Origin of the sequence: Wolbachia endosymbiont (group A) of Opomyza germinationis (genome assembly GCF_964264765.1) — a bacterium.
In the GTDB taxonomy this organism is placed as follows: domain Bacteria; phylum Pseudomonadota; class Alphaproteobacteria; order Rickettsiales; family Anaplasmataceae; genus Wolbachia; species Wolbachia pipientis.
The window spans coordinates 1-115343 of record NZ_OZ183482.1 but is presented as its reverse complement, the minus strand read 5'-3'; the positions used below and the strand labels follow the sequence as shown (position 1 = coordinate 115343).

The 115343-nt window shown below is 35.1% G+C and carries 103 protein-coding genes, 4 tRNA genes, 2 other RNA genes and 7 pseudogenes (1 of these 116 running past the window's edge); 63 read left to right on the top strand and 53 right to left on the bottom strand.

Features of this window, described 5'->3' with window-relative positions; genetic code table 11:
- From rpsJ to carA, 5 genes are all read right to left on the bottom strand, one after another.
- Positions 1-190 carry the 5' portion of a 30S ribosomal protein S10 gene (gene rpsJ / locus ACFEL3_RS00580; RefSeq protein ID WP_012673184.1) on the bottom strand. Its footprint begins 131 nt before the window's first position, so 190 of the gene's 321 nt are visible here — the first part of the coding sequence; the start codon lies at positions 188-190; the stop codon falls past the left edge of the window.
- A 14-nt stretch (positions 191-204) separates the two neighbouring features.
- The gene (gene tuf, locus ACFEL3_RS00575) at positions 205-1377 is read right to left on the bottom strand and encodes an elongation factor Tu (protein ID WP_010962759.1); all 1173 of its coding nucleotides are present in this window, start codon (positions 1375-1377) and stop codon (positions 205-207) included.
- A gap of 78 nt (positions 1378-1455) precedes the next feature.
- A tRNA-Gly gene (locus ACFEL3_RS00570) sits at positions 1456-1526 on the bottom strand.
- Positions 1527-1530: 4 nt separating this feature from the next.
- A tRNA-Tyr gene (locus ACFEL3_RS00565) sits at positions 1531-1613 on the bottom strand.
- Between the two features lie 114 nt (positions 1614-1727).
- Positions 1728-2927, bottom strand: coding sequence for a glutamine-hydrolyzing carbamoyl-phosphate synthase small subunit (gene carA, locus ACFEL3_RS00560; RefSeq protein WP_010962760.1), 1200 nt, complete (start codon positions 2925-2927; stop codon positions 1728-1730).
- A gap of 205 nt (positions 2928-3132) precedes the next feature.
- Between carA and ACFEL3_RS00555 the strand changes: the two are divergent.
- Positions 3133-3627: pseudogene (locus tag ACFEL3_RS00555) on the top strand (hypothetical protein).
- 420 nt (positions 3628-4047) lie between these two features.
- On the opposite strand, the gene ACFEL3_RS00550 reads toward ACFEL3_RS00555, so the two are convergent.
- Together ACFEL3_RS00550 and glpX are read right to left on the bottom strand one after the other, a co-directional pair.
- On the bottom strand, positions 4048-5421 hold the full coding sequence (locus ACFEL3_RS00550; protein WP_265018038.1) for a hypothetical protein: 1374 nt from the start codon (positions 5419-5421) through the stop codon (positions 4048-4050).
- A gap of 81 nt (positions 5422-5502) precedes the next feature.
- The gene (gene glpX / locus ACFEL3_RS00545; protein ID WP_070356883.1) at positions 5503-6420 is read right to left on the bottom strand and encodes a class II fructose-bisphosphatase; all 918 of its coding nucleotides are present in this window, start codon (positions 6418-6420) and stop codon (positions 5503-5505) included.
- 123 nt (positions 6421-6543) lie between these two features.
- Here glpX and ACFEL3_RS00540 point away from each other — a divergent pair, with 123 nt between their 5' ends.
- Positions 6544-7551, top strand: coding sequence for an ankyrin repeat domain-containing protein (locus ACFEL3_RS00540; protein WP_265018037.1), 1008 nt, complete (start codon positions 6544-6546; stop codon positions 7549-7551).
- Between the two features lie 42 nt (positions 7552-7593).
- Positions 7594-7833 (top strand): hypothetical protein, encoded by a 240-nt coding sequence (locus ACFEL3_RS00535; RefSeq protein ID WP_038198952.1) that lies wholly within the window; start codon positions 7594-7596, stop codon positions 7831-7833.
- Positions 7834-7917: 84 nt separating this feature from the next.
- Here ACFEL3_RS00535 and ppdK read toward each other — a convergent pair whose 3' ends face one another.
- Positions 7918-10653, bottom strand: a complete 2736-nt coding sequence (gene ppdK, locus ACFEL3_RS00530) for a pyruvate, phosphate dikinase (RefSeq protein WP_179949430.1) — start codon at positions 10651-10653, stop codon at positions 7918-7920.
- Positions 10654-10863: 210 nt separating this feature from the next.
- Between ppdK and ACFEL3_RS00525 the strand changes: the two are divergent.
- The 4 genes and pseudogenes from ACFEL3_RS00525 to ACFEL3_RS00510 form a co-directional block, all read left to right on the top strand.
- A pseudogene (locus tag ACFEL3_RS00525) lies at positions 10864-11109 on the top strand (PD-(D/E)XK nuclease family transposase); the annotation flags it as partial.
- Between the two features lie 454 nt (positions 11110-11563).
- Positions 11564-11707 carry a hypothetical protein gene (locus tag ACFEL3_RS00520; protein ID WP_173862902.1) on the top strand — a complete coding sequence of 48 codons (144 nt, stop codon included), beginning with the start codon at positions 11564-11566 and terminating at the stop codon, positions 11705-11707.
- 37 nt (positions 11708-11744) lie between these two features.
- Positions 11745-13292, top strand: a complete 1548-nt coding sequence (gene ltrA, locus ACFEL3_RS00515) for a group II intron reverse transcriptase/maturase (RefSeq protein ID WP_006280223.1) — start codon at positions 11745-11747, stop codon at positions 13290-13292.
- On the top strand, positions 13289-14059 hold the full coding sequence (locus ACFEL3_RS00510) for an Rpn family recombination-promoting nuclease/putative transposase (protein ID WP_187469938.1): 771 nt from the start codon (positions 13289-13291) through the stop codon (positions 14057-14059). The genes ltrA and ACFEL3_RS00510 overlap by 4 nt, the downstream gene beginning before the upstream one ends.
- Positions 14060-14069: 10 nt before the next feature.
- Here ACFEL3_RS00510 and ACFEL3_RS00505 read toward each other — a convergent pair whose 3' ends face one another.
- Complete coding sequence (locus ACFEL3_RS00505; protein ID WP_265017998.1) at positions 14070-15668, bottom strand: ABC transporter permease; 1599 nt, start codon at positions 15666-15668, stop codon at positions 14070-14072.
- Between the two features lie 129 nt (positions 15669-15797).
- Here ACFEL3_RS00505 and ACFEL3_RS00500 point away from each other — a divergent pair, with 129 nt between their 5' ends.
- On the top strand, positions 15798-16625 hold the full coding sequence (locus ACFEL3_RS00500; protein WP_010963056.1) for a rhodanese-related sulfurtransferase: 828 nt from the start codon (positions 15798-15800) through the stop codon (positions 16623-16625).
- A 164-nt stretch (positions 16626-16789) separates the two neighbouring features.
- Here ACFEL3_RS00500 and topA read toward each other — a convergent pair whose 3' ends face one another.
- Together topA and terL are read right to left on the bottom strand one after the other, a co-directional pair.
- Entirely contained in the window at positions 16790-19240 is a 2451-nt protein-coding gene (gene topA, locus ACFEL3_RS00495) for a type I DNA topoisomerase (RefSeq protein ID WP_010963054.1), read from the bottom strand.
- A 276-nt stretch (positions 19241-19516) separates the two neighbouring features.
- A complete protein-coding gene (gene terL / locus ACFEL3_RS00490) occupies positions 19517-20968 on the bottom strand; it encodes a phage terminase large subunit (protein ID WP_264374293.1) in 1452 nt (483 codons plus the stop codon).
- Between the two features lie 1752 nt (positions 20969-22720).
- On the opposite strand from terL, the gene ACFEL3_RS00485 reads away from it, so the two are divergent.
- Positions 22721-22794, top strand: a tRNA-Arg gene (locus tag ACFEL3_RS00485).
- An 8-nt stretch (positions 22795-22802) separates the two neighbouring features.
- Here ACFEL3_RS00485 and ACFEL3_RS00480 read toward each other — a convergent pair.
- On the bottom strand, positions 22803-23753 hold the full coding sequence (locus tag ACFEL3_RS00480) for a complex I NDUFA9 subunit family protein (RefSeq protein WP_010082395.1): 951 nt from the start codon (positions 23751-23753) through the stop codon (positions 22803-22805).
- 50 nt (positions 23754-23803) lie between these two features.
- Entirely contained in the window at positions 23804-25333 is a 1530-nt protein-coding gene (locus tag ACFEL3_RS00475; protein WP_022626416.1) for a UDP-N-acetylmuramoyl-tripeptide--D-alanyl-D-alanine ligase, read from the bottom strand.
- Positions 25334-25516: 183 nt separating this feature from the next.
- On the opposite strand from ACFEL3_RS00475, the gene ACFEL3_RS00470 reads away from it, so the two are divergent.
- The 7 genes from ACFEL3_RS00470 to mdh are packed head-to-tail and all read left to right on the top strand — an operon-like array spanning position 25517 to position 29331.
- A complete protein-coding gene (locus ACFEL3_RS00470) occupies positions 25517-26284 on the top strand; it encodes a hypothetical protein (RefSeq protein WP_070356981.1) in 768 nt (255 codons plus the stop codon).
- A 16-nt stretch (positions 26285-26300) separates the two neighbouring features.
- Positions 26301-26558, top strand: coding sequence for a hypothetical protein (locus tag ACFEL3_RS00465; RefSeq protein WP_010082357.1), 258 nt, complete (start codon positions 26301-26303; stop codon positions 26556-26558).
- A 3-nt stretch (positions 26559-26561) separates the two neighbouring features.
- Complete coding sequence (locus tag ACFEL3_RS00460; protein ID WP_010082356.1) at positions 26562-26930, top strand: HIT domain-containing protein; 369 nt, start codon at positions 26562-26564, stop codon at positions 26928-26930.
- Positions 26931-26948: 18 nt separating this feature from the next.
- Complete coding sequence (locus tag ACFEL3_RS00455) at positions 26949-27302, top strand: NADH-quinone oxidoreductase subunit A (protein WP_006279576.1); 354 nt, start codon at positions 26949-26951, stop codon at positions 27300-27302.
- A gap of 3 nt (positions 27303-27305) precedes the next feature.
- Positions 27306-27812: a NuoB/complex I 20 kDa subunit family protein gene (locus ACFEL3_RS00450; protein WP_006279574.1), complete on the top strand. Its 507-nt coding sequence runs from the start codon at positions 27306-27308 to the stop codon at positions 27810-27812.
- Complete coding sequence (locus tag ACFEL3_RS00445) at positions 27805-28377, top strand: NADH-quinone oxidoreductase subunit C (RefSeq protein WP_006279573.1); 573 nt, start codon at positions 27805-27807, stop codon at positions 28375-28377. Before ACFEL3_RS00450 ends, ACFEL3_RS00445 begins: the two co-directional genes overlap by 8 nt.
- Positions 28378-28380: 3 nt before the next feature.
- Positions 28381-29331 (top strand): malate dehydrogenase, encoded by a 951-nt coding sequence (gene mdh, locus ACFEL3_RS00440; RefSeq protein WP_007548577.1) that lies wholly within the window; start codon positions 28381-28383, stop codon positions 29329-29331.
- Between the two features lie 27 nt (positions 29332-29358).
- On the opposite strand, the gene ACFEL3_RS00435 is transcribed toward mdh, so the two are convergent.
- The 3 genes from ACFEL3_RS00435 to ACFEL3_RS00425 are packed head-to-tail and all read right to left on the bottom strand — an operon-like array spanning position 29359 to position 31221.
- Positions 29359-30126 (bottom strand): TatD family hydrolase, encoded by a 768-nt coding sequence (locus ACFEL3_RS00435; protein ID WP_010082353.1) that lies wholly within the window; start codon positions 30124-30126, stop codon positions 29359-29361.
- Positions 30123-30569 (bottom strand): RNA pyrophosphohydrolase, encoded by a 447-nt coding sequence (locus ACFEL3_RS00430; RefSeq protein ID WP_007548581.1) that lies wholly within the window; start codon positions 30567-30569, stop codon positions 30123-30125. Before ACFEL3_RS00430 ends, ACFEL3_RS00435 begins: the two co-directional genes overlap by 4 nt.
- A gap of 34 nt (positions 30570-30603) precedes the next feature.
- Positions 30604-31221, bottom strand: a complete 618-nt coding sequence (locus ACFEL3_RS00425) for an AAA family ATPase (RefSeq protein ID WP_022626414.1) — start codon at positions 31219-31221, stop codon at positions 30604-30606.
- Between the two features lie 179 nt (positions 31222-31400).
- Here ACFEL3_RS00425 and rsfS point away from each other — a divergent pair, with 179 nt between their 5' ends.
- The 10 genes from rsfS (at position 31401) to ACFEL3_RS00375 (ending at position 38576) form a co-directional block, all read left to right on the top strand.
- On the top strand, positions 31401-31718 hold the full coding sequence (rsfS, locus tag ACFEL3_RS00420; RefSeq protein WP_006279567.1) for a ribosome silencing factor: 318 nt from the start codon (positions 31401-31403) through the stop codon (positions 31716-31718).
- Positions 31709-31948: a hypothetical protein gene (locus tag ACFEL3_RS00415; protein ID WP_010963049.1), complete on the top strand. Its 240-nt coding sequence runs from the start codon at positions 31709-31711 to the stop codon at positions 31946-31948. Before rsfS ends, ACFEL3_RS00415 begins: the two co-directional genes overlap by 10 nt.
- Before the next feature lies 1 nt (position 31949).
- Complete coding sequence (gene tyrS, locus ACFEL3_RS00410; RefSeq protein WP_007548582.1) at positions 31950-33200, top strand: tyrosine--tRNA ligase; 1251 nt, start codon at positions 31950-31952, stop codon at positions 33198-33200.
- A gap of 398 nt (positions 33201-33598) precedes the next feature.
- On the top strand, positions 33599-33928 hold the full coding sequence (locus ACFEL3_RS00405; RefSeq protein ID WP_007548762.1) for a transposase: 330 nt from the start codon (positions 33599-33601) through the stop codon (positions 33926-33928).
- Positions 33912-34112 (top strand): hypothetical protein, encoded by a 201-nt coding sequence (locus tag ACFEL3_RS00400; RefSeq protein ID WP_010082383.1) that lies wholly within the window; start codon positions 33912-33914, stop codon positions 34110-34112. Before ACFEL3_RS00405 ends, ACFEL3_RS00400 begins: the two co-directional genes overlap by 17 nt.
- 19 nt (positions 34113-34131) lie before the next feature.
- Positions 34132-34539 (top strand): transposase, encoded by a 408-nt coding sequence (locus ACFEL3_RS00395; RefSeq protein ID WP_007548764.1) that lies wholly within the window; start codon positions 34132-34134, stop codon positions 34537-34539.
- 892 nt (positions 34540-35431) lie between these two features.
- Complete coding sequence (ruvA, locus tag ACFEL3_RS00390; RefSeq protein WP_010082382.1) at positions 35432-36004, top strand: Holliday junction branch migration protein RuvA; 573 nt, start codon at positions 35432-35434, stop codon at positions 36002-36004.
- On the top strand, positions 36001-36981 hold the full coding sequence (ruvB, locus tag ACFEL3_RS00385; protein ID WP_010963048.1) for a Holliday junction branch migration DNA helicase RuvB: 981 nt from the start codon (positions 36001-36003) through the stop codon (positions 36979-36981). Before ruvA ends, ruvB begins: the two co-directional genes overlap by 4 nt.
- 65 nt (positions 36982-37046) lie before the next feature.
- Positions 37047-37976 carry a hypothetical protein gene (locus tag ACFEL3_RS00380; protein ID WP_265017805.1) on the top strand — a complete coding sequence of 310 codons (930 nt, stop codon included), beginning with the start codon at positions 37047-37049 and terminating at the stop codon, positions 37974-37976.
- Positions 37977-38036: 60 nt separating this feature from the next.
- Positions 38037-38576, top strand: a complete 540-nt coding sequence (locus tag ACFEL3_RS00375; RefSeq protein WP_038199418.1) for a DNA-3-methyladenine glycosylase — start codon at positions 38037-38039, stop codon at positions 38574-38576.
- Here ACFEL3_RS00375 and purF read toward each other — a convergent pair.
- Genes purF through ACFEL3_RS00360 form a run of 3 tightly spaced genes read right to left on the bottom strand, consistent with a single transcriptional unit; the run spans position 38558 to position 42592 of the window.
- Positions 38558-39943, bottom strand: coding sequence for an amidophosphoribosyltransferase (purF, locus tag ACFEL3_RS00370; protein WP_010082377.1), 1386 nt, complete (start codon positions 39941-39943; stop codon positions 38558-38560). The two genes, ACFEL3_RS00375 and purF, sit on opposite strands and share 19 nt — an antisense overlap.
- 25 nt (positions 39944-39968) lie before the next feature.
- Complete coding sequence (gene rodA / locus ACFEL3_RS00365; RefSeq protein ID WP_010963045.1) at positions 39969-41072, bottom strand: rod shape-determining protein RodA; 1104 nt, start codon at positions 41070-41072, stop codon at positions 39969-39971.
- A 53-nt stretch (positions 41073-41125) separates the two neighbouring features.
- Positions 41126-42592, bottom strand: a complete 1467-nt coding sequence (locus ACFEL3_RS00360; RefSeq protein ID WP_038199409.1) for a proton-conducting transporter membrane subunit — start codon at positions 42590-42592, stop codon at positions 41126-41128.
- A 64-nt stretch (positions 42593-42656) separates the two neighbouring features.
- Between ACFEL3_RS00360 and ACFEL3_RS00355 the strand changes: the two genes are divergently transcribed.
- From ACFEL3_RS00355 to virB9, 3 genes are all read left to right on the top strand, one after another.
- Positions 42657-42971 carry an NADH-ubiquinone oxidoreductase subunit NDUFA12 family protein gene (locus tag ACFEL3_RS00355; RefSeq protein ID WP_007548590.1) on the top strand — a complete coding sequence of 105 codons (315 nt, stop codon included), beginning with the start codon at positions 42657-42659 and terminating at the stop codon, positions 42969-42971.
- 2 nt (positions 42972-42973) lie between these two features.
- Positions 42974-43429 (top strand): outer membrane lipid asymmetry maintenance protein MlaD, encoded by a 456-nt coding sequence (locus tag ACFEL3_RS00350; protein WP_010082331.1) that lies wholly within the window; start codon positions 42974-42976, stop codon positions 43427-43429.
- A 185-nt stretch (positions 43430-43614) separates the two neighbouring features.
- Positions 43615-44397, top strand: coding sequence for a P-type conjugative transfer protein VirB9 (gene virB9 / locus ACFEL3_RS00345; protein ID WP_010082330.1), 783 nt, complete (start codon positions 43615-43617; stop codon positions 44395-44397).
- 3 nt (positions 44398-44400) lie between these two features.
- Here the strand turns inward: virB9 and ACFEL3_RS00340 are convergent, their stop codons facing one another.
- The 5 genes from ACFEL3_RS00340 to der form a co-directional block, all read right to left on the bottom strand.
- Positions 44401-44997: a ribonuclease HII gene (locus ACFEL3_RS00340; RefSeq protein ID WP_010082329.1), complete on the bottom strand. Its 597-nt coding sequence runs from the start codon at positions 44995-44997 to the stop codon at positions 44401-44403.
- Positions 44998-45003: 6 nt separating this feature from the next.
- A complete protein-coding gene (gene mraY, locus ACFEL3_RS00335; protein ID WP_010963043.1) occupies positions 45004-45984 on the bottom strand; it encodes a phospho-N-acetylmuramoyl-pentapeptide-transferase in 981 nt (326 codons plus the stop codon).
- A gap of 580 nt (positions 45985-46564) precedes the next feature.
- A complete protein-coding gene (locus ACFEL3_RS00330; RefSeq protein WP_006279362.1) occupies positions 46565-47107 on the bottom strand; it encodes a demethoxyubiquinone hydroxylase family protein in 543 nt (180 codons plus the stop codon).
- Positions 47082-47603: a disulfide bond formation protein B gene (locus tag ACFEL3_RS00325; RefSeq protein ID WP_010963042.1), complete on the bottom strand. Its 522-nt coding sequence runs from the start codon at positions 47601-47603 to the stop codon at positions 47082-47084. The genes ACFEL3_RS00330 and ACFEL3_RS00325 overlap by 26 nt, the downstream gene beginning before the upstream one ends.
- The gene (gene der / locus ACFEL3_RS00320; protein WP_265017996.1) at positions 47600-48925 is read right to left on the bottom strand and encodes a ribosome biogenesis GTPase Der; all 1326 of its coding nucleotides are present in this window, start codon (positions 48923-48925) and stop codon (positions 47600-47602) included. Before der ends, ACFEL3_RS00325 begins: the two co-directional genes overlap by 4 nt.
- A 131-nt stretch (positions 48926-49056) precedes the next feature.
- On the opposite strand from der, the gene ACFEL3_RS00315 reads away from it, so the two are divergent.
- The gene (locus tag ACFEL3_RS00315; RefSeq protein WP_010081834.1) at positions 49057-49266 is read left to right on the top strand and encodes a hypothetical protein; all 210 of its coding nucleotides are present in this window, start codon (positions 49057-49059) and stop codon (positions 49264-49266) included.
- Positions 49267-49275: 9 nt separating this feature from the next.
- Here ACFEL3_RS00315 and ACFEL3_RS00310 read toward each other — a convergent pair.
- A pseudogene (locus ACFEL3_RS00310) lies at positions 49276-50419 on the bottom strand (transposase).
- 296 nt (positions 50420-50715) lie between these two features.
- Complete coding sequence (locus ACFEL3_RS00305; protein WP_010963040.1) at positions 50716-51108, bottom strand: TraR/DksA family transcriptional regulator; 393 nt, start codon at positions 51106-51108, stop codon at positions 50716-50718.
- Between the two features lie 106 nt (positions 51109-51214).
- On the opposite strand from ACFEL3_RS00305, the gene ACFEL3_RS00300 reads away from it, so the two are divergent.
- A complete protein-coding gene (locus tag ACFEL3_RS00300) occupies positions 51215-51862 on the top strand; it encodes a heme exporter protein CcmB (RefSeq protein WP_010963039.1) in 648 nt (215 codons plus the stop codon).
- 476 nt (positions 51863-52338) lie between these two features.
- Here ACFEL3_RS00300 and trmB read toward each other — a convergent pair whose 3' ends face one another.
- A complete protein-coding gene (gene trmB / locus ACFEL3_RS00295; protein ID WP_012673367.1) occupies positions 52339-53004 on the bottom strand; it encodes a tRNA (guanosine(46)-N7)-methyltransferase TrmB in 666 nt (221 codons plus the stop codon).
- A gap of 139 nt (positions 53005-53143) precedes the next feature.
- Between trmB and ACFEL3_RS00290 the strand changes: the two genes are divergently transcribed.
- The 3 genes from ACFEL3_RS00290 to ACFEL3_RS00280 all read left to right on the top strand — a co-directional run bounded on the left by ACFEL3_RS00290 (position 53144) and on the right by ACFEL3_RS00280 (position 55503).
- Positions 53144-54796: a 30S ribosomal protein S1 gene (locus ACFEL3_RS00290; RefSeq protein WP_038199371.1), complete on the top strand. Its 1653-nt coding sequence runs from the start codon at positions 53144-53146 to the stop codon at positions 54794-54796.
- 29 nt (positions 54797-54825) lie between these two features.
- Positions 54826-55104: an HU family DNA-binding protein gene (locus tag ACFEL3_RS00285; protein WP_010963035.1), complete on the top strand. Its 279-nt coding sequence runs from the start codon at positions 54826-54828 to the stop codon at positions 55102-55104.
- A 72-nt stretch (positions 55105-55176) separates the two neighbouring features.
- Positions 55177-55503, top strand: a complete 327-nt coding sequence (locus ACFEL3_RS00280; protein ID WP_010082086.1) for a cell division protein ZapA — start codon at positions 55177-55179, stop codon at positions 55501-55503.
- Here the strand turns inward: ACFEL3_RS00280 and ACFEL3_RS00275 are convergent.
- On the bottom strand, positions 55478-55756 hold the full coding sequence (locus tag ACFEL3_RS00275; RefSeq protein WP_006279484.1) for a succinate dehydrogenase assembly factor 2: 279 nt from the start codon (positions 55754-55756) through the stop codon (positions 55478-55480). The two genes, ACFEL3_RS00280 and ACFEL3_RS00275, sit on opposite strands and share 26 nt — an antisense overlap.
- A 99-nt stretch (positions 55757-55855) precedes the next feature.
- Here ACFEL3_RS00275 and rseP point away from each other — a divergent pair, with 99 nt between their 5' ends.
- From rseP to surE, 8 genes are all read left to right on the top strand, one after another.
- Positions 55856-56974, top strand: a complete 1119-nt coding sequence (rseP, locus tag ACFEL3_RS00270; RefSeq protein WP_010082085.1) for an RIP metalloprotease RseP — start codon at positions 55856-55858, stop codon at positions 56972-56974.
- 8 nt (positions 56975-56982) lie between these two features.
- A complete protein-coding gene (gene bamA / locus ACFEL3_RS00265; RefSeq protein WP_138264850.1) occupies positions 56983-59319 on the top strand; it encodes an outer membrane protein assembly factor BamA in 2337 nt (778 codons plus the stop codon).
- Positions 59320-59871: an OmpH family outer membrane protein gene (locus ACFEL3_RS00260; RefSeq protein WP_010082083.1), complete on the top strand. Its 552-nt coding sequence runs from the start codon at positions 59320-59322 to the stop codon at positions 59869-59871.
- 4 nt (positions 59872-59875) lie between these two features.
- Positions 59876-60307 carry a 3-hydroxyacyl-ACP dehydratase FabZ gene (gene fabZ / locus ACFEL3_RS00255; protein WP_375316762.1) on the top strand — a complete coding sequence of 144 codons (432 nt, stop codon included), beginning with the start codon at positions 59876-59878 and terminating at the stop codon, positions 60305-60307.
- A 45-nt stretch (positions 60308-60352) separates the two neighbouring features.
- Positions 60353-63235: an FAD-dependent oxidoreductase gene (locus tag ACFEL3_RS00250; protein ID WP_010963032.1), complete on the top strand. Its 2883-nt coding sequence runs from the start codon at positions 60353-60355 to the stop codon at positions 63233-63235.
- A 303-nt stretch (positions 63236-63538) separates the two neighbouring features.
- A complete protein-coding gene (locus tag ACFEL3_RS00245) occupies positions 63539-65098 on the top strand; it encodes a proton-conducting transporter membrane subunit (RefSeq protein ID WP_038228212.1) in 1560 nt (519 codons plus the stop codon).
- Complete coding sequence (gene ffh, locus ACFEL3_RS00240) at positions 65083-66426, top strand: signal recognition particle protein (protein ID WP_095742798.1); 1344 nt, start codon at positions 65083-65085, stop codon at positions 66424-66426. The genes ACFEL3_RS00245 and ffh overlap by 16 nt, the downstream gene beginning before the upstream one ends.
- A 2282-nt stretch (positions 66427-68708) precedes the next feature.
- Complete coding sequence (gene surE / locus ACFEL3_RS00235; RefSeq protein ID WP_010081939.1) at positions 68709-69461, top strand: 5'/3'-nucleotidase SurE; 753 nt, start codon at positions 68709-68711, stop codon at positions 69459-69461.
- Positions 69462-69481: 20 nt separating this feature from the next.
- On the opposite strand, the gene hisS is transcribed toward surE, so the two are convergent.
- Together hisS and ACFEL3_RS00225 are read right to left on the bottom strand one after the other, a co-directional pair.
- Positions 69482-70708 (bottom strand): histidine--tRNA ligase, encoded by a 1227-nt coding sequence (gene hisS / locus ACFEL3_RS00230; RefSeq protein ID WP_010963026.1) that lies wholly within the window; start codon positions 70706-70708, stop codon positions 69482-69484.
- Positions 70705-71268 carry a NifU family protein gene (locus ACFEL3_RS00225; RefSeq protein ID WP_022626407.1) on the bottom strand — a complete coding sequence of 188 codons (564 nt, stop codon included), beginning with the start codon at positions 71266-71268 and terminating at the stop codon, positions 70705-70707. The genes hisS and ACFEL3_RS00225 overlap by 4 nt, the downstream gene beginning before the upstream one ends.
- A gap of 172 nt (positions 71269-71440) precedes the next feature.
- Here ACFEL3_RS00225 and ACFEL3_RS00220 point away from each other — a divergent pair, with 172 nt between their 5' ends.
- A complete protein-coding gene (locus ACFEL3_RS00220) occupies positions 71441-71689 on the top strand; it encodes a J domain-containing protein (RefSeq protein ID WP_022626406.1) in 249 nt (82 codons plus the stop codon).
- Between the two features lie 19 nt (positions 71690-71708).
- Here the strand turns inward: ACFEL3_RS00220 and ACFEL3_RS00215 are convergent, their stop codons facing one another.
- Positions 71709-73238, bottom strand: coding sequence for an N-acetylmuramoyl-L-alanine amidase (locus ACFEL3_RS00215; protein WP_223823148.1), 1530 nt, complete (start codon positions 73236-73238; stop codon positions 71709-71711).
- Positions 73239-73306: 68 nt separating this feature from the next.
- Between ACFEL3_RS00215 and ACFEL3_RS00210 the strand changes: the two genes are divergently transcribed.
- From ACFEL3_RS00210 to truA, 5 genes and pseudogenes are all read left to right on the top strand, one after another.
- A complete protein-coding gene (locus ACFEL3_RS00210; protein ID WP_010082675.1) occupies positions 73307-73477 on the top strand; it encodes a J domain-containing protein in 171 nt (56 codons plus the stop codon).
- Positions 73478-73581: 104 nt separating this feature from the next.
- A complete protein-coding gene (locus tag ACFEL3_RS00205) occupies positions 73582-74811 on the top strand; it encodes a cytochrome b (RefSeq protein ID WP_006280242.1) in 1230 nt (409 codons plus the stop codon).
- Positions 74812-75179: 368 nt separating this feature from the next.
- Entirely contained in the window at positions 75180-75938 is a 759-nt protein-coding gene (locus tag ACFEL3_RS00200) for a cytochrome c1 (RefSeq protein WP_010963022.1), read from the top strand.
- A 284-nt stretch (positions 75939-76222) separates the two neighbouring features.
- Positions 76223-76345 (top strand): annotated as a pseudogene (locus tag ACFEL3_RS00195) (IS630 transposase-related protein); the annotation flags it as partial.
- A gap of 71 nt (positions 76346-76416) precedes the next feature.
- Positions 76417-77154: a tRNA pseudouridine(38-40) synthase TruA gene (gene truA, locus ACFEL3_RS00190; RefSeq protein WP_010963021.1), complete on the top strand. Its 738-nt coding sequence runs from the start codon at positions 76417-76419 to the stop codon at positions 77152-77154.
- 79 nt (positions 77155-77233) lie between these two features.
- On the opposite strand, the gene dnaN is transcribed toward truA, so the two are convergent.
- The 7 genes from dnaN to ffs all read right to left on the bottom strand — a co-directional run bounded on the left by dnaN (position 77234) and on the right by ffs (position 83568).
- Entirely contained in the window at positions 77234-78391 is a 1158-nt protein-coding gene (gene dnaN, locus ACFEL3_RS00185; RefSeq protein ID WP_038199350.1) for a DNA polymerase III subunit beta, read from the bottom strand.
- Positions 78392-78514: 123 nt separating this feature from the next.
- Entirely contained in the window at positions 78515-79012 is a 498-nt protein-coding gene (locus ACFEL3_RS00180) for an invasion associated locus B family protein (protein ID WP_006279310.1), read from the bottom strand.
- On the bottom strand, positions 79005-79898 hold the full coding sequence (locus ACFEL3_RS00175) for an RNA polymerase factor sigma-32 (protein WP_010963019.1): 894 nt from the start codon (positions 79896-79898) through the stop codon (positions 79005-79007). Before ACFEL3_RS00175 ends, ACFEL3_RS00180 begins: the two co-directional genes overlap by 8 nt.
- A 318-nt stretch (positions 79899-80216) precedes the next feature.
- Positions 80217-80930 (bottom strand): P44/Msp2 family outer membrane protein, encoded by a 714-nt coding sequence (locus tag ACFEL3_RS00170; RefSeq protein WP_138264894.1) that lies wholly within the window; start codon positions 80928-80930, stop codon positions 80217-80219.
- A gap of 589 nt (positions 80931-81519) precedes the next feature.
- The gene (locus ACFEL3_RS00165; protein ID WP_010963017.1) at positions 81520-81852 is read right to left on the bottom strand and encodes a YbaB/EbfC family nucleoid-associated protein; all 333 of its coding nucleotides are present in this window, start codon (positions 81850-81852) and stop codon (positions 81520-81522) included.
- Between the two features lie 3 nt (positions 81853-81855).
- A complete protein-coding gene (gene dnaX / locus ACFEL3_RS00160) occupies positions 81856-83457 on the bottom strand; it encodes a DNA polymerase III subunit gamma/tau (RefSeq protein ID WP_010963016.1) in 1602 nt (533 codons plus the stop codon).
- Positions 83458-83478: 21 nt separating this feature from the next.
- Positions 83479-83568, bottom strand: an RNA gene (gene ffs, locus ACFEL3_RS00155) — signal recognition particle sRNA small type.
- 236 nt (positions 83569-83804) lie between these two features.
- On the opposite strand from ffs, the pseudogene ACFEL3_RS00150 reads away from it, so the two are divergent.
- Together ACFEL3_RS00150 and ACFEL3_RS00145 are read left to right on the top strand one after the other, a co-directional pair.
- Positions 83805-83921, top strand: a pseudogene (locus tag ACFEL3_RS00150) (WPE palindromic element domain-containing protein); the annotation flags it as partial.
- Positions 83922-84028: 107 nt separating this feature from the next.
- A complete protein-coding gene (locus tag ACFEL3_RS00145) occupies positions 84029-84682 on the top strand; it encodes a glutathione S-transferase family protein (protein WP_010081992.1) in 654 nt (217 codons plus the stop codon).
- Position 84683: 1 nt separating this feature from the next.
- Here ACFEL3_RS00145 and ACFEL3_RS00140 read toward each other — a convergent pair whose 3' ends face one another.
- A complete protein-coding gene (locus tag ACFEL3_RS00140; RefSeq protein WP_265039594.1) occupies positions 84684-85331 on the bottom strand; it encodes an O-methyltransferase in 648 nt (215 codons plus the stop codon).
- Positions 85332-85581: 250 nt separating this feature from the next.
- On the opposite strand from ACFEL3_RS00140, the gene ACFEL3_RS00135 reads away from it, so the two are divergent.
- Entirely contained in the window at positions 85582-85860 is a 279-nt protein-coding gene (locus tag ACFEL3_RS00135; RefSeq protein ID WP_006279425.1) for a DUF2671 domain-containing protein, read from the top strand.
- Positions 85861-85889: 29 nt separating this feature from the next.
- Here the strand turns inward: ACFEL3_RS00135 and ACFEL3_RS00130 are convergent, their stop codons facing one another.
- From ACFEL3_RS00130 to ssrS, 3 genes are all read right to left on the bottom strand, one after another.
- Complete coding sequence (locus ACFEL3_RS00130) at positions 85890-86594, bottom strand: DsbA family protein (protein ID WP_375316761.1); 705 nt, start codon at positions 86592-86594, stop codon at positions 85890-85892.
- A 54-nt stretch (positions 86595-86648) separates the two neighbouring features.
- Complete coding sequence (locus tag ACFEL3_RS00125) at positions 86649-87110, bottom strand: type II toxin-antitoxin system RatA family toxin (RefSeq protein WP_010963012.1); 462 nt, start codon at positions 87108-87110, stop codon at positions 86649-86651.
- A 19-nt stretch (positions 87111-87129) separates the two neighbouring features.
- Positions 87130-87290: non-coding RNA, 6S RNA (ssrS, locus tag ACFEL3_RS00120), on the bottom strand.
- Positions 87291-87406: 116 nt separating this feature from the next.
- Between ssrS and ACFEL3_RS00115 the strand changes: the two genes are divergently transcribed.
- Both ACFEL3_RS00115 and ACFEL3_RS00110 read left to right on the top strand, forming a co-directional pair.
- Positions 87407-87997 (top strand): phospholipid-binding protein MlaC, encoded by a 591-nt coding sequence (locus ACFEL3_RS00115; RefSeq protein WP_010963011.1) that lies wholly within the window; start codon positions 87407-87409, stop codon positions 87995-87997.
- Complete coding sequence (locus ACFEL3_RS00110) at positions 87994-89283, top strand: bifunctional folylpolyglutamate synthase/dihydrofolate synthase (protein ID WP_265039593.1); 1290 nt, start codon at positions 87994-87996, stop codon at positions 89281-89283. The genes ACFEL3_RS00115 and ACFEL3_RS00110 overlap by 4 nt, the downstream gene beginning before the upstream one ends.
- Here ACFEL3_RS00110 and ACFEL3_RS00105 read toward each other — a convergent pair.
- Positions 89251-90213, bottom strand: coding sequence for a J domain-containing protein (locus tag ACFEL3_RS00105; RefSeq protein WP_010963009.1), 963 nt, complete (start codon positions 90211-90213; stop codon positions 89251-89253). The two genes, ACFEL3_RS00110 and ACFEL3_RS00105, sit on opposite strands and share 33 nt — an antisense overlap.
- A 624-nt stretch (positions 90214-90837) precedes the next feature.
- Between ACFEL3_RS00105 and recA the strand changes: the two genes are divergently transcribed.
- The 6 genes from recA to plsY all read left to right on the top strand — a co-directional run bounded on the left by recA (position 90838) and on the right by plsY (position 96977).
- Positions 90838-91905, top strand: a complete 1068-nt coding sequence (recA, locus tag ACFEL3_RS00100; protein ID WP_010963008.1) for a recombinase RecA — start codon at positions 90838-90840, stop codon at positions 91903-91905.
- 187 nt (positions 91906-92092) lie between these two features.
- Entirely contained in the window at positions 92093-92785 is a 693-nt protein-coding gene (locus ACFEL3_RS00095; protein WP_007548750.1) for a phosphatidylserine decarboxylase, read from the top strand.
- Positions 92782-93552, top strand: a complete 771-nt coding sequence (locus tag ACFEL3_RS00090) for a CDP-alcohol phosphatidyltransferase family protein (RefSeq protein WP_010963007.1) — start codon at positions 92782-92784, stop codon at positions 93550-93552. Before ACFEL3_RS00095 ends, ACFEL3_RS00090 begins: the two co-directional genes overlap by 4 nt.
- A gap of 22 nt (positions 93553-93574) precedes the next feature.
- Entirely contained in the window at positions 93575-94918 is a 1344-nt protein-coding gene (locus ACFEL3_RS00085; RefSeq protein WP_038199325.1) for an alanine/glycine:cation symporter family protein, read from the top strand.
- A 1-nt stretch (position 94919) separates the two neighbouring features.
- Positions 94920-96386, top strand: coding sequence for an alanine/glycine:cation symporter family protein (locus ACFEL3_RS00080; RefSeq protein ID WP_070356966.1), 1467 nt, complete (start codon positions 94920-94922; stop codon positions 96384-96386).
- Positions 96387-96398: 12 nt separating this feature from the next.
- Complete coding sequence (gene plsY / locus ACFEL3_RS00075) at positions 96399-96977, top strand: glycerol-3-phosphate 1-O-acyltransferase PlsY (protein ID WP_010963004.1); 579 nt, start codon at positions 96399-96401, stop codon at positions 96975-96977.
- Here the strand turns inward: plsY and ACFEL3_RS00070 are convergent.
- From ACFEL3_RS00070 to ACFEL3_RS00055, 4 genes are all read right to left on the bottom strand, one after another.
- The gene (locus ACFEL3_RS00070; protein ID WP_375316760.1) at positions 96968-97240 is read right to left on the bottom strand and encodes a hypothetical protein; all 273 of its coding nucleotides are present in this window, start codon (positions 97238-97240) and stop codon (positions 96968-96970) included. The two genes, plsY and ACFEL3_RS00070, sit on opposite strands and share 10 nt — an antisense overlap.
- Complete coding sequence (locus ACFEL3_RS00065; protein WP_264374273.1) at positions 97233-98822, bottom strand: hypothetical protein; 1590 nt, start codon at positions 98820-98822, stop codon at positions 97233-97235. Before ACFEL3_RS00065 ends, ACFEL3_RS00070 begins: the two co-directional genes overlap by 8 nt.
- A gap of 52 nt (positions 98823-98874) precedes the next feature.
- A complete protein-coding gene (locus tag ACFEL3_RS00060) occupies positions 98875-99771 on the bottom strand; it encodes a cation diffusion facilitator family transporter (RefSeq protein WP_006280506.1) in 897 nt (298 codons plus the stop codon).
- 26 nt (positions 99772-99797) lie between these two features.
- Positions 99798-99870, bottom strand: a tRNA-Val gene (locus tag ACFEL3_RS00055).
- A gap of 250 nt (positions 99871-100120) precedes the next feature.
- On the opposite strand from ACFEL3_RS00055, the gene ACFEL3_RS00050 reads away from it, so the two are divergent.
- From ACFEL3_RS00050 to ACFEL3_RS00040, 3 genes are all read left to right on the top strand, one after another.
- Entirely contained in the window at positions 100121-103507 is a 3387-nt protein-coding gene (locus ACFEL3_RS00050) for a peptidase M2 (RefSeq protein ID WP_264374274.1), read from the top strand.
- A gap of 17 nt (positions 103508-103524) precedes the next feature.
- Entirely contained in the window at positions 103525-103680 is a 156-nt protein-coding gene (locus tag ACFEL3_RS00045; RefSeq protein ID WP_155975178.1) for a hypothetical protein, read from the top strand.
- Positions 103681-104193: 513 nt separating this feature from the next.
- The gene (locus ACFEL3_RS00040; protein ID WP_375316759.1) at positions 104194-105771 is read left to right on the top strand and encodes a collagen-like protein; all 1578 of its coding nucleotides are present in this window, start codon (positions 104194-104196) and stop codon (positions 105769-105771) included.
- A 1079-nt stretch (positions 105772-106850) separates the two neighbouring features.
- Here ACFEL3_RS00040 and glyA read toward each other — a convergent pair.
- The 4 genes and pseudogenes from glyA to ACFEL3_RS00020 all read right to left on the bottom strand — a co-directional run bounded on the left by glyA (position 106851) and on the right by ACFEL3_RS00020 (position 112043).
- Positions 106851-108128: a serine hydroxymethyltransferase gene (glyA, locus tag ACFEL3_RS00035; RefSeq protein WP_010962995.1), complete on the bottom strand. Its 1278-nt coding sequence runs from the start codon at positions 108126-108128 to the stop codon at positions 106851-106853.
- Between the two features lie 40 nt (positions 108129-108168).
- On the bottom strand, positions 108169-109389 hold the full coding sequence (locus ACFEL3_RS00030; protein ID WP_010081954.1) for an MFS transporter: 1221 nt from the start codon (positions 109387-109389) through the stop codon (positions 108169-108171).
- A 135-nt stretch (positions 109390-109524) separates the two neighbouring features.
- Entirely contained in the window at positions 109525-110754 is a 1230-nt protein-coding gene (locus ACFEL3_RS00025) for an MFS transporter (protein ID WP_010962993.1), read from the bottom strand.
- 75 nt (positions 110755-110829) lie between these two features.
- A pseudogene (locus ACFEL3_RS00020) lies at positions 110830-112043 on the bottom strand (MFS transporter).
- A gap of 488 nt (positions 112044-112531) precedes the next feature.
- Here ACFEL3_RS00020 and ACFEL3_RS00015 point away from each other — a divergent pair.
- A complete protein-coding gene (locus ACFEL3_RS00015) occupies positions 112532-113020 on the top strand; it encodes a hypothetical protein (RefSeq protein ID WP_006280043.1) in 489 nt (162 codons plus the stop codon).
- Between the two features lie 45 nt (positions 113021-113065).
- Here ACFEL3_RS00015 and ACFEL3_RS00010 read toward each other — a convergent pair whose 3' ends face one another.
- Both ACFEL3_RS00010 and hemE read right to left on the bottom strand, forming a co-directional pair.
- Entirely contained in the window at positions 113066-114259 is a 1194-nt protein-coding gene (locus ACFEL3_RS00010; RefSeq protein ID WP_010082012.1) for a pyridoxal phosphate-dependent aminotransferase, read from the bottom strand.
- 91 nt (positions 114260-114350) lie between these two features.
- Positions 114351-115301: pseudogene (gene hemE, locus ACFEL3_RS00005) on the bottom strand (uroporphyrinogen decarboxylase); the annotation flags it as partial.
- Positions 115302-115343 lie beyond the last annotated feature (42 nt).

Genomic DNA, 115343 nt, shown 5'->3' with positions numbered 1-115343 from the left:
ACTGTTCACGAGATTTTTTATCAACGTGAGGAGATCTATTAACAATAAATTTAGAATCTTTCCTTGGCAACGCAATCGGACCAGATAATTTTGCACTGGACCGCTTTAATTCATCAACAAATTTTCGAACACACTCCTCCAATAAAGAACAATCGAAAGCCTTAATGTTAATATATATATCTTGCTTCATCTTAGTTACTACACTCACTCCAAAATTTCAGAAACAACACCAGAACCAACAGTTCTACCGCCTTCTCTTATCGCAAAACGCAATCCCTTATCCATTGCTATCGGTACTTGCAATTCTACTTCTACACTCACATTATCTCCTGGCATTACCATCTCCTTCCCATCTAGCAATTTTATGCTCCCAGTTACATCCGTTGTCCTTAAATAAAACTGTGGCTGGTAATTCGCAAAAAATGGTGTATGCCTTCCTCCTTCCTCTTTCTTTAATATATAAACCTCCGCCTTAAACTTTCTATGCGGTGTTATCGTCCCCGGTTTCGCTAATACTTGCCCTCTCTCCACTTCTTCTCTTTTTGTTCCTCTTAACAATATTCCTACATTGAGTCCTGCACTTCCCTTATCCAGCAACTTCTTAAACATCTCAACACCTGTGCATATCGTCTTTTGCGTCGCTTTCAGACCTATTATCTCTATCTCTTCTCCCGTCTTTATCTCTCCCTTCTCTATTCTTCCTGTTACCACTGTTCCTCGCCCCGATATCGAAAATACATCTTCGATTGGCAATAAAAATGGTAAATCCACAGGCCTTGGTGGAACCGCTACATATTCATCTAACTTTTCCATCAATTTATCTATTGATTTCTTTCCATATTCGCTGCTGTCATCCTCCAGCGCCTTGAGCGCTGAACCAACCACCACAGGCACTTCATCCCCTGGAAATCCGTATTTACTCAGTAATTCCCTCACTTCCATTTCTACTAAATCTATCATATCAGCATCAGCAACATCAGCTTTATTTATATACACCACGATATATCCAACACCTACCTGCTTCGCCAGCAATATATGCTCTCTCGTTTGTGGCATTGGCCCATCAACCCCCGACACTACCAATATCGCCGCATCCATCTGTGCTGCACCTACTATCATGTTCTTTACATAGTCAGCGTGTCCAGGACAATCAACGTGTGCATAATGCCTTTTCTCTGTCTGATACTCAACATGCGCTGTTGCTATCGTTATCCCCCTCTTCCTTTCTTCTGGCGCTTTGTCTATCTGATCGTACGCTACAAAATTTCCATAATGCTTCGTTATCGCCGCTGTTAACGTCGTCTTCCCATGATCCACATGTCCTATTGTTCCCACATTTACATGCGGCTTTCCAAATGCTTCCACTATTGCTGTCATAATTTAAACTTTTCTACCTAAAATACAAATACATCAATAAATAATATGTTGATTTTATAAAAATACAACAAAAAAAAGAGCGGATAGTGGGAATCGAACCCACGTCACTAGCTTGGAAGGCTAGAGCTCTACCATTGAGCTATACCCGCACAATGGAGGAGGTAGGATTCGAACCTACGTACGCTCACGCGGACAGATTTACAGTCTGTTACCTTTAACCACTCGGTCACTCCTCCGCAAAAATTTGTTAAGAGAATACTATTTTAGCATCTTAACTTAAGCTCTTATTGTATTTAATACTAAACGCCTAAAATTAAAAAATCAAGCAATAAAACCTACCCTGATTAAAATCATGCAGATTTCATTTTATATAACACAATATTGCCAATAAAACGCCTAAACAAATAATGCGAATCATGCGTACCTGGCGCTTCTTCTGGATGATATTGCACAGAAAAGACTAGGTAATCTTTCATCATTATTCCCTCTACACTATTATCAAATAGAGAAATGTGAGTAATTTCAACATTACTTGGAAGAGAAGCTGAATCAACAACAAAACCATGATTTTGGCTAGTGATCTCAACTTTTCCACTAATTACATCATAAACTGGATGGTTACTCCCTCGGTGACCTATATCCATCTTGATGGTCTTTGCCCCCAAAGTAATCGCAAGTAATTGATGGCCCATGCATATGCCAAAAATTGGTATTTTAGATTTTATAATAATGTCTATTTCTGAAACTACACTTTCTCCTATTTCTTGCGGATCACCAGGACCATTTGAAAGCACTATACCATCTGGATTCATACTCAACACTTTTTGAGCAAAACCTGTGCTTGGTCTGATTAATTCAACTGTACAACCAAGTTCTATTAAGCGTGAAACTATACTGATTTTTACGCCAAAATCAACGATTACAATCCTATATTTTGCATTAAGGTCAATAGCTCTATCTGATGTCATTCCAGTGCGTGACACTGGAATCCATATATTTTTTGCTGGATCCGAGTAGTCAGCTACTTGGATGACAAAGTGCTCCGCTAGTCTATTATTTTCAAAACTGTTATTTAAACTAACCTTATTAGTTATTTCTATCCCATTTACAGGTTTGTATTCCTTCAATTTGTCTAATGCATGCGCCTTACTCGATGAGCATATCATTCCATTTTGAGATCCATGTTCTCTCAAATGTCTTGTTAAAGCTCTAGTATCAACTCCTGATATCCCAATCACGTTATTTTTCTCTAACCAATCATTTAAACTGATATATGAAGAAGGGTGGGACATAGAAGAAAGTTCACGCATAACCACACCACTTGCAAAAATTTTCTTTCCTTCATTATCTTTATGATTTATTCCAATGTTACCAATATGAGGAAAAGTGAACGTTATAATTTGATCGGCAAAAGAAGGATCAGTTATAGTATGCTGATAACCGGTCATACCAGTGGTAAAACAAACCTCGCCTATGCACTTGCCTTTTTTACCTACTGATTTTCCCCAAAAGCACTTGCCATCTTGTAAAATTAAAACTGCGTCCTGCACTTCATTATCTATTTAACTGATTCAAAACAGTATACAAGAATTTCAAATAATACGTAACTCTTTCTAAAATTCCAAATTTAACCACGAAGCAGCAAAAAATAACATGAAAAACTTTTAATACAATCTTTCATATAAAATATATAGTTGACTACCTTCATATTTCGTATTAGATATAGGTAAATCATAAGTAAAGTGGAGGGTAATAATGAACACTGGTACAAATCAATCAAAAAAAATAAATGAGAAGTGGTTAGCTGGAGGAATTGGCGCGCTATTATTTGTAATGATGCTACCGTCGATTCTTCTTTTAGCAAAAATAGCTATAGGGCTAATTATGGTTTCAGTTGCAGCAATAGCGATAAAAGTTGCCTTAAAAACAATATCGAATGCTTTAGAGGATAAACAGGCAGATCAAAGCCAAGCGACGCAACAAACAACACAAAGTAAAATTATAAACCTGGCTATTGGATTAACATCTATATTCGTAGGAGGATTATCACTATTCATTATAGCATAAACTGGCTTAATTGCAGCATGTGCAGCTATAACTGCTTTAGCTCTACACGAATATGTTAAAAATCAAGAAATAGGAAAAGAGATAAATGATAAATTCGATAAGGTAGCTGACGATACAATCAATTTTATTGTTAGCAGTGTTGAAAAACTTATTCCAACAAAGCCGCCAGGCATAACAGCCTAAACTGTCTCCGTTCAGGGCATAAGTGTTACAAGTAGCATTATATAAAGCGATTAATGGCATCCTCCTGATAATAGAATAATTGTATCTGTTCAGGGGCATCGCAAATATTGAAGCAAAAGTGGTCAGTGCTTACTATACGAATATTGTGATTTGAATCCACTAGGGAGGATGTCATCCCAGTGCCCAGACACTGGGATCCAGGAATTTTGATTAGAGATTAAATTGGTGAGTATAAAAGTAGCTAATCCTACGTTAAAATACAACGTTTTTAATGGGACTGCGTAAAAGGGCTGGATTCCAGTGTCAAGGACTGGAATGACACCTTTGTGTTTGAGGCAAAACCTGCTATAACATTTCTTCGCAAACAAACGTTCGTACAGTTATGTATCAGCTACTTTCATGGCACCATTTGTTGTAAACTCACATTTCTCTATGATTATCTTTATTTGCCGCTTTCCCGAACGGATGCTCTACAGTTATTTCCTCATTAATAGAGCGAGGTGCACCGGAACCAGGTACAACGATATTCTCGTGCGATTGCATATCCTTCTTTTCCTCACATGGTGTTTGCTTAATGAAATGTGCTGCTAAAACTTCATGTAAAGCTTTACCTTTTATAAGCACAGCCTCGTTTTGCTTAGCTAACTCTAAAATTTTCTTTGGTTCAACATCTTTACCGTCAATAGTTGATTTTTTAATACTAACTTGACCTAAATTTATATTTAGAACAACAGTACAGTTAAGGTCTTTTCCAGATTCATCTTTTGCATCCCAACTAATTTCGATGTCACATATTGCAAATTTTGTAAAGGAGTAGTTCCTCTGTTGTTTCTCATTCTTCTCAATTGTTACTATTCTTTTATCATTACTGTATATTTTTACTCTTTGTACCTCATTTTTAATTGTTTCCATCCTTTTAATCTTTTCGCTAAAAAGACGACTAGTTTCTAAACTCTGTCCAGGTTTAGTAATGTTGATACTAAGATTATCATAATGATTAACAAGATGTCCTGCCTTTTTGTCTGGCCAATAACATCCATCAAAGAAACCAATTAGATCATCTTTGTTTAGAAATTCTTTTGCATCATTCATTCCTTCGTCAATTCGAAGAAGATATCTACCCAACCTCTTTTTAAAATTTTCTTTTAACTCCTCCTGATCTTTAGAAGTAAGCTTCTTATCCAATATATCCATTATTTCTCTTTGCTTACTTAATACCACATAGTTAAAAAGGAAAATGCTCTCCTTCTCCCGTCGATAATAGTTTGCTATTTTGTCAAATGGATCCGCTGGCCGGCCGTTATTATAATTTACAGAATCAGAAGAATCTTGACATTTATTATCCTTAAAATTGAAATTCAATTTTTCAAAATCTGATAACACTTCTTCTGCCCTATCTTTAAAAGACTGAAGTCTATCTTGAAGTTCTTTTCCATAACTCATTCCTTTGTCAATTTGAAAAACATATTGACTATATTTCTTTCTAAACTCCTCCTGTTCTTCGAGAAGAGGAAGATTCCTATCTAATATATCGATTATTTCTTTCCGCTTATTCAATATCACGTAATTAAAGAGGGAACTCTTCCCCTTCTTTTCATAATCGTCTGCTATTTTGTCAAAACACTTATTATCCTTAAACTCCAATTTCTCAAAATCTGAGAGCACACTTTGTACCTGAGTCTCATCGAATTGAAGATTTGCTTGAGGAGATAGAAGAGTCAACTTTTCTTCACTTTCCTTGGTACTTGAATTTTTGTAAAAACCATTCAATAGATTTACAATACTAGAAAACATTTCACACCTCTATTGTTATAAGTAAACTTGATTATATCTTAATGCTAAATGTTGTAAAGCTAAAATTAGAAACTAAAAAAGCTAACATAAGTTCTGCATTGTTTGCAGCTTTATCAGCTTATTAGGTAGAATTATTAAAGAACTAGTTGAACATATGTTATCAACTCCATCCACAAGTTCTCCGCTTGTTACTCCAGTTGCAATAAACACTGATTCACCTCTTGCCATATCTTTTACGGTGTAGATTTTTTCTGGGTCATGGATATTTAAATTTTTTGCTCTTTCTTTTAATTGATCCGTGTCAAATATTAATCTTCCCTCCATCTGCCCACCGATTGAACTCAGCGCTGCAGCCGCAAGCACCCCTTCTGGTGCCCCTCCTATTCCGATATACATATCATGATTGCCATTTACTAGTGAAACTACGGCTGCAACATCGCCATCATCTATTAGTTTAATTTTTGCTCCTAATTTCCTGATTTTCTCTATTAATTCATTGTGCCTTTCACGTTTAAGTACAGTTACCACGAGATCATTCACTTTGCATTTTTTTGCCTTGGCTAAATTGTCTAGATTCTTTTCAATGCTATTTTTTAGTGAGACTACACCCTCTGGAAGATTTTTTCCTACTGCTATCTTTTCCATATAAACATCAGGTGCATGTAAAAAATTACCTTTTTTCGTTGCAGCAAGAACGGACATTGCCCCTGATTTGTAATGAGCACAAATCGTAGTGCCTTCAAGTGGGTCAACGGCAATGTCGATTTCAGGACCATTTCCAGTGCCAACCTTCTCGCCAATATATAGCATCGGCGCTTCATCTCTCTCACCTTCACCAATTACGATAGTACCATTTATTTCCATTGAATTTAATACTGTACGCATTGCATCAACTGCAACCTGATCAGCCTTTTTTTCATCGCCGAAGCCTGCTAGTTTATATGCAGCAAGTGCTGCAGCTTCGGTCACTTTAACTAATTTATAAGCTAAATCTTCCATCATTTGCTCGAGAATCATAAATAAAGAATCCAATATATATCATGCAACTTTAGACTGCAATATGTCTTGACTGGTTGTGGGAAAGTTGCTGTAATAAACTAACATATAGTAGTAGGTTTAGTTATGGTATATAGTAATGATGATATTAGAGAGTTGTATCGAAAGATAGCTACAATTGTAAAATATGATGATAAGGGAATTGCTAGTCTTAAAGATTTGCAAAAGGAACCAAAGTGGAAAGAAGTTAATTTCCAAGATAAATGTGAAGGAGACAATTCATTAGAAGACTTACTTCTAAAACATGCAACCGAAAATAACAACACACGCGTTAAGGATTTTCTCCTCCAAAATGGGTGTAAACCCCTTCAACAAGAGCAAATAACCGCAGCGATAAACAAGGAAGAAGAGGCACCTAATGTGGAAGAGAATAGAGCAGACAGTAATGAAGTAGATTCTAGTAACTCCATAAACCCTGGTATGACTGCTGAAGTACTTTACGGGCAACTAATACAAGGAAAAAAAACAAATTCGGCAATTTTTGACTCGTTTGCAAATGCTGTAAGAGAGTCCAATATTACCGGCGATCGTAGCGTATTTCTAGATGTTGTAAAATTGTTTACAGATTTAGATGCTGTAATCCATCTTACAGATACTGCTTCCAGGACTATATTGGATATAGCTGCAATAACAAAACAAGCTGACGTTGTTAAGGTACTTTTGGATAGTGGCAAATTTAATGAAGAAGAAAAATTGCATGCCTTGAATTCTGCTATTGTTCAAGGTAATGTCCAAGAAGTTGAGCTAATTTTAGGTTACGTGAGTCCTGCAAACAGGAAAGAGGCTTTAGAAGTGGCCATACAGGTAGGTAAAACTGAAATTGTTAATGCGTTCTTGAATAGTGGTAAGCTTAATGAAGAAAACAGAGCAAAACCTTGCAGCAGTAATGGGAACATTGGTAGTAGACCTATAGCAACAGTTCCTCTAACCAGTACCAATGGTGATAATCATAATAACAAAAACAAAACGCCTGTAATACCAGAGGAAACAAATACTAAGCAAACTGCCACACCAAATAATGATAATAAAGCTAACGGCTTCGTAGATGCTCAATTTTCTATGCCAAATGAATAAGAAACTAAATATAAAGAGAGCAAAAAGGATTTTTACACCTCATTGACAAAAGATGTTGTTGGAGTTGTTATTACAGGATTATTCATTACTGCTGCTGTAATGGTTCCATTTGTAGCTGGTGCAGTAGTTTGCAGTGTCATAGCTGCTTTGGTTGCAATATACACCGGGTTGCATGTAAAAAATTCTACATTACCAAGTTATAGGGAGATGAGAGAGAATGAAGTTGAACGTGTAACAGGATGTCATCCCAGTGCCCAGACACTGGGATCCAGAAAGCCATAATAAAAACTAGATCCAGCGTCACGCGCTGGAATGACACCCTCTGGTGGGCTCAAACCATATGAGTAGCCAACACTGCCACTATACTTACCTAGCAAATTTAGATCTAACACTAAACTGTGCTGCCACTAACTTTGCAATCGGTACTCTATAGGGTGAGCATGAAACATAATCCACCCCTGATTCGATGAGAAACTCTATAGATTTTGGATCTGCTCCATGCTCTCCACATATACCCAGTTTTATTTCTTTTCGGGTTTTTTTGCCTCTTTCAATGGCCATCTTGATTAACTCCCCTACCCCTTCGATGTCCAGCACTTCAAATGGGTCGTTTTCGAATATGTTGCTTTCCTTATAAGAATCGAGGAAATTAACTGAATCATCTCTTGAAAGTCCCATGGTTGTTTGCGTTAAATCATTAGTGCCAAAACTAAAGAACTCTGCATGTTTTGCTAACTTATCAGCAATCAGTGCTGCTCTTGGTAGTTCTATCATCGTTCCAATTGAATAAGCCTTGTCTGATGTCATTCCAGCGCGTGAAGCTGGAATCTGCGTCTGGATCCCAGCTGAGATAACAGAGGATTCTTTCTTTGCTAGCTCGCATATCAGAATAAATTCTTTCTCGCTCATGATAAAAGGAATCATGATTTCAGGCTCCACTTCTATCTTCTTTTCTTTCTTTAATTCACTTGCAGCACTAAGTATTGCCCTAATCTGCATGCTATATATTTCAGGATGAGAAATAGCAAGTCTACAACCTCGATGGCCAAGCATTGGGTTCTTTTCTGATAACTGTGCTATTTTATTTTTTACTGACTCAACTGACTTACTAAGTGATTTGGCAATTTTTTCTATAGTAGACTGATCATTGGGTAAAAATTCATGCAAAGGTGGATCAAGCAACCGTATAGTGACTTCCCTGCCCTCCATAATAGAAAATATTTCTTTGAAATCAGACTTTTGCATTTCTTCTAGTTTAATGAGCGCATTTGCCCTTTCATTTTCATCGTCAGCTATTATCAACTTTTGAATGAATTCGATTCTATCACTAGCGAAAAACATATGTTCTGTGCGACATAAGCCTATACCTTCTGCACCGAATTCTTTTGCAATTTTTGCGTCTTTTGGAGTATCAGCGTTCGCTCTCACTTTGACCGTTTTGATTTCATCTATCCAGTTGATTACCGTTTTGAATTCTTGCGATAATTCAGGTGAAATTGTAGGGAGAATGCCAAGCATAACCTCCCCTGTTCCTCCGTTGATGGTAATTGGTTCACCTTTATTTACTTTTGTATCCCCTACAGAAAAGAAAGTTCCATCTTTATCGATATAAAGTCCACTCACACTGCAAATGCATGGCTTACCCATTCCACGGGTTACAACAGCAGCATGCGAGGTCATCCCTCCCCGTGCTGTTACTATGCCACTTGCAGCATTCATTCCATTAATATCTTCAGGACTCGTTTCTGACCTTACTAAAATCACTTTTTTGCCCTGCTCTGCAGCTTTTTCAGCATCACTTGCACTAAACACTACATATCCAGAAGCAACCCCTGGAGAAGCCGGCAGCCCCTTCCCTATTACTTTTTGGTCACTCTTAACGTCAAGAACTGGATGCAATAAATTGTCAAAGGTTTTTGGATCAATTCTCAATATTCCTTCTTCTTTTGTAATCGTTCCTTCGTTTACCATATCAACTATTATGCGAATAGCAGCTTCAGCCGTGCGCTTGCCAGACCTAGTCTGCAAAATCCATAACTTACCGTCCTGCACAGTAAATTCGATATCCTGCATGTCTTTATAATGCCTTTCAAGTTTTTCACATACCACGCATAATTCTCGGTAGACACTTGGCAGCAACTTCTCCATGGTGTTTTTTTGCTCTCCGTCAATTGGCATAGGAGTATAAACACCAGAAACCACATCCTCACCCTGAGCATTAATCAGAAATTCACCAAAGTATTTTTTTTCTCCAGTTGAAGGATTTCGTGTAAATATCACACCAGTTGCAGAATTATCATTTAAATTACCAAAAACCATTGCTTGCACGTTGACCGCTGTTCCAAGGTTTTCAGGAATATTATGTATTTTTCTATAGGAAACAGCCCTATCATTTTTCCAAGAAGCAAATACTGCATTCACTGAGCTGAGCAATTGCTCTTCAACGTTCTGCGGAAAATGTTTTCCTGTTTTTTCATGTACTATCCTTTTGAAATTGTTAACAATTTCTTTTAAAACATCAACATCAAGATCAGCTAAGCTTTTTGCTCCACTCTTTTGCTGCTTATTATCAACAACATCTTGAAATAGGTGATGATCAAGCTGTAGTACAACATTGGAGTACATCATGATGAAACGGCAGTAGCTATCGTAAGCAAAACGTTCGCCACTTTTTTTTGCAAGCCCAACAACGGTTTCATCATTTAGACCAACATTTAAAATAGTATCAAGCATGCCCGGCATTGAACTAACACTACCAGAGCGTATGGAAACTAATAAGGGATTATTTAAATCCCCAAATTTACAACCGATGTCATTTTCGAGCATCGCCATGTAGTTTTTGATTCCACTACATATGTCATTCCAGTGCGTGACCACATTTTTTTCTGGATCCGAGTAGTCAGCTACTTGGATAACAGAAGATCTATTGTCTTGATAATAGACTTTGCAAGCAGAGGTGGAAATTGTGAAACCAGGTGGAACAGGAATGCCAACATTGCACATTTCTGCTAAATTTGCCCCCTTTCCTCCCAGCAGATTTTTCATTTCTGCATTGCCTTCGCATTTACCCTGGCTAAAGTAATGTATTAACTTTTCCCCCATCATTTTCTCCGGATTTTCACTGATAAACACATTGTACATATAGCTCCAATAAACCTGTGAGAACTTGAAACCTTAGGATAATAAATTTTACAAAATTTTGCAACAACGTTCCTTACAACAACATCAGTAAAGTTAACAAAAAAGACGACAAATTATTGAATTATTATTAATAAGAATATATAATATAAAGATACATTTAAAAATTTTTTTATGGCTCTTTCTAAATTTCTCGACCCCAAGAATGATGTTGCGTTCCGGCGTATTTTTGGTACTGAAAAAAATAAAGACATCCTCATTCACTTTCTCAATGATATTTTGGGGTTCACTGGCAAAGATGAAATAAAAGAAATAGAATTCCTCAGCACTATTCAAGATGCTGAAATTGCCTCTAAAAAACAAAGTATCGTTGATGTTCTTTGCAGGGATGAAAATGGGGTGCAAGTAATAGTCGAAATGGTGCGACCTGAAAGCCTTCGGTCATATTGTTTAAAAGGAGAGGAATTCATTCAGAAAGAAACTGAAAGGATTCTAAAGCTTATTGAACCAGATGTTTTGCCATCTGAGTCTACGCATCAGTGCGAATTGGGTAACCAGTTGGTGCCGAGCGACGCGGACAATGAACCTCCTCTTGATAAAGAAGATGCTCAATCGTGAGAGAAAGCATAAACTACAAGCATCATGTGGTTGGAGGGCTAGGCTTAGTGGTATGGTGAACGTAAGTGAAGCTTCATAAGTATCGTAACGATTAAAGAGCTAAAGATGCTGATAAGCTCCGACCAAAAGGTAATGTGGATGAGTTACATTTTTCATTTCTGGATGTACGCAAATAATAATTCCACCGGTATAGAGAAGCCACCTAACCCACTATTGTATGACAAAAGGAACAGGATAAGCCTGTATTTTCGCCTATATGGCAGGCAACCCGCAAGGAATGCTGATGGATGTGCAGGTAAAGGATAATGGAGAAAGCGAATGCCATTTTGTAACGAAATGGATAGAATTTGTAACATTAATTCGCGTGAAAACGAGCAGACTTCCATTTGGTCCCTCATGACAAGAAACTTTGTTAACCACTTAAGGTAGGAAAGCAGATGATTACAAGTACAACTGTAAGTGCACCTACCAATAACTCCGAAGCATGGAACCAGTTACCCTGGAAGAAATGCCAAAAAGTTGTTATGAGGCTACAGAGGCGTATTGTTAAGGCTGTCCAACAAGGCAGATGGGGTAAGGTGAAAACTTTACAACACCTTCTCACACGCTCTTTTAGCGGCAAAGCTTTGGCGGTTAAGAGAGTAACTGAAAACCAAGGAAAAAACACAGCAGGTGTAGATCGTCAAATATGGTCAACTTGCAACACAAAATTTCAAGGAATAAAGCTATTAAAACAAAGAGGATACAAACCTTCTCCGCTAAAACGGATATACATCAGTAAGTCTAATGGCAAAAGAAGACCTCTTGGAATCCCTACGATAAAAGATAGAGCCATGCAAGCATTATACTTGTTTGCTTTGGAACCGATAGCTGAAACGATCAGTGATCGTCACTCTTATGGTTTTAGACCAAAAAGATCCTGCGCAGACGCTACTGTGGCTTGTCACTTGTTACTGGCAAGCCGTAACCAACTACAATGGATACTCGAAGGTGATATTAAAGGGTGTTTTGATAACATTAACCATGAATGGCTCATGAAGCATATTCCTATGGAGAAGAAAATTCTTCATAGCTGGTTAAAAGCTGGCTTCCTAGAATCAAAAACTCTGTATTCCACAACTGCAGGTACCCCACAAGGTAGTATCATCTCTCCAATACTAGCAAATCTAGCCCTAAATGGACTTGAAAAATCATTGGAAAGTCAATTTGGTAAACTTGGCAGTAAAAGAAGAAGCAAAATCAGAAGTGGAGTAAATGTAATCAGGTACGCAGATGACTTTATCATTTCAGGAATCACACGTGAAGTACTGGAAAATGAAGTAAAACCTCTAGTATCGTCCTTTCTTCAGGAGAGAGGTCTTATCCTTTCCGAAGAGAAAACAAAAATTACATCTATTACAACAGGGTTTGACTTTCTTGGTTGTAATGTACGCAGGTATAATAAGAAGTTAATTATAAAACCTTCAAAAGAAAGTATTAAGAAACTTCTTAATAAAGCACGTACATTGATAAAGGCAAACATAGCGAACACTCAGGCCGTACTAATCAAGTTGCTCAATTCCCTATTAAGGGGATGGGGAAATTACTACAGCCATGTGTGTGCGAAAAGAGCTTTTAACAAAATAGACCATGAAATTATGTGTGCTCTATGGAAATGGGCAAAGAAAAGACATCCTCGTAAAGGATTACGTTGGATAAAGAATCGTTACTTCAAGGTAATGAAACAACGCCAATGGGTCTTTGCTGCACCCATATGCAAGAACAAACCGAAAGAGATAAGGTATTTAAGACTGCTTAGGTTGATTGATATACCTATCAGACGACATGTTAAAATCAGGGCGGATGCAAATCCACTTGACTTAAAATGGAAAAAGTATTTTGATGAAAGAGTGAAACAAACAAAAATGTTAGCAAGCTCTTTCTCAAGAGAAGGTTCTCTACTGTTGGTGTCACCATTAAGAATGATGTTTTCTGAGGAATCATGAAGGACAAGCCGGTTCGAGAAAAGAAGGACTTAGATAAGGGGCTCAAGCGTAGTGTGGGGAAACCTGCATGCTGCGTTTCTAAGGGAGGGAGTAGTAGCAATACTACTTCCTTACCTAACCAGCTCGCTAGAGACAAGGGCTTCGAAAAACGCGCTCAATTATATGCCGCTAAAGCCTACTCAAGACAATTAGATAAATCTGGCAACTACATTGATTTAAAGAAAGTCTTCTTTATTGCTATATCAAATTGTAACTTACTTCCTGAAGAAGTTGATTATATTTCTACTCACAATATACGTGATATAAAAACTAACGGCCATTACTTAAAAGATTTTCAGTTTGTCTTTATTGAGTTGCCTAAATTCGCAAAAAATAAAGTAGAGCAGTTAGAAAGTATAGTAGAAAGGTGGTGTTTCTTTTTTAAATACGCAGAAGAAACAACAGAAGAGGACTTAAAAGAGATAGCAGAAAAAGCGCCAATAATAAAGCTAGCATATGATGAATTAGACAAGTTTCGTTGGAACGAAAAAGATTTAGTAGCCTATGAAGAAAGGATAATGGATCTACGCAAAGAAGAAGCTATTCTTGAATACAGACTTGATCTTGCTGAAGAGAAAGGTATACAAAAAGGTATAGAGAAAGGGAAAATTGAAGGGAAAATTGAAGTCGCAAAAGCAATGCTGGCTAATAATGTTGATGTCAACACTATTGTTAAGTTTACTGGCCTTTCTATTAGTGAGATTGAAGAATTAAGTGGAAATCTGTGAACGGTTACGTTTATTTTTTATCCTTATCATCAAGTGTAAATAAGGTTATTGTAGAGATTAAGCCTATTATAACTATTATTAACGAAAATGGGGCAGCTTCTCTATAGCGCTCATCGCTTACAAGTTCATATATTCTAGTTGATATAGTTTCAAAATTAAATGGTCTTATAATGAGTGTTGCTGTGAGCTCTTTGATAGTATCCATAAATACGAGCAAAAATCCCGATAATATACTCTTCTTGATGAGAGGGATATGAACATTCAAACATGTGGAAATAGGTCCATGACCCATAGTATATGCAGTCCACTCAATTTCATTTGGTGTTTTTTTGAGCCCTGACTCTACCGCCTTGAAAGATATAGCAAAAAAACGAAATAAATATGAGTAAACTAATGCGCCAATAGTTCCTACCAAGCTAATTTCCACAACATATTGAGTAATGAAAGAGGATATTCTGCTTAAAAATATTATTATACTAATTGCGATAATTGCATTTGGAATTGCGTAGCCTAAAGAAATGAGACGCGCTATATTGTTGATTACCTTATTTTTACGCGCCGTATATCCAATCATTATTGCAATGCTAATTGAGATTAATGCGGTGATAAATGATAAACTAATGCTATTTGCTATTATGTTATAGAATCTTGCTTCGTATATGAAAAACCCCTTCTCTATGCTCCAATATATGAGCGGAATCATTGGCAAAATAAAACCTATTAAGATCGGCAATACACACATAAGATAAGCAAAGATCAACGTCATAGCGCCACTTATACTCCGTTTGTTGTGATAGTCCGAATTGGTATTGATTGAAGAGTAAGATATTCCTTTTTTTTGTAGTTTTTTTTCGATAGCTATTAGTATCACAACGAAAATTAATTCTGCAACTGCTAAAACAGTAGTTGAATATTTGTCATGCAGTAAAAACCAGGTGCGATATATTCCTGTCGTAAAAGTATCGATAGCAAGAAACTGTGGTGTGCCGAAATCTGTAATTACTTCCATTAGTACCAAAGACAACCCAGCTATAATTGATGGGCGTATGGAGGGTATGATAACAGAAAACAGGCTCTTCAATGAGGAGAACCCAAGCGTTGACGCAATAGTGACTGAGTTACTAACATTCTTTAGACTTGAGCGAACTAACATATAAACGTATGGATATAGGCTGAATCCCATTACTAATATTCCACCACCTAGGGATTTTATTTCAGGAAACCAATAGTCACCTTTGCTCCAATCTAAAATGTCTCTTAATAAGCTCTGCACCGGACCTGAAAACTCTAGCGTATTTACATAGACGAACGCTACTATATATCCAGGAATCGATATCGGAAAGAACAAAGCAATCTCAAAAATTTTACTTCCAGGAAATGAAAAAAATGTGGTGAGCCAAGCTGGAATTACTCCAAATATGAAAGATATTCCCCCTACTCCTACCATCAAAATTAACGTACTCAGTATATATTCAGGAAAAAGTGTACTGATTACCCATTCGGAATTCGCTGAATCTGTAAATAAGATTGATATTAATGATAATATTGGGCAGACGAATAATATGCTTACTAAAAATAAGAATATATTTTTAAATACTCTTAAAAACATTAATTTGAATCTATATTTTATATTAAAATGTTATATGTAAAAACTGAAGATATCCAGTAATTAACAGCCGTACTATTGAATATCTTTATAATTTTGTATATCATGTTTTTAGTTGATAAGTGAATAATCATGAGCTTCGTCATTGCAACTTTCTATCACTTTGTAGAACTCTCTAATTATTATGACATGAAAGACGAAATAAAAGCTGCATGCAACAACGTTGAGTTAAAGGGCACTATACTCCTTGCAGAAGAGGGTGTTAATGCAACAATATCTGGTGAAAGAAACGCAATTGATAAAATATTCGATTTTCTACGTTCTGATTATAGGCTAAGGGACCTTACATGGAAAGAGAGTGCAGCAGAATATCAACCATTTAGCAAGATGAAGGTAAAATTAAAAAGAGAGATTGTGAATCTTGGTGTAAGCAATCTTGATATTTCCCTTAGGGGTAAATATGTTGATCCAGAGCATTGGGATGATTTTACTTCTCAACCTGACGTTTTAGTAATAGATACACGAAACGAGTATGAAGTGAAATTAGGCAAGTTTAAGAATGCAATTAATCCACACACACAATGTTTCCGTGAGTTTCCTCAGTGGACAGAGTCATTTTCTGAGAGTAAAGACCTGAAAGTGGCTATGTACTGCACTGGTGGGATTAGATGCGAAAAATCTACAGCATATATGAAAAGCCTTGGATTTAGTGATGTTTACCATCTTAAAGGCGGCATTCTTTCTTACCTTGAAAAAACTTATAATAAAAATGGTAATTGGAAAGGAGAATGTTTTGTTTTTGATGATAGAATTGCTGTTGATAACTCACTTACTCCAAGCAACACAATAAAATGCATATTCTGCTCAAATCAAGTTTCAACTGATAAACTGAAATCAGTTCCACGTGGCCAAGTGGTTTGTTCTGATTGTAAACTTCAGTGTTATAGCTATAATAAATAAAACATCATACTGCTGCAGTTGTATGCACGTTGTGATTTGAGAGCAACCTCTACCAGAAAGGGTGTCATGCCAGTGCCCAGACACTGGCATCCAGGTTCTTTTTTTCTAGATTCCAGCGTCACGCGCTGGAATGACAATAAAGAGCATATGGTTATGCAAGAAGTCTATTTCTTACCCTTAATCAACTCTAAAGCCTTCTCCAGATCTATACTCTCAATATCTGCACTCTTGCCCAAAGCAACGTTTGTTTTACCGCATTTTATATAGAATCCGTACCTACCGTTGCAGATAAAAACTTCTTTTCCCTTTTCATTAACCCCGAGAGATTTTAACTCTTTGCGTGGACTGTTTGCAATAATTTGTACAGCTTCGCTCAATTCTGTATTCAGCACCTCTTTGGAGCTTTTCTTAAGAGAAAAGTATCTACCATCATAGAAAATATAGTACCCAAATCGCCCAAGGCCTATTTTTACTTCCTTTCCGGTTTCAGGGTGTTCTCCGATTACTTTTGGCAAGGAAAGTAACTGAGTAGCGGTGCTCAGATCAATCTCATTAACATTTATATCTTTTGGTATGGAAACCGTTTTTTTCTTTTTTAACTCGTTATTAAACTCCAGATAAAGTCCAAAAGGACCCTTTTTGATCATCACTTCTTGGTTTGTTATATCATCTATACCTAAACTTTTTGGATATTCTGAATTGTCGTTACTACCTGTAATTTCTTTTGTATGGTTGCATTCAGGATAGTTAGAACATCCAAGGAACACCCCGGCTTTTCCAAAGTTCAATTTCAATATGCCACCTAAGCAAGCAGGGCATTTCGTATTCACCTCTTTTCTTCCTTCTTCTGAACAAAACCAATCGATTACCAAATCGTGAATGCCGCTGAAAACTTCATCATGCGTCATTTGCTTGACAGAGTTTACATGACCAAAAAATGGCACCCAAAAGTGGCCTAATTCTTTTTTCCAATCTGCATGTCCATTTGAAATTAAATCAAGCTTCTCTTCCATTTGTGCTGTGAAATCATACTCTACACAACGCTGAAAAAAAGTTTCTAAAAATATAGTAACGATTTTACCGCGGCTGCTTGGAATAAACCTTTTGCTATCCAATGAAACGTACTCACGATCTTGTAATACCGAAATAATTGTTGCATAAGTTGATGGTCGACCTATACCGATTTCTTCCATTTTTTTTACGATACTTGCTTCACTATAACGAGGTGGCGGTTGAGTGAAATGTTGTTTTGGCTCAACTGAAATCAGCTTACACGCTTCCCCTTCCTTCATGGCAGGTAGCAGGCCTTCATTTTCGGCTTCTATGTTATCTTGGTAGACTCTATAAAAACCATCAAAGAATATACTTGATCCACTTGCTCGCAGAATTACTTTCTGGTCAGTAGAACTAATTTCGACTACCACTTGATCAAGAATCGCCGACTCCATTTGACTTGCAATGGTCCTTTTCCAGATTAAATCATACAATTTAAATTGCTCTGGCGTTAAGTAATCCTTAATACTACCCGGCGTTCTATTGATATCAGTTGGACGAATTGCTTCATGTGCTTCTTGAGCATTTTTGACCTTTTTTACATATTTACGAGGAGACTGCGGTAAATATTTATCACCATATAATGACTTAATTGACCCTCTAATTGAGTTTATAGCCTCATCTGCAATATGAAACCCATCTGTACGCATGTAAGTTATCAACCCTACAGTTTCACCACCAATATCGATACCTTCATATAAATTTTGCGCTATGCGCATAACACTTTTCACATTAAAATACAGTTTATTCACTGCATCTTGCTGAAGACTTGAAGTAATAAACGGAGGAAGCGGGTTTCTCTTAACTTGCTTGCGTTCTACTGTGCTTACAGCATATTGCCTTGATTCAATCTCCCTGACTAAGTTCTTTGCTTCTTCTTCATTCTTAATATCAAATTTTTCTAGCTTTTTATTGTCATAGTGGCTTAGCATAGCAAAAAAAGCCTCATCTTTGCTATTTTGCATTTCTGCTTTTATGCTCCAATACTCCTGTGTTATAAATTTACTAATTTCATCTTCTCGTTCGCATATAATCTTTAATGCAACAGACTGCACTCGCCCTGCAGACTTGCTTCCCGACAATTTTGTCCACAGCAGTGGTGACAAACTAAATCCAACTAGATAATCCAAAGCTCTACGTGCTTGTTGTGCACGCACTAAATCCATATTAATTTCACGTGGATTTTTTATTGCTTCTTGTACTGCTCTTTTTGTTATCTCATTAAAGACTACTCTATAAATGTTGTTTTCATTACTGATTGCTTTCTTTTCTTTTAATGTCTCTATCACATGCCAAGCCATTGCTTCCCCTTCTCTGTCTGGGTCTGTTGCAAGATATATATCTGATGTTTTGCTTGCGGCTTTTACTAGCTCTTTTATATACTTTTCTGCTTTTTCAATGGTTTCATACTTTATAGTAAAATCATTATCCGGATCGACAGAACCGTTTTTTGCTGGAAGATCCCTCACATGTCCAAAGGATGCAGCTACTTTGAACTCTTTACTCAAATATTTACCTATTGTCTTTGCTTTCGCAGGTGATTCAACTATTAATAATGCCATATTGTTAATTATTTTAGTACTTAAAGATAATATGTTGAGAAATATACAATGAAAAGTAAAAAAATATTTTAATGGTTCTTGTGAATTTTACGAACCGGGTTGTGGGACCTTTTCAGAAAACCCTTGGACGTTGCTATTTTTAAGTGACTTTGAAGGCTCATTACAATAGTATATGATCGCAGCAGCAACGAGAAGCTAGATTCCAGTGTCAGCTACTTGCATGACAAAAAAAGGAGCGCTGGGATGACATCCTCCCTTGTGGAAATTGCTCTCAAATCACAATGCCCGTACAGCCGTAACCCTAGAGGTACTGTTTCTCACCCACTGCAAATATTGCACGGTACTGTCCACTTGGTCGTCGTGGCGCGTTTCAGGAAACATTAAAATCTCATACTCAAAATCGTTCAGCCATACTGCTTGATGTGGCAGAAAAACCTTGCCAGACTCTATAATCGGAACAATTTGATGAAATCGAGTGAGCTTGTCATCATGTGGCACTATTTCAATAATCGGTAAATCACTGTTTGTCTTTAGCTCTTGCACCAATTGTTGACCACTTGTTTTTGCTTCGATTAAAATTGCGTGTGGCGTCCATCTTGCAGCTAGTGACAAAACCTGTTCTTTAAGCTTTGGATACTCAAGCTTTGCGCGATATACGTCGAGTAAATAGAATTTATTATCTATTTTTGCCCAGGTGGTGCAGACACTAAAGTTGCTCATGTTACTTGTTGAAACCGCAGTATCCCAACTTTGTGTTATATGCGAGAGATTATCAGGAAATTTTTTATAACGTTTCAACCACTCTGGTTTAATTATACCACTTGAAAGCGGCAGAGGGTTTTGTTGATATTGAGCAGCAAAAGCGTAACTCCCAAGTTCAGCTTTTATTATCTCAACTTCTTCTTTTCCTCCATCGAGGGGATATAACAACTGACCTTCTTCTCTTGAATATAATATCCTTACAGGTGACGCTGGTTTATTATATAATCGCCTGGTCGCACAGTGCTGAGCTACTCGGATGACAGGAACGGGAGGCATTGGCTTTTTGATTGAATAAATAACCTGCTTATTTTCAGAAATCATTGGCAAACAAATATGATGCCATATGTTTTTTGGCTTGGAGAGAAGGTGTCCAGTTAAGTCCTCCTGGTGTAGCCTGTGCATTACAAGAACGATGACTCCTTTTTTTCTATCGTTCAGCCTGGTTACTAAAGTCTGATCAAACCAGTTTGTGGCACGCTTTCTAAGCGTTTCACTCAAAGCTTGAGCAGAACTGAGCGGATCGTCCACAATGATAAAATCACCACCTTCACCAGTTAGTGTTCCACCAACTGATGTTGCGATTCTGTATCCTCTCTGCACTGTTTGAAATTTATATTTGGTATTCTGGTCTTTGGATAGTTCTATCTCTGGAAATAGCGCTCTATACCAACTAGACTGCATCACGCACCTGGTGTCGAGCGAGTGCTTTTCGCTGAGCCGCTGAGAATAACTTGCAACTATTATTCTCGCAGTTGGTTGGTTTCCCAGTATCCATGCGGGCCACGCAACGCTTATGCACATGGACTTCATCGAGCGCGGAGGCATATTGAATATTATTCGTTTCACTTCACCAGCGCTCGCTGCTTCCAGCCTGTCTGCTATGACTTTTATATACTGATAATCGTTATACTCACACCCCGGCACTACCGTTTGAAAGCACAGTTCAATGAATTTTAGAAAGTTCATGATATAATGTTGAAACCAACGCGTGACGCTGGGATGACAAAAAAAGGAGCACTGGAATGACACCCTACTTAACCGTCATACCGCGATTCATTCGCGGTATCTCTTAACATAGATCCCGCTAACACGTAGCGGGATGACGAATTACTTAACCATCATCTACACCGTCATACCGCGATTCATTCGCGGTATCTCTTAACATAGATCCCGCTAACACGTAGCGGGATGACGAATTACTTAACCATCATCTACACCGTCATACCGCGATTCATTCGCGGTATCTCAAAGCATAGATCCCGCTAACAAGCAGCGGGATACTTAACCATCATTACACCGTCATACCGCGATTCATTCGCGGTATCTCTTAGCCGCTAACAAGCAGCGGGATGACGAATTACTTAACCATCATCTACACCGTCATACCGCGATTCATTCGCGGTATCTCTTAACATAGATCCCCTACTATACCTTAACATAGATCCCGCTAACAAGCAGCGGGATGACGAATTACTTAACCATCATCTACACCGTCATACCGCGATTCATTCGCGGTATCTCTTAACATAGATCCCGCTAACACGTAGCGGGATGACGAATTACTTAACCATCATCTACACCGTCATACCGCGATTCATTCGCGGTATCTCTTAACATAGATCCCCTACTATACCTTAACATAGATCCCGCTAACAAGCAGCGGGATACTTAACCATCATTACACCGTCATACCGCGATTCATTCGCGGTATCTCTTAACATAGATCCCCTACTATACCTTAACATAGATCCCGCTAACAAGCAGCGGGATAACGAATTACTTAACCATCATCTACACCGTCATACCGCGATTCATTCGCGGTATCTCTTAACATAGATCCCCCTACTATACCTTAACATAGATCCCGCTAACACGTAGCGGGATGACGAATTACTTAACCATCATCTACACCGTCATACCGCGATTCATTCGCGGTATCTCTTAACATAGATCCCCTACTATACCTTAACATAGATCCCGCTAACAAGCAGCGGGATACTTAACCATCATCTACACCGTCATACCGCGATTCATTCGCGGTATCTCAGCCGCTAACAAGAGATCCCGCTAACAAGCAGCGGGATGACGATTGTCGTTTAGCCATAAATATTAAGAAATTTACCAAATGAAAAAAAGGCAAAAGAAGCCCCGTGGTTATTATCTGCTTTAAAATATTGGCGTTTTTTATGTTTTAAACGCTTGACAAGCGAAATTCAGCTGCTTTTAATTGCAACTAACCTACGCTGCAAATGTTTAAGAAATTTACCAAGCAGAAAAAAAGACAAAGAATCCCCGAGTTAGCTAGTCTTTTACTATCTCTGTCGAGTATTGGCATTTTTTGATGTCTTGTAACGCTTTATAAGCGCGTTCAGCTTATTTAGATAAAAATCTAGATGTAGATGAAGTTTTGTAAAGACATACAGTATCTATATACTGCAAAAAATTGAACATAAGACGCCGATACATTAAGTAATCCTTACCTTTTAATCTGCAGATTGGCGAAAGCAAATACAATAGCTTCACTATCATGATAAGGGCGCTGGCGAAGGGTGTCAAGTAAGTTTCTATATAATATTTTCTAAAATAAATAGACTTCTCGCATCCAATTTTGGCAGCGCGCGACACACAACTGCAATGACAAGGTGTCGCAAGATAAACATCATATTCACACGAAGTACTTGACTTCACTTGTACTAAGAAGCATTTTATATATGTTGTGTGCCCGTAGCTCAGCTGGATAGAGCAACAGCCTTCTAAGCTGTGGGTCGTAGGTTCGAATCCCACCGGGCACACTCTTTTATCAATACTTTCTATAAATCTTCAAGTACTCTGGCACCACATTTTCAATTGCTAATGGTCGAACCTTCATTGTTTCAAGGTCAACTGACTTTTCGATTGAACTATTCATCATAACTTTCACCTGATCTTGAGTAAGCATAGGGTTCGTATCTCCGGTTATTGGTTTTAGCAGCATAGAAATAATTTTATTTTCTAAAAAGAAAGCTATTAACTTTGCCATTGGAAAAGATACATTGATCAACAAACACTTTCTGTTAGTAACATTCAGAATAAACTTCAATAAGCTTTTGAAAGAGTAAACCTTTGGTCCACCCATGTTATAAATTTTCTTGTCTTGCTTATTAAAACTGATAATACGATATACCACTTCAGCTAAGTCTGTTACACATATTGGCTGAAATTTAGTTGTTCCATTGCCAATTAGTGGTAAGAAAGGAAGAATAGTTGCTAATCTTGCAAATTTATTAAAGAAGTTGTCTTCTTTACCAAATACAAGGCTTGGCCTAATTATTATTGCTTTTTGAAATGCTGAAGTTACAGCTTTTTCACCTTCCAATTTACTTTTGGCATATTTTGACAACTTGCTATTTTCTATTCCCATAGCAGAAAAATGTATCATCATAGGTACATTTTTCATTTTTGCAGCTTTTGCTATCCTTTCAGCTATTTTAACGTGAACAGCGTAAAAATCGTGCTTTTTTGCTTCATATAATATTCCCACTAAGTTTATAGCTACATCACATTCTTCCATACCATCCAGAACTGATTTTTCATCAAAAAAATCGCCTTTAAATATTGATATTTGTCCTAAATTGCCACACAATTTTAAACAAGCAGCTTTTTCCTGATTACGAGTGAATATCTTTATTAAATATCCTTCTGCTGCCAAGCGTCTTACGATGTGTTTCCCTATAAACCCCGTTCCACCAAAAATAATTACACGTTTTGTCACAATTAAAGTTCCTAATAATTTGTTACTGTAAATTAATACAATGATTTCGCTTAATATTTTATTACGAATTCCCGTACAATAAGATCCATTTTCATTCCTCGTGAGCCTTTAACTAGAATTGCGTCATTATTCTGAATAATGTTAGCTAAATCACTTTTCAATTGATTAGAATCATTAAAATGCGTGCCTCTTATATTATCTGGCAAAAGCTCATGCAATTCTAACATAAATTTACCAACTGTATAAACTTTATCTATATTATTTTCTGTGATAATCTTAACCAAATCTGTATGAAACTCTATGCTTTCATCACCAAGTTCCAACATATCACCAAGCAAAGCTACTTTTCTCTGATTAGAATATGTACTCAAAGTTTTTATTGCAGTTTTCATCGAAGCAGGGCTGGCGTTATAGGAGTCATCAATTAAATGTATATATTTTTTATTGCATTTGACCTTATGAATATTGCCTCTACCTTTCGCTACACTAAAATTCTTAAGTGCAAGTGGTAATTTTGATAAATCAAGTCCGAGGCTTTGCACAACTGCTGCAACAGCAAGTAGCGAATAAGCAAAATGCTCACCTTGTACACGTAAATTACAGTTTATAATTTGATTATCACTCAGCCTGATTTTTAAACTTAATCTATTAGCAACTCGGTTTGATGTCATTCCAGCGCGTGACGCTGGAATCCAGTCTTTATTATACAACCGTCTGATATGCTCATTTGCAATTGAACTTCCTGGATCCAAGTAGTCAAGCACTGGGATGACAGAAGATAGTGCTGAAATGACAGAAGATTCATCGTTTCTTATTAAGTTTAGTAAACAAACTTCAGCATTTTTATCTTTACCGAAGCTTATTACATTTCTATTGGCGTGTGATGAGAGATAATCATAATATTTATTATCTCTGCTTAAAACCAAAGTACCGTTATTTTTCATACCATACAGAATTTCTAACTTCGCTTGTGCAACGTCAAATAGTGATGAAAAATTTTCAGTATGTGCAGGTTCGATGTTGGTAATAACTGCAATATTCGGATTACTAATTTTTGATAATTCTTTTATTTCACCAGCTTTATTCATTCCCATTTCAAGAATTAAGTACTGGCAGTTTTTTGGAGCTTTCAGAATTGTCAAAGGCAATCCTATATTATTATTTAAGTTACCTTCGTTTGCATGGGACACTCCATATTGCGATAAAACAGTGTGTAGCATATCCTTTGTAGTGGTTTTTCCGACACTGCCTGTAACTGCAATAACTTTAGCATCAATAAGAACATTTCTAATGTAATATGATGCCATATCGTGCAAAGCTTTCAGGGTATCTTGTACAATAATGAGAGGGAAACTTTTATATTTACCCTCACTCACTATTGCAGCGATAGCCCCTTTTAAAAACGCTTCATGCAAAAAATTATGGCCATCAAAATTCTTTCCCTTGAGGGCAATAAATAAATCACCTTTTTTTATGCTTCTTGTGTCCGTTGAAATATTTGAGCTATGTATCCAATTACAACCATTTACGTCTCTTCCGCCAGTTGCATCAATGATATTATTTGTGTTCCATTTAAACATAATTTAGAGTATTCTTTATAATAAATTGAACAATAAAAGTAGCGAAAATACTACATGTTTTAGACAATGTGCAAATAATGGTTGCAATCCCTATAATTCTATCTTATAATGGATATAGAAGTTTAAATTTTTTCGTCTATAATTAAAATGTATTTAGTTGTAGAAAGTACCTTGGAGGTATGTATGTTCACAGGAAAAAATGAAAAATCTACTTCTATACTAGCTAAAGTTGGTAATGCAGCTTCGGGAGTAGGAAGTTTTCTGGGTAGAGGTGTAAAAGTTCTAGTCAAGGGTGCAGTGTACCCTATATGGCCAAAGAATTGGTTTAAGTCCTGGGATGAAATGCGGCACGACATAAAAAATGGCGGACGTTCTATTATTGGCAACCCACTTGAAGAATATGATCCACCTATAGAAACCACACAAGCTAGTGAGGATCTTGGTGTCCAAATAATGGAGCAAAAGAAAGGAACAGGAAAGGTAACTTTTTTAGCATCAAGGACTCTGACAGGGGATATACCCTATTTGACGCCAGAACGATTAGGTGAAATAAAGCAAAACCTGCCAAATGTAACTATCTTTAAAGAAGAAAATAAAATTGTAATTGAAGTTGATGTTAAAAAAATAATTGAAGACATTAAATATAAAGGAAAGAGTCCAGAGGAGATAAAAAAGCTTGCTATTGAAGAAATTAAACAAAAAGTTGACGGTAACCTTAAAGATCTAGCAAAAATTACTGGTGGAGAATTTAAAGTTCACACAGACTTAAAATTGCTGTATGGTATTGCAGAAAAATTGTATAAGGAATATGATAATCAAAAGCAGTCATCAGACAAAGTTGTGAAGTCTGATGTTGGTCAGCCTTCAGAAACTATAGCTTCAGGTGAGAAAAAATGGGCGCAAGAAGCTATAAAAGCAGGTAAGTCGCAAAGTTGTGGAATGCAAAAATAAGTTATAGGGGAGTATTATGAGTGAAGCTAAAAAAATAGAGGAAAGACATCATAGTCTAACTGTTCCTGGGGATATGTATCACTTACAACCAGGAGTTATTACTGGAAAAAGGGTAAGTGGAATAGAACCCTTTTTGAAAGAACAGCAGGACATGGTAAAAGTAAGGGAACTTGTAAGCTCTTTAAATCTTGAAGATGCTTCTGGTGATGCGATAAAACCACTATCTACACCTAATGTAGAGAAAAACGAAGAAAGAGGGAAAGGTCGCTCTTAAAATATGAGCAATGAAGTTTATGATAGCGATAACATCTTTGCTCAAATATTAAGAGGTGAGTTACCTTGTGAGAAGGTACATGAAAATGAAAATGTACTAGCTTTTCATGATAAGTACCCTGACGCACCAGTTCATATTTTAGTTATATCAAAAAATCAATATATTTCATATGATGATTTCATTCTAAAAGCTCCTGAAGAGGAAATAGCGGATTTCTTCAAAACTGTAAGAGAGATAGCACACAAATATAATCTAGAAAAAACAGGATATAGATTAGTCACTAACTACGGTGAAAATGGAGAGCAGGTTGTACCACACTTTCACGTGCATATTTTAGGTGGTAAAAAGTTAGGAAAGCATGTAAACTCATAGTGTTATATGTTTTGTTAAATGAGCGAATATTTAACCATAGTAATCTTTATCTGCGTATCAATTGTAGTATCTTTTGCTTTAGGTATATTGCCTATGTTTCTTGCAGTGAGTAAGCCAGATGGTGAAAAGCTTTCCACATATGAGTGTGGCTTCAATCCACTATCCAGTGCAAGGAAAAATTTTGACATTAAATTTTACCTAGTTTCAATATTATTTATAATATTTGACTTAGAAATTGCTTTTCTTTTTCCTTGGGCTGTTTCTTTATCTAAGATAAGCTATGGTGGATTTTGGTCTATGATGGTATTTCTTGCAATACTCACTATAGGTTTTATCTATGAATGGTGTAAAGGTGCATTAGAGTGGGAGTAGTTTATGACAAATCAAATTCTATCTAATGATGACTGGGGTCGTTATAAAAAAGAAGGGTTTCTTGTCACTAAATTTGGTGATTTAACAGATTATGTAATGAATTGGGCAAGGTCTGGTTCATTGTGGCCAATGACATTTGGTCTTGCATGTTGCGCAGTTGAGATGATGCATACTGCATCCAGCCGTTATGATCTTGATAGATATGGTATAATGTTTCGTGCAAGCCCACGTCAATCAGATGTGATGATTGTTGCTGGCACACTAACTAATAAAATGGCAGCAGCATTGCGCAAGGTTTATGATCAAATGGCAGACCCGAAGTATGTTATTTCCATGGGAAGTTGTGCAAATGGTGGTGGTTATTACCATTACTCTTATTCAGTAGTCCGAGGCTGTGATAGAATTGTGCCAGTTGACGTGTATGTCCCTGGATGCCCACCAACCGCTGAGGCGTTGCTATATGGAATGCTATGCCTACAAAACAAAATAAAACGGACTCGGAATGGATAAAACTGCAAAGTATATACAAAAAAAGACCAAATGCGAGTGCATTCAAAAAGATGATGGCATTATTGTAATATATTCAACTTTAGATGAAATTGAAAAGTACCTATTCTTTCTACGTGATGATGAAAAGTGTAGGTTTGAACTATTAGTTGATATTTTTGGGGTTGACTATCCAAATAGAGAGAAGCGTTTCGAGCTAATATACAATCTACTCAGCATTGTGCATAATATTAGAGTACACATAAAGCTTCAGTTATGTGAAAGCGACATGCCTCCAAGTGTAGCGAAGATATTTAGTACGGCTTTGTGGTTTGAGCGTGAAGTGTTTGATATGTATGGAATAGAGTTTTCTGATCACCCTGATTTGCGTAGGATTCTAACAGACTATGGATTCAAAGGTCATCCAATGTTAAAAGATTTCCCTCTCACTGGTTATGAGGAAGTAAGATATGATATAGAGACAAAAAAGGTTGTGTATAATCCTATAGATTTACCGCAAGATTTTCGTATGTTTGATAGCTTATCGCCTTGGGAAGGTAAAACCATAAAAGTAAATACAAAGGAGTAGAAAATGACAGTACAAAGAAAAAAAATATCTTTAATCGGTGCAGGAAATATCGGTGGAACTCTCACCCATATGATTGCACTAAGGGAACTCGGTGATGTTGTTTTACTTGATATTAGTGATGGAATACCACAAGGTAAAGCACTCGACATAGCAGAATCATCCCCTATTGATGGATTTAATGTCAATATTACTGGCACAAATAGGTATGAAGATATAAAAAACTCCGATGCAATTATAATAACCGCTGGCATCGCTAGAAAACCTGGAATGAGCAGGGATGACCTCCTGCAAACCAATGCTAAAGTAATGAAGGAGGTTGGCGAAAATATTAAAAAATATTCTCCAAACGCGTTTGTAATAGTGGTTACCAACCCTTTGGATGCCATGGTTTCAGTGGTGCATAAATTTTCAAACCTTCCAACTAATATGATTGTTGGCATGGCAGGAGTGCTTGATTCTTCCCGTTTTCGTTACTTTCTTGCAAGTGAGTTAAATATCTCAGTTGAAGATATATCTGCTTTTGTGCTTGGAGGACATGGCGACACTATGGTACCACTAATCAATTGTGCTTCAGTTGCTGGAGTTCCACTTACTCAAATTATCGATATGGGTCTTATCACACAGAAAAAAGTCGATGAAATAGTTGAACGCACTCGCAATGGCGGTAAAGAAATAGTTGATCTGCTTAAGTCTGGATCTGCATACTACGCTCCTGCATCTTCAGCTATATGCATGTTAGAATCATATTTAAAAGATAAGAGGCGCATATTACCATGTGCTGCTTACCTTAATGGTGAATATGGTGTAGAAGAGTTGTTTATTGGTGTTCCTGTAATTATTGGAAAAAACGGAATTGAAAAGATCCTAGAAGTTAAAATGAATGATAGTGAACAAGAAATGTTTAATAAGTCTGTAAACTCGGTGAGAGAGCTGGTGAAATCTTTAGGTTCATAAGCAAATTAATGGTTTTATAGAGCTTCTTTATAGCTCAAACAGCCTAAAAAAGTTGCTTGTGGTTACCTTCGCTACTTGTTCTGGTGACTCATTCCACAACTCTGCCAAACAATCAACAACGTATTTCACCATTGCTGGTTCATTCTTTTTTCCCCTATAAGGCTCAGGTGATAGATATGGTGCATCAGTTTCGACTAAAACACGCTCGCGTGGTACATTTTGTGCAATTTCTCTGAGTAAGCTCGCATTTTTAAAAGTAATAATTCCAGAAAATGAAATATATAACCCCAAATCTATAGATTGATAAGCAAGTTCTTTAGAGGAAGCAAAGCAGTGCATTACTCCACTAAAAGCACCGGCTTTCATTTCTGACCTTAACATATCGATCATCTCATTATCAGCGCTTCTTGTGTGAATAACTAAAGGTAGTCCAGTTATTCTTGACGCTTCTATATGTAATGCAAAACTTTTTTTCTGATTGTCTTTGTTGTCAGATTTATAAAAATCTAACCCGGTTTCACCGATACTAATTACCTTTTGGTTCTTGGTAAATTCAACTAATTCATCAACATGTATACACTCACCGTTTTCTATAGCAGCATCAAGCGGATGTATACCAACAGAGGAGTAGACCTGATCATAGGATGAAGAAATTTTTAATAACTTAGGAACATCGTCAATGCTTACGCATATGTTATGCAAAACCTTTACACCATTTTGCTCTGCCCTTGAAATTACTTTTGGTATTTCATCGTCAGAAAAATAAATCAAGTGGCAATGAGAATCTACTATCATGAGCTTATTGTTGAGGCTTTTATTATAGAAGAAAACTCTTCTATCACTGTTTTATAAACTTCTTTTTTAAATGATATAGCACTGGCTACTAAACTATCTATACCTTGCCAACGCCACTCTTTGAACTCTGGATGACCAGTATAATTAATATCAATGTCCTCATCCTCTCCGCAAAACTTCATTAAGAACCACCTTTGCTTTTGACCAGAATATTTTCCATTCCAGCATATTGGTATAACTTCTTCAGGCAAGTTGTAGTATATCCAATCCTTGCTTTTAGTTATAACCTTTACTTTATTAGTACCAACCTCCTCTAGCAACTCACGTAACGCTGCTTGTTCCAGTTCCTCACCATCATCAACACCTCCTTGTGGCATCTGCCAGTAAGAATCGCTATCAAAGCGTTTTCCAATAAAGGCATGTCCTTGTCTGTTAAATAGCATTATGCCAACACAAGGACGGTACTTATCTTTCTGCTCAACCACGAGTACGCTCTGTTTTTAAATGATTTGTTACAGAAGTTTTAATTAATTTTCCATTTTTTTCTTTCTTCATCTCTTCAACAATTTTCTTTGCAACTTCCTTTGCACTCAAGTTCGAGTTATCAATTTCAAGCGAACCCTCAGGTATAAATAGCCTTTTCCCTTCAATTTTCTTTATAGCAAAATCCGGATCAGTAATTTTATTTTCCTGATATCTCTCTTCTGATTGGACACGTCTTACTAGTTTTTCATTATTACAATGTAATACTACAGAAAAAATTTCCATGTCCATTTTTTTACTTAAATTTACCACTGAGTTATATAATCTTTGGTCATAGGGATCACCCTCTATCAATTCATTTGTAAATATATAATGTTTTGATTTTACGTAGTGTTTTTCCAGTATTGCTAATACATTTTCCCTAACTGCAAAAATTTTTTCCCATAGGTCATCTGGAACTTCAGCGTTTTGTAATTTAACAATATCAAATATAATATTATTGAATAGATTATTGCTTACTATTACTGCACCAATGATTTTACACAGTTCCTTTGCAGTAGTAAACTTACCACTGCCTGGAAAGCCGATTAAGTAGATGAGAGTCTTGCCCATAATGAATACTAGTAAAAAGCTATTTTCAATTATATAAAAAGTATATACATTGTACATGCTAAAAACATGATGATAAAATAGATGCAGGTAATACCTTTAACAAGTAGTTGCGTTGAAAATAGTTCATATTTAGAAATTTTGAGTATATAATTATAAATGAATCATATAACCTGTAAACAATGCTTAGCGATATGGAATCGATAAGAAGTACAATTGAAGAGATAATAGATCAAAATAAAGGTCATGATATAGTAACTTTTGATGTGCAGAATAAAACCGTTATTGCAAAATATATGATTATTGCATCTGGTGATTCAAGCCGTCACGTTAAAGCTTTAGCTGAGCACGTAATAAAAAGCCTCAAGCCACATGATAAAATAGATGTAGAAGGTATGGATGAAGGCAATTGGGTAGTTTTGAATTTTCAAGGCATAATGGTTCACATATTCAGGCCGGAAGTAAGGGAGTATTATAAAATAGAAGAGTTATGGAACTGATTGCCTGGATAGCTGGTGCACAACTGCACAAACGTTGTAATTTTGAAGGCAACTCCTGCACAGGTAGTGGTGTCATGAAAGTAGCTGACACTGGAATCCAGTTTTTCATGCAATTTCATCGGAAACGTTGTATAGTGTGCTTGTTTATAATTAAGTTCCAGTGTCTGGGCACTGGCTTCTCTATTAGGGTTACCTTCGGCATTAATGACAGGATAGACTGGGGTTTATAAAATGAAACACGCATCTGAATTTTTAAATTTCATCCAAGAAAGAGGGTACCTATACCAATGCACAAACATTGAAGGACTAGATCAATTATTATTGCAGAGCAATTATATAGTTGCATACATTGGGTTTGATTGCACAGCACCAAGTCTTCATGCTGGTCACCTAATTCAGATTATGATGCTCTGTCACCTACAAAAATTTGGTTATAAGCCGATAGTCTTACTTGGAGGTGGCACAACAAAAATTGGTGACCCATCCTTCAAAGATAAAGCAAGAAGCATCTTGCCTGTAGAGAACATCAATCAAAATACATCCAGTATAAGGAGAATATTAGAGAAAATGGTGTCTTTTAATGACAGCAAGACTGGTGCAATGATAGTAAATAACGCAGATTGGTTGGATAACATAAAATACATAGATTTTTTGCGTGATATAGGAGCTTATTTTTCTGTAAATCGTATGCTAAGTTTTGATAGTGTGAAAACCAGGCTGGATAGAGAGCAAACCTTAAGCTTTCTAGAATTTAATTACATGCTATTGCAAGCTTACGACTTTATTGAATTAAACAAAAAATATGATTGTCGTCTGCAGATTGGAGGGTCAGACCAGTGGGGAAATATAGTAAACGGAATTGAACTTGGAAAAAAGTTGAATTTACCTGAGCTATTTGGCCTTACCATGCCTCTTTTATTAAATGCACAAGGAAAAAAAATGGGCAAAACTGAAAGTGGAGCAGTGTGGCTTGATGATAATATGCTAAAGCCTTACGACTACTGGCAATATTTTCGCAACGTTGATGATCAAGATGTTGGACGTTTTTTAAGATTGCTCACTGATGTGCCAATTGATGAGATTAGAAAATTAGAGTCTTTAAAGGATCAAGAAATAAATGAAGCAAAAAAGGTCTTGGCAACAGAAGTGACAAAAATATGTCATGGTGACAAAGAAGCGGAACTTGCACAATTTGCTGCAATTTCTGCTTTTGAGAATGAAGATAGCTCACTACTTCCTGATTACATCATAAAAAAAGAACAAGTTGCAAGCGGCATATCCTTAGTAGACCTACTACATGACACCGGTTTTGAACCTTCAAAAGGCGCTGCAAAGCGTTTAATACAGGGCAACGGATGCAAGATTAATGATAATGTTGTAAACAATATTGATCATGTAATAAATTTCGAAAGCTTTAAAGATCAGCCATTTATAAAATTATCTGCAGGAAAGAAACGCCATATAAAAGTTGTGGTAGATTAGGTCTCGAAGTAAGAAAACAAATTTTATACAAGTGAGAAATTAGATATGGAGCAAATTTTCAAAATTCGAGAATTATGTATAAAACAACTGGAAAGATAGTAGAAAGCGAAATTCTATTATATATAGCTAAAGTGGCTTAGGTTTACCTACAATTTGAAAAACAACAAATTCGTCATTCCGCTACTCATTAGCGGAATCTATACCGCGAATGAATCCATAACTGTACGGACATTGCAATTTGGGCCTACCAGGAGGGCAATGCCTCTTATCCAAGTACCCTCTTCTTGTCATCCAAGTAGCCGACACTGGGATGGCTTTGTTGCATAGCAACTGAAAAAATCTGGTGGCTACTGACAAAATTCATTATAAAATAGCCATTTAACCTTGAAAGAAAAAATATGCCACAAAAAATGAGGGTCAGTAACCATAGCGAATATAACAAATTTCTAGAAAAAAGAGGAAATATTTTTCATTATATCAACGAAGCCATAGAAAAGTGGTACGAGAATGGTCCAAAAATACCAGGTGGCAACAATATTTATAGCGATAAAGTTGTAATTTTGGTGCACATAATAACTTGTTTATTTAGAATAGGCCTGAGGCAAACAGTTGGGTTTATAGCAGGATACCTTGAGCAAATTGGGAAAAATTTGCAAGTTATCAGCTATTCACAATCATCAAGAAGGTTTAAGAAACTCAATATTAAGATCAATGATTGCAGAAAATAATATGGAAGATATCGAAATTGCTATAGACAGTACAGGAATTAGTATATACAACAACACTCCTGGTCATAGCAAAGAAAATAGCGAAGATAGAAAGTATCGCAGCTATGAACAGACAAGAAAATTGCATGTAATGTTGAATACAAACAGCAAAAAAGCCATAGCTGTAAAATACAGTAACGGCTGATCACTATGGAGCTTGTGATTTGCTAAAAGAAGTCGATTTTCAGTATGTCATAAAAGTACTATATGCAGATAGGGCATATGACAGAGAAAAGCTCTATAAGCTGTGTAATCAATATGGTATAAAAACGAAAATTCCTCCGAAAAACAACGCAGCAGAGCATCCAAAGTTAGACTATATGGCTGAGAGAAATTCTGCAGTCAAGCTCATAAAGTCATATGATGAAGATGGTATAAAGAAGTGGAAAAAAGAGATGAGTTATGGAAAAAGATCTTATATAGAAAGTTTTTTCTCGCGACTGAAACAAACATTCGGGTTTAGTTTTAGGAATAAATCTGAGACAAATAGAGAGAAGGAACTACTTGTTAAATGCTATTTGCTCAATAAGTTCACTGATATTGGTATGGCTAAATTTGAGATAGCTTCATAAATTTATTGTGCGTTACCTACTATCCGAAGAGCGATGCAACAAAGCCCACGCACTGGGATGACAGCAGTCCTACGTCATACCGCGATTCATTCGCGGTATCTCGGCCGCTAACAAGAGATCCCGCTAACACGTAGCGGGATGACGAGCTTATCGTCACGCTGCCACGAACCGTCATACCGCCGCGGCGCTAACAAGAGATCCCGCTAACACGTAGCGGGATGACGAATTACTATCTACACCGTCATACCGCGATTCATTCGCGGTATCTCTTAACATAGATCCCTTACTTAACCGTCATACCTTAACATAGATCCCGCTAACAAGCAGCGGGATGACGGTTGTCGTTTAGCTACAAACATTAAGAAATTTACCAAATAAAAAAAAGGCAAAAGAAGCCCCGTGGTTGGCTAATTACTTACATTATACTTTCAAGTATGGCGTTTTTTTATTCTAAACGCTTAATAACCACGACTCAGCTGCTTTTAAGCTGCAACTAATCTAAATTATAAACATTAAGAAATTTACTAAACAGAAAAAAAGGCAAAAGAAACCCTAGGGTAGCTAATTATTCACTATCCATTTTTTAAGTTGGCGTTTTTTAATGTTTTAAATGCTTTATAAGCGTATTTCAGCTTGTGTAGGTAAAAACCCAGAAATTTGATAAAGACATAGAGTGCACATAGTGCAAAAAATTAAACATGAGACGCCAGATACGTGAGTTTTTTGTCATTTAATCTGTACAGAGAAGATAAATAAATAGCTTCAGTGTTTATGATAAGGGGGCTGGCGGAGTTTGTCAAGTGGTTTTTTAGCCACGTTTCCCTGTTATAATGTTCGTTTGCTTGACCTAAGATCCAGGAGTATTTAAACTGAACTCTATATAGTGTTAAAAATGATAGGAAATCTAAGCGGAATAGTTGATGAAGTGCGCAGTGATCACATAATCCTGAATGTGAATGATGTTGGCTATATGGTGTATCTTTCAGCCAAAACTTTAAATGCATGTTCCATCGGAAGTAGAGTTAAATTACTTATCGAAACCTATGCAAATAACAGAGAAAATGTCGCTCAGCTATATGGTTTTATAAGCAAAGAAGAACAGCAGTGCTTGAGGTTGCTTGTCAAAGTAAGCGGCGTTAGCTATAAAACTGCAATGTCAATTTTGGGCAAATTAACTCCAGAACAGCTATTTTTGGCAATTATGAATGAAGATAAAGTAGCACTCAAGATGAGCGGACTTGGCCTGAAACTCATAAATCGAATCATCACTGAATTGAGTGGCAAAGTGAGTAAACTAGAAATAAATAACAATAATTTTCATCCAATTAATGAAGATGCCCTTTCAGCATTGATCAATCTTGGGTATGAAAAAATGAAAGCTTATGATACGATAAAAAAATACAGGCCAAATCTGGACACTAAGGATATTATTCGCATGGCGCTTAAGGAGCTTTCAATACTATGAAATCAATATCGTGCGGTAAAGAATATACTGAAGATGTGCGCAATATCAACATCAGGCCTGAACAACTTGATGATTTTGTCGGGCAAAAAGACTTAATACAAAATTTAAAAGTGTTTATAAACGCTGCACAGACGAGAACTGAAGCTTTAGATCACGTTTTATTATATGGTCCTCCAGGGCTTGGCAAAACAACTTTAGCACAAATTGTTTCTAAAGAATTAAGAGTTAGCTTTCGCGCAACTTCTGGTCCTTTACTTAGTAAAGCTGGAGATTTGGCCGCAGTGCTTACCACTTTAAATGCAAAAGATGTTCTATTTATCGACGAAATTCATAGATTAAATCGCAGCATCGAAGAAGTTTTATATACTGCTATGGAAGATTTTTGCCTGGACATATTAGTAGGTGAAGGTCCATCTACTCGCACTTTAAGGATAGATCTACCACCATTTACGCTAATTGGAGCAACAACACGGCTTGGATTACTTTCTGCGCCACTCAGAGATCGTTTTGGCATTCCTTTGCATCTTGAGTTTTATTCCTTTGAGGAGCTGGTTAATATTATAAAAAGAGGCGCAAGAGTTCTTTCTGCTGAAATTGAAGAGGATGCAGCACGGGAAATTGCCTGCCGTGCGCGCGGCACTCCAAGAATTGCTTTGAGGTTACTCAGAAGAATAAGGGATTTTGTTGAAGTGAAAGATGATAAAAAAATTACTTATGAAGTCGCTGATTCTGTATTACTAAAATTGGGTGTAGATAAAATGGGACTCAATAAACTTGATATGAATTATCTAAGATTTTTATTCAACACTTCAGGCCCTGTTGGAATTGACACCATATCTATTGCGCTATCCGAAGATGTTGGCAATATTGAAGAAACAGTAGAACCTTATTTAATCAAAATTAGTTTTGTAAAGCGCACACCAAGAGGGCGCGTTCTAACCGATCAAGCAAAGGAGTATTTGAGCTTTCAACATTAAACATCATAATTTATATTGACTAATTGGCGTGGTATCTACATGCTAACATTTATATATTAAAAATAATGGAGGCATATATGTTAACTAATAGCACTGAAACTGTATCTTTAATTGAAACTTCTTCTAATCTAAATATCAGTCCTTCTGATAATAATTCGATTTCGGATACTAAAAATGTACCTAAATCAACACTAGATGAGAACGTACCTAAATACGTCACTCTTAATAATGCAGAAGAATGGAATGAGTTCTTTATAATGCAGAACAACACTTCTACTAATACCACTAATAAAAAGAAACCAAAACCTTATATTCATAAGGATAGTAATGGTATATGTACATATACTGCTCGGGATGAGAATAAATATGGTGGTAAGAACATTATAGGCAAAATTGCTGAACAAATTAAAGAAGAGATATCTAAAAATATAGAAAATAATGATATAGAATTTATAAAACTTAAAGAAAGCAAAAATGAAGATAATATTATTGAGCCTGCCGTAAGAATTGCGATAGGTAGTAATACAAAAGAAATAAGCATGAGTGACATTCTAAATAACGATTTGTGTAAACAATATGGCGTGAAAGCAATTACATTATTGCTACCTCAAAGTAAAGCAAGGGGGCTACGTTGCCGGGTTGATGAACATGGAACAAGAATTTATGAAGTAGCTAATGGGTCATATCAAATGACTTTAAAGTGGAATGCTCAAGGAAAAGAATGTAATATTAAAATTAATATTCATGATAATGGCTCCGTAGAACTTATTGAGGGTAATGGTGTTACTATGGAGCAATTAGCTGCACATAAAGAAGTAAAAGTAGGAAGGCAATATGAAGCAAAGCCTTTACATGAAGTGTTAGCATCACAATTGCCACAAACACAATTACAACAAAGCTCTGAAGAAGTAAAATTTTTGGAGCAGCATTCAACAAATGTAGAAGACTTGAGCGGCGCATCACAAAAGCATCAAGCTCCTGCTGCTTCAAAATAGGTAAAGTAGTGAAAATTCAGTATAAGTTGCTTGCATCTGCAAGTAACTTATACTTTTATGATGAGCAACACAATACTACCAAGAAATTTCTACGAGCGGCCAACTTTGGTTGTAGCCGGGGAGTTACTAGGAAAGATGCTGAAATTTTCTAACTTTAGTGGAATAATAACCGAAGTTGAAGCCTATATAGGAATGAGTGACCCAGCTTGTCATGCAGCTAAGGGTTATACTAACCGAACCTCAGTAATGTTTGGTATGCCGGGGTTTTCATATGTGTACTTTATATATGGAATGTATTACTGTTTAAATATTGTAACAGAAGCAGAAGGGTTCCCAGCAGCAGTGTTAATACGGGGATTAAAGCTCATTGAACCGCTTGAGGCAAATTTAGGTGGGCCAGGAATATTGTGTAAAAGATTAAATATTACAAAAGAACATAACAAACAGGACCTTACTATAAGCCACGAATTTTGTGTTTATGAATCTCACCTCAAACCAGATTATGTGTGCACTCCGAGAATCGGAATTAGTAAAGGCCAAGAGAAATTTTGGCGGTTTAAAAACTTAAGATCTTGCGTAGACTATTTGCCAATTGGATAATCACCAGTGAAACAAGCATCACAATATTGTGGTGTAGCATTGTTACGCACTTCTCCTTTAACAGCCTGATATAATCCATCAATACTCAAGAAGGCTAGGCTATCTACTCCTATAACTTCCTTAATTTCCTCTACAGATTTATTTGCAGCAATTAAATCTTTGCACTCTGGCGTATCTATTCCATAAAAACAAGAATGCTTAATTGGTGGGCTTGAAATTTTGAGGTGAATCTCTTTTACTCCTGCATCCTTTAGCATAACTATTATATTTGTTAACGTACTACCACGCACTATACTATCATCTATTAAAATTATGTTTTTACCTTTCAAAGTGTGCTTATTAGCATTGAATTTTAATTTTATTCTAACTTTACGTACTTCAGCGGTTGGTTGTATAAAAGTTCTTCCTATGTAATGATTACGAATTATTCCCAGTTCCATAGGTAATCCTGAATGCTTTGCATATCCAATAGCTGCAGGTATTCCAGAATCAGGTATTGGTACAACCATATCTACATTGTTTTTTGGTGGGCTCTCTTCTGCAAGTATTCTTCCTATTTCTTTTCTTGTATCGTATATAGACCTATTCTCCATTATGCTGTCTGGTCTTGAAAAATAAACGTATTCAAAAATACAAAAACTTGATTTTTGCTGTGGGAAAGGAAACATTGAGGCTAGCTTACTACCCGAACTGATGGTAACTAATTCGCCTGGTTCTATTTCTCTAACAAACTCTGCATTTATTATATCAAGAGCACAAGTTTCAGATGCAAGAACGTAAGAACCGTTTAACTTTCCTAAAACAAGAGGCCTGATTCCAGATGAATCACGTACTCCAATAACTACTTCTTGATTGATTGCAACAAAAGAATAAGCACCTTGTATTTGCTTTAATGCATATATAAAACTCTCTAAAAAGCTATCTTTTTCACCGCTTGCTGTCAGATGCACTACTACTTCTGTATCAATATCTGACTGAAAAACGCACTCTTGTTTAATCAATTGTTCGCGTATCGGAGAAATATTAATTAAATTACCATTATGTGCTATGGCGAAATCCCCAAATTTGCCACTTTTGCTAAACATGGGCTGCACTCCAAACTTATTACCACTTGTTGAGTATCGAACATGACCTATTGCACAATCTCCAGGTAAGGATTTCTTTATTTCATCTATATCATCAAATACGCTGCTCACTTGACCTTGAAAGTGATAAGAGTGCAGCTTATCGTTGTTACTGGTTACTACGCCAAAAGACTCTTGACCTCTATGCTGCAAAGCGTGGAGAGCAAGTATAGAGTTAAAAGCAGCACTTTGGTTGCAACTTATGCCAAATACCCCACATTCCTCACGCATTTCATCTAGCATAAAAACTATTAAGTAAAATTTAATTTTACTTTAGCATAGGTAAAATACAAGCATTTTGTTGTTCATCTGCTTTTATTGCCAGCAATAATCCTATGCATATTAAGCTTGCAGCAGTTGTACTTCCTCCATAGGACAGAAATGGCAATGGGTCGCCTATCACAGGTAAGAGGCCCATTGTCATTCCGATGTTTATAAAGAAATGAGCACTAAAAAAGGCGAAAATGCCGATAGATATCGACTTAGAAAAATAATTTTTCGACCTATAAGCGATAGAGAAAATTATGCCAAGTAATGAGGTATAAAGCAAAATTAAAGCCATGCTACCTAAAAATCCCCATTCCTCACTCAGCACTGCAAAAGCAAAATCTGTACGTTTCTCCGGCAAAAATCCAAGTTGAGTTTGACTTCCGTTAACAAAGCCCTTACCAAGCAAACCTCCTGAACCAATAGCTATCTGAGATTGCTGCGCATTATAACCTATTCCAAGTGGATCCACTGATGAATCCAAAAACGACAATATCCTTTGCTTGTGATAAGGACGTAAAAAAGGCCAAATAGCCGGTACTGCAAAAATGCCAAGCGTTCCACATATTACCGAATGAGATCTTTTTATTATTGCTGTGAATATAATTGATATCCCTATAAATAACATTATCACAGCTGTGCCTAAATTAGGTTGCTTTAACACCAAGAACACGGGTAAGAAAATAATTATAAGTGCCTTAAGCAATCTTTTAAATTCCATCATTTTATATACACTCTGCTTATCAAAATAGCGAGCAAGCGCAAGTATTAAGCCTACTTTTGCAAATTCTGATGGTTGCAAACTAATTGATCCAATTCTTATCCACCTTGTTGCACCCATTATGTGTGAGCCAAAAAAATTCACTACTAATAGCGAAATCACTGCTGCTACATAAAAAAAGTAGGCGTGCTTCAAATAAAAATCTAGCTCTATGAATGACATAGCTATAGCAAGTAGGAAAAAGAAGGAGAATATGACCAGTTGGTGAATCGCAAATGGCACCCACTTTCCTCCAGCAGAAGAGTATTGAACAACAATGCCAACGCAAAACAGCGCTATCACGTTAATGACTAACAACCAATGAATCTTCTTCAGTCTATCCACAATAAAGACCTTATAACCTTAAAGTATAGTAAAATATGAAACAAAGATAAAAATCAAAAAACCAACTTCTCAACTACTAACCGAATTGGAGTGCTATATATTCCAGTTACTACTGTTAAAACTGCCATAAACAATAGACAGAAAAGCATAGGAAATGGCACATCATTAATTTTGTCCGGTGTCATTCCAGTGCGTGACGTTGCATCATTTTCAAAATACATTTTCTCTACCATCTTCCACATATATATCAATGCAAGGAAAGAGCCAGCAGCAAATGTTACAAGGGAAATCCACGCATGAGATTCGATAATTGCTTTCATTATATACCACTTGCTTACAAAGCCATTTGTTAAAGGCACACCGATTAATGCTAAACTGAGTAGAGTGAACGCAAGTGCTGTATAAGGCATTGATTTCTTGAGTCCCGATAAATTCTCTATTTTTGTTGTATCAAATTTGTAAGAAATACATCCTGCAGCCATAAATAAAGATGTTTTTATTATGCTGTGGTTTACTATGTGAAGAATTGCTGCAAATACACCTGTTTTTGAGTTAAAACTCAGTGCTAAAATTATATAACCAATTTGGCTAATACTAGAGTGAGCAAGCAGTCTTTTTATGTCTTTTGCGGTTATTGCAAATATCGACCCAAATATAACAGCGCAAAGTGCGAGGATAATTATCACGTTGCTTAGTGATGGTTTAAATAAGAAGAAATTTTGATGAAAAACAGTATAAAAGATTCTGATGAAAACATATATCATCACTTTTGTCACTGTGCCTGAAAAGAATATGCTAATGAAACTTGGCGCCTCACTATATGCATTAACCAGCCACCTGCTTAATGGAAACAGTGCCATTTTGATTGAGAGACCAATAAAAATGAACAACGTGCCAAGTTTTATGATGTTGTTATCGTGTAATGGAACTATTCTTTCAGCCATGTCAGACATATTGAGCGTTCCAGTCATTGAATACAAGAGCCCGATGCCAAATAAATAAAATGTTGCGCCTATTGTTCCACTAATTAGATATTCAAATGCTGCAACCAAGGCTTTTTTATCCCTTCCCATTGAAACTAATACATAAGAAGAAAGAGATGAAATTTCCAAGAAAACGTAAAGGTTAAATATGTCGTTTGTTACTAGAATCCCGAGCAGTCCGCTTAAGCACAGTAGAAATAGAGAGTAAAAACCAGTGATTTTGTTTTTGCTAATTTCTTTTTCGTTAATATAAAAGCTATAAAGCACGCTAATCAGCGCTATAAAATTCACCAAAGTTAGAATCAAGGAGTTTAACACGTCGATTCTTAACTCTATTCCATACGGAGGAGCCCAATTTCCAAGGTGATAAGTTATAATTTCACCTTTATATGTTTTAATGAGTAGTATTGATGAAATGATAAGAGTGATTGTTGTTGCAATAAAAGAAATAAACCAAGATACCTTGTGTTTCTTGGCAAGAAAGCAAAACATTGATGCAATTATTGGTATAATAACTTGTAAGATTGGTAATTGCATTAAATTGTTGTTAATATATCGTTAAAGTATTAGTATATATAATACTTTTTGTTTTAATACCCTTATGTTATCTAAAATTTGTAACGCAATAAAACGCCTATTACGAAGAGAAGATAAATTTGTAGGAAGAGATGAAAATGGAAATTCTTACTATGAATCAAGTAAAGGAAAAAGGTGGGTTATGTATAGCAGTGTCTCTGAGCCTACAACAGTGCCTCCGGAATGGCATATATGGCTTCACTATACTGATAATGTAGTACCAGTTAATAATAAAAAAAGAAAAGTAAAACATACTCCTAATTTAACGGGTACAAAAGATGCATACTATCCAAACCAAAAAGTGAAAAATTACTATAAAAGCTGGAGTCCTGATAACTAAAGATGCGAAGGTCAAATATACTTGAAATAACCGCTGGATTATTTGTATTAATTTTCACTATTTTTCTGATTTTCTTTGCTATTGATAAGCTATCTTACATAAAGAAAAACTATAAGGATTGCAATAAAATATATGGTCTTTTTGCTAACGCTAACGGTATAGGAGTTGGTGATAGTGTCAAGATCTCTGGTGTAGATGTTGGAAGCATAACTGGTGTATCACTTGACAAAGCTACCTACGTAGCACGAATCGATATGTGTATAAGCAAAGACATAAAATTGCCAATTGATAGTTCAGCTCTGATCACTAGCAGTGGAGTTGTTGGCAGTAAATTTGTTAATATATCACCTGGATCAGATATTAAACTAATCTTGCATGGTGGTAAAATAGAGTATACTCAAGCTGAAGCAAATATGGGTGGAATAATGGACAGAATTCTTGGTATGTTTACAAAGTGAAAATGGCAGGATTCCAAGTATATCCGTTCAGGTAAAGCCTCCTGTAGTTCTAAAGTATTTAAGGAGTTTGCCTTATTTCTTGCCTTTTCTACCGCTTGCTTTGGGGTTTATAGTATAGAAAGTGCCTTAATAGTTGCAGTGCATGTCTATCAATGATAAAATGAAAATTAATTTATTTTGATATTATGATTGGTTTACTGTTTGCCGTACTGTTGTTCCTCTGTGGTAGTGATGCACTTGCAAAACAGGAGCCACGTTCAATAGCTGGAGATAATCACATAAAGGTGATAAATTATAACCCACAAGCTATACATAAGTATACGGGTTTTTATGGTTATCAGTCCAGTATATTGTTTGAACCAGGGGAGGTAATACAAAACCTTTCAATGGGTGATTCAACTGGTTGGCAACTCCTTCCTCAAGGTAATAGATTGTTTATTAAGCCTATAGATGATATTGCCGATACTAATGCAACTATAATTACCAATAAAAGAGTTTATTACTTTGAACTTCATGCTGAAGAAGCAACTGGACTAGATGATCCAAGATTAGCATATGAAGTAAGGTTTCTTTATCCACTATTTAGCAGTGATGAGATTTACACAACAAATAACGGTGATATCTTCGAACAAGCTAGTCATACCATTATTCCTGATATCAATGATATTGAAGTTGTAAAGAAGGGATTAAATTTTAATTATTCCATCTCGCACGTCAAAGGTAGTCAGTCAATAATACCAATTAAGGTTTTTGATGACGGAAAATTTACATATCTACAATTCAATAAAATAAACTCTGATTTTCCGGCAGTTTTTATGGTTGATTCTGCAGGATATGAGTCTTTAGTAAATTTCCGTACAGTTGATAACTACCTGATAATCGAAAGGGTAAGTTCAGTGTTTACCTTAAGGAATGGATCGAGTACAGTTTGCCTATTTAATGAAACCATACCTTTCAAAAAAGGGTAAAGGCTATAATGCCCGAGATATGGGTGCAAAATTTTTTCTATGATGTTCTGTAATTCCATAAAGGCCAATAGCGTTAAGGTGCTCTTTTGTCCCATATCCTTTATTTTTATACCAATTATATTCAGGATGCTTATTATGCAATTCTTGCATAAGCCGATCTCTCGTAACTTTTGCAACGATTGAAGCTGCTGCAATTGATGTACTCAAATTATCACCATTTACTATGGATTTCACTTGCCATTTCACTTCAGGTGGTTGATTACCATCAACTAGTACATAATCTAATTCTAGGTCCAAGTCTATCAACGCACGTTTCATTGAAAGCTTTGTTGCTTGCAAGATATTGTATGAATTTATTTCTTCTACGCTTGCCATTCCTATACCAAATTTTGCAACGGATGTTATTTTTTCATATAGGACTTGCCTACATTGAGGAGTCAACTTTTTCGAGTCGTTGATTCCATCAATAATTGTATTTCTATCAATAAACACTACGGCTGCGGATATTACTGGACCAGCTAGCGGACCTCTTCCAACTTCATCCACTCCTGCTATCACTCCTGATAATTTATTTTCTAATGTAAAGTCTGGGTATTTCATAGGTTTTTATAATAAGAAAGTTATAGTAAAAACTGAACAGATAATAGAAATTATCCAAAATTTCATAACGATTACATTTTCTGACCATCTCTTCTTCTCAAAGTGATGATGTATTGGTGCCATAAGAAAAACTCTTTTTCCTTCTCCATATTTAAACTTTGTATATTTAAAATATGATATCTGAATAATAACAGATAGAGTCTCTATTACAAAGATTATTCCAATAATGGCAAAAAGCATTTCTCTTTTAATTAGGACACTAGTTAACCCTAAAGCCGCACCTACCGACAAGCTACCAACATCACCCATAAATATTTTTGCTGGATGTGTGTTAAACCACAAGAAACTTAGAATAGCTCCTATAAATGCAATGCAGAATAAAGTAATATTCATATCTGCCTGAGTTATATATGCAATTAGCCCCAAAAAAGCAAAGGAAGTGATAACTTGAGTTGCAGCAAGGCCATCCAAACCATCTGTGAGATTCACAGCATTAGAAGAGCCGACAATTACAAACGCAGCAAACGGAACATATAGATAGCCAAAATCTATTATTACTCCTTTAAATAGGGACGTTTTTGTAAAACATTCAGCAGAGTATAGCTTAAGTATAAACACACCAACCAGAGCAACAATAAACTGAATAAGTATTTTGGTTTTTGCACTTAAACCTCGATAGTGATTTGTCTTCAATTTTAAATAATCATCAATAAATCCAAGTAGAGCAAAAAATAGAGTTATCAATATCAGCAGCAAAATTTCTGGTGTTAACTGAGCCCAGAGTAAAATTGGTAATAAAGAAGAAATCAGTATTATTATTCCGCCCATAGGTGGTACATTCTTTTTTGTTATTAAATGACTTTCTGGTCCACATGATCTAATTGGTTGCCCATCTTTGCTTATTTTTTTTAGAAGCTTTATAAAATAGGGAAAAAGAATAAACCCAAAAACAAATGAGGTAAAAAATACTTTTGTAGCTAAGATCATCTGCTTACTTAAATTGACTAAGTGTCATACCACCTATAGCTAATAAAGTCAACTTCTGTCATCCTATAGCCTGACCCACAACTGTACGAACATTGTGATTTGGGCCCATCAGTAGGGTGTCATCCCAGTCTGGAATCCACAACTGTACGAACGTTGTAGTTTGGACCACCAGTGGGGTGTCATCCCAGTGCCCAGACACTGGTTCTATGCAACTTAATTAAAAACGTTTGTTTTAGTGTAAGACAATTACCTTTAGCTTATCAGCTCAGTTATAAGCAAAATTTCTGGATTCCAGACTGGAATGACACCATTTGCTGTGCAATTTACCTTCAAAAATGAATGTTCGTACAGTTGTGAACCTGTGGCAGGTATTACATAAGAGCATTTCCCTCTTCTAAATTAAAACGCACTTTTGCCTCCTTTGCAGTCTATACTTTAGATGTATTTAATTTACAAATACTAATTATTTATTAATAATGGTGATATGTAAATATAGTTATAAAATAATTGTTACACTTGAATTCCTTCCTGGTTTCTGTTGTTATCAGAACATTTAAAACACTTTAAGAAAGCTGCTTAGTTAAATTAACTTAGACAAGTAAATAGCAGTTTTGCAGCCTGTTTTTATGAATGATGATAAAATGTTGTAGCCAAATGCGCTTTCAGCATTGTGCTGAATTGCAATATCTTTGTGCTCTAACTCCTCGTCGCGAAATTTACTTATAGTTTCTCTTAATTCCCCATCTTCTAAATGTGAAACTTGCTCTTTGTAGTGCTCCCCGATAACTTCTTCAACTGCAGCAGTGCAAGCCATAGCAGCTTTTTTGCCCATAATGGCAGTTGCAACGCCAAGCGACACTCCTAAAACACGCCAAACAGGCAACAAAACAGTAGGACGAACTTTTTGCTCTTTGATTTTCTCATTAAAATAGTGAAAATGCTTTTTTTCCTGCTCTTCCATTTCAATTATTTCATTGATTATAGAAGATTTCTTAAGAATAAATTTTTGACCAGAATAAATGCAAATAGCTCCATATTCTCCAGCGTGATCTACTCTAATTGCCTGTTGCAAGAACTGATTGTTGCTGTACCTTAAATTATTTAGATTTCTTTCTTTCTCCACAATACACCTTACCTGATACGAACAGAGCTACTATGAGATAAATTAGATTCCATGTTGCTAAGGAAACACCTAGAACGTAATGAGGTCTGTCACAAGATGGAGAGTAATTAGGATTTAGTAGATTATTTCTGAGCTCTTCTATACTAACGTTACTACTTGCTTGCTCTGTACAACCTAAAACATCATGAAATAAGTGAAGTTCAAGACCTATATGATAAAAAGATATTACTGCACCTATGAGGTAGCTGCAAAACATTGCATAGATTAGAATTTTGTTGTCTTTAAGCATGCACGCTACTGCAAGTAATCCAGCGATATAGTAAACTATTCGCTCGTATGTACATAACTTGCATGGCAGCATGTTGAAAAAATATTCTAGCACATATGCAAAAATTAGAGCAGCGGCACTCGACAGCAGAAAGATTGCAGGAATTCTGGAATTATTACACATAACTTTAAGTAAATTATCCCTGAAAGTATAAAGCAGAGTATTCATTTTACATAGGGATTTTTATTTTTTTTCAAAAGCAATCTAACTGGCACACCGTCTGCAAAGAAATTTTTTCTGAGATCGTTAATTAAATAGCGTTTGTAACTTTCATCAACACTTTCAGGTATGTTACATATCAAAGAAAAAGCTGGAGGTTTAGTACCAATTTGAGCGATATACTTCATTTTAACTGCTTTGCCTTTTACAAGAGGGTGAGAATGTTTTCCTACAGCATCTATGAGCCACTTATTCAGTTTTGCAGTGCTGATCTTCTTGTTCAAGGATCCACTCACTTCAAGACACTTATCTATCACATCACCGCAGCGCATGCCTTTTAACGCAGAAATTGTTATAGTTGGCACTTCCAAGAATAACCTGGTTACTTCCTGTTGTTTGACAAATTTTATTAACCTGCTTCTGTCATCCTTACCTATTAAATCCCACTTATTTAAAACAACAATAATCCCTTTCCCTCCCTTAATTGCAGCTTCACCAATTGATAAATCCTGCTGCTCAATACCAACTAGGGAGTCTAGCATTAAAACTACCACATGAGAGCGCTTGATTGATTCCATGCTTTTCTCAACAAATCTTGATTCTAAGCCATCTACAACATTCGCCTTTCTGCGGATTCCGGCAGTGTCAATTAGAGTAATTAACTCTCCATCATGATCATATGTAATATCCACAGAATCACGTGTGGTACCTGGCTCTGAACTTGTTATTAGTCTATTTTCTGCAAGTAAACCATTTAAAAAAGTTGATTTTCCAACATTCGGACGGCCGATGATCGCGATCCTCAGCCTACTCAGTTCATTGTTAGGTAACTCAGTGTTCTCGTTAAAATTTTCAATAACACCAGCTAATGCATCATAAAGATCAACCATGCCAAGATTATGCTCGGCAGAGATATACACCGGGCCAAGAAAATCAAAAAACTGCAAATAATCAACATTTTCGGATTTATGACTCTCGCATTTATTTGCTACTAGTATTACAGGTTTATTTATTTTTCTCTTCAGCCACTTTGCAAACTCTTCATTTCGCTCATTTTGCACTTTTGCATCAACAAGAAAGAAAATTATGTTTGAATTGGATAAAGAAAATTCGATTTGTTCAATAACTTGTAGTGAAAAATTAGTTTGGTCGTTCCATCCTCCTGTATCTATAACTTTAAACTCCAAATCGCTAATTCTCCCCATTCCCTCTCGCCTATCCCTTGTCACTCCTGGAATGTTACTCACTACTGCTGCTTTTCTTCCTACTAATCTGTTGAATAGGGTCGATTTTCCAGCATTTGGTAGGCCTACTATGGCGATTTTTAGCATAATTCAAGGGCATGTTCTATATGAAGTAAATTATAACCGAAACTTTTCAATTTAACTATTGACTTCGTAGATTATATAAGCATACTACAGTTAGAATTTTTTTATTTCGTTATGTAAAATATGGGGTAGTTATGCTAGTGTCAGAGCAAATAGAGAGTGTAGATAGAGAAGAATTAAAGCAACAAAATCATATACATAAAGATACAGAGTATTCGGAAGAGACGACAATATATGGGCATATTAATCAACATATGGAAAAAAACATCTCAAATACATTGCATGAAATATATGATGCTCTTATGTCATATAACGAATCGGAACAGCCAATGGCGTCAACTTAAGAACTTTCATTAGCAAACTCTCCTAAAGACATGATGGCGTTTAGGCTTATCTACTTTATTGCGGCTGTCCCGGTCGGATTTTAACTTTAGCGCGTATACTTAAAAAGGGCTTGAAAGTTTTTTGGCGCAATAAGTACCTGATAGAGTTTCTGTCTCATTACACTAAATAAAACTGAAAAATTTAAACGATACTCAGTAATTTGATCTGGGTTCCAAGGCCCTTGTGCATCACATATATGAAGCGATAATATATTGCACATGACCAAGTTTGCCCAAAATTCTTGTAATACAGCCTCTCCAGAAAAATTCTCTAACTCTGCTCCTACTTTGAGTCGTTTATAGCACTCCTCTATGTGCCACCTTAACACATAAGCTTTGCTCCAAAGTCTCGGTCAAAAACTCTGTTTCTCAGTTGGCTAATGTCAGCACTATAACTCTTACTTTCTGTCCTTTCATTTTATTTTTTAGCTTTTCATTTTCTAATATAAAATCAAAATCTAATTCGCCAGCGTTCCCATAGCTTACTATAATTTCTTTTTTGCAAGCGAAAAATAAAATCTACTTCCAAATTATAATGCTGCTGAATGAATTTTACTGAAGACGATCATAGATAAATAATAATTTCTCTTGATTTAATAAACGCATTTGAGTGATAACTTCGGGTAATTGCTCTGCCGCCAACGTTTGTTCACCTATATTCCAAGCTGCAAGACGAGCACTGCAAATCAGCGAAGTACACAAATCAACAAACAAATTGCCAATGGTGCCTGTTGTTCCATTTGGTTCAAACTCGGATACAATTTCCCCAGAGCTGGGTAATCTCATACCAGAACCATCTGCTGCAATAAGTCTATAGCCTCTCCAACTCAGGTTCATCCTGATAGGCTGTTTGGATGCTTAAATTCTTGAAAGCCTGTATGGCAAATCTTATATCTTGCTTTAGAAAAAGCTTGCTTTGAGGGTACATGTCAATGGCTCCATAAGTTCACATTCTATTCCCAAACTTTTTTTAACTAACTTTAAAATCATAGAAAATACTGTCGAAAAAGGAAGTTTTCTTGTTCGTGTAAAACTCAACACAATGGATTTTCTGAAAAGTTTTCGAGTATATTATATTTTTAATTTGTAGAATAAGGTTTTTTCCTTTTTGCATATTTCACCTAAAAAGGACACATTTTAGACTTCTTTGTTGAAATAAAACAGAAACAAAAGTGCTGTCCCTTGCACTCTTTGGATAATTTAATGATAAAAAATTTGGAGAGAAATTTTATACACTATCGCTGATATTTTTCCTTAAGTTGACGCCATTGCCTGAACGGATACAACTTAATTTTTAATCTGCAGGAGTCAAGTTGAGAATGTCCAATTTTCCACTTTCTTTATAGCATAACATACTTCAGCGCCTCTTGCTCCTCTTGAAGTCCAATGGGCTCACCACTTATGTGTAAATTAATCGTTAATGTTGTACACGTTCTTTTCTTTTTCTACTCTCTCTTGCTCTTCAATACAATATATAGCAAGCGGATTAGCTTTAAGTCTTTCGACTCCTATTTCTTCTCCTGTTCCATCGCAGTAACCATAAGTGCCTAATTTTATTTTTTCTAACGCCTCCTTAATTTTTTCTTTTCTATCTTTTCGACGCTTGATTAATTCCTCGTTTCCACTATCTTCATCAGAATAGTATGTATCAATACTATTATCTTCTAGTTCTTGTTTCTCTAACTCAGCGAGTATTGATTGTAACTTTAAGCTGAAGTATTCCAGTTGTTTTACGCTCATATATTCTTCATCTTCTGAAGGAGTGTAATCTTCTGGTGACTTTATTTTTGGTAACTTTTCCATAATTGCATTATCAAAAAAATAATAAAACCTATATAATTTATGAACAAAAAATTATACTACCTCAAAGTAAACACTATAATTTATAATAAACATTTAAAAGCCTAGTATGATCGACTCAGTAAAAAAATTAGTAATAGATGATAAGAACTTTACCTATATAGTATGTATTTTTATCATAATGTTAAGTTTATCTTCATTTACACTTAAAAACAACAATAAACAAGAAGTTATGTTAACATTAACATGGATATGTGCTACATTTGTTTTGCAGATTTCTACAAATAATTTGTTTACATCTGATTATCATGATGGAATATTAGAGCAAATCTTTGTACAGCCACTCTCTTCTAGGCTTATAGTTGCTTATAAAATTTTCGCTCACTGGTTATTATTTGGGTTACCGATTTCAGTAATTTCTTCCATATTCAGCTTTGCAATTCTAGGCAATAGTATTGAACACTCAATAGCAGTTGGAGTGTCTTTATTATTTAATACGCTGATAATCACTAATATTTCAGCTACTGGAAATGCATTGATGATTGGTCAAAACAACTTAGCATCAGGAGTATCGCAAATTCTTGTTTTGCCAATGATAATGCCAACCTTTGTGTATTTTAAAATGCTAACTCAATTTGAAAATTTATCCTTGAATATTTATACACTACTAATCACCATCTTAGTTTTTGTTATTTTGATTGTTAACAGCACCATAACTACTCACATGGCACTAAAATTTGCTGTGGAACAGGATTGAAAAATCTTACTGTTATTCAGTAGACTTCTTGCATAACCTAGAAAAAAGGCAAATAGTTATTATAGATTTAGGTTTATCGACAATTTGAAAAACCTTCATTCCAGCATCCTTCCCTGTCATCCAAGTAGCCCTTCGTTGTCATCCCAGTGTCAAAAACTGGGATAACAGCTAACCTGACAACCGTCATCCCGCTACTTGTTAGCGGCTAAGAGATACCGTGACGGTATGACGGTTCGCGGTGGCATGACGATAAGCCTCATCATCCCGCTACGTGTTAGCGCCGCGGCGGTATGACGATTCGCAGCGGCATGACGAGAAAGGGGCTACTTGGATGATACCTTTTTTCTACTTAGTTTGGGTTATGCAAGAAGTCTATTCCTTCATAAGGAGAAGTAGTTAAAGGAATTTACTCTATTTCTCCCTCTTTTTTTATTATTTTTAATCTATAGTTAACGTAAAAGAGATATGCAAAAACTCTATTGATCCATAGTCTGCAAATTATTAATAACACTTACTTTAAAGAACCTCACTTTACGCTGATCTTTGAGCGCTCTTCTGTGGTATTTTGTAAGAGTATAACTTGTGAAATCGTCTTCCCTATAGATTAAAGAGTTACACTGCTTTATATGTGATGCTATCCACTCTGCATAGTCCTGATGATCGGTTGCAATGAATATTTCCCCTGTTATAAGTATTTTTTTTGCTAATAAATTTAAAAATTCCGTATTAATTAATCGTCTTTTATTGTGACTTCTTTTTGGCCATGGATCTGGAAAGAGAATAAAGAATCTTTCAACACTGTTATCAGGAAAATTTGCAATCAATTCTCTTGCATCTTCTGTCCACATTAAAATATTTTTTATGTTCTGTATTTCTATGTTTGTTAGCAAGCGAGAAACCCCCTTTAAGTAGGGCTCACATCCTATAAATAATAGATCAGGTTCATTGAGCACCTGGTAAAGCATATTTTCACCGTTGCCAAAGCCTATTTCTACCCATATTCTTTTTTGTGAATTTACAATTTTCTCTATAGATTCCTTGCTGTTTTGAATAGAATATTTTTCCAATATTTCATCAACATCAGGTTTTAGCCTGGACCTTCTGGAGAACGATCTAATCCACTTGCTATTCTTAAATAGCATATTCTTGATACATATATAATTTTCTCACTATATTTTATATAGCTTAAACAATTCTCGAAATGAGTTAATGAAAAATTACTTGTCAATAATTGTTAATATTATATAATATATGAGTTCTAATAAAGTTTAAGTTAAAGGTATGAATAATAATAATCCAGTCGTAAATCTACCGGTTACTATCAGAAAGCTATCATCAAACAAATTTATAGAAGAGATATGTCAAGGCCAATTTGAGGATCAAGATAATACCTTGTTTGAAGATTCTTTTGTTAACAAAATTAAAGAAGGAGATGTGGTAGAAGGTGTAATTACAAGAATAAACCCTAACGACGTTGTGGTTGATATTGGTTTAAAATCTGACGGGAGAATTCTGATCAAGGAACTCGGTTGTAATGATGAGGTCATTATTGGCTCGAAAATCAGAGTTTATGTGGAAAGAATTGAAGATTATCATGGTAATGTTGTTCTTAGTCGTGAAAAAGCAATTAGGGACGAAAAATGGAATAAGTTGGAAGAAGATACAGTTACAAGGGCTGAAGTAAGCGGAGTTATTAAACGCTCAATTAAATGTGGCTTTATTGTTGATCTTGGTGACGGAATAAGCGCTTTTTTACCGCTGAGTCATGTGGATTTGAAGCAAGTAAAAGATGCGAAGCACCTTATTGAAACTGAACAAAAGTTCATCGTGCTTAAAATGGATAAGAAGCAGGGCAATATTGTAGTATCAAGAAAGCTGGTGTTAGAAAAATTGCACGCTGGTGAAAAAATTAAATTTTTAGAATCTTTAAATGAAGGCGATATAATAGAAGGGAAAATAAAAAGTATCACTCATTACGGTGTATTTGTCGGTATTCATGAATCAGATGTAGTGGGAGTTATAGATGGATTGTTACATATTACAGATATCTCTTGGAGTAGGGTAAGTCATCCGTCTGCAGTTTTTACTTGTGGTCAGACTATAAAAGTTAAAATTATAAAAATAGATAAGGAAAATGCTAAAATTTCCTTGGGTGTGAAGCAGCTAGAAGATAGCCCTTGGCAAGATGCAGAGTCAAAATATCCAGTTGATAGTGTGCATAAGGGTTATGTAACAAGCATAGAAGATTATGGATTATTTGTTGAGCTTAGACCTGGAATTGAAGGTTTAGTGCACTCGTCAGAAATAACTTGGGTTAAGAGTAATTTACCAGTTAGTAGTCTCGTAACAAGGGGACAAGAAGTATATGTAAAAATTCTCAGTATTGACATTGCTAAGAGTAGGATGAGTTTAAGCATGAAAAGGTGTGTAGACAACCCTTGGCAAGTATTTATCAATAAATATCCTCCTGGTTCTATTGTTTCTGGTGAAGTGAAGAATAATACCGGCTCATATGTATCTGTTGCTTTCGGTGATTCTGAAATAGATGAGAACGTAGAAGGGACAATATATGTGAAAGATTTTAGTTGGTCTAAAAATGGTTCAGATGAGATAAAGAAGTATAATGTAGGTGATAAAATAGAAGCAAAAGTAATAAGGGCTAACGTGAATCGGGCAAGAATTTATCTTGGAATAAAACAAATAGAGTATGATCCTCTTGAAGAACTGATAAAGAAAGTTAAGGTAGGTGATAAAATACAGGTTATTGTAGATAAGAGAGAAGATAATGGACTAGTCGTTGAAGTTGAGAACGATGTAACCCTTCTAATAGATCAAGAGCATTTACCAGAGAATAAAAAATTCTCTATATCAGAAAAAATAGAAGTTGAAGTATTGGGTGTTGAAGAATATAACATAGCATTATCTGCTAAGTGATAAGGTTTACTTATTTTGGCTTCATATAAATGGCAACAAAGTCTGATATAATAGCGAGGGTAGCAAAAAGACATCCTTTTTTAGATAAGATTGTTATAGCAGCTATAGTTGATAGATTTTTTGGGATACTTTCAAGCACATTGAAACATCATAATAGAGTTGAAATTAGGGGGTTTGGTTCTTTTTCAGTTAGAAGTTATAACTTGAAAGAAACAAGCCATTTAATGTTACAGAAGTTTACAAAGAATCAATACTTTAAAACATATTTTCGTAGCAGTAAAAAATTATCTGATTTGATAAATGAATAAAAATTTATACCATAAATAAGATGAAAGTAGGGGTTTGAGTTTATACTGTACGATAGAAATTTTTAGCACCATATGCAAGTAGTAGAAATAGTTATACGTAATAACACATATAAAATATCTTGCGAAAGTGGGAAGGGGAATCATTTATTACGCCTTGCTAATAGTTTTGACAAGTTAGTTAGTTCTGTATCTCAAAAAACTGGAGGTAAGGGTTCGGATGCATTAAATTTCTTACTTGCAGCACTAATTCTTGAGGATAAAATTTTAGAATTAACAAAGCGATTAGATGAAGTAAATCAAGAGCGCGAAAAGTATAGAAACGAGAAAAGAATAGAATATACTGAGGTACTAGATAAGGTAAATAAGATTATCACTAATCTTGAGTGCATAAAGGATTAGCTTCAATAAAGCAAGCAATTAAATTGACTATCTGACTATTCAAGCCAGGAGGGAGGTTTGTCTTACGAGTTATGTAACAATATAATTCGTAATCATCAAGATCAACTATTTTTTCGTATTCGATTAGTTCGCTTAAGGAAAATTTATCAAGATATTTCAATGCGAAATGCCCTAAAAGTATATCGGTTTCTTTGCAACCCCTATGCCAGCTTCTATATATTAATTTTCTTCTGAGTAGTGAGGTATCTGTCATTACAATTAAACTTTTTTTAATTTAAAAGTTAAACTAAATACTTGTCAAGCGAGGCGCATTTTAATATACTTAACATTTTGTTAAGATCTAAATATACAGGTGGAATTAATTTCTAATCTTATCCATCAATTTAGCGATGGAATATATTATTTTTTATCATTTTCTTTAATAATTTCTGTCATAGTATTCGTGCATGAATATGGGCATTATGTTGTTGCCAAAGCATGCAAAGTTAAAGTTGAATCTTTTTCCATAGGTTTTGGTCCTGAAATTTTTGGTTTTAACGATAAGTCTGGAACTAGATGGAAATTAAGCGTTGTTCCATTGGGTGGTTATGTTAAAATGCTAGGAGATACTAATGCAGCGAGTGTCCCAGCTGATCAACAAGAATTAACGGAAGAAGAAAAATTGTATTCATTTCATACAAAACCGCGTCATAAAAAAGCAGCAGTAGTTTTTGCAGGGCCTTTTGCAAACATGGTATTTGCTGTTATAGCTTTTACAATATTTTTTAGCATAGCAGGTTATTATCGCACTCCACCGGTGATTGAAAATGTAATCGAAGGTAGTGCAGCTAAGCAAGCTGGTTTGTTGCCAGGTGACACTATTACACAAATCAATGAGCATAAAATAAAATACTTTGAAGATATTTCACGTGTGATAATGTCGAATCCTAAAACAAGAATGGAGATTGAGTATAGCAGAAATAATGAGAAGCACAGGACCAGTTTAACTCCATTAATAATCAAGGACAAAGACGTTTTTGGCAACACAATAGAAAGAGAAACTATAGGGATTATTTCAGTCAATACATTAAAGCAGTCGTCTTTTCTTGGGGCTGTGAGCTTATCAGTAAGTGAAACTTACCACACTATGTGCTTAACGATTAAAGCTATCTTTCAAATTATTGTTGGTAAGAGGAGTGCAAGTGAAATAGGTGGACCAATAAAAATCGCAAAATATTCAGGACAATCAGCTAAAAAGGGATTTATTATGGTTCTATATTTTATGGCAATCATTTCAGCTAATTTAGCTGCAATTAACTTGCTGCCAATACCACTGCTAGATGGTGGGCATTTATTTCATTATATCATAGAAGCGGTTATACGTAGGGATTTAAGCTTGAAATGTCAAAAATATGCAGCTATTTTTGGTGCTTTAGTGTTGTTTTTGCTTATGGCAACTGGAATGTCAAATGATATTAGGGATCTTTTTTGAAATAAAATATGAAAAAGCTATTTTATATACTGGTAGTGGTTTTTATTTCTTTTCCTGCCCTGCTTGTTGCTTTAGGAACTGCGGAAAAAGTGCAGGTGAAAGATGTCAAATGTATTGGTAATGAGAGGGTAAGCAACCAGACAATAGGGTTCTATATAAAACTAAAATCTGGTGATTATATAAACGACGATGATATAGACTCAATTATAAAAGATCTATATAAAACAAAGTTATTTGCTAGTGTTAATGCTTACATAGATGATAAAAAAAATTTAGTAATAAAAATTCAAGAAAATCCACTGATTAACAAGGTAGTGTTAAAAGGCAATAAGTTATTTAACAGCAAAGAGCTGCTAAGTAATGTGATTCAATCAAAGTCGCTAACTATTTTAACTGAAACAAAATTGCAAAACGATTTAGTGAATTTAGTCACTACTTATAGAAATAACGGTAAGATTGGTGTTAAAATTGAATATGACCTGAATAAGCTTGATGGCAATAGAGTCAATCTAATTTTTAAAATAAAAGAAGGCAAAACCTCTAAAATTAAGGATATAAGATTTATAGGCAACAAAAACTTTTCTGAAAATGAGCTAGAGCAAGTTATCAAAAGACATAGTAATGACATATTTAGTAAGTTATTTAGAGCTATTTTTAAAGGCGGAAATCATTATTCACCGCAATATCTATTGATTAACACAGAATTGCTCGATCATTTTTATTCATCTAAAGGATATATTCAAAATAATATTCAACCAATTGTTGAGGTTGATAATAACAATCAAACAGAGTTAACTTTTTTGATTGACGAAGGACAGCAGTATTTATTTGGAAATAATGAGGTTAATATTGAAACTGAAATTCAGGATTTGAGCCTAAAAGAAGAAATATTGGATTTTATAACAGAGGAAAACGATAAGATATTTAATAGAGTTAAAATTAATAATACAGTAGAAAAAATAAACAAATATTTAAATGAGAAAGGATATATATTTGCAAAAGTTAATCCAGAGTATGCACAACGTGACAATGTTGTAGATGTAACCTACAGAGTGCTGCCGGGTAAAAAGATTTATATAAATCAAATTACAATTGATGGTAACGATCGCACTTTAGATAAAGTGATCAGAAGTAAGCTAAGTGTAGCAGAAGGTGATGCGTACAATATATCTGAGATTCAAAAGTCACGTAAAAAACTAATGAGTAGTGATTTTTTTGAAACAGTGAAAGTAAATAGTTATGCAGTTAATGATAATGCAGTAAATCTTGACTTAAGTGTTAAAGAAAAAAACACTACTTCGTTGTATTTGGGAGGAGGTGTGTCTCTTCCTGGTGGAGCATTGATTAAAATTGACCTCAAAGACCGTAATTTATTTGGTACTGGAAAAGAGCTCTCTTTTGCTCTTGAAAAAAGTCAATACGTATTTTCTACTGATTTAGAGTTTGTTGAAAATAATTTTAACGATTCTGATACGTCACTAGGCATGGGTGTATTTTATGAAAAACAAGATAAACCAAACACTACTTTTGATAGTTGCGATATGGGATTTTTTACAAAGTTATCATATAAAGTCACAGAGAACTTAACTAATTCCCTTCGCTATTCTTATAAGTATAATCATATACACATGGATAATAAGGGTGGACAAGACACCGATATCTCTGAAATAATACTGGACCGAAAAGGTAAACATCAGATTTCATCAGTGGGATACACGTTGGCATATAATAAACTGGATAACCTCTATACTCCAAAAGAAGGGTATTTACTGCGCTTAAGTCAGGATATTTCAGGATTGGGAGGAAACGTGAATTTCCTGAAATCTGAATTCTTATCTTTTTATACGCACCCTATATTAAGCAAAATTGACGATGATATAACGCTACGCTTTAAGATGGCGGCAGGTCATATTTTTTCTTATACTGATGAAAATCTAAACATTGGCCAGCACTTTTTTAAAGGGGGTAATGAGATTAGAGGGTTTGACCTTTCCGGTATTGGACCAAGAGCAGAAGACAAAAATAAAAGCTCATTAGGAGGCAAAACTTATTTTAATCTAACACAGCAAGTGGATTTTCCTCTACCAAAACTATATGACTATGCTGGTATCAAAGGCTCACTATTTGTTGACTATGCAACACTTTTTGGCTTAGATGATAAAAATAAGAAGTATGAAGGGAAATACTATGATAGCAAGCTTGTGAGAGTGTCACCAGGTTTTGGCTTTTCAATGCTTTCTCCTTTTGGTAGACTTAGATTGGATTTCGGGTTTCCTTTAGTAAAGGAATCTTATGATATAATACCATCACCAAATGTTAAATTTTCTATTGAAGCGGGGATTTGAATGAAATATATACAGTTATTTATATCAGTTATTGCCTTAATTATTTCCTTATTTGTGGGGTATAAGTTTGTAGGATATCAACCTCAGAACACAAAGGCTGCAATTATCGATAGTGAAAAAGTCATCAATGAATCTCTTGCTCTGCAAAATATACAACAACAAATAAAGGAGCAGAATTCTAGATTACAACAAGAATTTGAAAATGAGTTAGAAAAACTTAAGCCATCAAAAGAAGAATTTGACCTTTTGTCAGAAGAAGCAAAAAAGGAAAAGACAGGACAATTTAATAAGCACACTGTAAATGTTAGAGATAATTATGCTAAAAAAATGTTACATTTAGAAGAAAGCTATAGAGAAGCAGTAGAGAGTGTTTTTAACAAGATAAAAGAAGTCGCTAAAAAAACGGCAGAAAAAAACAACATAGATTTGGTACTATTTATTTCAAAAAAGAACCAAGTTTTATACTCCATGGATGAAGTTGATTTATCAGATGTGGTATTAAACAATATAAACAAGGAAATACCTGAATTTGCTTTAAAAGGCATTGAATAGACTTATGCAATTTAATATCAGTGATATTATAAAAACACTACCACATTCTCATCCGTTTCTCTTAGTAGATAGAGTTATAGAGTGTGATCCTGGTAAAAGTATAAAAGCAATCAAAAATGTGACTTTCAATGAGCCATTTTTTATTGGCCACTTCCCTGGTCATCCGATAATGCCAGGAGTCTTGATAATTGAATCTCTAGCTCAGGCATCTGCTATATGTGTTCTAGGTAAAGAAACAATAGAAAATAAAGTTGTTTACTTGAGATCCATTGAAAATGCAAAATTCAGAAAGCTAGTTACTCCAGGGGACACATTGATTCTTCAAGCTAACATTCAAAGTGTGTGTTTAGGTGTATACAAATTTAGGTGTATTGCATCTGTTAGCGAAGAAAAAGTTGCAGAAGCAACAATCTCAGCAGTATTGCAAAATAAATAAAATCTTCATCTGTAAGAAACAGCATGTACACTTTATAGTATAGCAATGAAGCTGAATTTCAAAATCTCATTTTCGAATCTATATACTCGCAATGGATTAACAAAATTAGATGAGACATTTTTGAATTATATTAAATCATGTGATGAGAGCTTGTTTTGTTCATTAATTGAAGCAAGAGAAAAAGCAGCTTCTTCTTCGATGTCATCCCAGTGTCACCTCCCATCATCCCAGTGTCACCCCCCGTCATCCCAGTGCTTGACACTGGGATCTAGAAAACAAGAAGAACGGTCAGCTACTTGGATGACAGATAGCCAGCTCATTATAGACCTCTCATATTTACTTGATGAATTTATTGCAAAACTTTTTAATGTTGAAAAAGAAATAGAGGAGCTAAAGAAAAAGCACAACGACTTTGCTGTAATATATAAGTGCAAAAGATTATTTGTCCAACGCTATGCATTGAAGAAATACACTAATGTGGCGAATATAGATATTACTAACAAACTAAGTCATTTTCTCACTTTGCCAACAACAGAAAAAAATTTTGCTGAGCAGGTGATGCATTGGTTTGAAGATAAAGAAAATCACAAAGAGGAAATAGAACTTGCGGCACAATATGCAGTGTGGAGAGTAAAAAATAAACAGAGTATATTATTTAGCATACATAAAAAAATTGACCACGAAAACCTCATACCATTTTCTAAAAAAGAAGTAGACAAAGTTGAAGTGCTGTATTCAAATGAAGTAAAAAGACGATACGGTTTTGACCTAACAAGTGAAAAGGCTAGTTTAGATAAAGCATTGGATAATGCTCACTACTGCATATTTTGTCATAAGCAAAGTAAGGATAGCTGCTCAAAGGGGCTAATTAATGATGACAATACTTTCAAAAAGTCTCCACTTAGAGTTGAACTGCACGGCTGCCCACTAGAGCAGAAAATATCAGAAATGAATCTGGTGAAAAGCGAAGGGTACAGCATAGCAAGTCTTGCAATTGTGATGATAGATAACCCATTATGCGCGGCTACTGGACACAGAATATGCAATGACTGCATGAATTCGTGCATATATCAAAAACAAGAACCCGTAAATGTGCCAGCAATTGAAACAAGGATTCTGGATGATGTGCTCAGTTTACCGTACGGATTTGAAATATATTCTCTGCTCAGCCGTTGGAATCCTTTAAATTTTCAGCGTTCATTGCCAAGAGAAAACACCGGAAAAAACGTTCTAGTTGTAGGCCTTGGTCCTGCTGGTTTTAATTTAGCTCATCATTTGTTGAATGATGGGCATAACGTTATCACCATTGATGGACTAAAGATTGAACCTTTGATCGATAATTTCCAGCTAATTAAAGATTTCAAACACGAAAAATTGAGTGAACGCACGGCAGGAGGGTTTGGTGGGGTGGCAGAATATGGCATTACTTCTCGGTGGGATAAGAATTACTTAAAGATTATTAGATTACTGCTGGAAAGACGTGAGAATTTCGTACTTTATGGAGGCATTCGTTTTGGTGGCACGATTAATGCTGATGACGCGTTCAACTTGGGTTTTGATCACATCGCCCTAGCACTTGGCTCTGGTAAGCCACGAATGATCAAAATAAAAAACATACTAGCTCGTGGAGTACGCATGGCATCTGATTTTCTGATGTCGTTACAACTGACTGGCGCTCTTAAATTTGATTCTATAGCAAATCTGCAAGTTCGTATGCCGATAGTTGTCATAGGGGCGGGGCTTACTGCGATTGACACTGCCACTGAAGCTTTAGCGTATTATCCAATTCAAGTAGAAAAATTTCTTCTTCGTTATGAGATATTAGTTGATAAGTATGGAAAGGACTGTGTTGAAAAAGATTGGACAGAAGAAGAGCGCGAAATTGCGAATGAGTTTATATCGCACGCACAATTGATCCGAGAAAAGCAAAAGTTAGCAAAAAAAGAGAATAGAGAAATAAAAATATTAGAGTTAATGCAGAGCCTCGGGGGAGTGAAAGTTATATATAGAAAAGAGCTAAAAGATTCACCAAGTTATCGATTAAATAGCGAAGAGGTGCAAAATGCACTGTCAGAAGGAATTTACTTTATTGAAAACTTAGAGCCAGTTGAAGTTGTGACGGATAAATATAACCATGCTGAATTAATAAAACTGATAGACACAAAATCCGGCGAAATCAAACGTATAAAAGCACGTTCTATTTTTATAGCAGCAGGTACTGAGCCAAATACAGTTATTGCAACAGAAGATAAAAAGCATTTTAAATTAAGTAATGGGTATTTTACTCATTTGAATTCATCAGGAAAAGAAATAGACCCAATATTTTCTCCTAAAATGCAAAATAAAGATAGAATATTAGTGTATAAGCAAGGCAATAAAACAATCAGCTTTTTTGGTGATCTTCACCCTTCGTATAGTGGCAGCGTCGTGAAAGCTATGGCAAGTGCTAAAAACGGCTACCCTATTATTTCTCAGCTTTTGAGTGGAGTTAATAGCTTCGTTTCTGTCATTCCAGTGTGTGATGTTGTGGGCCAGAAAAAAAATGCGTGGTCAAGTGTTGAAGACCTGGCTAATAAAGAATTATTTAATAGAATCAAAGAGCAATTCACTGCAAAGGTTATAAAAGTTCAATATTTAACAGACAAAGTTGTGGAAATAGTGATCAAAGCACCACTTGCGGCAAAGAATTTTAAGCCTGGGCAATTCTTTAGATTGCAAAATTTTGAAACCAATGGCAGAAAAGCCAATAATACAAACCTTGCTATGGAAGGTATAGCCGTAACCGGCACTGAAGTAGACAAAAAAAAAGGAATTATTTCCACTATTGTGCTGGAAATCGGCGGCTCCACTAATTTATGCAGACACTTAAGAGAAGGCGAGCAAATAATTCTTATGGGCCCAACTGGCAGACCTACTGAGGTTTACTAAGTCTCAATATTAAAGTGATGCCAAATTTTATTTCAAAAAGTAAATAATTTACTAACGCTCGTGCACAAATTAAAAATAAATTATGCACGAGTGTAGCGTTATGAATTAGGAGTGCTATATTAAAGCTTACCTCACTATTAAAGCTATCGGTCAGATTAGATTAAAAACCTAATCTGACCGGTTTCTCTATAACCCTCTAAACTCTGATATAATTATATGATAATTAGTTTAATTAGTGGTTAATATGCAAATTGATTTTATTCATATATTGAGATAGCATAAACCATATTGGTTTTAATTATTGTGCAACTTTATAAATCGTCACTGTTACTTCTACTGACTGTATTAATAGTTATAGTCCTAAAATTACCTGAAAATTTGAGCATTGCAGTAAATTGGTCTCTCCCAATTCTAGATTTTGATTTATCTTTTCGTACCATACTAATATCTTTTTTATCAGTTGCATTTTTAGCTGTTCTACCAGCACAAAATTTGACTTTTTCAGAGATGCTATCTTTTGCTGCTTACACTATTAGTTCACTTTATGCAGTTTTATCTGAACATATGATATTGGTTATAATATTCTGTGAATTAATGACCATCAGTGCATTTTTTATTATCGCAGCTAGCTGTAGAGATAGTGGACCTGCAATAAGGTACGCTTGTGTACACTTTTTCGTTGGAGTTATATTAATAGCAGGATTGGCACTTCAAAGCACTAACCTGATAATTTTGGGTTTATTGATAAACTGCGCTTGTTTTCCTTTTTCATTTTGGGTTGTTGATGCATATCCTGCTGCATCGCTACATGGCACCACATATCTCTCTTTATTTACCACTAAAGTCTCTTTTTTAGTGATGCTTTTACACACTTATAACCTATGGCAAGATTGTACTGAAATATTAGCGCTTGTAGGCGCCATCACTGCAATTTACAGCATTATATTTGCTTCTCTTGAGCAAAATATTCGCAGATTTTTATGCTATAACGTTGTAGGACAAATGGGCTTGCTGATTATTGCAGGAAGTTTGCTCAGTCCTTCGGAAAAAGCAATACCAATTTTGATACTGCATATAATCTTCTCTCTTGTTTATCAATCATTATTGTTTGTGGTCAGTAATTCGATTATTTCACAAACAAAAACAATTAGTTTTAATGGAGTGGGTAAACTGATGTCAGTGGAAGGCATGTGTGCTATAATCGCAATACTTACAATGGCTGCATTTCCTGGAACCGTTGGATTTATCAGTAAATCATATATCACAGCTGAAATTGAAATGAACACTGTTGCCTTAAAAGGGTATAAAAATTTATATAAGCTTCTAAATTTGCTGCTTCATTTAAGCGTGGGGCTAAAGTTTCTTTATTACTTATTTATTGCAAAAAGTAAGTCAAAACCTTTAGCAGAGAGAGGAAGCAAAATGACTATGATTATTTTAGCATTTATATGCGTAATCGCTGGCAATCCTTACTTACCTATTTACAATAAACCTTCGATTTTCGATTTTGTGTACAACACAAAAAATATTTGGTCGCAATTTAATTTATTACTATGTACCACTTTATTGTTTATTCCTTTACGCAAGTTATTTTACCCGAGAGTAAATTTTAAAATGGATGTTGATTGGATTTTTAGAGCTTTCATACCCTATATTATCTTGCTGTTCAATCAGTTAGTCTCTAAAACTAGAGAAATGTTTGCCAGCGTAGTGCAAAACTTGACTAATCCACTTGTTGGTTTATACTTTAATAATATTACTAAACTTAAAGAAGTGCTGAGTTATAACTCAGTGAGTTTTGTTTCAGCTTCTTCTCTCTTTTTAATGAGTATTCTACTAATGCTATTATGTTTAAATCGTTAACTGAAAGTTTAAATTCTGTATTTAGTAAACTGAGAGGAAAGTCAATCATTTCTGAAGATGATTTTAATCTTGCCATGCGTGAAATACGCATAGCCTTAATTGAAGCTGACGTTTCACTTGAAGTTGCAAAAAAATTCATCAACGACATTAAAGATAAAGTGATTGGGGAAAAAGTCATAAAAAGTGTTTCTCCAGCACAAATGATAATTAAAATTGTACAGGATAATTTAGTTGCAGTTCTCGGATCAGAGAAAAGTGACTTAAATCTAGCAGTTAAACCCCCTGCTGTGATTATGATGGTGGGCTTACAAGGTGCAGGTAAAACAACTACCTCAGGAAAGCTTGCTTTAAAACTAAAAAAGCAAAAGAAAAAAGTGATGCTTGCCTCTTTAGACATTTATAGGCCTGCTGCCCAGAAACAACTTGAAGTGCTAGGTAAACAAATAGATGTGCAAACTTTACCTGTAGTAATAGATGAGAAGCCCATTACAATTACAAAAAGGGCAATAGCAATAGCAAAGAACGATAATTATGATGTATTAATACTAGACACTGCAGGCAGGCTTCATATTGACAATAATATGATGAATGAGTTGAAAGCCGTAAAGGAAATAGCTTCACCTGCAGAAGTTATTTTAGTAGCCGACGCAATGATAGGCCAGGATGCGGTCAACATTGCCAAATCATTCAATGAGGTAATAGGTGTAACCGGCATTATTCTCACCCGTGTTGATGGTGATGCACGTGGTGGTGCTGCTCTTTCTATGAAAATGATCGCCGATTGTCCAATTAAATTTATTGCTTGTGGTGAAAAATTAAGTGACCTCGATGATTTTTATCCCGATAGAATTGCAAAAAGGATACTTAGCATGGGTGATGTTGTCTCATTGGTTGAAAAAGCTGCTGAGATTGTTGGTCAGGAAGAAATTGATAAGTTACAAAAGAAAGTGAAAAAAGGTAAATTCGACCTAAACGACCTAGTGGGAATGTTAAAAACTCTGAGTAAAATGGATGGCATTAGCAACATAATGAAATTCATTCCTAGTTCATTTACAAAAAAGCTAAGTAGCAGTGTGCCAGATGACAATAAAGTGAAAAAATATATAGCCATCATAAACTCAATGACTGAAAAAGAAAGGCAAAATCCAGATATTTTAAATGGCAAAAGAAGACTTAGAATTTCTAAGGGGTCCGGAACAACTGTAACTGACATTAATCTTCTAATTAAGCAGTATAATCAAATGAGCTCTATGGTAAATAAGTTCAGTAAAGTTGACCATAGTAAACTCAAAGAATCTGATTTGATGGATATGCTAAGCAGAAAGTAAGTCAGCAGGTAGTGGAATGAGACAAATCATCAGTAAACCTTTAGCTATATCAAAAGCGGCTTAGGTCTCGCAAAAAAATTTACAGCTTCTTGCTAGCCAAGAAATTTATTATTAATTTTAAGAAATACTATAGCTGACCCAAGCAACACGTCATACCGCCGCGGTATCTCTAGATCCCGCTAACACGTAGCGGGATGACGAGGCTTACCTTATCGGATTGTTTCAACACGTCATACCGCGATTCATTCGCGGTATCTCATCCGCTAACAAGCAGCGGGATACTATCTACACCGTCATACCGCGATTCATTCGCGGTATCTCATCCGCTAACAAGAGATCCCGCTAACAAGCAGCGGGATGACGAGTTACTATACCGCTGCGAACCGTCATACCGCCGCGGTATCTCTAGATCCCGCTAACACGTAGCGGGATGACGAGGCTTACCTTATCGGATTGTTTCAACACGTCATACCGCGATTCATTCGCGGTATCTCATCCGCTAACAAGAGATCCCGCTAACAAGCAGCGGGATGACGAGTTACTATACCGCTGCGAACCGTCATACCGCCGCGGTATCTCTAGATCCCGCTAACACGTAGCGGGATGACGAGGCTTACCTTATCGGATTGTTTCAACACGTCATACCGCGATTCATTCGCGGTATCTCATCCGCTAACAAGCAGCGGGATGACGAGTTACTATACCGCTGCGAACCGTCATACCGCCGTGGTATCTCTAGATCCCGCTAACACGTAGCGGGATGACGAGGCTTACCTTATCGGATTGTTTCAACACGTCATACCGCGATTCATTCGCGGTATCTCAGCCGCTAACAAGAGATCCCGCTAACAAGCAGCGGGATGACGAGTTACTATACCGCTGCGAACCGTCATACCGCCGTGGTATCTCTAGATCCCGCTAACACGTAGCGGGATGACGAGGCTTACCTTATCGGATTGTTTCAACACGTCATACCGCGATTCATTCGCGGTATCTCATCCGCTAACAAGCAGCGGGATGACGAGTTACTATACCGCTGCGAACCGTCATACCGCCGCGGTATCTCTAGATCCCGCTAACACGTAGCGGGATGACGAGGCTTACCTTATCGGATTGTTTCAACACGTCATACCGCGATTCATTCGCGGTATCTCATCCGCTAACAAGAGATCCCGCTAACAAGCAGCGGGATGACGAGTTACTATACCGCTGCGAACCGTCATACCGCCGTGGTATCTCTAGATCCCGCTAACACGTAGTGGGATGACGATTGTCAGGGTAGCTGTCATCCCAGTAGCCTCTTTCTCTTGTCATCCTAGTGCCCTGACTACTTGGATCCAGGAAAAAGAATGGTGTCATGAAAGTAGCTGACACTGGTCTCCATCCAAAAGGGTGTCATCCGAGTAGCTTGACTACTTGGATCCAGGAAACTTAATTGCAAGTAATGCATTGGGTTTGGTGAGTATGGGTTTTGCGTTATAGAATGAAGCACTTTTTGTGAATTTGTAAAGAAAACTGGATCCAAGTAGTCAGGGCACTGGGATGACATCATCCTTTTTTTTGGATTCCAGACTGGAATGACAGCAGTCCTACGTCATACCGCGATTCATTCGCGGTATCTCTAGATCCCGCTAACAAGCAGCGGGATGACGGTTGTCGTTTAGCTATAAATATTTAAGAAATTTACTAAACAGAAAAAAAGGCAAAAGAAGCCCCGTAGTTGGCTAATTACTTACATTATACTTTCAAGTATGGCGTTTTTTTATTCTAAACGCTTAATAACCGCGACTCAGCTGCTTTTAAATGCAACTAACCTTAGCTATAAATGTTTAAGAAATTTACTAAACAGAAAAAAAGGCAAAAGAAACCCTAGGGTAGCTAGTTATTCACTATCCATTTTTTAAGTTGGCGTTTTTTTATGTTTTAAACGCTTTATAAGCGCGTTTCAGCTTATGTAGGTAGAAGTTTGATAAAGACATAAGGTGCACATAGTGCAAAAAATTAAACATGAGACGCCAGATACGTGAGTTTTTTTGTCATTTAATCTGTACAGAGAAGATAAATAAATAGCTTCAGCTTCATGATAAGGGGGCTGGCGGAGTTTGTCAAGTAAGTTTTTTCGTTTCTATTGTAATGACAGTTATGGCCTGTGCAAGAAATCTATTGATTTACAGCAGGTTCTTTGTTACAGTCCACAGTTATGCAAAGAAACTTAAAGCCTCATGAGTTTATTTACAGCCAGTGGTTTACATAATTTGGAGCTGTATAGCTGAGTATTGTATATGATAATATTGATAACAAACGATGATGGCTTTGGAAGTGAAGGAATAAAATTACTCAAAGAGGTTGCACGGAATTTTGCGTCAGAAATATGGATAGTGGCACCAGATACTGATAGAAGCGGAGCTGCAAGATCTCTTGATTATCCAGTGAAACAATCTATTGGAATAAAACAACATAGTGAAAGGGAATTTAGTGTGTCTGGTACTCCTGCAGATTGTGTCATTATTGCGCTAAATAAAGTTATGAATAAAAAACCAGACTTAATATTGTCCGGAGTAAATATTGGATCAAATGTCGGGGACGATATTTGTTATTCAGGAACAATTGGTGCTGTAATGGAAGGTGCTGCAAGGTCTATACCTTCTATTGCGCTGAGCCAAGTTTATCATGATAAAATAGACTGGCACAATACAAAGGTTTTTGCACCAAAGGTTATTGCCAAGCTAGTTAAGGTTGGTTGGCCTAAAAACATAGTGATGAGTGTAAATTTTCCTGCTACGGAAAAAGTAAAAGGAGTAGAATTTGCTGAACAAGGTGAATATAACATTGATGGGGATTTAACTTTTACTGAAAATTCGAATGGCTCTTTTAGCTTAAATTGGTCTCGAGAGCACTCAGGCAGTGGTAGTATAAATAAAATAAAAGAAGGATTTATTACTATTACACCGGTAAAATTAGATTTTACAGATTATGATACTTTGAATACTATGAAAAATTCTTGTGCAGACGAATTTTCTTCTATAGCTGACTGAGAAAAACATTTGCATTGCTCCTAATAGATATTTTCTATTGTGTTATCGCGAGCAATTATTTTTTCTTCACCTGTATCCATGTTTTTAATCTTTAAAGTTTTACTACTCAATTCTTCATCGCCAAAGATTAAAGCAGCTTTAGCATTTGCTTGATTTGCTTTTTTCATTCGGGTTCTGAGCGTTCCGCTATATTCATAGATTACATATAAACCATTTCTGCGCAATTCATTTGCAAGTGTTAAAGCATGTTTTTCAGCCTCTCTACCGATTGGAATTAGGTAAATAGGTCGCTCTTCTTTCGGAGAATAATTGATTAACTCCATTATGCGCTCAATACCCCCTGCAAATCCTATTGCTGGAGTGTGTTTTCCACCTACTGAAGATACTAAATTATCGTATCTTCCACCGGCAAAAACTGCCCCTTGTGCACCTAAATCCTCTGTAACAAACTCAAACACTGTGTGGCAATAATAATCCAAACCTCGAACTAGTTTATTGTTTACGGTATAAGGTATATCAAGAATTGTTAATCCATTTAGTATTTGTTCAAAGAAATCTGAGGACTCTTTCGTATAATAATTGCTGATTTTAGGCGCATCAGAAATTATTGATTTATCTTTCTCATCCTTGGAATCCAGTATTCTGAGTGGATTTTTGATCAACCTATTTTTGCTATCTTCTGATAGATCATTTTGATACTTTGTAAAGTATAAGATCAAAGCTTCTCTATATTTAGTTATTGTTTCACCATCACCTAAAGAGTTGATTTCCAGCTTTACATTTTTATTGATGCCAAATTCAGTTAGTAAGTGCTGAGCGAGTGATATCAATTCAATATCAGCTTTTGGATCTTCTATGCCAAAAACCTCAAAATTTATCTGATGAAATTGCCTTTGTCTTCCCTTTTGCGGTCTTTCATAGCGAAATGCAGGTCCTGTTGAGAATAATTTTATCGGTGTTTGCAGTTTTTTTTCAATGAGTAGCCTGACAATCGCTGCAGTGAACTCAGGACGTAAAGTTATGCTCTTTCCCCCTTTATCATTGAAGCTATACATCTCTTTAGTGATGATGTCTGAGCTATCACCTAAGGTTTTTGTAAAAACCTCCGTGCACTCAAATATTGGAGTTTGGGCGGGCAAAAAGCCGTATAAACTTGAGATTCTGTTTGCTGTTTGCTCTATGTATTTAAACTTGTACCATTCATCAAACAGGAGATCTTTTGTTCCTCTAACCGTTTGATTAGTCATAGTGTGGTCTCTATACCTGCAATCTCTGGTATGTGGTAGCTCAGCATATTTTGCACTCCTTGCTTTAAAGTAATTGCAGCACTTGGGCATCCAGAGCAAGCTCCTTGCAACTCAACATAAACTATTCCATCTTTATAGCCACGAAATTTGATATCGCCACCATCTTGAGCAACTGCAGGTTTGATATGACTTTCCATCAATTCTTTTATTCTATTTACAATTTCTATATCATTTTTATCAAAAAATTCTTCATCTGGATCATTCACTTCTTCTTTATCTAGTGCTTTTCCACCAGAAGTAAAGTGATTCATGATTGTAGTTAAAACTTCTACTTTTAATATATCCCAATTAATTCCATCCAATTTTGTTACTGAAATAAAATCATGACCGAAAAATACTCTTACCACATGCTCTATTTGAAAAAGATTTGCTGCTAGTTTAGAATTTTTTATCTCATTCGCATTTGAAAAATCAGCAGTTTCTCCTTCGTTTAAAATTTCAAATCCAGGAAGGAATTTTAGCGTATTTGGGTTTGGTGTTTCTTCAATCTGGATGAACATGTTATTTACCATGACAATTATAATTGTTACTATTTAATCATAAAATGATAAAAAAATATACATGTCATTCATCTTTTTTCTTTTTTTAGTATTCATAGTAATTACATTTGTCTTGCCTAGCGTTGTTATATTTTTTCTTTTCCTGACAAAAAAAAATAATATGAGTTTCATGATGAACTCTATATTGAGTAAGTTTTTGAACGAATTTAGTAGCAGTAGAAGTTATACTGAAAATTACACTGGTGATAACATGTCCAAGGATGAAGCATTAAAGATACTGGGGCTGAATCCTGAGGCAAGTCAAAATGAAATCAATAAAGCATATCAAAATTTAATGAAATTAGTTCACCCAGATAAGGGAGGCTCGGAATATTTTGCGCAAAAGCTAAATGCGGCACGTGATAAATTGTTAAAAAAGTGATCTTAAAAAAAGTTTTCGTTTAACGAATTTCTTCCTTTGCTTTTTCTAAATACTCCAATATTGCTTCATGTAGTGCAGTCCATGTTATCTGTTCTTCCAGGGAAGGTATAAATTCTTGTCTCCAAGCATTCTTAAACTCCTGAAACCACTGTTTTTCAAAACCCTGAAATTCTAAAGAAATATCTACTTTAAAGCTATCAATTAAACTGGAAACTTCTGCAGCTTTAGAGCTATCTAGTGATTTTAAAGATAACACTCCACTCTTTAAAATCTCTAACTCTTCCAATACATTAAGCTTAAATGGTTTATAGAGTGAAGACCATATGCGATATCTTAAATAAGAATCATAGTATAACTTAATTTTGTACATTAAAGTGGTAGATGCATCAGGAGAAATGTTATTCTCATATTGTGCAAGAGAAGATAATAAATTCTCATAATCTACTTTGCTTAAACATGGTTGTAGAGTCGATTTAATTTTTTCACTAAAGGTTAGATAACTAGAAGAAATGCCATGACTATATTCACTAAAGAATTCAGGAAATATATCTGCTTGTTCTAGTTTAAGAGGTAGATCTTTTCTAATTTCTCTTGGTAAATTATGTATTGAAAACTGATAAATAACCCATACAAAATTCTCATCAAACTCATCTGAGTAATCAGCATTATTATCAGGAAAAATTACATTACCTTTCTTATCATTCCAAGGTTCTATCTTATAGAAAAATCTGTTCAGCCTTTGTTTTAATTTCAAAATACCTTCATTTCTATCACCTGCTTTATACAATGTTTTGCCCATTTTGTGTTTAGCATCTTTAGGGTTTATTCTGTCACTTATGTGCAATCCAATTTCATTTTTCTCTAATAACTCCCAATCAAACAATTTGTGTGGATCTGGTTTACGCATTGTATAGCCAAGCTCTGGATCATACACTATAGTTCCTATTTCAGAATGACTAAATATCATATCCCTTTTAATTTTAAAACGCTCCATAAGGTATAAAATCAGCTCTTTAACAGATCTCATTTGCTCTTCCGGAAAAGGCTCAAGTCCTGTGTTTACAATTTCAATACCTACAGAATAGTTGTTAAGCTTCCGTAACTCTTCAAGCTTACTATCTACCTTAACTCTTGCATAACTAATACCAGCATGCCATGCTTCTTTCTCTAATGGAACCATTAAGGTGATGCTGCCATCCCTATCGACAATAAAATGAACTGACAATCCTCTAGCATTCAGCGTATCTTTTGTACCTTTTAGTGTTGATGTTTCAGTATGGTGAACTATAACCATTAACACTTTTTTACCTGCCCTATCACCATAATTTAAAGCTGAAGCTGGATCTAAAAATAACAAATCCTGATCTTTCAATAATGGTAATTTTTCTTGTAAATCTTGAAAATCATTCTCGATATTGCTTGAACTGGATACTTGCCCAGATATGAGAAATGCTGAGACAGTAATCAGTAAAACTAATAAATATTTGTTGACTTTAGATAGTTGGATTTTCATACCATCTTCATAAACACTTTGTAGATAATTTTTCATTATATAGTTAGAATAGGGTTGTTGAATAAATTTACAAGACAAAATCATACTAGTCTGGTAGTAGTAACATGTTCAGAGATGGAGCATTTAAAGTGCTAGGAATAGATTCTGGAGCGAACCAAAATGAAATCAATAAAGCATATCAAAATTTAATGAAATTAGTTCACCCAGATAAAGGAGGCTCGGAATATTTTGCACAAAAATTAAACGCAGCACGTGACAGGTTGCTGAAGAGGTAATTAATATTGCTTTAAAGTTTTTATTTGTGCGTAAAGGATAAGTTGCTACAATAAAAAAATAAGATAAAAGTAGCAATGGACATGTGTTCAGAAAGGTTTAAGTTATGCAGGAAGATAACAAAAAAGAAACAATAAAAGAAGAAAAAGGCATATTAGGATGGATAGAATATAGATTGCCTATATTTTCTTTTCTAAGACACACTGCTTCTTACCAAGTGCCAAAAAACTTAAATTATGCTTGGAACTTTGGCTCTTTGGCTGGTATAGCGCTGATTTTACAAATAATAACAGGTATATTTCTTGCTATGCACTACACTCCGCATGTTGATTATGCGTTTAATAGTGTAGAGCGCATAATGCGAGATGTGAATTACGGGTGGTTAATACGCTACACTCACGCTGTTGGAGCATCGCTCTTCTTTATGGTAGTCTATGTTCATATAATGCGTGGATTATATTACGGATCTTATAAAAGACCGAGAGAGATGGTGTGGTTTATTGGAATATTTATATTTTTTGCAATGATGGCAACTGCCTTTATGGGATATGTATTGCCTTGGGGACAAATGAGTTTCTGGGGTGCAACAGTTATAACCAACTTATTTTCTGCTATACCTTTAATTGGCAATAAAATAGTTATATGGTTATGGGGTGGTTTTTCAGTGGATAACCCAACACTTAACCGTTTTTTCGCTCTGCATTATCTTCTGCCTTTTGTTATTATTGCTTTAGCTATGCTTCATGTGATAGCTCTGCATAGGTTTGGCTCTGGTAACCCAAGTGGAGTGGAGGTAAAATCAGATAAGGATACCATCCCTCTCTATCCTTATTATATAGTCAAGGATTGCATAACTTTTGGTCTGTTTTTTGTAGTTTTGTTCGCATTTGTTTTCTATGCTCCCAATTATCTTGGGCATCCAGACAATTATATAGAAGCTGATTCTATGGTCACTCCGGTACATATAGTGCCAGAGTGGTATTTTTTACCTTTTTATGCAATGCTACGTTCAATTCCAGATAAACTTACTGGTGTGCTTACCATGTTTGCGTCTATTTTAGTGTGGTTTTTGTTACCTTGGCTTGATAAATCAAAAGTTAAAAGTGGTGCTTATCGCCCGGTGTTTAAGAAATTTTTTTGGGTTTTTGCAATAAATTTTGTACTTCTTGCCTGGCTTGGAGGACAAGAGGTAAAAGAGCCTTACATCACTATGAGTAGGCTATCTACTCTTTATTACTTTGCATACTTTGTGATAGTTTTACCACTGCTTAGTAAGTATGAAAAGCCAAAAGAACCACCAAAAACCTTAAGTGATTCTGTGCCGGAGATGAGGTGATGTCAATTCAAAGCAGATCTCTTACAAAATTCTCTTTCATCCCAGAGCTCTCTTCTGTCATCCCAGAGCCCTCTTTTGTCATCCCAGTGCTTGACACTGGGATCCAGAAAAAAAATAAATGGATTCCAGCATCATGTACACAATTGTATGAACGTTGTATACAACACACAGTGTCATTCCACTATCTTCCGTTGTCATCCCAGTGCTTGACACTGGGATCCAGGTATAAAAATACTTACAAATCATGCAATGGACAACAGATTCTAGGAGTGCATGATAACCATAATGTCAGTGATGAAATAAGCTGGATTCCAGTGTCAGCTACTTGCATGACATCAATTCGAAATTTACTAAAACAGTGGTTATGCATGGGATCTAATGTATTTGCAATCTTCTGCATGTTATTTCTATCTAGTCTTATATCTGCAGAAGAATTTAAATCATCACCAAATAAGAAAATAGACTGGAAATTTGATGGAATTGTCGGATCTTTCGATAGAGAGTCAATTCAGCGTGGCTATAAAGTGTATAAAGAAGTCTGTGCTGCTTGTCATTCAATGAATAGGGTAGCATTTCGTAATTTGCAAGATGTCGGTTTTTCTGAAGAAGATGTAAAACAAATAGCAGCTTCTTATCAAGTTAAAGATGGTCCGAATGATTTGGGTGAAATGTTTGACAGACCTGGAGTACCTTCGGATTATTTTATTGCGCCTTTTGATACAAAAGAAGCAGCTGCAGCAAGCAACAATGGTGCAGTCCCACCAGACTTATCATTAATTATTAAAGCAAGGCATGATGGTGCAAATTATGTCTATTCATTGTTAACAGGCTATCAAAACGGCGAACACGATGAAAATGATTTATATTTTAATTCGTATTTTCCAACAGGCAGATTAGCTATGGCGCCACCACTTTCTGAAGGAATGGTGGAATATGATGGTGCAAGGCAAGCCACAGTTGAAAATATGGCGTATGATGTGATAAATTTTTTACAATGGGCAGCAGAGCCAGAATTAGAGCGCCGGCATAAACTTGGATTAAAAGTAGTGGCGTATTTTATAATTTTAACAGTGTTTTTTGTATTAACTAACAACAAAGTTTGGAGCAAGCTCTATAAAAAGAAGTGATAGTCAATTTTGCCTCAAGCACAATGGTTGTCATCCAAGTAGCTAACACTGGTTCCTTTATGACGGTGTCATCCGAGTAGCTGACACTGGGATGGCTTTGTCGCATCGTACCTTATACGGTAATAATTTACGATAAATTCATGTAGCCATTTCGAATTTAGCCATACCAATGTCAGTAAATTTATTAAGCAAACAGCACTTAATGAGCAGTTCTTTTTCACGATTTATAGCTCTTTTCATAGAAGTCCGGATGTGATAAGGATAGATAATGATAAGGAGGTTGAATGCCAGCAGCATATAGTTATGATTTAAGAAAAAAAGCAATGGAGGCGCTAGACGAAGGAGAAAGCAGAGAAGCAGTGGCAGCAAGATTTAAGATTGGACGAACTACTTTATGGGAGTGGCAGCACTGTAGGCTTGACCATAAATTATGTTAAGATAGAAAATGACTATTTTAGATAGAGCTTGATGTAATGCAGTGCGATACAAAATAACGGTAGAATATAATGGTAGTAATTTCTCTGGTTGGCAAAAACAGCAACACTCTGCTAACTCAATCCAGGAGAAGATAGAAAATGCTATATTTAATTTTAGTGGTGAGAAAGTTACTTTGTACTGTGGTGGCAGGACTGATGCAGGAGTTCATGCTTTAGGACAAGTTGCTCATTTTGATATGGAAAAGGAATTTGAGCTTTATAGAATAAGGAATGCAATAAACTATCATTTAAAATCAATTCCTATAGTCGTGCTTAATGCAGAAGTTGTAGATGATGCTTTTCACGCACGGTTTTCAGCAAAAAAAAGATATTACGAATATAGAATAGTTAATCGCTATGCTCCTGCCGCTCTGGAGACGGGTTATGTATGGCAAGTGTTTAGCCCACTTGATGTAAATATTATGCGTGAAGCTGCTAAACATCTACTTGGAAAACATGACCTTTCAAGTTTCCGTTCAAAAGATTGTCAAGCCGCAAATCCGATAAGAACAATTGATGATATCGATATAATACAAAATGGGAATCATATACACATCAAAATATCTGCTATTTCCTTTTTACATAACCAAGTGAGGATTATTGTGGGTACTTTAGTTGAATTTGGAAAAAATAGAACCAATCCGCAAGAAATGCTAAATATATTAAACCAATGCAAAAGAAGTGCCGCTGGAGTTACTGCACCACCTTTTGGCTTATATTTGGTAAAGATAGATTACTAATTTAATAAAAGCTAGTGAAATAAGTGCCATACCGCCACGGTATCTCCAGATTCCGCTAACAAGCAGCGAGATGACGAGTTTAAGTTCTCATTGGCATTACTACATATAATGCACTTGAATCGTCTTCATCAGTGATAATTGTAGCACTATTACCATCGGCTAAGCTAAACTTACATTTATTTTTTATGCAGGATAGAACATCAAGTAAATAACGCGAGTTGAACCCTATTTCTATAGGGGCTTCATTGTAGTCCACTTCTATGGATTCAGTTGCATCACTGCACTCTTGGGAGTTTGAATGCAGAGTTAGCAGCTTTTCTTGTAGTGAGAATTTAATAGATTTTACTTTATCAGATACAACAACGGAAACTCGATCTATAACGTCTGAAAGTTTTTTACTTTCAATAATCATATGCTTATCTTGAGATGCTGGAATAACTGCTTTATAATTTGGAAAAGTTCCATCTATTAATTTTGATATTAGAATATATTCACCGCATGTAAACTTGATTTTTCTGTCTGAGAGTTTTACTTTAATTTCATTACAATCGTCCAATATTTTTAACAGCTCCATAACAGTTTTACGTGGAATGATCACACCAAATTCGCCATTGATGTTCCCAGGCTTTGGCCTCTTTATACATGATAAACGATGGCCATCAGTTGCAACGCAGTACAGAAATTGCTCATCTGTATGTAGATATATTCCATTTAAATTATACCTTGTATCATCTAGTGATACAGCAAATTTTGTTTTAGTTAATAAGTCTATCAGGTCTGTATTTAGTAGAGTAAAATCATGTTTATAATTGTCTTCTTCAAGAGCAGGAAAGCTGCTTGAAACTACATTCGGTAAAGAAAAGTTTGCATTTCCGCAAGACATCAATAATTTTCCTTGGTTGTTTACTTCAAAATTGACATCCAAATCAGCGGGTAACTTCTTCACTATGTCATGTAAAGTATGCGCTGAAATTTTTACTTCTCCTTCTGTTAATACGGTTGCAGCAAGTGAGGCAAACATTGAAATGTCAAGATCAGTTGCCATTAATTTTATGCTGCCGTGTTGTGCTTTGATATTTATACACGCCAAAACATCTATTGCATTACGCCTTTCAACCACTCCACTTACTCTGGATAATGTATTTAAAAGACTTGTGCGGCTCACGCTAAAACGCATCTGCTCGCACACAGAATTTTGCTTTTTGATTTCTGTATCTACACCTGCAACCTCTGACATTGCTAACTCTCAAAAATATATTTTAAATGATATCCACATCCCATATAAAGTAAAGTGCTATTTATATTTCCATTGAAAGAGTAGTCTAGTTTATACTATAGCTGGGTATTCTGTTACAATAATTTACTTTGTATGGCATAAATCATGCATTTTTTGATACGCTTTTTGAAAACCAAGTAGGGAATAAGTATCATCAATGGTCACTGTTTTTGTTTTTCCATTAACTACCATTGATAATCCCTGCTTCATTTTTAGAATGAGATCTTGATCTATTTTTGTATGCTCTGCCCACGCAAAACTTCCCTGTATTATGGGCAGTGTATATTTAATTTTTTTGTCGATATTGAGAGCTACAGGCTCCTTATCATACTGAAAACCAGAGGTAACGCTTACCTCATCTGCTTTTTTATCAACATAACTAACCATTACATACGGCTTGCGATTGGTTGTATAATATTCGCTTTTTTTTTTAGGATAGGATACAATATAACATACTTTCTCTCCATCTTCCAATGCAGTATACACGAGCCAATCTTTATATTTTTCCTTCAATTGTACATCACTAACCGATGCAAAAGCGCCTATCGAAAAAAATATTAGAAATATAAAAAAACTACGCATGCAAACCAAATTTCAAACTTTCAGATTGTATATATTGTTTTACCTTAGCCATCGCCTGCTCAGCCAACTGCCTTATTCTTTCTCTTGAAACACAATATTTTTTACTAAGTTCATCCAGAGTTTGAATGTTTTCAGACAAATATCTACTGATAAAAATGTCTCTTGCCCTTTCGTTGAGACTCGCTAGTGCATTGTTTAAAATTGTTTCTTTTAATTCTTTTTCTTCATGATTCTGATAGGTTACTTCTTGACTGACCAAGTTACATGGGATCATATCTTGCAACTCCCTTTTAGAGTCATCACCTATTTTTATGCAATCGTTTAGCGACTGATCCTTACAAGCCATACGGTAATTCATCTGCAGAACGTCTCCTTCGGATACAGAAAGCTCATTAGATATTGCTTTTATTTCTTCATTATTTAAAGTTTCCCTGTTTGTATACTGTAAAATTCTTTTTTTTATTTTACGTAAACTAAAAAACAATCTTCTTTGTGCTTGCGTTGTGCCTATTTTCACAAACGACCAAGATTTCAATATAAAGTCTTTTATTGAAGCTTCAATCCACCACACTGCATAAGTTGAAAAACGAAACCCTAAATCAGGATTAAACTTTTTCACTGCGTGCATTAAACCCATATTTCCTTCCATAACCAGGTCCATCAACAATAGCCCATAATTTTTGAATTTCATTGCAATTTTCACTACCAAATTCAAATGGCTGGTAATCAATTTATGAGCAGAAGAAACATCCTTATATTGGTTCCAATTTTTTGCTAATCGTACCTCTTCCTCTTGAGACAGCATAGGAAATTTTTGCACCCTAGCAATATATTGCATGAGATTGGTTCTACTATCGACACATAAGTTTGCCATTGAGGTCAACATAACAACTTAAATCAAAACTTCATGCATATAATATATTGATTTTCCAGCAAAAATTCAAGCTTTGATTTGAAAAAAGTACAAATTTTCCATCTAATTTCTTGGAGACAGTAGGCCGCAGTGTTAGCTAATTGGATAACATTATGTAACCTTAGATGATATTCTACCAGTACAATGGTAAACGTTATAGCTTAAACACATAGCAAATAGTGTTATTCCAGTGCCTTGACACTGGAATCCACATTTCTTTTTTCTAGATCCCAGTGTCATGCCACTTAGATGGCAAGAAAAAACTCACTGGGATAACAAGACTGAGATAGACTAGAAATTAAACGCTACTCCAGCTTCTGCACCAACAGTGCTGTAAAGAACTTTGTATGCGCCTGCATCAGTAACCTGTCTGGTTGAATCTTTAGGATCTGTTTTTTTTCCATCAAAATTAGCACCATAAGAACCGAAATAACGAGCTCCAGCATAAAGTTTGACTTCTGGAGTTACATCATAACTAACACCAGCTTTTACTTGACCAGCAAAACCAAATTTACTTTTTTGATCATTCACAGCGGGTTCCAAAGGAGTGCTAATATACGCTGCACCAACACCAACACCAATGTATGGAGTGATAGGCATATCTTCAATTGCTATATCGTAATACACGTTCACTAATCCTGAAATTGCTGTTACACTGTCTGCAATAGTATTTGCTGGGTCAAATGTTACATCTTTAACATCATTTTTGTTTAGGTATGAATAAACTCCTTCAACATCAACCCTGATGTCGTCCATTTTGTAACCAAATGCACCACCACCAGCTATAAAAGATGGTTTTAATGGACTGTAATCACTCTTGTCTTTCTTATAGGTAATACCATCAACTTTTGTGAAAAGAGGTAAAAATTCACCGTTGTATTGCAAACGAACGTAGTAGCTAGTTTCTTCATCACTTATTGGACCAACAGGATCTGAAAAAGCAGAGTTTGATAAACTTAGCAACGTTGCTAAAGCGGCTGCTGAAAAAAACTTTTTATAATGCATAATTGTCCTCGTAAAAAAATTAAAATTCCACTTTAGCAGTCTAAGTAACAACTAAAGTTAAGTCAAGTGCTAACTTAATAACACAAAATATTCTACATTTTAACTAATTTTTAGGAGAAGACAAAGATTTTATTAATGAATAAATACGACTTTTGATTTTTTGGTATAGCTAACACAGGTAAGATTTACTATCGAAAGACCTCGTCATTCCGCTGCTTGTTAGCGGATGAGAAATCCACAACTGTACGAACATTGCAATTTGGGCCTACCAGGAGGGCAATGCCTCTTATCCAAGTACCATCTTCTTGTCATCCCAGTCTGGGATCCAGGAATTTTATTAAGTTGGTAAGCATAAAAGTAGCCGTTTTATGTTAAAACACAATGTTCTTGATGAGATTACGGCAAGGCTGGATTCCAGACTGGAATGACATCGTTTACTATGTGCCATATTGCAATGTTTGTACAGTTGTGGAATGAATCACGGTATGACGTAGGGCTATGCTAGTATAGGTACATTATATGAAGAAGTACTAGCGTTGGGAATATTAGAAAAAAAATACTTACACTAAAAGAAACTTCAGTAGTAAATTCAAAAAGGAAGTTTAAACCCAGATGGTAAACCCATCATACCTGCAAGATCAGAAGTTGCATTCGCCATATCTTCTTCTGCTTTTTTAACGGCATCATTAAACGCTGCTGTTACTAAATCCTCTACTATATCTTTTTCCTCATTTCTCATAAGTTCTAAGTCTATGTTCACCTTTTTAGCTTTATAGCTACCTATTTTTATGACTTCCACTAATACAGAAACTTTGCCACCACCAGAAATACCTTGAAACTCTTTTCCAACATATTTTTCTTGAGCTTCTGCAAGCTTTTTTTGCATCTCTTGCGCTTGTTTCATTATTTGACTAAAATCCACAACTTACTCCTTATTTTCTATATTAACTACTTTTGCACCTTTAAACGTGTCAAGGATATCCTTAACTGCAGGTGCATAATTTAAATTACTCACTTCCCTGTTTATATAACCTGTATCAACTGCAACAACCCACTCTTGCTGAGTCACCTGGTTTAAGTAATTTTTTAAATCATTGCAAAAATTACTATCCAACTTAGATACAGCTTTTAATTTTAAATATCCAGGTTTACAATCTATTAATTGTAGATTATTACACAGTTGTTTGTAAAGATAAATTTGGTTACTTCGCCTTAATAGTTGCAAAATCTTATCAAAATCGTAATTTTGTTGTTTATTTTCCACATGGATCCCAGTGTCACGCACTGGGATGACAGAGTGGGGTTGTTGTTTACTTTCCACATATTTTTTTGGATCCGAGTAGTCAGCTACTTGGATGACAGAGGGGGAAGGTGCAACAGGTCTGCCCTGTCTATTTCCTTGCTCTACATTCTGCGAAAGAACTTTTTTGATCACCTGTTCCGGAGAAGGCAGATCAGAAAGATAACAGAGGCTAATTAACATCATTTCAGCAGCAACATCGTTGCATGTTGAAGTTTTTATATCTTGAATACCTTTAAGCAACATCTTCCACAATCTCGAAAAAAATATTAAAGATCTCTTTATACTTAAATCTTTTATCCTATTCTTTTCATGCTCTGTAACTGCATTATCAATCTCTTTTGTAATCAAAAAACGGCATACTAACTGAATTGTTTGCAATAGACCTTCAAAAATACTAAGTGGGTTTGCTGTTTTTACCGCCTTGTCAAACACTGATAGAGCTTTCTGTAAATCACCTTCTAATATTGCCCCTAATAGATCGAATATAATATCTTTATCCACTAGGCCAAGTATGTCTGTCACATTTTTAGTGGATATTGCACCATCTTTGCTATATAGCACTGCTTGATTCATCAAAAACAAGGCGTTACGCATTGAATTTCCAGAGTGTCGTGCAATTAATTCTAATGCTCCCTTTTCAATGGAATAACTCTCTTTTTGTGCAACATCATTTAAACGTTCCACTATTTTAGCTACAGGAATGTTGTGTAAATCAAATCTTTGACAACGTGCAATAATAGTTATTGGTATCTTTTTTATTTCCGTAGTTGCTAAAATGAACTTTACACTAGATGGTGGCTCTTCTAGGGTTTTAAGTAATGCGTTAAATGCACTGCTAGATAGCATGTGTACTTCATCTATAATGTAGACTTTGAATTTAGAGCTTATAGGTGAATAGCAAATATCTCCCAGGATTACTTTAATATCGTCAATGCTAGTGTGACTTGCTGCATCGATTTCAATTACATCTGGATGGCTTGAATTTTTTATTGCTAGACAATTTTCACATGATCCGCAAGGTTCAAAAATTGGCCCCAGGGAACAATTCAAACATAAAGCTATTATCCTTGCAGTGGTGGTTTTACCAACTCCACTACTACCAGAGAGCAGTATAGATTGTGGGATTTTGTTTAAAATAAAAGCATTTTCTAATACACGCACTAATATATCTTGACCTACTAGATCTTTGAAGCTACTAGGACGATGTTTTAATGCTATATTCATAGCCTCGGATAAAACAAATAATGAAATAGGCATGCAACCCAAAAAGGTTCTGATATGGCTGCTTCATTTCTGATCTGACCAAATTACAGAGTTTTTGCCTGCATACCTTATAAAATATTATACTTTTTTTTTTATTTAGCAAGGTATATCCTATATTAGCTCTATAATTTGATATGTTAAATTTTTTACAGTGCTATTTTGAAGTAAACAAAAAGTTAGTTGTCATGCAAGTCACTACAAGATTGTCACTCCAATGTTTATTTATGTCATTTCAGCGCTTATTTATGTCATCCCAGTGCCTAGGCATACAGCTGTATGAATGTTGTGATATAAGAGCAATTTTTACCGAAAAGGATGTCATCCCAGTGCTTGACTACTTGGATCCAGAAAACTTAACTGTAAATGAGCGCACTAGGCAATTGTATAACAAGAACTGGATTCCAGTGTCAGCTACTTGCATGACACTACCTGCTACGCAAACTTCTGTGGACTACAAAGAAAGTTCGTACAGTTGTAGGTCAAGCCATAGAGTAACAAAAAAAGGATATTGGTATAACAAAAGAGGAACATTATGATTTTATATCATTTTCCTCTTTGTCCATTTTCACGAAAAGTTAGAGCTTTTCTAAAAGAAAAAAAATTAGGCTGTGATCTAGTGTATGAAAATCCGTGGGAAAAGCGGAATGAATTTATGGAGATCAATCCAACCGGGCAAGTACCAGTGTTAATAGATAATAACTTTGTAATAGCGGATAGTAATGCCATTTGTGAATATATAGAAGAGACTTACAATAGCGACGTCAAATTACTTGGTTCATCCACTATTATTAAGTCTAAAATACGCGCTCTAATCAATTGGTTCGATAACAAATTTTACAATGAAGTTACTAAGTATATTATGAATGAAAAAGTAATTACTAACCGCAGCCCTGACTCTAGATTTCTTCATGCAGCTCAGCATAACCTGCCTTGCCATATGGAATACACCGAACACTTAATTAACAAGAACGTTTGGCTTGCAACTGATAAGTTCACTTTAGCTGATATTACTTTAGCATCGCATATTTCCGTAATGGATTATGTAAGTAGTTTTCCATGGGAAAAAAGTAAAATTTTAAAAGAATGGTACTCCATTGTTAAATCAAAGCCTTGTTTTCGTGAGATATTATTAGAGAGGATTTCTGGTTTAATCCCTCCTAAACATTATGCTGACCTTGATTTTTAACTTATGTTAGCTTTAAAGCTACAGTCATTCCTTCATCAGTTGGAATCAATATAGAGAAATATTTTTTTTCATCTGATAATCTATTATTAAACTCCCTCATGGCATGCCATGATTTTTCTGATACTTCTTTTGGAGGCGATTCTAAAAATACTGTGTTAAACAGTAGAGTGTTATCTGCAACGATTAGCCCATCTTGTTTAATGTATGACTCTGCCCAATCTAAATACTTAGGATAACTACTTTTGTCAGCATCAATAAATATCATGTCAAATGGTGCTTTTGCTGATAATTCATTAATTTTTTCCAGTGCATCGCCTTCTATTAGAGTAATTTTATCACTTAGATTAAAAGCACTAAAATTTTTTTTTGCTATTCTTGAGTGTTGAGGATTATTTTCTATTGTATATATATGACCGTCTTTTAGTAGAGCTTTTGCCATGCAAATCGACGAGTAACCGTATAACGTGCCAGTCTCAACAATACTTTTGATTTTTTGGATTTTTATAAATAAACTTAATAGCTTTCCTTCTTCAGGGCCAATTTGAATATGTTGCTTTTTTTCAAGAATACAATATTCTTCTATTTTTTTATATTCTTTTGCAAATAGATTTCTTATGTATGACAATTTTATACTAAAATTATTACGCATATATTATAAATTAGGGAGACTTAATTCATACACAATTTATAAATATAATAATATAGTTTAAAATAATAAAAACATTTATTTTAAGTTATTATTTCATAGTATAAAATTTTAAGTGACAAAAATTATTATATATCGTACTATAGTTAACTAGTATAATAAACAGTCGATTATTATGCTAGAATTAAAGGGATTGTTTATGCGCATTTCTCTTTTTAAAATATAATTTTTATAATCAATTAGAGGGGGTTATATGTCTTATACTATTGCTGGTGAAGTTGAAACGTTAAACAAAAAATCTAACAAGAATGAAGGGGTTATGTTACTACATAATCCAGCTTATCGTGAAAAGTATAAAGAACGTTTTGATGAAGCTCAGAGAAAAGTTATGGATATGGTTCAGTTTTATGATGGGACAATAGTATTAATAGAGAATAAAATCGCTATGTATTACTACACTTGGCACAGTAAAAAAAGAGAGTTTGAGCGTAAAAAACAACAAACAGTAGTGAAAAACAATGACTCAGCATAGAGTCTTTTATATGGTAAGCTACAGTGGTATTACTTCACTATAGCTTTTCCATATAATTTATCTATCACATTAGTGAAATATTTCAGCTCTTTATACCCTCCATGTTTAACTTTATTATGCTCTATATATGATTTATCATCGTTAAGCTTGATGAAAAATATTGGAGTGGCTGTGATACCAAGTTTATTAATTGCCAGTGATTTATCATTTACGATTTTATCCATTATTTTCTTATCATTAATGCATTGGTTAAATGCATCTTGCTTTAAGTTGCTTAGTGCAGCAATTCTTTGTAGTAAAGTCAAATCACTTAAATTGTAGTAATTCCACGAATCTATTGAGTTAAAAACAGCTTTGTTAAAATTAAAGTAGTCTTCTTGTTTTTCGTAGCAATGACTTAGCATTGCAGCCTTTAGCCCTCTGTAATCCAAAGGAAAATGACGAAATATATATAACATCTTACCTGTGTCTATATATTTCTCTTTAATTTTAGAAAAAACATTCCTATGAAAAAGAGAGCAGTGATAACAAGTTAATGAAGCATATTCTATCATTAGAATTGGTGCTTTTGGATCTCCTAATAATTTATCATTAGGTAATGGCGATAATAGCTCATTTGATGTTATTTCATTGGGTTTTTTTTGAATGTATTGGTTATCGGATAAATCTTGCTTAACAACTGCATAAGAATTAACACTTATGAAAATTAATAAAAACAATAGTCTAAAAATCATTACAATATAAACACTTAACTTACTAAAAAAAATTATACATTTATATTAATAATGTCAAGATAACTTTTGTTTAGCAAGGCTTTCAGCCCTATCTTTAAATGCAGCAATTATTTTACTTTGTGTATACTTATATACTGAGTTTAATAAAGTGGAAAATGAGTTGGACTTAAACTTAAACTCTATATAAAACTTTACCATAGTTTTATTTTCATCTATGGGAATGAATTGCCATTCATTGTATAGATGTTTAAATATTCCATTTGATGATACAGCTTTTATCCAACCTTCATTTGTTCCACTTGGAGAAAGAGAAGTAACTTCTGATGTATATCTACCTTTAATTCCATGAAAAGCTGCGAGGAGATCCACAACCATTTGGTTGTTAATTTTTTCTTTTATATAAACGGCTTTGCACCAAGGAACAAAATCAGGATACCTTTCAACATCAATTACAATTTGGAATACTTCATTAGGCAAACATAGGAAAACACCCTGTTCTTTGTATTGATGAAGCATAAATGTTAAACCAATCAAAATAGGATCCGTATCTACCGTCAGCCTTAGTAGATTCCTGAGACTAAAGTTAAGGTGGGCATCGCGTATCAATTTCAACGAAATTAACAGAGGCAATTCCCTTGACTAGAAATTATCGCTCGGGAAATTTAACTTAACTCATAACGCATAGAACAGACCCTTAATTAATTGTAGATGATTTATACAAGGTGTGTCTATAGATATATTAAAGCTAGCGATTATTATTTAATCTTTATTAAACTTTGCATTCTAAGTATCATAGCTAATAAATATATCTTATGAACATTACTAAAGTTTTAACTATCATTGTTTTTATTGTAATTTCTTCAAGTGCTTACACTAATTGTACAGATCACAAAATTTTTGTGCATACTATGAAGCAACAAGTGGATGGTATATCTACAAAGGAGAATAAAAAAAACCGGGAATGTGTGCAAAAAAAGCTTCAGGAGGTCATTCAAAACAATGTTAACCTCAAAGGAATATCGCAATTCGTCATAGGAAAACATTGGGCTTTAGTTAAACAAAAAGAAAAAGAAGATTTTTTAAGAGAGTATGAAGTGTATCTTACGCGTTTGTGCGTTAAAATTTTATATAAATACATGCATGATAGTGAAATGATCATAATGAGTACAAAAGCAGTTGACGATGAAACTTGCTTAATTGGTACAAGATTTTCTTACGGTGATGAAGAATTTACAAATATTGATTTTAAAGTTACTAAAAATAACAGTTCTTTCTTGATAAGTGATGTTGTAATGAGTGGAATAAGTATTGCTATTAATCAACGTTATCAATTTAGTGAAAAAATCGACACGCATGGCATAGCAAGCGTTATAGCTGAATTAAAATGCAATAACAATCCATGATATATATGCCTCATTGGCCTAAGCCACTTGGTAGCAGGCCGAATGATTTTTCTCTTGATCGCATAAAAGGCTTTCTTAGCAAACTAGATAACCCCGAGAAAAAAGTGCCTCCCGTAATTCATATAGCTGGAACTAATGGGAAAGGCTCAACACTAGCATTTATAAGATATATAATGCAAGCAGCAGGGTATAAGGTACACGCATACACTTCTCCACATTTAGTGAGTTTTAATGAGAGGATAGTGATAGCCGGCAGCTATATCGACGATAATGAATTATATAGCTTATTAGAAGAATGTCGTGCAGTAATTGCAGAACAACCTATCACTCTGTTTGAAGCTGCAACTATTGCAGCTTTTTTAGCTTTTTCTCGTCATAAAGCCGATATAACTTTAGTTGAAGTGGGTATGGGTGGAAGGCTTGATGCAACAAATGTTATAGATAATCCGATTTTAACAATAATTACTTCCATTGCACTTGATCATACGGAATATCTTGGCCCTACTGTAGAAATTATAGCAGGTGAAAAGGCTGGAATAATGAAACCTAATGTTCCTTGCGTAATAGCACCGCAAGAAAAATCTATAGTGAACACGCTAGAACACCACGCAATAAATAAGAAATCTCCCTTGTATAGAGGAGGTCTTGAATGGAATTGCAAAAAAAAGAACAACAAAATGGTTTTTCAATCAGCTATTCAATCAATAGAATTTCCTTTGCCATCTTTAAAGGGTGATCATCAGGTGATTAATGCAGGCAATGCTATTGCAGCATGTAGTATTTTAAGTGGAAAGTATGAATTTGATATTGGAGAAGAGGATATCACTTCAGGTTTACAGTGCACTTATTGGCCTGCACGGCTAGAGTCTATAAAAGAAGGTAATTTAATTTTCCTACTACCGAAAGATTGGCAATTATTTTTAGATGGTGCACACAATAATGATGGTGCTAGAGTACTATCTCAGTGGGTAAAAGATAATTTTGCTGAAGGTATTTATATGGTTTTTGGTGTTACTAGTAACAGAAATGTGGAAGAGTTCTTAGAGCACTTAAAGCCATATATCAAGCTACTATGTGCGGTTTGTGTTAAGTCTGAACCTAAAGCAACAAATACAAATTTGATTAGGGAAAAAGCCAATAACATAGGAATAAAAGCAGTTGAATGTGAATCAATTGGCGGTGCAATATCAAATCACATATTAAAAGCCTCTACCCAAAACGTCAAAACCATACTAATCTGTGGCTCATTGTTCCTAGCTAGAGACTTCGCTATGGAGAATAGCTAACTTTGATGATATTAACTGATCGATGGGGAAATAACTTTGATTGCTCATAGTACTGCTTGGCTTTTCGTTATCGACTTCTATAAACTGATCATCACCTTTAAATTGCTCCTCAATTGAATTTATAGCTGTCTTTTTGAGAATATAATTACTTGCAGCATTTAAAATAGGTGAAGTAACAATTAAAAGCGTGAATGGTAATGAAAGTAATAAGCCGGATAACATCATAGAGTTAGTTATACCAAAGCCGTTGGCAACTAAATCTAATCCCATACCGAAAAACATTAAAGATGTACAGATTGTGTTGCTCAAAATAACTGAATTTTTTAGCCACTTTAATTTAGTCCTATCACTCTTTGAAAAATTTTCGCATTCTTGGTCAAAGTTAAACAATAATAAAATATTAGTCTGATGATTAAACTCTTTCCCATTTCTAGTATAAATGCTCTTAACAGCTAGATTTAAAATAGATCCTGCTAACAAGGGAGCAAGAAAATCTACTGCTATTGGTACATTAGAAGAAATACCATTAATTATTAAAAATGCAATTGATGTGAAGGATACTAAAAGAACTCCTAAGAGATTTGAATAAGAAGAATATTTTACATAAGCAGTTACATTATTGTTAATTGACTGCTGCTTATTATAGAGTTTATTTCTGCACTTATCATCTAAGTATTTTTGCAATTCTTCATAACTGCGACTCCACAACTTACCGCGTAATTCTTTTATTAAATTATTTCTTTTATTGAGACCTTTCTCCAATGGCTCTATTATAAATTCTTCAAAAAATGGCTTATTTAATGCAATAACCTTAAATTTCTCCTCCGCTTCTTTATTGTTTGGGTTTTTATCTGAGTGATATTTTAACGATAATTTACGGTATTGTTGACTAAGCTTTTTCTTAATATTCTTAATGTCAGAATTTACCACATCCTCCTTTTGAATATTAAATGTTAAAAACAACTGCTTTAAAGCGTGGTACTCATTTTCATTCAAAACATTTCTAGCCACATTACACCTACAAATTAACTAACTATTAATGTTCTATAATATACATATTTCCAAACTATGTCAATTATTTCATAAATATCTTTGGTAAAAATTATTTCTGTTATGACTAGCATGATAAGTGTATGAAGCGACTAAAATTGTCATTACAGCGCTTAGTGTACGACAGTGCTCCAACATTTAGGGTTGCAGTTTTCATGGCAGATCTGAGTAGCTGACCCATCTAAGAGGTGTCATTCAAGTAGCTGACACTGGAATGGCTTTGTTGCATCGCACCTTATACGGTAGTAATTTACAATAAATTCATGTAGCCATTTCGAATTTAGTCATTTCAGTGTTGGCTACTTGGATGACACCACCTGCTATGCTGCAAATTGCAACGTTCGTACACTAAAGTATAGTGTGTTACTAACGAAGGCAAACAAATATCTGCTTTATGAAAACGTTAATATTTTTCATTGAAATAATACATAAATACTAGAAAAACCTTGGCAGGTTATTCGCGTTTGATTATCATAGAGAATTATATAAATTAATAAATGATCTATGGCAAGTAACCCAGAAGAAAGAAATAGTGATAAACAAAAAGCGCTAGATAACGCAATAAGCCAGATTGAAAAAGCATTCGGTAAAGGTGCAATAATGAAGTTGAAGCAAAACCCTGTAGAAAAAATAGACACAATATCCACAGGATCAATTGCGCTTGATTCGGCTCTAGGTGTTGGAGGTCTGCCAAAAGGGCGTATAATTGAAATATTTGGCCCCGAGAGTTCTGGTAAAACCACTCTTGCCTTGCACGTGATTGCTGAAGCACAAAAAAAAGGAGGATCATGCGCATTTATCGATGCAGAACATGCATTGGATGTCTTATATGCTCGTAAACTTGGGGTAAGCACTGATGATTTAGTGATTTCACAACCAGACACTGGAGAGCAGGCGTTGCATATTGTTGAGTATTTAGTGTGTTCTGGTGCGGTTGATGTGATAGTTATTGACTCTGTCGCAGCATTAACTCCAAGAGCTGAAATTGAAGGTGATATGGGTGATCAACATATGGGGCTGCAAGCAAGGCTTCTAAGTCATGGGCTACGGAAACTAACCTCTGCCGTTTCAAAAGCGAACTGTATATTGATATTTATTAATCAAATTCGTATGAAAATAGGAGTAGTGTATGGAAATCCTGAAACTACCACGGGTGGAAATGCATTAAAATTCTATACTTCTGTAAGGCTTGATATAAGAAAAGTTGGTGTAATAAAAGACAAAGAAAATATTACAGGTAATGAAACAAGAGTTAAAGTTGTAAAAAATAAAGTTGCTCCTCCATTTAGAGAAGCGAAATTTGATATAATGTACAATGAAGGTATATCAAAACTCGGAGAAATAATAGATATGGGAGCAAAGCTTGGTGTGCTTGAAAAAGCAGGCGCTTACTATTCATATAACAACACACGTCTTGGGCAAGGAAGAGAGAATGTAAAAACTTACCTAAAAACAAACAAAGAAGTCGCAAATGAAATAGAAACGAAAATCAGAGATTTACTCAGAAATCATGATAATTCTATCATAATAGACGAGGATAGTGAGCAACTTTTAGAAGAATCAGTTTTCTGATCTAAACTTAGGCATTAGATTTTGTGTTGGACGGGTTGTTACAGTATGACGGTAATTCTATGTGCTAATATAACAATCTGTAATGTTACCTTGTATCAAAAAGACTTTGCTGAAGCAGTTAAAAAAAGCTTTTCATGAGAAATTATAAATGATAAATTGTTAACAATAGGTTATTGTTAATAAGATTATGTGTTTTGGTTTACCTAATATAAACAGGGAAGGTTATTCATTTATAGTAGTTTCCTTTATAGTAACGTGTATAGCATTCTCTATATCTTGGGGGTTTGGCGTTACGTGCTTGTTTCCGACATTATTGTGTACTTATTTCTTTCGTGATCCAGCAAGAGCTGTGCCAAACAATAAGAATCTTATATTAAGTCCTGCTGATGGTGTGATTTCAAAAATTGAAGAAGTTAATTATCCTTTATCAGCAGAAAACGGAGAGGAGAAGAAGTTTACGCTTGTTAGCATATTTTTAAGTGTTTTGAACGTCCATGTGAACCGTATACCAATATCTGGTACGATAAAGGAAATGAGTTATAAAAAAGGCAAGTTTGTATCCGCAATGAGCAATAGGTCTAGTAATGAAAATGAAAAGCAGGTTATTGTAATTGAATACGAAAAGGGGAAAGAAATTATTGTGGAGCAAATAGCTGGATTAATTGCACGTCGTATCGTTTGTAATTTAGGAATATCCCAGAACGTAAAAGCAGGTGAAAGGTTTGGAATTATAAGGTTTGGCAGTAGAGTGAATATCTATGTTCCTGCTGATACAGAAGTCAGAGTTTCAGAAGGGCAAACTGTTATTGGTGGTGAAACAATTATAGCAAACTTAAATAAGGAAAACGTTCAAGAGAAGCTTACTTTTGACGTTATATGAATAACGAGGGAAGTAACAGTAGATTCTTACCTATTACTAAATTATTCCCAAACTTTATAACTTTATTGGGTTTATGTTCTGGTCTCACTTCACTTAAATTTACATTTAATGAACAATGGGAATTCTCAGTAATTTTTATCATCATTGCAGCAATAATAGATGGAATGGATGGCAGAATAGCTAGAATTCTAAAATCAACTAGCGATTTTGGAGCCCAGCTTGATTCTTTTGCAGATTTTCTAAATTTTGGTGCAGCGCCTGCATTTCTTTTGTATTTTTGGAAGCTAAACGAAATCAAAGTCATAGGTTGGATTTTAGTAATGATATACGTAATCTGCATATCAATAAGACTTGCAAGATTTAATGTTTCGCTACACTCAGAACAACCATACTGGGAAAAATTTTTCTTTTCTGGTGTTCCAGCTCCAGTGTGTGCTTTACTTTCTTTGTTACCAATAATTATTACCTTTCAATCTCATGAGAGTGAATACTTACTTCTCATAGAGCGATTTTTTAACACAAGAAACGTAGCTTGTTACTTTCTGGCCATTTCATTTTTTTCGATAAGTCACATTCCAACTTTCTCTGCAAAATATATTTATATTCCCAAAAGCCTATCCTATATATTTGTGTCATTTTTTGGAGTACTTATTGTATTTTTCATCAGTAAGCCCTGGATGACTCTACCAATTTTAGGTATAGTGTATACACTTACTATTCCAATAAGCATCGGGTTTTACATATATTTTACATATAAAACTCGTTAGCTAACAAAAAATAGAAAACTGCATGATTTTGAAGATAAGTGAACTATTAAATTCATTTCTGTATATAAAGATATTCAACATTCCATTTATAATTATTTGGGTAATTGCAACTGGAATCTTTTGTACTGCCCAGTTCAAATTCATTAACTTTAGGTTACTTAAATATGGAATACAGACGCTATTCAATCTAAAGTGTAATAACAGCAACAATGGCATAATCACTCATATTCAAGCGTTTGCAACAGTAATTTCAGGAACAGTTGGTCTTGGAACAATATCAGGAGTTGCAATAGCTATCACAATAGGGGGCCCAAGTGCAGTTTTTTGGATGGTAATTACCGGAATACTTGGTATGTCGATAAAGTTTGCCGAGGTGGTGCTTGCATTTACTTATCGCTCTGAAAATACAACTGGCGGGGCTTTTTATTACATGAAGTACGGGCTTGCAAAAATTGGATTTGCAAAAACTGGTAGATTTCTTGCCTTCACTTATGCGATTATGCTACTTATTGCAATGATTTTGGGCGGTATACCATTTCAAGCAAATCAAATAGCAGCACTATCAAATAACCTCCTAGAATACAACGCATCCATTATTATATCCCTGCTTGTCTTTATTGTAATATTGGGAGGAATAAAGCGCATTGCTTTCGTTTCAACGAGCTTAGCACCAATTATGATAGTGCTATATGTGGGTATGTGTATATATTTAATTTATGTAAACGGAAGTAATTTGCTGAATGCTCTATCCATAATATTCCAAGATATCTTCAATAAATCAGCTATAGGAAGCGGAGTATTGAGCGGATTAATAGCCGGAGTGAGAAGATCAGTGTTTGCTAACGAAGCAGGTACCGGAACAGCAGCTATAGCACATTCAGCTGTAAAAGAAGAAGATCCAATTAAAGTTGGGTGCGTTGCAATGATTGCACCACTTATAGACACAATATTAATCTCATTTTTGACTGGTATTGTGATAATTATCACTGGTATGCATAGCACTGATAACGTGGGTGATATTACACTAATTAGTTCGATATTTTCAACAGCTTTGCCCTTGTTCAGCAAGTTAGTTTTTCCGCTAATGATGTTTTCCTTTGCATTTTCCACAATAATAGCTTATTGTTACTACTGTGAAGTTGCTTTGCTGTATTTATTTGGTAGTAAAAAAATACTGATACCGTTCCAAATTCTTATAGTGGTTTCAGTGTATATCAGCTGTATGTCAAAGAATATAGAATTTATATCTTATCTAGGTGACAGTTTGTTTATGTGCCTTATGATTCCAAATGCTGTTGCAATATATCTACTAAGAAGGGAAGTTTTGAATACAATAGATTCTTATTACAATTCTAAAGGGTATTAACATGATTTATAGATTGCTTTGTATGGTGTTATTTTGCCTATTGTTTAATGATGTGTACGCTGCTTCAGGTTTTTACGAAAGTTATGACGCTGTGTTGAATGGAATAAATAACTTCATGAATGAAGTACTGTTTTTCAAGATCCTTTACGTGCCATTTATAATCCTTCTACTAGTTTTTGGTTATGTGTTTCTAACATTACGTTTTGGATTTCTCAACATAAGAATGTTTAAGCATGCGTTTGCTATTTTATGTGGAAAATATGACACGAATCACCATGATGGTCATATTACGCATTTTCAGGCATTTATGACTGCACTTTCAAGCACAGTAGGCCTTGGAACTGTTGCTGGAGTCGCAATTGCAGTTTCAATGGGTGGACCAGGAGCGGTGCCTTGGATGATGATTACAGGTTTTTTTGGTATGTCAGCAAAATTTGCTGAGGTAACGTTGGCGTTTAGACATAGAACAGAAGATCAGGACCAATTGTTTAGTGGTCCCTTTCAGTATATAAGGAATGGTCTGGAGGAATTTGGATTTAAAAAACTTGGTATTGTGCTGGCTGCCATGTATGCAGTATTCTTTGTATTATCAGGTCTTGGTGGAAGTGTAGCGTTTCAAACCAACCAAATGGTTTCAATATTATCTGGCTATTCAAGTTGGGTAGATGGTCACTCTTGGTTTCTTTCTTCCATAATTTCTGCGCTGCTTGCTCTAGTGATTATTGGCGGAATTAAAAGGATAGCTAGAGTATCTTCTGCACTAGTGCCTATTATGTCACTTATATATATCTTGAGTTGTATTATTATTATTGCATTTAATATTCATAACCTTGGTTATACGTTGAAAATATTATTTTCCACTATGATAGATTTCAATGCTGTTGGCGGAGGGATGGTAGGAGCATTTGTTGCTGGAATTCAAAGGGCAATCTTTGCCAGCGAAGCAGGTGTTGGTTCTGCTTCAATTACTCATGCAACAACTAAAGATGAAGAACCAGTAAGAACTGGACTAGTCGCTATGATAGAACCATGCTTTGACACAATGTTAATTTGCTGTTTAACAGGAATAACAATAGTAATAACAGGTGCATACCAAACAGGTGTTGGTGAGGGAATATTAATTACTCACAAAGCATTTGAGACAGTTTCTCCATGGTTTCCTATCCTTCTAACAGTAGCTGCTCCTTTGTTTGCATTTTCTTCAGTAATTTCGTTTGTATATTGTTGTGAAATGGGGTGGCTATATTTATTCGGTGCAAAAAGTATAGTGATATACCGCATAGCGGTAATAATTGTGGCGTTTTTCTCTGGTCTTTCTAAAGATATAATGGCTATTGCCAATATCGGTGGAACTTTATTCTCTTGTTTAGCTCTCATCAACATGACAGCGCTTATACTGTTTAGTAATCAGATTAACGATGAAGTTCAGTGCTACCTAAAAAGGCTGAGGAATAATAAAATTAATTAGGTTCTTGGTATAATGGAAAAGTATGTAGTCCTTATACTGTCCTACATACTCGGTTCAATACCGTTTAGCTTAATCATTACAAGAATAAAAGGGATAAACTTAAGAGAAGTAGGTTCAGGAAACATTGGTGCTACAAACGTTGCAAGGACGGGAAATAAATTTCTTGCTGCTTTGGCATTATTTCTGGATTCCTTTAAGGGATTTATTGCCGTTTATATAGCACAACAATTTTGTGATAATAACGATTTTTATATATATGTATCTGCAATTTTAGCAGTTTTAGGACACATGTTTCCTATTTGGCTAAAATTCAGTGGAGGAAAGGGCGTTGCAACCACTCTAGGGATACTGATAGCATTTAACATCGATATTACTTTAGTATTCGTAATAATTTGGATAATAGTCTTTCTTGCCTTTAGATACTCTTCCCTTGCTTCACTCAGTGCTACTTCAACGGCTGTAGCATGGTCCTTTTTTTTTCAGAGGAATTTGTTCTTAACATTACTAATTATAGGAGCACTGGTCTTCCTAAAACACCACAGAAATATTGTGAATCTTCTGCAAGGTAAAGAGTATAAATTTTATAGATAATCTACTGCCAAATTATTGACACTTAAACTACGAGACAAATTGCTTGACGGTATGATTTTGTCCTCTTTGTTTAAGTCTATGATTTTTGCTTTTGTTATATTCTCTACTTCTTGAGGTGTTAAAAGACCATCTTCAATGAATTCCTTTTTTGTTTCTCTTATTTTTTCATAAAGTTGAGTAACGTGATCTTTATTTCCTTCATATACACTTTCAATTTCTAACTCTAGCTTATGTGAAGCTCCTTTTTTTAACATTTCATCCATTGCTGCTTTTGTTACTTTTAACCTTTCTTGCAAAATTTTCGTTATTTTTACTGAGTTCTACATATACCCTATAACATCTTTTTTCTCTTGGGAGCATTCTTAACCCATCTAACATGCTAATTATCTGACCTTCAATAGTCTTCTCAGCCTTTAATTTAAATTCTGCTACTTCTTCTTCTATTATCTTATTAGCTATTCTCTTAGCTCCATCCAAAGATGAATCCTTGAGAGAAAAATCTGTCTCGAGTAGATCTCGATTTAATAGCTCTAAGAATACTTTTTTTCCGATGTTTTCGAGTAAACTTTCTTGGTCATCTAAATCATGCTCCTGCAGTTTATTTCTCATGTGCTGAACCAGCTCACAACATTGTAATTTATTTAACTTTATAGAGCTAATATTTTTCATTAACGTCAGCACAATTTGTTCACTATATTGAGAAGTAATACTCAATAATTTTCTCATTAAAGGAATACTTACTTCTGAAATAAAATCATCAACTATTTTTTGACTTTCATCGTCTTCATAACCATTTTGAACGTCATACCAAGCCTTAAGAATTTCTTTATTGTTTTTCTTGTTTTTTAACCTGTCTAACATAAACTCACGTGCTTTATTTTGTGCTTCTGAGAGCAACATTTCCCTTGGGGGAGTAAATCTAATTTCTGGATCAGGATGAATACCCTCTAGCGTGCTTAACATTCTATAGATAATACCGGTGAAGCAAGTGTTAGGAATTCGCTCTTTTCTAGAGAAAGTTTGGCTATCAATTAAATTAGAAATCAATGCATCCTTTTTACTCTTAACGGCTTCTCCGTCTCCATCATTGCAAGCCCTTAAAACTAAAAGCAGAACCTGCCCACCTGTAAAGCCGGAGCTATGCTTTTGATCATCTTTGCAAAAGTCATCTAAAAATGCAATTACTCTTCCTTTATCCTCATCACTAAACTCATATGAATTGTTTATATATCCAATGAATTGAATATATTCATCATTTTTGATTACGTCTTCAGGTACTTGTTCACTATACTTACCTTTTAATTTATCAATATTTTTAATGATATCATCATTTAATTGATGGGGCAGTAAATGTTCAAGCTTAACATCAAAACTATTAACCATACCACGTAAATTCTCTTTTATACCTTCCAAAAAGAAATTTATAGAAGCTTTAAGCAGCGTAAATGGGTTAAAATCTTTTGGCCTTAGTTCACTCTGCAATAAAATTAATAGCATTGTAAGTGGTATAGTTCCCAGTAACGAAATAAGCAAGAAAGTGGTAGTGAAAGTTAGATATGTTATGAAAGCAGAAAACAAGAGGAAGGCTGCTACCTTGATTGTATTGTTTTTAAAAAATATTTCCCAATATTCCCTTTTGCTCATTTTTTGCTGTTTTGCCGTTTTTATTTCTTTGTAGATATAAAGAGTTTTAATTTCAGACCTGAAGAACATAGTACCAAGAGAAAAAAGAACATTAACAGGATTAGTGATAATGCTTAACGAGACAAAAGCTCCAAAGTAGCTAACAAATTTTAGCTTACTAGAATCCTTTGAAGGAAATTGTATTTGAGAAATACCTATCATAGCTTACCTTCAACATCATTACACTCTAGTAATAGCATAATAATTTAAAACGTCAATGTTTAAGTATCTTATTATCCGCACACTCATCGTATTCGATCTCGACTGTAGAGTGTGCTATCTCGAACTTATCTAGCAATATTTTTTTTATTTCATATAAAACATTGGTGTGCTGCACATTTTGCTTTATTTTAGCATGCATGGTAATTATAAAATAATTATCAGACAGCGACCATGTATGTATGTGGTGCACATCTATCACTTCAGGTAATTCTGATGTGATCTTACTTTTTATCTCTTCAGCAGATATACCCTCAGGCGTACCTTCAAGGAGTATATGGCAAGAATTTTTGAGAATTTTATAGCCGCTATTTAGAATTATCACACTAACAAATACTGATAAGATTGGATCTACTATTTGCCATCCAGTAAGCATGATAATTATAGATGCAAGTATAGCAGCTACAGAACCTAAAATATCTCCTATAACGTGTAGTACAGCACTTTTTATGTTTATATTGCTCTCGCATTTACTATGTAATATAAAAAAGACTATTATGTTAGAGACAAGACCGAGTGTAGCAATTATTAACATTACTTTCCACTCAACATTGACTGGAAAAATAAACCTCTTTATTGACTCAATTATAATGATTACTGCAATGAGGAATAGAGTTAAACCATTAACAAATGCTGCAATTATCTGCAACCGATGATATCCGTATGATCTCTGCAAATCGGATTTCTTAGCTGAAAACCTATGTGCTAACCAGCTTAAAACCAAGGCAAAGAGGTCAGTGAGCATATGCCCTGCATCTGATAATAGAGCAAGCGAATGTGAAATTATTCCACCTACTATTTCCATAAACATTGTTATCGCAACTATTATTATGGAATAGATTAAGCGCTTGGACTGCGCTGCTGAGTGTTTACCGTTATGCACTGCTGTCATATAAAATCTTTTCATAAACAAAAACGTGGGTAACACTGGGTTCGAACCAGCGACCGCTTGCACGTCAAGCAAGTGCTCTACCAACTGAGCTAATTACCCATCGTGGTTTTAGTATAGTGCTTTGGTGGAATGAAAGTCAATAAACCACTTTGCTTTTGTCCTTGTCCAATGTGATTCCGGAATATAGCTGTATAGAATTTCAGCCATATTCTAAATTTTACATATTAAGTTAACTATCTATACTTTATTTATTAAGATATAAATTATATTAATACAGGGATTTACGTTTTTTTTAGGGAAATTACTTTATGCTTGATATTGAAAGATCAGCAAATTAGAGGTTAAAATTATGACAATTAGTCAACAAGTAAATAAAAATATAACTAAAGCAGAATATTTCAACAATAACGGCAAAGGGTTTAATTCGCCACATGTTATAGAAGTTGAAGATTTAAATATTAAAGTAGAGGTTTATTCCCACAATTTAAGAGCAAGTAAAGTTGCTAACATTGAAAGTGAGATAAGAGAAACAGCTACTAATTTTAAAAACGCATTCGAGTTAGAACGCGGCAGTTCAGAACAAACATTTAAAATTTACATGTTTGATGACAAGGATGATTACACTCACCTTGGCGGAAGCGAGCGTTTCGGTTCTTACCTTGGAGACGAAGGTGGTAAATGTTACTACAAAGGGAAAGCTGACGTTTTTGCTGAAATGTACGTCTACCAGCAAGGTGGCATTCATAACCTTCAGCATGAATTTGCACATGGTTTAACTTACTTGGCTACAGGAGGCAAATCTTTACCTACAGTATTAATGGAAGGAATTGCAGACTACTTTGAGCATCATTCAGATCATAAATTCAATTCTCAAGGATCAAGTATCGACAAAACTGAAGCTGCAAATTTGGATTTAGATAAAATTTTAAGTTTAGAATACTCAAAGGACAGCGAAGCAAATAGCTTGGTTTATAAAACAGGTCATGCGTTGATAATGTACTTACAGGAAAAAGATCCTAGTTTATTAAGAGACTACCTAGATGCTTTACGTCAAGGTAACTCAGATGAGTCAAAAAGTTTCTTGAAAGACATAAAAGGACACGATACTGACTTCAAAAGTTGGCTTGCTGAGAATGATACAGAAACTGCAATGGAACATCTCAACGCTTTGCAAGTTACAAAAGGAGATTTCATAGCAATTGGTCAAGAAATAGTGGGTGGAGAAATTAAAAACGTATCCTACTATAAAGCAAATATAGAAAAAATGGATGGAGAAAACGTTGGAAGTTTTTCTCCTGTAGAACACGTTGCATTTTATGATGTTGCTCGTGCTATAAATAGGGCAACAAATGATACACTTGATATATCAAAGGAATATCATTTCCTCAAGGTAGTAAAAACTTCCGATGGACAGGATAAACTAACTTACTCTGACCAACAAGGTAATGAGTACCGAAACAGTCTAGAGTATAAAAATCAGGCTTTTAGAATGCTATCAAAGTATGATGAAAATTTAAAGAAAGCTTATGATGATGCATTAAAAAATCTGGATGAGCAGAGGCAAATGGAATATCCCAAGATAAATAAAGAATATAGCGAAGGGAAGATTTCTTACGAAGAGTATTCAGACAAATATTATTCAATTCCCTCCAAATATGAGGAATTAAAAAGTACCTTACTTGATAAAACCATAAACACTGGCTTAGAACAAGTAAAAGCGACTAAGAACATCGACGTAGAAAAGATGTTAGGAGAGATGATCAACATCGATTCAAACTTGATAAGAGGTACAAATCATATTGATCTACAAGAAGGTAAGATTTTTTCTATGCAAGCTCATGGTCAAGGAGATATGGGTGCACTGTCTATATATGACGGAAATACAAAGCTTGGAGAATTATTGAGCGAATCAGGATTTTTTAAGCAAGTTGAAGGCCAAACTAAAGAAACTTTCGTTTTTGAGGATATATTGCACAACTTAAATGTTTCATACGAAGGCGGTGCTTACATGGCAGTTACAAAAGAAAATGGTCATTATAAAGCTTCCCTAATAGATGGCAGAACAGTTGAACGCGATGAATACTTTGATGAAGCGCATTTACATGAAAATGAATTGTTGCATCCTAGCACTGGACACATCCAAAAAGATTTAGATTCTCTGCTTCTTAGAGGTACCAAAATTTTGAATCATCAGGATTCAGAACATGCACAATATTCTGATGAGCAAAAGGCAAATGGAGTAATCGTGGAAAAAGGAAAATTACTGGATAATAAGGGAACAGATAGGACAGACGATGATGTATATGAAGCTGTCGTAAAGCAAGGAGACGAGCGCTTACATGAATTTAAAAATATGGGCTTTTATATTACCGAGAAAGGTGATCTATTTATTCATGACCATGGAGCAAACGTAAGGTTTCAACTACCACAAAGTATTACTCACCTAAAATTAGTGGAAAAAGATGGAGCATATAAGCTTGTTCCGGTGACGAAAGATGGGAATGAACATCCAGTAGGTATGCCAAATATATCAGACGAATATAGATATATAGATCCAATATTTGCACATGAATATGAAAAGAGAGATTATTCCCATAAACATGTAAATGTGGGCCTTATAAACTTAGAGAAATATGGCTCTGGCAAACTTTTTGCTATAAAGTACGACCCAAATGATTATCACATACAAAGAAACTCCAGCGGTGAAATAGTTAGAATAAAAGATCAAACATATTTCACTAAAGTAAAATTGTTTGATGGTGATGAAGAAATTGGAATGTTGTCTAATAACTTTCACAATTTCAAAGGGAAAATATTCTTTTCTGCTGACTACAACTACAGTTATAACGATTTCCTAGCATCTGTTTCTCCTCAAGTTGAAATTGAAGATATGGGAAATGGAAGTAAAAAAATAACTTTTGATCAAGGCAGTGGCGATATCGGTGATACTAATAGAGGCTACACGGACTATCAGAGAATATTTACAAAAGAGAAACAAACCGAAAGTCCAAAAGGGCAAGTAAGTGAAACTAAGACAGAAGTTCATAGTACTACTAATGTTGTTGCACAAGCTGCTGAAGAGAAAACTGCATCAAACGACAATAGTGAAATGCAGTCTGATCAGCCACAAATTCCAACAAGGGCAAAAAGGTCAGCTTCAGTGGAGGAGAAAGAGCAAGAACAGGTAGTATTAAAAGACACAATTCTCAAAATAGAAAAGAGCTACGAGCAGGACTCAGAAGGGAAGCATAAGGCAAATGTAACGATAAATTATAATGATGTGAAAGCCTTGTATGATAGAGCGGAAGGAGCAGAAAAGCAATCTGTGTTAGATTTTTGGAACAAACTGCACACATCAGATTATAAGGTTGGTGCTTTGCCGGAAGACAAATACTATTTTGAAAAAGGCAAATTCGTAATCCACGATAGTGGCACAAAGAAGCTTATAGTGTTACCTGAAGATAAGGTGTCCATCAAGATAATGAAGGATGGTGATAGTTATAGTTTAGCTATATCAAGTGGTAATGGCAAAGTAATAAACAGCATTAGTAAAATAGATAATCCAAATTACGAATTGCTGTCAGATTCAAGTCATTTCAATTCAGGGGAGCAAGATAATATTGTATTATCAGATCAACATCACGAATATAATCTTTATCTAGAGAATGGTTTTGTGAAAATGTTCGATTGCGCAAGCGATCACATTTATCACGACCACAACTCGGCCTATATCTAATACATACAAGGAGGGCAGTGCCCTCTTCTTGTCATTCCAGTGTCAAGCACTGCCGTCTTGGATGGAAACCAGCGTCACGCCATGGAATGACAGGGTTTGTCATCCGAGTAGCCCCTTCGGTGTCATCCCAGTGCCCAGACACTGGGATGGCTTTGTTGCATCGCTACTTATGAAAGGCTAACTATAATTAGGATTATAAGCAACCTATTGAAAATCTTGTTTTTTTGCAATCAATCTGATCAAATTTAAGAATAGTAATTTATTATTTATATTAATAAATTTAATTCTATTGAAAATAGCTAAAGCATTGAAATTCTTGAATTTTAGCCGGATTAGTGAGTGGTAGTGAAATTTCTTTTACTCAAATTTAGGTATTCACTGACCGTTCTTGTTATAAATACCAGAATAATAAGCTACTGATATTCTCCACCTTTTTTATCTTTAATCCATCATAGCTAGCGATGCAACAAAGCCCACTGGGATCCAGAAAACTTAACTTTAAATAAGTGGCTGCATAATAAAGGCTGGATTCCAGACTGGAATGACATCATCTGCTACACACTTGAATGACAAGAGAAGAATTCTGAAACAACAAGTTTCAAGGAAATCTTATGTAAAATCTAACATTAACGAAAATTATACTATTTTCATGCATGCTATGGTTTTTGTAATTAATGGAGGGTGATATGGCGTTGAGTGAAAAATTGAGTACAATAGATACAATAGAAAACCTTGCAACTAACAAAAATTTTTTAGGAAAATTGATAGTGGAACTCAATAAAGGTGCTAATGATAAAGGTATATATACTAAAAAAGGTGTGGATGATGAGTTGAGAAAGAAAGCTAATACTGCAGATGTTTACACTAAAAGAAATGTAAATGATGAGTTGGCAAAAAAAGCTGACAAGAATTACGTCGATGCTGAGCTAGGAGAGAAAGCTGGTGCAGCTGATCTAGCCAACAAAGCTAATACTGCAGATGTTTACACTAAAACTGATGCAGACACTGCTTTTGTCAAAGCTACAGAGCTTAAAACAAAAGCTGCAGCGAAAGATGTCGTGGATGCTATAATTGCTTCTACTGATTTTACCGATAAAGTATACACTAAAAATGATGCAGATACTGCGTTTGTTAAAACTGCAGATCTTGCAACAAAAGTTGCAAAAAAAGCTGTTGTGGATGCTTTAATACCAGAATTAGCAAAAGGTGCTGATGATAATGGTATCTATACTAAAAAAGGTGTTGATGACACGTTTCTTAAAACTGCAGATCTTGGAACAAAAGTTGCAGAAAAAGCTGTTGTGGATGCTTTAATACCAGAATTAGCAAAAGGTGCTGATGATAAAGGTATCTATACCAAAAAAGGTGTTGATGATGCATTTGTTAAAACTTTAGGACTTACAGATACGCTAAAAACAGAAGTAGTAAAACAGCCTGTTGTGGATGCTTTAATACCAGAATTAGCAAAAGGTGATGATGATAATGGTATCTATACTAAAAAAGGTGTTGATGACACGTTTCTTAAAACTGCAGATCTTGGAACAAAAGTTGCAGAAAAAGCTGTTGTGGATGCTTTAATACCAGAATTAGCAAAAGGTGCTGATGATAATGGTATCTATACCAAAAAAGGTGTTGATGATGCATTTGTTAAAACTTTAGGACTTACAGATACGCTAAAAACAGAAGTAGTAAAACAGCCTGTTGTGGATGCTATAACTGCTTCTCCTGATTTTACAAATAAGGTATATATTAAAGCTGCTCCAGCCGATGAAGTTTACACTAAAACTGCTGCAGAGACTGCTTTTGTTAAAGCTACAGAGCTTAAAACAAAAGCTGCAGCGAAAGATGTCGTGAATGCTATATTTGATGCAAAAGACGGCGACAAATCAATTTTAGTGGATAAATTAGGAGGATTTCTTGATGCTACTGACACAGCGTATGGTGACAAAAATGATCAAACAGCAAAGGTGTTCTTAGGAGGTAAAGGGCTAAAAGGGGAGACAGGAGCCACTGGTCCTAAAGGAGCAGATGGTAAAGATGGAGCTCAAGGCCCACAAGGGGAGACAGGGGAGACAGGGGAGACAGGAGCAGATGGTAAAAGTCCAACAGCTGCTGAAATAGCTACTGAGAAAGCCTTACAAGAGCATGTAACAAAGATAAGCATACAAAGTCCAGAATTTAAAAGAGCTGTGCAAGAGGAAATGTCACAACCGTATTTTGAGCCTCCAACAAGTGATGATGCTGCACTTAATTGGACTTGGTAATACAGCTTAGATCCAAGTAGTCACGCTACTTGGATGACGTCATATGGTCCTCTGATGACGGAAAAAGGACTCGGATAACACCCTACAATGTCATTCCAGCGCGTGACGCTGGAATGGCTTTGTTGCATCGCTACTTATGAAAGGCTAACTATAGTTAGAATTATAAGCAACCTATTGAAAATCTTGTTTTTTTGCAATCAATCTGATCAAATTTAAGAATAGTAATTTATTATTTATATTAATAAATTTAATTCTATTGAAAATAGCTAAAGCATTGAAATTCTTGAATTTTAGCCAGATTAGTGAGTGGTAGTGAAATTTCTTTTACTCAAATTTAGGTATTCACTGACCGTTCTTATTATAAATACCAGAATAATAAGCTACTGATATTCTCCATCTTTTTTATCTTTAATCCATCATAGCTAGCGATGCAACAAAGCCCGCTGGAATCCAGCCTTTTCATAATCATTAAAATGTTGTATTTTAACATAAAACGGCTACTTTTATGCTTACTAACTTAATAAAATTCCTGGATCCCAGTGTCTGGGCACTGGGATGACACCCTACTAGCAGAAGTTACTCTCAAATGTTTGTTCATGTTAGCTACAAACATTAAGAAATTTACCAAACGAAAAAAAGGCAAAAGAAGCCCCAGTCATTGTCTATTTTCAGTATTGGCGTTTTTTAAGTCTTAAACACTGCAATTTAGCTGCTTTTAAATGCAACTCATCTTAGTTTAAATGTTTAAGAAATTTACTAAGCAGAAAAAAAGGCAAAAGAAATCCCGTATTAGCTAGTTGTCATTCTCTAATCCTGCAAATTGGCGTGCTATACTGTCTTAAACGCTTTATAAGCGCGTTTCAGCTTATATAGGTAAAAACCCAGAAATGTTGTGAAGACGTAGGGTGCGCATAGTGCAAAAAATTAAAAATAAGACGCCAATTACGTAATACTGTTGTCGTTTAATCTGCACAGATTGAAGATAAATGAATACCTTTAGTTTCATGATAAGAGGGCTGGCGAAGGGTGTCAAGTAAGTTTTTTCGTTTCTACCAGCTACTTGGATGACACCACATAAATTAATAAATAGGAAAATTACTACAAATCCTTTCAACTTTAGCTTTTACTGCTTTTTCGACACTTGAGCTATTTCCGCTGATTAATCCTTGAATTACTTCATTTATTAGACCAGCTATCTCTTTAAAATTTTCTGCCTCAAGTCCGCGTGTTGTCTCAGCAGCGGTGCCAAAACGGAGCCCTGAAGTGATGGTCGGCTTTGCTGTATCAAATGGTACAGAGTTTTTATTACAGGTAATACCGGCTCTCTCAAGGCTATCTACAACGTCTTTTCCAGTTAATTTCTGCGATCTTAAGTCAACTAGCACTATATGAGAGTCAGTGCCACCGGTTATAATGTCAAGTCCATGCTTTTGCAATTCTTGAGCCAGCACTTTCGCATTTTCCACGACTTTCTTGCTATAAGTCTTAAACTCTGGTGCTAATGCTTCTTTAAATGCAACAGCTTTTGCAGCTATCACATGCATAAGTGGCCCGCCCTGCAATCCTGGAAAAACTGCGGATTGAATTTTTTTGTGTAATGCTTCATCATTGGTCATCACTATTCCACCACGAGGACCACGCAAAGTTTTGTGAGTCGTGGAAGTCATAACATGTGCATATTCAGCAGGGGATGGATATTCGCCCGCTGCAATAAGCCCTGCATAGTGAGCAATGTCTGCAAGCAAATAAGCACCAACTTTATCTGCAATCTCGCGAAAGCGTTTGAAGTCCATTTTTCTTGGATAAGCAGAAGCACCAGCTATGATCAATTTCGGTTTATGCTCCAGCGCCAGCTTTTCTATCTCATCCATATTGAGCAGATAAGTGTCTTTATTCACTGTATATTGAATTGACTTAAACCATTTACCAGAAAGGCTTGGTGCCGCACCATGAGTTAGATGCCCACCGCAACTCAGTGATAATCCAAGTATTGTATCGCCTGGAGTAAGCAGTGAAGCAAATACCGCCTGGTTTGCCTGAGAACCAGAATGAGGTTGAACGTTTGCAAATTTAACACCAAACAACTTACAAAGTCTTTCTATAGCCAGACTTTCAATTTTGTCCACATGCTCACAACCACAGTAATATCTTTTACCTGGATAACCTTCTGCGTATTTATTAGTCAGAAAAGAGCCTTGTGCCTCCATTACCGCTTTGCTTGCAAAATTTTCTGATGCAATTAATTGCAATTGTGATTTTTGGCGTTGTAATTCTTTTTCTATAGACTGATAAACCTCGTTATCAAAAGACTTTAAACTATTTTTAGAGCCACAGATTTTTTTTAAAACACTCATCATAGATCAAACCTCGCTTTAATTTTAAGATGCACAAGCAATTTTAAGACTGCTTATCCTGCTTTTTTAACCATAAGAGCCCAAAAACAGCTATCAGCAAACATACAGGAATAATAGATGTTGCTTTTATCAGCAATTCAGCACTATACACAGGATTTCCTTGTATCACTGTCCTATCCCAACACAAATCTATTATTTTTGCGATCCCAGTGTGAAAAAAATAGCCAAAAACCATGACTATCATATTTGACACAGCTGTAGTTAATCCTATTAAGTTATTATTTACATAACTTAATGCTTTGTACAGTGTTACTATTTGATATCCAGAAGCGAAACCTATAACAAGAAGTGCAGGCAATACAATATACAATCCGCCAGCCTGTGTAAAAAGTAAAAGGAAACTAGCAATCATTGCAAAGGAACAGACAATAATAACTTCATAATGTCTATTTGGATATTTTTCTAATATGTGAGCAAAAGAGAGCAATCCAGCTGCAAATCCTACATATATAACAGAAGAAATTGAAGACGCTAGATCACCGGCCATTTGATATACCTCACATAAAAAAGCTTTTGTCCAAGCATCAGCAAAACCTTCTAGTGGACCTACCATTAAGCCACCAAAAAAACTAATTAGAATGATATATTTATTGAAAAGCACAGTTTTTAGATCCTTCATGCTAATTTTTTCTTTTCGAAAGTCGTAAGCATTGTAAGGAATAACTAAAAATAAAGATAAAGCGAGTAAGAAACCAAACCCTGAAAGAATATAAATTACGTAATTCCAACCAAACTCATCAAGCAAAAGTTCTATTGGTAGACCACCATATATTGCCCCTAATAGCCCTATAATAACAGATATGCTTGCCATTTTTGCTGATTTTTCTCGCGGAAAATACATACTGGCAACTTTAAATACTCCTATTACTGACGCAGACGAGCCAATCCCAACAATTATTCTACCTAATACTGAATAATACCACTCATCAAAGCACACAAGAGGTAATGTTCCAATAGATACCAAGACAGCACAAATAGGTAAAACAATTTTTGGACCGAATCTATCAAAACAAAGACCAACAGGGATATGAACTAGTGTAAATCCCACATAGTAGAGACCATTAAATTGCCCTAAATCTGCAATGCTTATATTAAATTTTGTTATTAATACAGGCGCAATTATGTTTGGCATGACACGTAACACATACTGGTATGCATAGAAAAGAGATACTATCAACCATACAAAAAAATTACTTTTCGACATACCTACCACCTAATAAAACCCAATTACAATTAAAACAAAAATATCAAAGTAAAATAAAGTATTATATTTCATAATAACAAGAGCCTTAAATTAGTACATCTAACGATTTTATCATACGAGCCTTCGATAAATTATCTACTTATTACAATCAACTTCTCTAAAATCTTTATTTTTTAACCATAAGAGCCCAAAAACAGCCACCAGCAAACATACAGGAATAACTGATGTTGCTTTTATCAGCAATTCAGCACCATACACAGGATTTCCTTGTATTATTGTTCTATCCCAACACAAATCTACTATTTTTGCGATCCCAGTGTGAAAAAAATAGCCAAAAACCATAACTATCATGTTTGACACAGCTGTAGCCAGGCCTACTAAGTTATTATTTACATAACTTATCGCTTTGTAAATGGTAACCACCTGATATCCAGATGTGAAGCCAATAATAAAAAGCGTAGGTAATACAACATACAAGCCACCAATCTGAGTAAAAAGCAAAAGAAAACTAGCGATCATTGCAAATGAGCATGCAATTATTACTTCATAATGCTTATTTTTATATTTTTCCAATAAATAAGCCAAAGAGAATGATCCTGTTAACATTCCTATCAATATTACGGAAGAGAGAGAAGATGCCAAGTCTTCATTCATTTTATATACTTCAAAAAAGAATGCTTTCACCCAACCATCGGCAAAACCTTGCATTGGACCGACCATGAGTCCACCAAAAAAGCTAATTAGAATAATATGCTTGTTGAAAAGTATGTTTTTTAAGTCTCTAATGCTAACTTTTTCCTGTTGAGCATTGCTTTCAGGCGTTACTAAGAACAGCAACAGAGCAAGTAAACACCCAAATGCTGAGAATGTATAGATAACATAATTCCAGCCAAATTTATCGAGTAAGAAGTCTAAAGGTAACCCGCCACATATCCCTCCCAAAATTCCTATAATTATAGATAAGCTGGCCATTCTTGCTGATTTTTCTTGCGCAAAATACATGCTTGCAACTTTAAAGATTCCAATTGCCGAAGCGGATGACCCAATTCCCACAATTATTCTTCCAATTATTGAATAACTCCACTCATCAAAGCATATAAGCGGTAGTGTTCCGGTAAATGTCAAAACGGTACAAGCAGGTAAAACAAACTTTGGTCCAAATCTATCAAGGAAAAGACCAATAGGTATATGAGCTAGCGTATAGCCTACATAGTATAACCCACCAAACTGGCCAACATCTGCAATACTTATGTTAAATTTTGTTATTAATTCAGGCGCAATTATGTTTGGAATTACGCGTAATATATATTGGTATGCATAAAACAGTGACGTCAACAACCAGATTAAAAAATTCCTCTGCAACATGAATCTCAGCTAAAATTTAGGATTATAGATACTTTAGTTATAAAAAACAATACTATATTAATCATCTAAATCTGCTTAGCTCTTTTTACAGCTTATAACTTTAAGTAACCAAAAGCCTATCATTCCTATTAGTAGGCATATAGGTATTATTAACATAGACTTAACCATTACATCAGTTCCATAAAATGGCTTTCCATCGATAATTTCACCGTTCCAATAAAAATTCATTATATTTGCAATAATGACGTGAAAAAAATAACCAAAACTCATAACTATGGAATTACCTACAGATCCTGCACTTGCTACTGCTTCGTTTTTTACACAACTTACAACTTTAGCAGTAAAAACAATTTGGTATGCAGAAGCAAGACCAATAATGAATAGTAATATACATGCCAGGAGTTCACTAATATTGCATATAAAAAGTAATAAGAACACAATTATCATGGCCATAGCACAAGAAATTATTATTTCATAGTGCTTGGTTGGATTTTTTGCTAATATGTAAGGAAGTAATAAATGCCCAAAGCCAAAGCCTATTAGTATCCATTTTGAAATGCTATATGCAATGTGTCTATCTATAGCGTAATCTCATGCAAGAATGTTGCGGACCACGCATCTGCAAAGCCTTCTAATGGTCCAACCATAAAACCGCCAAACAAACCTATCAATAAAATATCTTTATTAAATATAACTTTGCTTAAATTTTTAATATTTAATTCTTCGTCTGAGGTGCCAACTTTAGGTATAGATATAAAGGTAGTTAAAGCAAGCAATAATCCAAGCATTATACACACAGTAAATAAATAATCCCACCCAAACTTATCAAGTAAGACATGTAATGGTTTGGTGGCAAATACACCACCTGAAATGCCAATAATAACCGATATGCTGAACATCATGGCAAATTTTTCTCTATGGTAATAGATTCTTATTATTTTAAAGAGTCCAAGTACTGAAGCAGAGGATCCAATACCAGTAATTATTCTTCCAATAATAGAATAACTCCAATCATTAGAACTGACTAAAGGTAAAGCACCTAAAGATGTTAATGCAATACAAATCGGTATAACAACTTTAGAACCAAATCTATCTAAAAGAATACCTACAGGAATATGTGCTAACACATAACCTACATAATACAGTCCACAAAATTGTCCTATTTCTGTTGTTCCTATATTAAACCTTACTACCAATTCAGGAATTATAATATTTGGAATTACGCGTAATATATATTGGTATGCATAAAACAGTGACGCCAACAACCAGATTAAAAAATTCCTCTGCAATACTTTACCCCAAAGCTAGCATTATAGATACTCTGTTTATAGAAAACAATATTTTTATGAATACTTATTTTAATTTACCGGAATTTTATACAGTTGAACTCATAGCCAACATAAGTAGTTTATGCATTAACTAAATTTTCCAGGTTCAAGTTTGGATGATGGAAAAAGTTCACTTTTTCTATTTTTAAAAGAGACCTTTTATTTTACTTATAATTTTTTCTACCATATCTACAACTGGCTCATGAATAAGGTATATGAAAAAAATTACACCACAAATGATAAGTATATTTATGATTTTACCCTTATTCATCTTTATCTTGAGCTTCACTTTTGTTACAAGATCCATTTTATTTATGTTTTTATTTCATGCTGACAATTATATCTTAAATACCATAATTTTCAGTAAAATTTGACTTCAGAAGTATTCTATTAATTCAATATTAACCTTTTTATGTGTAAAATAGTTAATATAATATTAAAGCAGGCTGATGAATATAAGCACGATAGATAATACGCTGCAAAATTACATAACAAAATACATTGAACAAACATTCGCTACACACGTGCTAGGCAATAGATACGACAAATTGTATAGGAAACTTCTAAGTGGTATAGAAGAGATAATAAAGCTTGCTGTAAATGAAGCAAAACACTACGATGAAAATTTAGAAGATCTATATAACGATTCAAGATTTAATAAGAAATTTATTCAAGCTGTTGCTAAACATCAGGTGTCGGAATTTTTAAATACTTATCCGAAAAGAAAAGAAATTGTTGCAGAATTTTACAATGAACATCACATTAACGAAAGTGATTTAAAGACTCTGGAAAAGGGGAAAGATTTAGTAAATAAAATAAATAACATTAACTTACTGCAACAAAATGAAAAAAATGAGGAATTCAATATTAGAAAGACACTTGCTCAATCAATAAAAATGCCTTCCATAGAAAAACACAAGTTAGAACATTCAAAATAACCTTGGCGAAGTATGGCAAAATATACAACTTATGGATAGTCTATTTCATTTTAACTCCTGGCACGCTTTAGTAATACTATCACATCCAATTTCTAATTGTTCCTGAGAGGTTGCATAAGAAATTCTGATAAAATTTTCTAGACCAAATGCAATTCCTGGAACCACAGCAACCAAATGATCTCCCAGTAAGTATTCAGTAAAATCTAAATCATTATTTATTATCTTACCACTTTTTGTGCTTTTACTGAGCAATCCTTCACATGAGACAAATAAATAAAACGCACCTTGTGGAACAGACGCTGATAATCCCGGGGCAGAATTTAGCTCTTTCACCATAAAATCTCTACGACTCTTAAAAATCCTTGTTCTTTCTTTCAAAAAACTATGATCACCGTTTAATGCTGCTGCTGCTGCTGCTTGTGCTATCGAATTTGGATTAGAAGTGCTTTGAGACTGCAGCGTAGAGATAGCTTTTACCACATCACTTCTACCTGCAATATACCCTATTCTCCAGCCTGTCATTGCATAGGCTTTTGATACTCCATTGACTACAAAAACTCTATCATAAAGCTTCGGCTCAACCTGAGCGATAGTAAAAAACTTTTCGTCGTATATTATATGCTCATAAATATCATCTGTAACGACATTCATATGTGGATATTCAAGCAATATTTGTGCTATGTCTTTCAATTCATCACATGTGTACACAGCTCCTGCAGGGTTGTTCGGTGAGTTAAGAATTAACCATTTAGTTTTTTTAGTTATCCTGCTTTTCAATAATTCCGCTGTCAGTTTAAAATTTTGTTTGCATTCTACTACAACTGGCAAGCCGCCAAAAAGACTTACCATATCAACATATGAAACCCAATAAGGAGCTGGAATAATAACTTCATCTCCAGAGTTAATTGTTGCCATGAACAAATTGAATAACACCTGCTTAGCACCTGTACCAACACAGATTTGGTTAAGCGTGTACTCGAGGTTATTATCCTTTCTTAACTTATTAATTATTGCTTCTTTCAGCTCACGCGTTCCATCAACAGCAGTATATTTAGTCTTACCTTCACTTATTGCTTGAATAGCTGCTTTTTTTATATGATCTGGAGTATCAAAATCCGGTTCTCCTGCAGCTAAAACACAGATCTTTTTTCCTTCATTTTTCAACTTATTTGCCTTATCAGTTACAGCAATCGTAGGTGATGGTTTTATTAGGGACATTCTTTTTGCAAGGTCTGACATATCTTACTGAAGCTAAATTCAAATGATAAACCCCGTACAACAAAAAAGCTAGAATTTTGTGTATTGTATTAGTAGCTTTTTACCAGGTTTACCAATGCAGCAATATTTTCAACTGGAGTATCAGGGAGTACTCCATGTCCGAGATTAAATATGAAGGGTAAATCTCTAAAGCAATCTATTATACGTTTTGCTTCTTTGATTGCTTCCGTTTTATTATAGGCTAAAAGATTAGGATCAAGGTTTCCTTGTAGAGGGATGTTTAGATTCGCTTTCGCCCATTTTATTGGAACATTATAATCTATACTTACTGCAGATACACCTGTTTGTTCGCAGTAATCTTTATAAAGATTTCCAGCAGACCTTGGAAAACCTATTATTGGAAAATCAGAAAATCTATCCTTTATTGCCAAGATAATTCTCTTTGTTGGTTCGATAACATATTCTTTAAACAATGGTTCCGATAACGCACCAGCATTACTGTCAAATAGCTGAATAACATCTGCTCCAAATTCTATCTGTTTAATTAGATAAATAATCGTTACTTCCGTTATTCGTTCAATTATTTCCTTCAAACACGAAGGATAAAAATTTAATACTTTGGAAAAAGTTTTGCTGCTCCTACCTTCTATGATGTATGAGGCTACTGTCCATGGTCCACCAGCAAATCCTATGAGAGATTTTTCTTTTGGTAATTGGCTTCTGACTTTTTTTATAGCGTTTAGAATTGGTAAGGTTTTAGTTTCAATTTCTTGTGGACCCTTCAATTCCTTAGGACTTTCCACGGGTTTTATTATTGGACCTACACCGCGTACGAAATTCACGTCACAACCCAAAACATCAGCTATTATTAAAATGTCTGAAAAAATTATCGCCGCATCCATGTCAAATCTTGTCACCGGCTGTAACGTCAATTCTGTCACTAAATCTGTGTTGTAGCATATCTCCATAAAATTATTCATATTTTCTACTGCTTTGCGGTACTCAGGAAGAGACCTGCCAGCCTGACGCATTAGCCAGATAGGCACTCTTCCACCCGGCTCATTTCTCTTAATAATTTTCGCTATTGTTGTTTTGCCGCTTTCCA

What these genes read in the sequence shown, in the direction of transcription:
- ACFEL3_RS00290 (WP_038199371.1), top strand. Translation starts at nt 53,144, where the DNA reads ATGAATAATAATAATCCAGTCGTAAATCTACCGGTTACTATCAGAAAG.
- ACFEL3_RS00470 (WP_070356981.1), top strand. Translation starts at nt 25,517, where the DNA reads ATGTTCACAGGAAAAAATGAAAAATCTACTTCTATACTAGCTAAAGTT.
- ACFEL3_RS00415 (WP_010963049.1), top strand. Translation starts at nt 31,709, where the DNA reads ATGGAACTGATTGCCTGGATAGCTGGTGCACAACTGCACAAACGTTGT.
- ACFEL3_RS00340 (WP_010082329.1), bottom strand. Translation starts at nt 44,997, where the DNA reads ATGAAATACCCAGACTTTACATTAGAAAATAAATTATCAGGAGTGATA.
- ACFEL3_RS00095 (WP_007548750.1), top strand. Translation starts at nt 92,093, where the DNA reads ATGTGTTTTGGTTTACCTAATATAAACAGGGAAGGTTATTCATTTATA.
- ACFEL3_RS00405 (WP_007548762.1), top strand. Translation starts at nt 33,599, where the DNA reads ATGCCACAAAAAATGAGGGTCAGTAACCATAGCGAATATAACAAATTT.
- ACFEL3_RS00200 (WP_010963022.1), top strand. Translation starts at nt 75,180, where the DNA reads ATGGGATCTAATGTATTTGCAATCTTCTGCATGTTATTTCTATCTAGT.
- der (WP_265017996.1), bottom strand. Translation starts at nt 48,925, where the DNA reads ATGCTAAAAATCGCCATAGTAGGCCTACCAAATGCTGGAAAATCGACC.
- ACFEL3_RS00145 (WP_010081992.1), top strand. Translation starts at nt 84,029, where the DNA reads ATGATTTTATATCATTTTCCTCTTTGTCCATTTTCACGAAAAGTTAGA.
- ACFEL3_RS00280 (WP_010082086.1), top strand. Translation starts at nt 55,177, where the DNA reads ATGCAAGTAGTAGAAATAGTTATACGTAATAACACATATAAAATATCT.
- ACFEL3_RS00115 (WP_010963011.1), top strand. Translation starts at nt 87,407, where the DNA reads ATGAACATTACTAAAGTTTTAACTATCATTGTTTTTATTGTAATTTCT.
- ACFEL3_RS00175 (WP_010963019.1), bottom strand. Translation starts at nt 79,898, where the DNA reads ATGTTGACCTCAATGGCAAACTTATGTGTCGATAGTAGAACCAATCTC.
- ACFEL3_RS00460 (WP_010082356.1), top strand. Translation starts at nt 26,562, where the DNA reads ATGAGCAATGAAGTTTATGATAGCGATAACATCTTTGCTCAAATATTA.
- ACFEL3_RS00110 (WP_265039593.1), top strand. Translation starts at nt 87,994, where the DNA reads ATGATATATATGCCTCATTGGCCTAAGCCACTTGGTAGCAGGCCGAAT.
- ltrA (WP_006280223.1), top strand. Translation starts at nt 11,745, where the DNA reads ATGATTACAAGTACAACTGTAAGTGCACCTACCAATAACTCCGAAGCA.
- surE (WP_010081939.1), top strand. Translation starts at nt 68,709, where the DNA reads ATGATAATATTGATAACAAACGATGATGGCTTTGGAAGTGAAGGAATA.
- virB9 (WP_010082330.1), top strand. Translation starts at nt 43,615, where the DNA reads ATGATTGGTTTACTGTTTGCCGTACTGTTGTTCCTCTGTGGTAGTGAT.
- ACFEL3_RS00180 (WP_006279310.1), bottom strand. Translation starts at nt 79,012, where the DNA reads ATGCGTAGTTTTTTTATATTTCTAATATTTTTTTCGATAGGCGCTTTT.
- ACFEL3_RS00025 (WP_010962993.1), bottom strand. Translation starts at nt 110,754, where the DNA reads ATGTTGCAGAGGAATTTTTTAATCTGGTTGTTGACGTCACTGTTTTAT.
- ACFEL3_RS00060 (WP_006280506.1), bottom strand. Translation starts at nt 99,771, where the DNA reads ATGACAGCAGTGCATAACGGTAAACACTCAGCAGCGCAGTCCAAGCGC.
- trmB (WP_012673367.1), bottom strand. Translation starts at nt 53,004, where the DNA reads ATGCTATTTAAGAATAGCAAGTGGATTAGATCGTTCTCCAGAAGGTCC.
- ACFEL3_RS00435 (WP_010082353.1), bottom strand. Translation starts at nt 30,126, where the DNA reads ATGATAGTAGATTCTCATTGCCACTTGATTTATTTTTCTGACGATGAA.
- ACFEL3_RS00550 (WP_265018038.1), bottom strand. Translation starts at nt 5,421, where the DNA reads ATGTTTTCTAGTATTGTAAATCTATTGAATGGTTTTTACAAAAATTCA.
- mraY (WP_010963043.1), bottom strand. Translation starts at nt 45,984, where the DNA reads ATGATCTTAGCTACAAAAGTATTTTTTACCTCATTTGTTTTTGGGTTT.
- ACFEL3_RS00325 (WP_010963042.1), bottom strand. Translation starts at nt 47,603, where the DNA reads ATGAATACTCTGCTTTATACTTTCAGGGATAATTTACTTAAAGTTATG.
- tuf (WP_010962759.1), bottom strand. Translation starts at nt 1,377, where the DNA reads ATGACAGCAATAGTGGAAGCATTTGGAAAGCCGCATGTAAATGTGGGA.
- ppdK (WP_179949430.1), bottom strand. Translation starts at nt 10,653, where the DNA reads ATGGGGGAAAAGTTAATACATTACTTTAGCCAGGGTAAATGCGAAGGC.
- ACFEL3_RS00220 (WP_022626406.1), top strand. Translation starts at nt 71,441, where the DNA reads ATGAACTCTATATTGAGTAAGTTTTTGAACGAATTTAGTAGCAGTAGA.
- ruvB (WP_010963048.1), top strand. Translation starts at nt 36,001, where the DNA reads ATGAAATCAATATCGTGCGGTAAAGAATATACTGAAGATGTGCGCAAT.
- ACFEL3_RS00455 (WP_006279576.1), top strand. Translation starts at nt 26,949, where the DNA reads ATGAGCGAATATTTAACCATAGTAATCTTTATCTGCGTATCAATTGTA.
- ACFEL3_RS00380 (WP_265017805.1), top strand. Translation starts at nt 37,047, where the DNA reads ATGGAGGCATATATGTTAACTAATAGCACTGAAACTGTATCTTTAATT.
- ACFEL3_RS00010 (WP_010082012.1), bottom strand. Translation starts at nt 114,259, where the DNA reads ATGTCAGACCTTGCAAAAAGAATGTCCCTAATAAAACCATCACCTACG.
- tyrS (WP_007548582.1), top strand. Translation starts at nt 31,950, where the DNA reads ATGAAACACGCATCTGAATTTTTAAATTTCATCCAAGAAAGAGGGTAC.
- ACFEL3_RS00050 (WP_264374274.1), top strand. Translation starts at nt 100,121, where the DNA reads ATGACAATTAGTCAACAAGTAAATAAAAATATAACTAAAGCAGAATAT.
- bamA (WP_138264850.1), top strand. Translation starts at nt 56,983, where the DNA reads ATGAAAAAGCTATTTTATATACTGGTAGTGGTTTTTATTTCTTTTCCT.
- ACFEL3_RS00260 (WP_010082083.1), top strand. Translation starts at nt 59,320, where the DNA reads ATGAAATATATACAGTTATTTATATCAGTTATTGCCTTAATTATTTCC.
- ACFEL3_RS00465 (WP_010082357.1), top strand. Translation starts at nt 26,301, where the DNA reads ATGAGTGAAGCTAAAAAAATAGAGGAAAGACATCATAGTCTAACTGTT.
- ACFEL3_RS00215 (WP_223823148.1), bottom strand. Translation starts at nt 73,238, where the DNA reads ATGAAAAATTATCTACAAAGTGTTTATGAAGATGGTATGAAAATCCAA.
- ACFEL3_RS00360 (WP_038199409.1), bottom strand. Translation starts at nt 42,592, where the DNA reads ATGCAATTACCAATCTTACAAGTTATTATACCAATAATTGCATCAATG.
- hisS (WP_010963026.1), bottom strand. Translation starts at nt 70,708, where the DNA reads ATGACTAATCAAACGGTTAGAGGAACAAAAGATCTCCTGTTTGATGAA.
- ACFEL3_RS00450 (WP_006279574.1), top strand. Translation starts at nt 27,306, where the DNA reads ATGACAAATCAAATTCTATCTAATGATGACTGGGGTCGTTATAAAAAA.
- ACFEL3_RS00085 (WP_038199325.1), top strand. Translation starts at nt 93,575, where the DNA reads ATGATTTTGAAGATAAGTGAACTATTAAATTCATTTCTGTATATAAAG.
- recA (WP_010963008.1), top strand. Translation starts at nt 90,838, where the DNA reads ATGGCAAGTAACCCAGAAGAAAGAAATAGTGATAAACAAAAAGCGCTA.
- ACFEL3_RS00040 (WP_375316759.1), top strand. Translation starts at nt 104,194, where the DNA reads ATGGCGTTGAGTGAAAAATTGAGTACAATAGATACAATAGAAAACCTT.
- ACFEL3_RS00015 (WP_006280043.1), top strand. Translation starts at nt 112,532, where the DNA reads ATGAATATAAGCACGATAGATAATACGCTGCAAAATTACATAACAAAA.
- ACFEL3_RS00505 (WP_265017998.1), bottom strand. Translation starts at nt 15,668, where the DNA reads ATGTTTTTAAGAGTATTTAAAAATATATTCTTATTTTTAGTAAGCATA.
- glpX (WP_070356883.1), bottom strand. Translation starts at nt 6,420, where the DNA reads ATGGAAGATTTAGCTTATAAATTAGTTAAAGTGACCGAAGCTGCAGCA.
- fabZ (WP_375316762.1), top strand. Translation starts at nt 59,876, where the DNA reads ATGCAATTTAATATCAGTGATATTATAAAAACACTACCACATTCTCAT.
- ACFEL3_RS00285 (WP_010963035.1), top strand. Translation starts at nt 54,826, where the DNA reads ATGGCAACAAAGTCTGATATAATAGCGAGGGTAGCAAAAAGACATCCT.
- ACFEL3_RS00375 (WP_038199418.1), top strand. Translation starts at nt 38,037, where the DNA reads ATGAGCAACACAATACTACCAAGAAATTTCTACGAGCGGCCAACTTTG.
- ACFEL3_RS00445 (WP_006279573.1), top strand. Translation starts at nt 27,805, where the DNA reads ATGGATAAAACTGCAAAGTATATACAAAAAAAGACCAAATGCGAGTGC.
- ACFEL3_RS00400 (WP_010082383.1), top strand. Translation starts at nt 33,912, where the DNA reads ATGATTGCAGAAAATAATATGGAAGATATCGAAATTGCTATAGACAGT.
- ACFEL3_RS00080 (WP_070356966.1), top strand. Translation starts at nt 94,920, where the DNA reads ATGATTTATAGATTGCTTTGTATGGTGTTATTTTGCCTATTGTTTAAT.
- ACFEL3_RS00315 (WP_010081834.1), top strand. Translation starts at nt 49,057, where the DNA reads ATGCTAGTGTCAGAGCAAATAGAGAGTGTAGATAGAGAAGAATTAAAG.
- ACFEL3_RS00275 (WP_006279484.1), bottom strand. Translation starts at nt 55,756, where the DNA reads ATGACAGATACCTCACTACTCAGAAGAAAATTAATATATAGAAGCTGG.
- plsY (WP_010963004.1), top strand. Translation starts at nt 96,399, where the DNA reads ATGGAAAAGTATGTAGTCCTTATACTGTCCTACATACTCGGTTCAATA.
- ACFEL3_RS00250 (WP_010963032.1), top strand. Translation starts at nt 60,353, where the DNA reads ATGAAGCTGAATTTCAAAATCTCATTTTCGAATCTATATACTCGCAAT.
- ACFEL3_RS00350 (WP_010082331.1), top strand. Translation starts at nt 42,974, where the DNA reads ATGCGAAGGTCAAATATACTTGAAATAACCGCTGGATTATTTGTATTA.
- dnaN (WP_038199350.1), bottom strand. Translation starts at nt 78,391, where the DNA reads ATGTCAGAGGTTGCAGGTGTAGATACAGAAATCAAAAAGCAAAATTCT.
- ACFEL3_RS00510 (WP_187469938.1), top strand. Translation starts at nt 13,289, where the DNA reads ATGAAGGACAAGCCGGTTCGAGAAAAGAAGGACTTAGATAAGGGGCTC.
- ACFEL3_RS00475 (WP_022626416.1), bottom strand. Translation starts at nt 25,333, where the DNA reads ATGTTTAAATGGAACACAAATAATATCATTGATGCAACTGGCGGAAGA.
- ACFEL3_RS00125 (WP_010963012.1), bottom strand. Translation starts at nt 87,110, where the DNA reads ATGCTTCATCAATACAAAGAACAGGGTGTTTTCCTATGTTTGCCTAAT.
- ACFEL3_RS00130 (WP_375316761.1), bottom strand. Translation starts at nt 86,594, where the DNA reads ATGATTTTTAGACTATTGTTTTTATTAATTTTCATAAGTGTTAATTCT.
- rsfS (WP_006279567.1), top strand. Translation starts at nt 31,401, where the DNA reads ATGCTTAGCGATATGGAATCGATAAGAAGTACAATTGAAGAGATAATA.
- ACFEL3_RS00140 (WP_265039594.1), bottom strand. Translation starts at nt 85,331, where the DNA reads ATGCGTAATAATTTTAGTATAAAATTGTCATACATAAGAAATCTATTT.
- mdh (WP_007548577.1), top strand. Translation starts at nt 28,381, where the DNA reads ATGACAGTACAAAGAAAAAAAATATCTTTAATCGGTGCAGGAAATATC.
- ACFEL3_RS00540 (WP_265018037.1), top strand. Translation starts at nt 6,544, where the DNA reads ATGGTATATAGTAATGATGATATTAGAGAGTTGTATCGAAAGATAGCT.
- ACFEL3_RS00065 (WP_264374273.1), bottom strand. Translation starts at nt 98,822, where the DNA reads ATGATAGGTATTTCTCAAATACAATTTCCTTCAAAGGATTCTAGTAAG.
- ACFEL3_RS00210 (WP_010082675.1), top strand. Translation starts at nt 73,307, where the DNA reads ATGTTCAGAGATGGAGCATTTAAAGTGCTAGGAATAGATTCTGGAGCG.
- dnaX (WP_010963016.1), bottom strand. Translation starts at nt 83,457, where the DNA reads ATGAATATAGCATTAAAACATCGTCCTAGTAGCTTCAAAGATCTAGTA.
- ACFEL3_RS00520 (WP_173862902.1), top strand. Translation starts at nt 11,564, where the DNA reads ATGGCAGGCAACCCGCAAGGAATGCTGATGGATGTGCAGGTAAAGGAT.
- glyA (WP_010962995.1), bottom strand. Translation starts at nt 108,128, where the DNA reads ATGATGAGTGTTTTAAAAAAAATCTGTGGCTCTAAAAATAGTTTAAAG.
- terL (WP_264374293.1), bottom strand. Translation starts at nt 20,968, where the DNA reads ATGAACTTTCTAAAATTCATTGAACTGTGCTTTCAAACGGTAGTGCCG.
- ACFEL3_RS00225 (WP_022626407.1), bottom strand. Translation starts at nt 71,268, where the DNA reads ATGTTCATCCAGATTGAAGAAACACCAAACCCAAATACGCTAAAATTC.
- ACFEL3_RS00170 (WP_138264894.1), bottom strand. Translation starts at nt 80,930, where the DNA reads ATGCATTATAAAAAGTTTTTTTCAGCAGCCGCTTTAGCAACGTTGCTA.
- ACFEL3_RS00305 (WP_010963040.1), bottom strand. Translation starts at nt 51,108, where the DNA reads ATGGAAAAGTTACCAAAAATAAAGTCACCAGAAGATTACACTCCTTCA.
- ACFEL3_RS00135 (WP_006279425.1), top strand. Translation starts at nt 85,582, where the DNA reads ATGTCTTATACTATTGCTGGTGAAGTTGAAACGTTAAACAAAAAATCT.
- ACFEL3_RS00205 (WP_006280242.1), top strand. Translation starts at nt 73,582, where the DNA reads ATGCAGGAAGATAACAAAAAAGAAACAATAAAAGAAGAAAAAGGCATA.
- ACFEL3_RS00300 (WP_010963039.1), top strand. Translation starts at nt 51,215, where the DNA reads ATGATCGACTCAGTAAAAAAATTAGTAATAGATGATAAGAACTTTACC.
- ACFEL3_RS00500 (WP_010963056.1), top strand. Translation starts at nt 15,798, where the DNA reads ATGAGCTTCGTCATTGCAACTTTCTATCACTTTGTAGAACTCTCTAAT.
- ruvA (WP_010082382.1), top strand. Translation starts at nt 35,432, where the DNA reads ATGATAGGAAATCTAAGCGGAATAGTTGATGAAGTGCGCAGTGATCAC.
- ACFEL3_RS00090 (WP_010963007.1), top strand. Translation starts at nt 92,782, where the DNA reads ATGAATAACGAGGGAAGTAACAGTAGATTCTTACCTATTACTAAATTA.
- ACFEL3_RS00030 (WP_010081954.1), bottom strand. Translation starts at nt 109,389, where the DNA reads ATGTCGAAAAGTAATTTTTTTGTATGGTTGATAGTATCTCTTTTCTAT.
- ACFEL3_RS00430 (WP_007548581.1), bottom strand. Translation starts at nt 30,569, where the DNA reads ATGCTATTTAACAGACAAGGACATGCCTTTATTGGAAAACGCTTTGAT.
- purF (WP_010082377.1), bottom strand. Translation starts at nt 39,943, where the DNA reads ATGCTAGATGAAATGCGTGAGGAATGTGGGGTATTTGGCATAAGTTGC.
- topA (WP_010963054.1), bottom strand. Translation starts at nt 19,240, where the DNA reads ATGGCATTATTAATAGTTGAATCACCTGCGAAAGCAAAGACAATAGGT.
- ffh (WP_095742798.1), top strand. Translation starts at nt 65,083, where the DNA reads ATGTTTAAATCGTTAACTGAAAGTTTAAATTCTGTATTTAGTAAACTG.
- ACFEL3_RS00355 (WP_007548590.1), top strand. Translation starts at nt 42,657, where the DNA reads ATGTTATCTAAAATTTGTAACGCAATAAAACGCCTATTACGAAGAGAA.
- ACFEL3_RS00070 (WP_375316760.1), bottom strand. Translation starts at nt 97,240, where the DNA reads ATGGATGAAATGTTAAAAAAAGGAGCTTCACATAAGCTAGAGTTAGAA.
- ACFEL3_RS00425 (WP_022626414.1), bottom strand. Translation starts at nt 31,221, where the DNA reads ATGGGCAAGACTCTCATCTACTTAATCGGCTTTCCAGGCAGTGGTAAG.